The 110,454-nt window shown below is 68.2% G+C and carries 94 protein-coding genes and 1 tRNA gene (1 of these 95 running past the window's edge); 51 read left to right on the top strand and 44 right to left on the bottom strand.

The genetic code is table 11. From position 1 onward, the window contains the following. Window positions 1–63: 63 nt before the first annotated feature. Window positions 64–939, bottom strand: a complete 876-nt coding sequence (gene phhA, locus IFS44_RS14630; protein ID WP_192098949.1) for a phenylalanine 4-monooxygenase — start codon at window positions 937–939, stop codon at window positions 64–66. Between the two features lie 22 nt (window positions 940–961). On the opposite strand from phhA, the gene IFS44_RS14625 reads away from it, so the two are divergent. Continuing rightward, window positions 962–1,627: a TIGR02117 family protein gene (locus IFS44_RS14625; RefSeq protein WP_192098948.1), complete on the top strand. Its 666-nt coding sequence runs from the start codon at window positions 962–964 to the stop codon at window positions 1,625–1,627. A 216-nt stretch (window positions 1,628–1,843) separates the two neighbouring features. On the opposite strand, the gene IFS44_RS14620 is transcribed toward IFS44_RS14625, so the two are convergent. Both IFS44_RS14620 and IFS44_RS14615 read right to left on the bottom strand, forming a co-directional pair. Beyond that, a complete protein-coding gene (locus IFS44_RS14620) occupies window positions 1,844–2,122 on the bottom strand; it encodes a hypothetical protein (RefSeq protein ID WP_031396071.1) in 279 nt (92 codons plus the stop codon). Further along, a complete protein-coding gene (locus IFS44_RS14615) occupies window positions 2,123–3,127 on the bottom strand; it encodes a glycerophosphodiester phosphodiesterase (RefSeq protein ID WP_192098965.1) in 1,005 nt (334 codons plus the stop codon). It lies immediately after the preceding gene. A 129-nt stretch (window positions 3,128–3,256) separates the two neighbouring features. Between IFS44_RS14615 and IFS44_RS14610 the strand changes: the two genes are divergently transcribed. From IFS44_RS14610 to IFS44_RS14585, 6 genes are all read left to right on the top strand, one after another. Further along, on the top strand, window positions 3,257–3,820 hold the full coding sequence (locus tag IFS44_RS14610) for a 2Fe-2S iron-sulfur cluster-binding protein (protein WP_081874216.1): 564 nt from the start codon (window positions 3,257–3,259) through the stop codon (window positions 3,818–3,820). Continuing rightward, window positions 3,817–4,797 carry an FAD binding domain-containing protein gene (locus IFS44_RS14605; RefSeq protein WP_037530016.1) on the top strand — a complete coding sequence of 327 codons (981 nt, stop codon included), beginning with the start codon at window positions 3,817–3,819 and terminating at the stop codon, window positions 4,795–4,797. The genes IFS44_RS14610 and IFS44_RS14605 overlap by 4 nt, the downstream gene beginning before the upstream one ends. A 2-nt stretch (window positions 4,798–4,799) precedes the next feature. After that, a complete protein-coding gene (locus tag IFS44_RS14600) occupies window positions 4,800–7,031 on the top strand; it encodes a xanthine dehydrogenase family protein molybdopterin-binding subunit (protein ID WP_192098947.1) in 2,232 nt (743 codons plus the stop codon). A gap of 362 nt (window positions 7,032–7,393) precedes the next feature. Then, window positions 7,394–9,598: a xanthine dehydrogenase family protein molybdopterin-binding subunit gene (locus IFS44_RS14595; protein ID WP_192098946.1), complete on the top strand. Its 2,205-nt coding sequence runs from the start codon at window positions 7,394–7,396 to the stop codon at window positions 9,596–9,598. Window positions 9,599–9,644: 46 nt separating this feature from the next. After that, complete coding sequence (locus IFS44_RS14590) at window positions 9,645–10,568, top strand: XdhC family protein (RefSeq protein ID WP_192098945.1); 924 nt, start codon at window positions 9,645–9,647, stop codon at window positions 10,566–10,568. Then, a complete protein-coding gene (locus IFS44_RS14585; protein WP_037530012.1) occupies window positions 10,555–11,172 on the top strand; it encodes a nucleotidyltransferase family protein in 618 nt (205 codons plus the stop codon). The genes IFS44_RS14590 and IFS44_RS14585 overlap by 14 nt, the downstream gene beginning before the upstream one ends. On the opposite strand, the gene IFS44_RS14580 is transcribed toward IFS44_RS14585, so the two are convergent. From IFS44_RS14580 to IFS44_RS14565, 4 genes are all read right to left on the bottom strand, one after another. After that, the gene (locus IFS44_RS14580; RefSeq protein ID WP_031440131.1) at window positions 11,147–12,355 is read right to left on the bottom strand and encodes an ABC transporter permease; all 1,209 of its coding nucleotides are present in this window, start codon (window positions 12,353–12,355) and stop codon (window positions 11,147–11,149) included. The genes IFS44_RS14585 and IFS44_RS14580 overlap by 26 nt on opposite strands. A 196-nt stretch (window positions 12,356–12,551) precedes the next feature. Next, on the bottom strand, window positions 12,552–13,208 hold the full coding sequence (locus IFS44_RS14575; protein WP_081874217.1) for an ABC transporter ATP-binding protein: 657 nt from the start codon (window positions 13,206–13,208) through the stop codon (window positions 12,552–12,554). Window positions 13,209–13,263: 55 nt separating this feature from the next. Beyond that, window positions 13,264–14,649 (bottom strand): efflux RND transporter periplasmic adaptor subunit, encoded by a 1,386-nt coding sequence (locus tag IFS44_RS14570; protein ID WP_031440132.1) that lies wholly within the window; start codon window positions 14,647–14,649, stop codon window positions 13,264–13,266. Further along, entirely contained in the window at window positions 14,649–16,082 is a 1,434-nt protein-coding gene (locus IFS44_RS14565) for an efflux transporter outer membrane subunit (RefSeq protein WP_244650322.1), read from the bottom strand. The genes IFS44_RS14570 and IFS44_RS14565 overlap by 1 nt, the downstream gene beginning before the upstream one ends. 407 nt (window positions 16,083–16,489) lie before the next feature. Between IFS44_RS14565 and otsB the strand changes: the two genes are divergently transcribed. Genes otsB through IFS44_RS14550 form a run of 3 tightly spaced genes read left to right on the top strand, consistent with a single transcriptional unit; the run spans window position 16,490 to window position 20,456 of the window. Continuing rightward, window positions 16,490–17,248: a trehalose-phosphatase gene (gene otsB, locus IFS44_RS14560; protein ID WP_192098943.1), complete on the top strand. Its 759-nt coding sequence runs from the start codon at window positions 16,490–16,492 to the stop codon at window positions 17,246–17,248. Beyond that, window positions 17,245–19,071, top strand: coding sequence for a glycoside hydrolase family 15 protein (locus tag IFS44_RS14555; protein ID WP_244650321.1), 1,827 nt, complete (start codon window positions 17,245–17,247; stop codon window positions 19,069–19,071). Before otsB ends, IFS44_RS14555 begins: the two co-directional genes overlap by 4 nt. Then, window positions 19,068–20,456 (top strand): alpha,alpha-trehalose-phosphate synthase (UDP-forming), encoded by a 1,389-nt coding sequence (locus tag IFS44_RS14550; RefSeq protein ID WP_031394052.1) that lies wholly within the window; start codon window positions 19,068–19,070, stop codon window positions 20,454–20,456. Before IFS44_RS14555 ends, IFS44_RS14550 begins: the two co-directional genes overlap by 4 nt. A gap of 287 nt (window positions 20,457–20,743) precedes the next feature. On the opposite strand, the gene IFS44_RS14545 is transcribed toward IFS44_RS14550, so the two are convergent. Further along, a complete protein-coding gene (locus IFS44_RS14545) occupies window positions 20,744–21,829 on the bottom strand; it encodes a mechanosensitive ion channel family protein (protein WP_031394051.1) in 1,086 nt (361 codons plus the stop codon). 261 nt (window positions 21,830–22,090) lie between these two features. On the opposite strand from IFS44_RS14545, the gene IFS44_RS14540 reads away from it, so the two are divergent. The 14 genes from IFS44_RS14540 to IFS44_RS14475 all read left to right on the top strand — a co-directional run bounded on the left by IFS44_RS14540 (window position 22,091) and on the right by IFS44_RS14475 (window position 36,040). Next, the gene (locus IFS44_RS14540; RefSeq protein ID WP_031440138.1) at window positions 22,091–23,749 is read left to right on the top strand and encodes an MFS transporter; all 1,659 of its coding nucleotides are present in this window, start codon (window positions 22,091–22,093) and stop codon (window positions 23,747–23,749) included. Further along, the gene (locus IFS44_RS14535) at window positions 23,746–24,933 is read left to right on the top strand and encodes an HlyD family secretion protein (protein ID WP_192098942.1); all 1,188 of its coding nucleotides are present in this window, start codon (window positions 23,746–23,748) and stop codon (window positions 24,931–24,933) included. The genes IFS44_RS14540 and IFS44_RS14535 overlap by 4 nt, the downstream gene beginning before the upstream one ends. A gap of 269 nt (window positions 24,934–25,202) precedes the next feature. Next, complete coding sequence (locus IFS44_RS14530) at window positions 25,203–26,615, top strand: efflux transporter outer membrane subunit (RefSeq protein WP_446740860.1); 1,413 nt, start codon at window positions 25,203–25,205, stop codon at window positions 26,613–26,615. A gap of 95 nt (window positions 26,616–26,710) precedes the next feature. Beyond that, window positions 26,711–27,418, top strand: a complete 708-nt coding sequence (locus IFS44_RS14525) for a phosphocholine cytidylyltransferase family protein (protein WP_192098941.1) — start codon at window positions 26,711–26,713, stop codon at window positions 27,416–27,418. Beyond that, window positions 27,415–28,521 carry a hypothetical protein gene (locus IFS44_RS14520; RefSeq protein WP_192098940.1) on the top strand — a complete coding sequence of 369 codons (1,107 nt, stop codon included), beginning with the start codon at window positions 27,415–27,417 and terminating at the stop codon, window positions 28,519–28,521. The genes IFS44_RS14525 and IFS44_RS14520 overlap by 4 nt, the downstream gene beginning before the upstream one ends. A 47-nt stretch (window positions 28,522–28,568) precedes the next feature. After that, window positions 28,569–29,684 (top strand): CDP-alcohol phosphatidyltransferase family protein, encoded by a 1,116-nt coding sequence (locus IFS44_RS14515; protein ID WP_192098939.1) that lies wholly within the window; start codon window positions 28,569–28,571, stop codon window positions 29,682–29,684. A 73-nt stretch (window positions 29,685–29,757) separates the two neighbouring features. Further along, window positions 29,758–31,086: a lipopolysaccharide biosynthesis protein gene (locus tag IFS44_RS14510; protein ID WP_192098938.1), complete on the top strand. Its 1,329-nt coding sequence runs from the start codon at window positions 29,758–29,760 to the stop codon at window positions 31,084–31,086. 95 nt (window positions 31,087–31,181) lie between these two features. After that, entirely contained in the window at window positions 31,182–31,646 is a 465-nt protein-coding gene (locus tag IFS44_RS14505; protein ID WP_056679741.1) for a DUF2141 domain-containing protein, read from the top strand. A gap of 66 nt (window positions 31,647–31,712) precedes the next feature. Continuing rightward, complete coding sequence (locus IFS44_RS14500) at window positions 31,713–32,750, top strand: diacylglycerol kinase family protein (RefSeq protein ID WP_192098937.1); 1,038 nt, start codon at window positions 31,713–31,715, stop codon at window positions 32,748–32,750. Beyond that, window positions 32,747–33,640 (top strand): hypothetical protein, encoded by an 894-nt coding sequence (locus tag IFS44_RS14495; protein ID WP_192098936.1) that lies wholly within the window; start codon window positions 32,747–32,749, stop codon window positions 33,638–33,640. Before IFS44_RS14500 ends, IFS44_RS14495 begins: the two co-directional genes overlap by 4 nt. Continuing rightward, window positions 33,637–34,416 (top strand): nucleotidyltransferase family protein, encoded by a 780-nt coding sequence (locus IFS44_RS14490; protein WP_192098935.1) that lies wholly within the window; start codon window positions 33,637–33,639, stop codon window positions 34,414–34,416. Before IFS44_RS14495 ends, IFS44_RS14490 begins: the two co-directional genes overlap by 4 nt. Before the next feature lie 101 nt (window positions 34,417–34,517). After that, a complete protein-coding gene (gene dapB / locus IFS44_RS14485; protein ID WP_166747166.1) occupies window positions 34,518–35,246 on the top strand; it encodes a 4-hydroxy-tetrahydrodipicolinate reductase in 729 nt (242 codons plus the stop codon). Between the two features lie 4 nt (window positions 35,247–35,250). Further along, window positions 35,251–35,940, top strand: coding sequence for an endonuclease III (gene nth, locus IFS44_RS14480; RefSeq protein ID WP_192098934.1), 690 nt, complete (start codon window positions 35,251–35,253; stop codon window positions 35,938–35,940). A gap of 23 nt (window positions 35,941–35,963) precedes the next feature. After that, window positions 35,964–36,040: transfer RNA gene (locus IFS44_RS14475), tRNA-Arg, on the top strand. A 30-nt stretch (window positions 36,041–36,070) separates the two neighbouring features. Here IFS44_RS14475 and IFS44_RS14470 read toward each other — a convergent pair. After that, the gene (locus IFS44_RS14470; RefSeq protein WP_192098933.1) at window positions 36,071–36,775 is read right to left on the bottom strand and encodes a dihydrofolate reductase family protein; all 705 of its coding nucleotides are present in this window, start codon (window positions 36,773–36,775) and stop codon (window positions 36,071–36,073) included. 163 nt (window positions 36,776–36,938) lie between these two features. Here IFS44_RS14470 and IFS44_RS14465 point away from each other — a divergent pair, with 163 nt between their 5' ends. Together IFS44_RS14465 and IFS44_RS22795 are read left to right on the top strand one after the other, a co-directional pair. Beyond that, window positions 36,939–37,943, top strand: coding sequence for an SDR family oxidoreductase (locus IFS44_RS14465; RefSeq protein ID WP_192098962.1), 1,005 nt, complete (start codon window positions 36,939–36,941; stop codon window positions 37,941–37,943). Window positions 37,944–38,087: 144 nt separating this feature from the next. After that, the gene (locus tag IFS44_RS22795) at window positions 38,088–38,888 is read left to right on the top strand and encodes a retroviral-like aspartic protease family protein (protein WP_192098932.1); all 801 of its coding nucleotides are present in this window, start codon (window positions 38,088–38,090) and stop codon (window positions 38,886–38,888) included. A gap of 57 nt (window positions 38,889–38,945) precedes the next feature. Here the strand turns inward: IFS44_RS22795 and IFS44_RS14455 are convergent, their stop codons facing one another. Next, window positions 38,946–39,785 (bottom strand): hydroxypyruvate isomerase family protein, encoded by an 840-nt coding sequence (locus IFS44_RS14455; protein ID WP_192098931.1) that lies wholly within the window; start codon window positions 39,783–39,785, stop codon window positions 38,946–38,948. 154 nt (window positions 39,786–39,939) lie between these two features. On the opposite strand from IFS44_RS14455, the gene IFS44_RS14450 reads away from it, so the two are divergent. Beyond that, the gene (locus IFS44_RS14450; protein ID WP_243845694.1) at window positions 39,940–40,215 is read left to right on the top strand and encodes a hypothetical protein; all 276 of its coding nucleotides are present in this window, start codon (window positions 39,940–39,942) and stop codon (window positions 40,213–40,215) included. A gap of 10 nt (window positions 40,216–40,225) precedes the next feature. Here the strand turns inward: IFS44_RS14450 and IFS44_RS14445 are convergent, their stop codons facing one another. Continuing rightward, window positions 40,226–40,753: a hypothetical protein gene (locus tag IFS44_RS14445; protein ID WP_192098930.1), complete on the bottom strand. Its 528-nt coding sequence runs from the start codon at window positions 40,751–40,753 to the stop codon at window positions 40,226–40,228. A gap of 97 nt (window positions 40,754–40,850) precedes the next feature. Then, window positions 40,851–41,111, bottom strand: coding sequence for a hypothetical protein (locus tag IFS44_RS14440; protein ID WP_192098929.1), 261 nt, complete (start codon window positions 41,109–41,111; stop codon window positions 40,851–40,853). Between the two features lie 244 nt (window positions 41,112–41,355). Here IFS44_RS14440 and IFS44_RS14435 point away from each other — a divergent pair, with 244 nt between their 5' ends. Both IFS44_RS14435 and IFS44_RS14430 read left to right on the top strand, forming a co-directional pair. Further along, window positions 41,356–42,474 (top strand): fatty acid desaturase family protein, encoded by a 1,119-nt coding sequence (locus tag IFS44_RS14435; protein WP_037532237.1) that lies wholly within the window; start codon window positions 41,356–41,358, stop codon window positions 42,472–42,474. Window positions 42,475–42,551: 77 nt separating this feature from the next. Continuing rightward, window positions 42,552–42,866 carry a hypothetical protein gene (locus tag IFS44_RS14430; RefSeq protein WP_031393859.1) on the top strand — a complete coding sequence of 105 codons (315 nt, stop codon included), beginning with the start codon at window positions 42,552–42,554 and terminating at the stop codon, window positions 42,864–42,866. A 177-nt stretch (window positions 42,867–43,043) separates the two neighbouring features. On the opposite strand, the gene IFS44_RS14425 is transcribed toward IFS44_RS14430, so the two are convergent. The 4 genes from IFS44_RS14425 to IFS44_RS14410 all read right to left on the bottom strand — a co-directional run bounded on the left by IFS44_RS14425 (window position 43,044) and on the right by IFS44_RS14410 (window position 48,470). Next, on the bottom strand, window positions 43,044–44,135 hold the full coding sequence (locus tag IFS44_RS14425) for an acyl-CoA dehydrogenase family protein (protein WP_192098928.1): 1,092 nt from the start codon (window positions 44,133–44,135) through the stop codon (window positions 43,044–43,046). Window positions 44,136–44,139: 4 nt separating this feature from the next. Beyond that, window positions 44,140–45,348, bottom strand: coding sequence for an acyl-CoA dehydrogenase family protein (locus IFS44_RS14420; RefSeq protein ID WP_192098961.1), 1,209 nt, complete (start codon window positions 45,346–45,348; stop codon window positions 44,140–44,142). Window positions 45,349–45,515: 167 nt separating this feature from the next. Further along, complete coding sequence (locus IFS44_RS14415; protein ID WP_446740861.1) at window positions 45,516–47,060, bottom strand: alginate export family protein; 1,545 nt, start codon at window positions 47,058–47,060, stop codon at window positions 45,516–45,518. Window positions 47,061–47,123: 63 nt separating this feature from the next. After that, a complete protein-coding gene (locus tag IFS44_RS14410; RefSeq protein ID WP_260171256.1) occupies window positions 47,124–48,470 on the bottom strand; it encodes a dicarboxylate/amino acid:cation symporter in 1,347 nt (448 codons plus the stop codon). 230 nt (window positions 48,471–48,700) lie between these two features. Here IFS44_RS14410 and IFS44_RS14405 point away from each other — a divergent pair, with 230 nt between their 5' ends. Together IFS44_RS14405 and IFS44_RS14400 are read left to right on the top strand one after the other, a co-directional pair. Next, window positions 48,701–50,461, top strand: coding sequence for an ATP-binding protein (locus IFS44_RS14405; RefSeq protein ID WP_197977881.1), 1,761 nt, complete (start codon window positions 48,701–48,703; stop codon window positions 50,459–50,461). After that, the gene (locus tag IFS44_RS14400) at window positions 50,458–51,795 is read left to right on the top strand and encodes a sigma-54-dependent transcriptional regulator (protein ID WP_031441691.1); all 1,338 of its coding nucleotides are present in this window, start codon (window positions 50,458–50,460) and stop codon (window positions 51,793–51,795) included. Before IFS44_RS14405 ends, IFS44_RS14400 begins: the two co-directional genes overlap by 4 nt. Before the next feature lie 84 nt (window positions 51,796–51,879). Here the strand turns inward: IFS44_RS14400 and IFS44_RS14395 are convergent, their stop codons facing one another. The 15 genes from IFS44_RS14395 to rpiA form a co-directional block, all read right to left on the bottom strand. Continuing rightward, window positions 51,880–52,935: an AbrB family transcriptional regulator gene (locus IFS44_RS14395; protein ID WP_192098926.1), complete on the bottom strand. Its 1,056-nt coding sequence runs from the start codon at window positions 52,933–52,935 to the stop codon at window positions 51,880–51,882. Beyond that, window positions 52,932–53,594 (bottom strand): hypothetical protein, encoded by a 663-nt coding sequence (locus tag IFS44_RS14390; protein WP_192098925.1) that lies wholly within the window; start codon window positions 53,592–53,594, stop codon window positions 52,932–52,934. Before IFS44_RS14390 ends, IFS44_RS14395 begins: the two co-directional genes overlap by 4 nt. After that, a complete protein-coding gene (locus tag IFS44_RS14385; protein ID WP_166746921.1) occupies window positions 53,591–54,889 on the bottom strand; it encodes an Hsp70 family protein in 1,299 nt (432 codons plus the stop codon). The genes IFS44_RS14390 and IFS44_RS14385 overlap by 4 nt, the downstream gene beginning before the upstream one ends. A 100-nt stretch (window positions 54,890–54,989) precedes the next feature. Next, window positions 54,990–58,268, bottom strand: coding sequence for a PAS domain-containing protein (locus tag IFS44_RS14380; protein WP_192098924.1), 3,279 nt, complete (start codon window positions 58,266–58,268; stop codon window positions 54,990–54,992). Window positions 58,269–58,311: 43 nt separating this feature from the next. Next, the gene (locus IFS44_RS14375; protein ID WP_192098960.1) at window positions 58,312–58,779 is read right to left on the bottom strand and encodes a YaiI/YqxD family protein; all 468 of its coding nucleotides are present in this window, start codon (window positions 58,777–58,779) and stop codon (window positions 58,312–58,314) included. A gap of 217 nt (window positions 58,780–58,996) precedes the next feature. Further along, window positions 58,997–60,763 carry a DEAD/DEAH box helicase gene (locus tag IFS44_RS14370; RefSeq protein WP_166746924.1) on the bottom strand — a complete coding sequence of 589 codons (1,767 nt, stop codon included), beginning with the start codon at window positions 60,761–60,763 and terminating at the stop codon, window positions 58,997–58,999. A gap of 57 nt (window positions 60,764–60,820) precedes the next feature. Continuing rightward, window positions 60,821–61,993, bottom strand: a complete 1,173-nt coding sequence (locus IFS44_RS14365) for an NAD(P)/FAD-dependent oxidoreductase (RefSeq protein WP_261362608.1) — start codon at window positions 61,991–61,993, stop codon at window positions 60,821–60,823. A gap of 309 nt (window positions 61,994–62,302) precedes the next feature. After that, a complete protein-coding gene (locus IFS44_RS14360) occupies window positions 62,303–62,485 on the bottom strand; it encodes a hypothetical protein (RefSeq protein WP_031396458.1) in 183 nt (60 codons plus the stop codon). Continuing rightward, a complete protein-coding gene (locus IFS44_RS14355; protein ID WP_031441771.1) occupies window positions 62,485–62,940 on the bottom strand; it encodes a GreA/GreB family elongation factor in 456 nt (151 codons plus the stop codon). Before IFS44_RS14355 ends, IFS44_RS14360 begins: the two co-directional genes overlap by 1 nt. Before the next feature lie 4 nt (window positions 62,941–62,944). Continuing rightward, window positions 62,945–63,688 (bottom strand): HAD-IIB family hydrolase, encoded by a 744-nt coding sequence (locus tag IFS44_RS14350; protein WP_031396456.1) that lies wholly within the window; start codon window positions 63,686–63,688, stop codon window positions 62,945–62,947. Next, entirely contained in the window at window positions 63,685–64,494 is an 810-nt protein-coding gene (locus IFS44_RS14345) for a Cof-type HAD-IIB family hydrolase (protein WP_342366431.1), read from the bottom strand. The genes IFS44_RS14350 and IFS44_RS14345 overlap by 4 nt, the downstream gene beginning before the upstream one ends. Window positions 64,495–64,502: 8 nt before the next feature. Further along, on the bottom strand, window positions 64,503–65,486 hold the full coding sequence (gene gnd / locus IFS44_RS14340; RefSeq protein ID WP_037528983.1) for a phosphogluconate dehydrogenase (NAD(+)-dependent, decarboxylating): 984 nt from the start codon (window positions 65,484–65,486) through the stop codon (window positions 64,503–64,505). 146 nt (window positions 65,487–65,632) lie between these two features. Then, window positions 65,633–66,757, bottom strand: a complete 1,125-nt coding sequence (gene tal, locus IFS44_RS14335; protein ID WP_192098922.1) for a transaldolase — start codon at window positions 66,755–66,757, stop codon at window positions 65,633–65,635. After that, window positions 66,757–68,850, bottom strand: coding sequence for a transketolase (gene tkt / locus IFS44_RS14330; RefSeq protein WP_192098921.1), 2,094 nt, complete (start codon window positions 68,848–68,850; stop codon window positions 66,757–66,759). The genes tal and tkt overlap by 1 nt, the downstream gene beginning before the upstream one ends. A 70-nt stretch (window positions 68,851–68,920) precedes the next feature. Then, entirely contained in the window at window positions 68,921–69,595 is a 675-nt protein-coding gene (rpiA, locus tag IFS44_RS14325; RefSeq protein WP_192098920.1) for a ribose-5-phosphate isomerase RpiA, read from the bottom strand. 538 nt (window positions 69,596–70,133) lie between these two features. Here rpiA and IFS44_RS14320 point away from each other — a divergent pair. The 3 genes from IFS44_RS14320 to IFS44_RS14310 are packed head-to-tail and all read left to right on the top strand — an operon-like array spanning window position 70,134 to window position 76,174. Then, the gene (locus tag IFS44_RS14320; protein WP_056679550.1) at window positions 70,134–71,324 is read left to right on the top strand and encodes an efflux RND transporter periplasmic adaptor subunit; all 1,191 of its coding nucleotides are present in this window, start codon (window positions 70,134–70,136) and stop codon (window positions 71,322–71,324) included. Between the two features lie 6 nt (window positions 71,325–71,330). Beyond that, window positions 71,331–74,606 (top strand): multidrug efflux RND transporter permease subunit, encoded by a 3,276-nt coding sequence (locus IFS44_RS14315; protein ID WP_042467751.1) that lies wholly within the window; start codon window positions 71,331–71,333, stop codon window positions 74,604–74,606. Continuing rightward, window positions 74,603–76,174 (top strand): efflux transporter outer membrane subunit, encoded by a 1,572-nt coding sequence (locus IFS44_RS14310; RefSeq protein ID WP_192098919.1) that lies wholly within the window; start codon window positions 74,603–74,605, stop codon window positions 76,172–76,174. Before IFS44_RS14315 ends, IFS44_RS14310 begins: the two co-directional genes overlap by 4 nt. A 46-nt stretch (window positions 76,175–76,220) precedes the next feature. Here the strand turns inward: IFS44_RS14310 and IFS44_RS14305 are convergent, their stop codons facing one another. Further along, window positions 76,221–76,658: a phasin family protein gene (locus tag IFS44_RS14305; RefSeq protein WP_056409166.1), complete on the bottom strand. Its 438-nt coding sequence runs from the start codon at window positions 76,656–76,658 to the stop codon at window positions 76,221–76,223. 284 nt (window positions 76,659–76,942) lie between these two features. Here IFS44_RS14305 and acnA point away from each other — a divergent pair, with 284 nt between their 5' ends. Further along, on the top strand, window positions 76,943–79,627 hold the full coding sequence (acnA, locus tag IFS44_RS14300; protein ID WP_192098918.1) for an aconitate hydratase AcnA: 2,685 nt from the start codon (window positions 76,943–76,945) through the stop codon (window positions 79,625–79,627). 458 nt (window positions 79,628–80,085) lie between these two features. On the opposite strand, the gene mtnP is transcribed toward acnA, so the two are convergent. The 9 genes from mtnP to IFS44_RS14255 form a co-directional block, all read right to left on the bottom strand. Next, complete coding sequence (gene mtnP / locus IFS44_RS14295) at window positions 80,086–80,949, bottom strand: S-methyl-5'-thioadenosine phosphorylase (RefSeq protein ID WP_192098917.1); 864 nt, start codon at window positions 80,947–80,949, stop codon at window positions 80,086–80,088. Next, on the bottom strand, window positions 80,946–82,337 hold the full coding sequence (locus IFS44_RS14290; RefSeq protein ID WP_342366430.1) for an amino acid permease: 1,392 nt from the start codon (window positions 82,335–82,337) through the stop codon (window positions 80,946–80,948). Before IFS44_RS14290 ends, mtnP begins: the two co-directional genes overlap by 4 nt. 169 nt (window positions 82,338–82,506) lie before the next feature. Beyond that, window positions 82,507–82,860, bottom strand: coding sequence for a HesB/IscA family protein (locus tag IFS44_RS14285; protein WP_031441054.1), 354 nt, complete (start codon window positions 82,858–82,860; stop codon window positions 82,507–82,509). Between the two features lie 127 nt (window positions 82,861–82,987). After that, window positions 82,988–83,449, bottom strand: a complete 462-nt coding sequence (locus IFS44_RS14280; protein ID WP_031395029.1) for an SUF system Fe-S cluster assembly protein — start codon at window positions 83,447–83,449, stop codon at window positions 82,988–82,990. Then, window positions 83,446–84,654, bottom strand: a complete 1,209-nt coding sequence (locus IFS44_RS14275) for a cysteine desulfurase (protein ID WP_197977889.1) — start codon at window positions 84,652–84,654, stop codon at window positions 83,446–83,448. The genes IFS44_RS14280 and IFS44_RS14275 overlap by 4 nt, the downstream gene beginning before the upstream one ends. A 2-nt stretch (window positions 84,655–84,656) precedes the next feature. After that, window positions 84,657–85,730, bottom strand: a complete 1,074-nt coding sequence (locus IFS44_RS14270) for a SufD family Fe-S cluster assembly protein (RefSeq protein ID WP_192098914.1) — start codon at window positions 85,728–85,730, stop codon at window positions 84,657–84,659. A gap of 157 nt (window positions 85,731–85,887) precedes the next feature. Then, the gene (sufC, locus tag IFS44_RS14265) at window positions 85,888–86,631 is read right to left on the bottom strand and encodes a Fe-S cluster assembly ATPase SufC (RefSeq protein ID WP_031441058.1); all 744 of its coding nucleotides are present in this window, start codon (window positions 86,629–86,631) and stop codon (window positions 85,888–85,890) included. 100 nt (window positions 86,632–86,731) lie between these two features. Beyond that, a complete protein-coding gene (sufB, locus tag IFS44_RS14260) occupies window positions 86,732–88,222 on the bottom strand; it encodes a Fe-S cluster assembly protein SufB (protein WP_056020496.1) in 1,491 nt (496 codons plus the stop codon). A gap of 121 nt (window positions 88,223–88,343) precedes the next feature. Continuing rightward, window positions 88,344–88,772, bottom strand: a complete 429-nt coding sequence (locus IFS44_RS14255) for an SUF system Fe-S cluster assembly regulator (RefSeq protein WP_192098913.1) — start codon at window positions 88,770–88,772, stop codon at window positions 88,344–88,346. 234 nt (window positions 88,773–89,006) lie between these two features. On the opposite strand from IFS44_RS14255, the gene IFS44_RS14250 reads away from it, so the two are divergent. The 3 genes from IFS44_RS14250 (at window position 89,007) to IFS44_RS14240 (ending at window position 93,868) form a co-directional block, all read left to right on the top strand. Next, on the top strand, window positions 89,007–90,038 hold the full coding sequence (locus IFS44_RS14250; RefSeq protein ID WP_192098912.1) for a quinone-dependent dihydroorotate dehydrogenase: 1,032 nt from the start codon (window positions 89,007–89,009) through the stop codon (window positions 90,036–90,038). Window positions 90,039–90,129: 91 nt separating this feature from the next. Further along, window positions 90,130–91,878, top strand: coding sequence for a gamma-glutamyltransferase (gene ggt, locus IFS44_RS14245; protein WP_192098911.1), 1,749 nt, complete (start codon window positions 90,130–90,132; stop codon window positions 91,876–91,878). 199 nt (window positions 91,879–92,077) lie between these two features. Next, the gene (locus tag IFS44_RS14240; protein ID WP_192098910.1) at window positions 92,078–93,868 is read left to right on the top strand and encodes an AMP-dependent synthetase/ligase; all 1,791 of its coding nucleotides are present in this window, start codon (window positions 92,078–92,080) and stop codon (window positions 93,866–93,868) included. Between the two features lie 643 nt (window positions 93,869–94,511). On the opposite strand, the gene IFS44_RS14230 is transcribed toward IFS44_RS14240, so the two are convergent. Further along, a complete protein-coding gene (locus IFS44_RS14230; protein ID WP_192098908.1) occupies window positions 94,512–97,481 on the bottom strand; it encodes a M16 family metallopeptidase in 2,970 nt (989 codons plus the stop codon). A gap of 153 nt (window positions 97,482–97,634) precedes the next feature. On the opposite strand from IFS44_RS14230, the gene IFS44_RS14225 reads away from it, so the two are divergent. From IFS44_RS14225 to IFS44_RS14170, 12 genes are all read left to right on the top strand, one after another. Continuing rightward, complete coding sequence (locus IFS44_RS14225; protein WP_107045656.1) at window positions 97,635–98,513, top strand: aspartyl/asparaginyl beta-hydroxylase domain-containing protein; 879 nt, start codon at window positions 97,635–97,637, stop codon at window positions 98,511–98,513. 83 nt (window positions 98,514–98,596) lie between these two features. Continuing rightward, window positions 98,597–99,169: a NifU family protein gene (locus tag IFS44_RS14220; protein ID WP_031396534.1), complete on the top strand. Its 573-nt coding sequence runs from the start codon at window positions 98,597–98,599 to the stop codon at window positions 99,167–99,169. Continuing rightward, entirely contained in the window at window positions 99,169–99,768 is a 600-nt protein-coding gene (locus IFS44_RS14215; protein ID WP_192098907.1) for a malonic semialdehyde reductase, read from the top strand. The genes IFS44_RS14220 and IFS44_RS14215 overlap by 1 nt, the downstream gene beginning before the upstream one ends. A gap of 39 nt (window positions 99,769–99,807) precedes the next feature. Beyond that, entirely contained in the window at window positions 99,808–100,440 is a 633-nt protein-coding gene (gene tsaB / locus IFS44_RS14210) for a tRNA (adenosine(37)-N6)-threonylcarbamoyltransferase complex dimerization subunit type 1 TsaB (protein WP_192098906.1), read from the top strand. Further along, complete coding sequence (locus tag IFS44_RS14205) at window positions 100,440–100,949, top strand: GNAT family N-acetyltransferase (RefSeq protein ID WP_192098905.1); 510 nt, start codon at window positions 100,440–100,442, stop codon at window positions 100,947–100,949. Before tsaB ends, IFS44_RS14205 begins: the two co-directional genes overlap by 1 nt. 75 nt (window positions 100,950–101,024) lie before the next feature. Continuing rightward, window positions 101,025–101,447, top strand: coding sequence for a Fur family transcriptional regulator (locus IFS44_RS14200; protein ID WP_192098904.1), 423 nt, complete (start codon window positions 101,025–101,027; stop codon window positions 101,445–101,447). Window positions 101,448–101,490: 43 nt separating this feature from the next. Further along, complete coding sequence (locus tag IFS44_RS14195; protein WP_342366429.1) at window positions 101,491–102,165, top strand: lysophospholipid acyltransferase family protein; 675 nt, start codon at window positions 101,491–101,493, stop codon at window positions 102,163–102,165. A 236-nt stretch (window positions 102,166–102,401) separates the two neighbouring features. Next, window positions 102,402–103,721 carry a tRNA (N6-isopentenyl adenosine(37)-C2)-methylthiotransferase MiaB gene (gene miaB / locus IFS44_RS14190; protein WP_192098903.1) on the top strand — a complete coding sequence of 440 codons (1,320 nt, stop codon included), beginning with the start codon at window positions 102,402–102,404 and terminating at the stop codon, window positions 103,719–103,721. Between the two features lie 426 nt (window positions 103,722–104,147). Continuing rightward, the gene (locus IFS44_RS14185) at window positions 104,148–105,152 is read left to right on the top strand and encodes a PhoH family protein (RefSeq protein WP_192098902.1); all 1,005 of its coding nucleotides are present in this window, start codon (window positions 104,148–104,150) and stop codon (window positions 105,150–105,152) included. Between the two features lie 123 nt (window positions 105,153–105,275). Next, window positions 105,276–105,785 carry an rRNA maturation RNase YbeY gene (ybeY, locus tag IFS44_RS14180; RefSeq protein WP_031438936.1) on the top strand — a complete coding sequence of 170 codons (510 nt, stop codon included), beginning with the start codon at window positions 105,276–105,278 and terminating at the stop codon, window positions 105,783–105,785. An 8-nt stretch (window positions 105,786–105,793) separates the two neighbouring features. Continuing rightward, the gene (locus tag IFS44_RS14175) at window positions 105,794–106,693 is read left to right on the top strand and encodes a hemolysin family protein (protein WP_192098901.1); all 900 of its coding nucleotides are present in this window, start codon (window positions 105,794–105,796) and stop codon (window positions 106,691–106,693) included. 221 nt (window positions 106,694–106,914) lie between these two features. Beyond that, on the top strand, window positions 106,915–108,240 hold the full coding sequence (locus IFS44_RS14170) for a PQQ-dependent sugar dehydrogenase (protein ID WP_192007540.1): 1,326 nt from the start codon (window positions 106,915–106,917) through the stop codon (window positions 108,238–108,240). Window positions 108,241–108,363: 123 nt separating this feature from the next. Here the strand turns inward: IFS44_RS14170 and IFS44_RS14165 are convergent, their stop codons facing one another. Together IFS44_RS14165 and IFS44_RS14160 are read right to left on the bottom strand one after the other, a co-directional pair. After that, the gene (locus IFS44_RS14165; protein ID WP_031396320.1) at window positions 108,364–108,666 is read right to left on the bottom strand and encodes a polyhydroxyalkanoic acid system family protein; all 303 of its coding nucleotides are present in this window, start codon (window positions 108,664–108,666) and stop codon (window positions 108,364–108,366) included. 10 nt (window positions 108,667–108,676) lie between these two features. Beyond that, complete coding sequence (locus IFS44_RS14160; RefSeq protein WP_107931918.1) at window positions 108,677–109,096, bottom strand: VOC family protein; 420 nt, start codon at window positions 109,094–109,096, stop codon at window positions 108,677–108,679. An 860-nt stretch (window positions 109,097–109,956) separates the two neighbouring features. Between IFS44_RS14160 and lnt the strand changes: the two genes are divergently transcribed. Beyond that, on the top strand, window positions 109,957–110,454 hold the 5' portion of the coding sequence (gene lnt, locus IFS44_RS14155) for an apolipoprotein N-acyltransferase (RefSeq protein WP_192098900.1). It continues 1,062 nt past the right edge of the window; only the first 498 of its 1,560 coding nucleotides appear in the window; it begins with the start codon at window positions 109,957–109,959; its stop codon lies beyond the right edge, outside the window.

Here is a 110,454-nt window from a genome sequence, read left to right as displayed (position 1 = left end):
ACCTTCGCGCATGAATCGCACCGCTATCCCAACTGGGCCCCGGCCTTCGCCGGGGTGGTGGCATTATGCGGCGCGTGTGGCTTTGGCCTTCGCATAGGCCTGCGTGCCGTGCGTCAGTACGACGTCGCCGGGTTCGATCCGGGCGACGGGGATGTCGGGCTGGGCCTTCAGCTCCTCGTACAGTGGTGCGAAATCGGTCTCGACCGTCAGGCGCAGCAGTTCGTCGAAGCTCGGGATGACGAAGTAATTCTGCTGGAAATCGTCAATCCGGTACTCCGTCCGCATCACGCGCGCGAGGTCGAGCGCGATGCGGTTGGGGCTGGGGTCGTCGAGTGCGAAGCGGGTTTCGGCGAAGCTCGAGACGATGCCCGAGCCGTAGATGCGAAGCCCCTCGGGCTCTGCGATCAGGCCGAATTCGACCGTGTACCAGTAGAGCCGGCCGAGATATTTGAGCGCGTCGAGCCCGAGCGCGCGCTGGCCGCCGCGGCCATAGGCCGCCAGATAATCCGCGAAGACCGGGTCGGCGAGCATCGGCACGTGCCCGAATACGTCGTGGAAGACGTCGGGTTCCTGGAGATAGTCGAGCTGGTCGGGACGGCGGATGAAATTGCCCGCGACGAAGCGGCGATTGGCCATGTGGTCGAAGAACACGTCGTCGGGGACGAGGCCGGGCACCGCGACGACTGACCAGCCGGTGAGCTTCATCAGCCGTTCGGACAGTTCCTCGAAATCGGGAATGCCGGGCTTCGAGAGTTTCAGCACGTCGAGCCCGCGCAGCCACGCGTTCGACGCGCGGCCGGGGAGCAGTTTCGACTGGCGCGCGAACAGCGTGTCCCAGGTCGCATGATCCTCGGCGGTATAGCTCGACCAGTTTTGCGGGATCGTCCAGTCGGGTGCCCCTTCGGGCGGTGTGCTGAGCACGTGCGTTTCTTCTAGCATGGCCATCGTCTAGCATGACCGAATGACAACGGAAACGCGCTGGATTCATTGGTCGTTAAGGATCTTTGCGGTCGTCCTCGCACTGGCTGCGAGCTATGCGGTGGCGGGGCTGGTCGGCGGGGCGATCCCGACCAACCGCGACTGGCGCGCGGCCCCGCGCGGCGTGCGGATCTTCGTCGAAAGCAACGGGGTGCATACCGGGATCATCGTCCCGAAGGTCGCGGCCGGGGTGGACTGGCGCGGGTTTGCCCGGCCCGGTGACCTGCGCGACCCGCGTTATGCCGCGTCCGATCACCTCGCGATCGGCTGGGGGGAGAAGGCGTTCTTCCTCGAGACGCCGACCTGGGCGGAGGTGAAGCTGCGGACCGTGCTGGCGTCGGCGACCGGCAGCGACGCGGTGCTGCTGCATGTCGAGCATCTCGCCGCGCCGGTGCCGGGTGGCGACGTGCGCGCGGTGATGCTGAGCGAGCGCGAGTATCGGCGGCTGGCGGGGTATATCGCGGCGACGATCCGGCCGGGGGGGCGGTCCTATCCGGGCTATGCCGGTTATGATGCGTTCTACGACGCGCGGGGGCATTATAGCGGGGTGGCGACGTGCAATGCGTGGACGGGGGATGCGTTGCGGTTCGCGGGCGTTCGGGTCGGGTGGTGGACGCCGTTTCCGGCTACGGTGATGTGGTGGTTTTGAAGGGTTGCCCCCCCTTTGTGTCCCCGCGAAGGCGGGGACCCAGACTGGGCTCCCGCCTTCGCGGGAGAACAGGAAGCGGGAGGGATTTCACCTTACCACCCCGGCGAAGGCCGGGGCCCAGTTGGGGGACGTTGCTGACTGAGGGCAGCGCGAGGTTACTTCCGTTTCCCAACTGGGCCCCGGCCTTCGCCGGGGTGGTGTTTCTTTTTGGGGCTATCACTCCCCCGCGCGATACCCCTGATACTGCCCGCATTCGCCGCGCCGGGGGTCCTTCCTGCAGCGTTTGGCGAGTTCCTTGCGCTGCTTGCCCTCCTCGGCCTCCTGCTTGCGCATCTTGCGGCCGTAATTGCGGTCCGATTCCTCCTGGCTGGTGGTGGTCCAGTCGACCGCCTTGCCCGCGACCTGGAACGGCGCCTTCACGATCGACGTCGCGGTGCTGATGCAGCCTGCGGTCATCAGGGGCAGGATCGCCAGAACGGGAAGAACCTTACGCATCTACTTCACTCCCGCGCGCAGCCGATCGCGCGCCTGCGCCCCGTATAGCGGAAAATCGGTGAAGAATCCGTCGATACCTTGCGTGAGCCCGGCGTCGATCTCCGCGGCGATGTCGGCGTGCGCGGCGGGGTCGGTGCCGCGGCGGAAGCGGTCGGGGACGAACATGTTCTCTGCACGGTAGGTCCAGGGATGGACGCGCAGCCCCGCTTCATGCGCGTCGGCGACGAGCGGCGACGGCGTCGTGCCCGCCCACAGCATGCCCTTGTTCGGGCCGATGCCGTACGCATAGCCCGCCACCGCCTTCAGGCCCGCGGGCGTGATCATCGCCGCATAGCTCGGCTGCGCAGCGTCGGCGGGGCCGCCCTCACCGTCGATCAGCTGGATCAGCCGCACCCGCGTCACCGCGTGGAGGCGCTCGAGGTTCTTCACCTCGAACGACTGGATGAACACCGGTGCCGTCGCCGAGTCCCAGCCTGCCGCCTTGAGCTGCGCGACGAGCAGCAGGTCGGTCGGGTGGCCGATGCCGGCGAAGTAGGTCGGGTGCTTGGTCTCGGGATAGATGCCGATCGTGCGGCCCGTCTCACCTGAGCGCCGCTTGGCGAGCGCGATGATCTGGGCGAGCGTCGGGATCTCGAACCGGCCGTCATAGGCGGTGTTGGCGGGGCGGAGTTTCGGCAGCCGCTCCTTCGCGCGCAGTGTCTTCAGCTCGGCGAGCGTGAAATCCTCGACGAACCAGCCGGTGAGGTTGTGCCCGTCGATCGTCTTGGTCGTGCGGCGGCTGGCGAATTCGGGATGGTCGGCGACGTCGGTCGTGTCGGCGATCGCATTTTCGTGCCGCGCGACGAGCACGTCGTCCTTCGTCGGGACGAGGTCGGGCTCGATGAAGTCCGCGCCCTGGTCGATCGCGAGGTCGTAGGCGGCGAGCGTATGTTCGGGCCGGAGCCCGCTCGCACCGCGGTGCGCGATCACGATCGGGGGTGTCGAGGGAGGATTTTTCGGTGTCATCGCAACAGATTGCCCGCCGGCGACGCCAAGTACCAGCGCGGCGATTCGTGAGAGCCAATCGCAATAGGAAACCATTCGACGCATCGGCGTTCAGTCCTCATATTTCCCGGATCCAGAAGGGGCGACCCCATGCATTTCACGATCAATGGTCAATCATATGACGCCGAGCCCGATATCCGCACCTCGGTGCTCGACCTGTGCCGCGAGCATCTCGGCCTCACCGGCTCGAAAAAGGGCTGCGACCACGGTCAGTGCGGGGCGTGCACCGTCCTGATCAACGGCCGCCGCGTCAATTCCTGCCTGACGCTCGCGGTCATGCACCAGGACGACGAGATCACAACGATCGAGGGTCTGGGCCAGCCGGGCAACCTCCATGCGCTGCAGGATGCGTTCGTGCGGCATGACGGTTACCAGTGCGGCTATTGCACGCCGGGCCAGATCTGCTCGGCGGTCGGCATGCTCGACGAGGTGAAGAAGGGCTGGGCCAGCCATGCGTCGGGCGACCTGACCGATCCCAAGTTCGACGATGCCGAGATTTCGGAGCGGATGAGCGGCAATCTGTGCCGTTGCGCTGCCTATCCGAACATCGTCGATGCGATCCGCGAAGTCGGTGACACCGCGCCCAAGGGCCGGTCCGCGGACGAGAAGGACGCGGCGATGGACGCCGATGCGCGCGGGGAGATGGTGGCATGAAGACCTTCACCTATGAGAAACCGGCGACCCCCGAGGCCGCGGTCCGGGACGCCGGGACGACCGGCGCGCGGTTCATCGCGGGCGGGACCAACCTGCTCGATCTGATGAAGCTGCAGGTCGAGACGCCCGACACGCTCGTCGACATCAGCCGCCTCGATCTCGCGAAGATCGAGGAGCGCGAGGATGGCGGGCTGACGATCGGTGCACTGGTGCCGAACAGCGACCTTGCCGCCGACCGCCGCGTCGTTGCCAAGTACGAGGTGCTGAGCCGCGCATTGCTCGCCGGCGCATCGGGCCAGCTGCGCAACAAGGCGTCGACCGGGGGCAACATGCTCCAGCGGACGCGCTGCTATTATTTCTACGACACCGCGGCCGCGTGCAACAAGCGCGAGCCTGGCAGCGGTTGTTCGGCGATCGGCGGCTTCAACCGCATCCTCGCGGTGCTCGGCACGAGCGAGCAGTGCATCGCGACGCATCCGAGCGACATGGCGGTCGCGATGCGCGCGCTCGACGCGACGATCGTGACCTTGAAGGCGGACGGCGATCGTCGGCGCATCTCGGTACACGAGTTCTACCGCCTGCCGGGATCGACGCCCGAGATCGAGACCGTGCTCGAGACGGGTGAGCTGATCACGCATATCGAGCTGCCCGCGCCGCCCAAGGGCAAGCAGGCCTATCGCAAGGTGCGCGACCGTGCGTCCTATGCGTTTGCACTCGTCTCGGTCGCGGCCGTGGTCGATGTGCAGGACGGCGTGATCGCGTCGGCCTCGCTCGCGTTCGGCGGGCTCGGGCCGATGCCTTGGCGCAATCCGGCGGTCGAGGCCGCTCTGGTCGGCAAGGCGCCGTCGGACGAGGCCTTCGAGGCCGCGGCGACCGCATTGCTTGCCGATGCCAAGGGCTATGGCTCGAACGACTTCAAGATCCCCCTCGCGCGTCGCACGCTTATCGCGACGCTGCGCACCGTAACGGGAGCATAAACATGTTCGGTTTTGGAACCACCAACAGCCTGACGATGGACAAGCCGCATCCGGACAGTCTTCTGGATACGGGCGTTCAGGGCGTCATCGGCAAGCCGCTCGACCGGATCGACGGTCCGCTGAAGGTCAGCGGCACCGCGACCTATGCGGCGGAATATCAGTTCGACGACATGGCGTACGGCGTGCTCGTCGGCACGAAGATCTCCGCGGGCAAGGTCGTGTCGATCGACGTCGACGCGGTGAAGAGCATCCCCGGGGTGCTCGACGTCGTCACCGACTTCGACCAGTTCATCCGCGTGTCCGCACAGGGCGGCGCGACCGATGCACCGACGCAAGGCGTCAAGGACATCGCGTTCTTCGGCCAGATCGTCGCGATCGTGCTCGCCGAGAGCTTCGAGGTCGCGCGCGATGCGGCGGCCCGCCTGCCGATCGTCTATGACGAGGCGGAGGGCCAGTATGACTTCACGGCGCACCGCGACGAGACGCGGACGCCCCCCGACGATGCCGCCCCTGCGCATTTCAAGCAGGGCGATGTCGACACGGCGATGGCCAACGCGGCGGTGACGGTCGATTCGACCTATGTCACGCCGAGCCAGAATTCGGCGGCGATGGAGCCTCACGCCTCGACCGCGGTATGGGAAGAGGACGGCTCGCTGACGCTGTACGGCGCCTATCAGATGCCGACGTCGGATGCGCAGCAGCTTGCCAAGTCGCTCGGCCTGTCCGAGAAGAAGGTCCGGATCGTCGCGCGCTATATCGGCGGCGGGTTCGGGTCGAAGCTTGGCATCGCGCCCGAGAGCGTCGCGGCGGCGATCGCCGCCAAGCAGCTCGGCCGTCCGGTCAAGGCCGTCATGTCGCGCCCGCAGGTCTTCGAGGCGACCGTGCGTCGCTCGAACACCGAGCAGCGCGTCCGGCTCGCGGCCAATGCCGAGGGCAAGCTGACCGCGATCGGGCACGAGACGCTCGCGTCGAACCAGTCGACCGAGGATTATTTCGAGCCCGCCGGCATCGGCACGCACCTGCTCTACGGCGGCGAGAACCGGCTGATCACGCATGAGCTGGTCGACGTGAACCTCGTCCTGTCGGGATCGATGCGCGCGCCGGGCGAAGCGGTCGGGATGCTCGCGCTCGAGGGTGCGATGGATGAGCTCGCCGAAAAGCTCGACATGGATCCGATCGAGCTGCGCAAGCGCAACGATCCGCGGATCGATCCGGAAAAGGACGTCCCCTATTCGTCGCGCAACCTGACGCGCGCGCTCGACGAGGGTGCGGCCCGGTTCGGCTGGGACAAGCGGCAGAAGGCGGGCACGCGCCGCGAGGGCGAGTGGCTGATCGGCATGGGCGTCGCCTCGGCGGTGCGCGGCAACATGATGATGGAATCGTCCGCCAAGGTCGAGATCCATCCCGACGGCACCGCGACCGTATCGTCGGCGATGACCGATATCGGCACGGGCAGCTACACGATCCTCGCGCAGATCGCGTCGGAGATCCTGGGCATCCCGGTCGAGAACATCACCATGTCGCTGGGCGATACCAATGATCCCCCCGCGGCAGGTTCGGGCGGGTCCTGGGGTGCGGCCTCGTCGGGGACCGCGGTCTACCTCGCCTGCGAGATGCTGCGCGGCAAGATCGCCAAGGCGATGGGCGTCGACGAGGACGGTCTGACGCTGAAGGACGGCAAGGCGATCGGCGACAACCGTTCGACGCCGATCGGCGAGCTGGTCGGCAAGGGCCTCGAGGCGACCGGGCATATCAAGCCGGGCAAGCAGGAGAAGGAGACGTCGCAGGCAGGCTTCGGTGCGCACTTCGCCGAGGTCGCGGTCAACGTCATCACCGGCGAGACGCGCGTGCGGCGGATGCTCGGGTCGTTCGCGGCAGGGCGCGTGCTCAACGCGAAGACCGCGCGGTCGCAGTGCCTGGGCGGCATGACCTTCGGCATCGGCACCGCGCTGACCGAGGATCTGATCCACGACACGCGCACCGGCAAGCTGGTGAACCACGATCTCGGCGAATATCACGTGCCGGCCAATGCGGACGTGCCGCAGATGGACGTCCACTTCGTCGACGAGCGCGACATCCATGCAAACCCGATCCACGCCAAGGGAATCGGCGAGCTGGGGATTTCGGGCGCGGGCGCGGCGGTTGCGAACGCGGTGTATAATGCGACGGGGATCCGGGTGCGGGAGTTCCCGATTACGTTGGACAAGCTGCTGGATCAGTTGCCGGCGGTCTGACCTGTTCCCCCGCGAAAGCGGGGGTCCAGGAGTCACAACGCGCGCCCTTGGTAAAGCTGGATCCCCGCCTTTGCGGGGAAACAAGTTGGGGTGGGCGCTACCCTCCTTACTACCACCCCGGCGAAGGCCGGGGTCCAGTCGGGGGACTTTCCCGACAGCGGATCGTCCTTCGTCACGACGACCTTCCCAACTGGGCCCCGGCCTTCGCCGGGGTGGTGGTGAGGGGACGGCACCGAGCCTCGTTTGAGTCGGGCTGGCGTGGCACCGGCCTACGTCGGGGTGGTGTTGAGACCACGTCCCCCACCCTCGTCAAACACCCCCGCCCCTCCTATCTCAGACCCTCCACACCCGAGGACGAGCCTATGACCGACCACGTAATGGACGCCGCGTTTCGACCGGCCGGGCTCGACCGGGCGACGCAGGGGGTTCTCGGGCGCGGGATCGATCGGGTCGAGGGGCCGGCGAAGGTCACCGGCGTCGCCGATTATGCCTATGAAGGCACGCCCGAGCGCGTCGCCTATGCCGCGATCGTCGGCACGCCGGTCGGCAGCGGCCGGATTCTCAGCATCGACGCGCGTGCGGCCGAGGCGATGCCCGGCGTGATCGCGGTGCTGCACGGCGATCCGCGCATGCCCGCGGGCGAATCCAATTCGAGCGCGCTGCCGCTGCTCGATACCGACGTCATCCTCCATCTCGGCCAGCCCGTCGCGGTCGTCGTCGCCGAGGACCAGGCGATCGCGCGCGACGCGGCCGCCCTGGTCCGCGTCGAGACCGAGGCGGGCGAGGACCGGTTCGACGTCGAGGCGCAGCCGGTCGATACCGATCCGGCGATCGGCTTCGTGGCACCGGTCGACATGGGCGACCTTGATGCGGCGATGCGCGACGCGGCCGTGACGCTCGATGCGACCTATACGACGCCGGTGCATTTCCCCGCCGCGCTCGAGCCGCATGCGACCACCGCCTGGTGGGACGGCGACCGGCTGACGGTGCGGTCGAGCAACCAGGTGATCGGCGCGGCGCGCAAGACGATCGCCAAGGTCCTCAAGATCGACGCCGACAAGGTCCGCGTGCTCGCGCCCTATGTCGGCGGTGGCTTTGGCGGCAAGACCGGCGTCGGCCCCGAGGCGATCCTCGCCGCGATCGCCGCGGAGGCGGTCGGCCGCCCGGTCAAGATCGCGCTGCCGCGGCGCCAGACCGCCTATGTCGTCCACCACCGCTCGCACACGACACAGCGCATCCGCATCGCTGCGGACGAACGCGGCGTGATCCAGGGCATGGGGCATGAGAGCGTCGCCGCGCAGAATGACGACGCGCCGTTCCTCGAACCCGTGCCGTTCGGGACGATCCCGCTCTATCGCGGCGAGTCCCGGCGGTTCAGGACCGACCTCGTCCGCGTCGACCTGCCCGCGAGCGGCGCGGTCCGCGCGCCGGGCGAGGCGGTCGGCACGTTCGGCGTCGAATGCGCGATGGACGAGCTCGCGGTCCAGCTCGGGATCGACCCGATCGAGCTGCGTCGCCGCAACGAGCCCGACTGCGATCCCGGCAGCGGCAAGCCCTTCTCCACGCGCCGCATGCTCGACTGCTACACGCAAGGGGCAGAGCGGTTCGGCTGGCCCGCAGCCGTGCCCGCGCCCGCATCGGTGCGCGAGGGCGAATGGCTGATCGGGATCGGCATGGCGGCCAGCCTGCGCGGCAATTTCACCGTCCAGGCGCAGGCGCGCGTGCGGCTCGAGGCGGACGGCCGCGCTGCGGTCGAATGCGACATGACCGATATCGGCACCGGCACCTACACGATCCTGGCACAGGCCGCGGGCGAGATGCTCGGGCTGCCGGTCGCGGATGTCGACGTCCGGCTGGGCGATACCGACTTCCCGCCGACCGCGGGGTCGGGCGGGTCGTTCGGCGCAGGGAGCGCGGTGTCCGCGGTGGTGCTGGCGTGCGAGGACATTCTCGCCGAGCTCGCGCTGCGGATGAACGCGGCGCCCGAAGAGCTGAGCCTCAAGGACGGGTGCGTCAGCGCGGGCGGGCGGCAGGTGAAGCTCGCCGACCTGCTGCGCGGGGCGCCGATCGTCGCGACCGGCAAGACCGGCCCCGGCAAGGAGAGCAAGCGGACCAGCCAGGCGAGCCACGGCGCGCATTTCGTCGAGGTCGCGGTCAATGCGGTCAGCGGCGAGGTTCGCGTGCGGCGGATGCTCGGCGTGTTCGACGTCGGCCGCGTGCTCAACCGCAAGACCGCGACCAGCCAGATCATCGGCGGCATGGCCTGGGGCATCGCCTATGCGCTGACCGAGGAGGGCGTCGTCGACACGCGCACCGGCGCGTTCGTGAACCCCGATTTCGGCGAATATCACGTCGCGGTGAACGCCGACATTCCGCAGCTCGAGGCCTATTTCATTGAGGAGATCGATGATTCGGCCAACCCTGCGGGCGCCAAGGGGGTCGGCGAGCTGGGGATTTCGGGTGCGGGCGCGGCGGTCGCCAACGCGATCTACAATGCGACGGGTGTGCGGGTGCGCGATTTCCCGGTGACGCTCGACAAGCTGCTCGAAGGCTTGCCCGCGCTGTAACATCTGTTCCCACGCCGGTGCGGAGGAACGAGAAGAGAGAGAAGACATGGCCGAAAACGATAGCGTGATTGCCGCGGCGAAGACCTGGAAGGGCGAGAGGATGGCGATCGCCACGGTCGTCTCGACCTGGGGCTCCGCGCCGCGCCCCAAGGGGAGCCACATGCTCGTCCACGAGGATGGCCGGTTCGAAGGCTCCGTCTCGGGCGGCTGCGTCGAGAGCGACATCCTCGCCACCGCCGCCGATGTGATCGCGGGCGCGCCGTTCCAGCTGCGGAACTACGGCGTCGCGGATGCCGCCGCGTGGGAAGTCGGTCTGCCCTGCGGCGGCGAGATCGCGGTGATGGTCCAGCCGGTGTCCGCCGAGGGCTTCGATCCCGAATTGTTCGACCGGATCGCCGATGCGCGCGACCAGGGTGATGCGCTGACGGTCACCACCGACCTCGCCACCGGGCACAGCGGCGCGCGGCCGGCGGAGACGGGCGAGGTGTTCGTCAACCGCTATGATCCGCCGCGCCGCCTGCTGATCGTCGGCGCGGTGCAGATCGCGCAGGCGCTGGCGGGTCTCGCGCGCGAGCTCGGGATCGCGACGGTCGTGATCGACCCGCGCGCGCGCTTCCTGACCGACGAGCGCTTCCCCGGCGTCACGCTCGACGACCGCTGGCCCGACGAGGCGATCGCCGCGCTGCGCCCGGGTCCGTCGACCGCGGTGGTGACGCTGAGCCACGACATCAAGATCGACGACCCCGCGCTGATCGCCGCGCTGGCGACCGACGCCGCCTATGTCGGTGCGCTCGGCAGCCGCAAGAGCCATGCGGCGCGGCGCGAACGGCTGGCCGCAGCGGGGGTCAGTCCTGAGAATATCGACCGGATCGACGCACCCGTCGGCATCGACATCGGCGCGATCGGGCCGTCCGAGATTGCGCTGTCGGTCGCCGCCGCCATGATCGGAGCCTTCCATGATCGCCGCTGAAGACGTCGTCCTCATCCTGCTCGCCGCGGGCCGATCGCAGCGGTTCGGCATCCCGAACAAGCTCGAGGTGCCGTTCCTCAACAAGCCGGTCGGGCTGCACGTCGTCACCGCGTTCGAGGCGATCCCGTTCCGCGACCGGCTGGTCGTCACCGATGGCTGCACGCTCGATTTCGCGAGCCATGGCTATGCGGTGGTGCATAACGACGATCCCGCGGCGGGGATGGCGCAGTCGGTCAAGCTGGGCGTGCAGCGCGCCAAGGACGACGGCGCGCAGGCGGTGCTGATCGCGCTGGCCGACATGCCGCGCGTCACCGCGGCGCATGTCTACCGGATGCTCGATGCCGCCGACAGCGCGGATGCGGTGGTCGCGTCGAGCGACGGGGTGAAGCCGTCGCCCCCTGCCCTGTTCGCCCGCGACCGGTTCGACTTCCTGCTCTCGCTCGACGGCGATGCGGGTGCCCGCGACCTGGTGAAGGCGGGGCGGCACGTGGTGACTGCGCCGGCCGAGCTGATCGACATCGACACGCCCGAGGATCTGGAGCGGCTGCAGGCGCTGGTCCATGACCCGCGCGCGGCGATCACTCGTGCCTTAACGCGTCGATAGGGTTCATCGCGGCGGCGCGGCGTGCGGGGAAATAGCCGAAGACGACGCCGATCACCGCGGAGATTCCGAACGCGAACAGGTTGATCTCGGGCACGAACAGCCACTGAACCTTGATCAACGGCGCGATGATCGCGATCGCCAGCTGCGCGATCACCAGCCCGATCAGCCCGCCCAGGCACGACAGCACGATCGCCTCGACGAGGAACTGCAACAGCACCTCGCGCGCGACCGCGCCGATCGCGAGCCGGATGCCGATCTCGCGCGTGCGTTCGGTCACCGACACCAGCATGATGTTCATGATCCCGATCCCGCCGACGACCAGGCTGATCCCCGCGACCGCCGCGACGATGCCGGTCAGCAAGGTCGTCGTGCCGGTCAGCGTGTCGGAAATCTGCTTGGTGTCGAAGATGTTGAAATCATCCTCCTTGCCCGCGGTGATCGTCCGGCGTTCGCGCAGCAGGTCGGTGATCGACGCCTGCACGGTCGCGGTCGAGAATTTCTGGTCGACGCCCACCAGCATCAGCCGGATGTCGCGATTGCCCGTGAAGCGGCGCTGCACCGCCTTGATCGGCATGATGACCACGTCGTCCTGATCGCCGCCGAACCCCGCCTGCCCGCGCGTCGACAGCACGCCGATCACGTCGCAACTGATCGCGCCGATCCGCATGCGAAGGCCCACCGCGTCGCCGCCGCGGAACAGGTTGGTGCGCACGGTATTGCCGATGATGCACACCGCCTTGCCCGACGCCTCCTCCACCGGCGTGAAGATCCGCCCGGTCGCCAGCGGCCAGGGCTGGACCTGGAAATAGGCGCTGGTGGTGCCGTTGATCGTCGTCGACCAGTTGGCGCCTTCATAGATCGCGGTGGCGGTCGCCTGCGCCTGGGGGGCGACCGCGGTGACGCCGGCGATCTGGTTGGCGACCGCGGTGACGTCCTCGGGCTTGAAATCGGGCGGCCGCGGTCCGCCGCCGCCGCGGCCGAAGCCCTGGCCTGGCCGGATCTGGAGGATGTTGGTGCCGAGCGCGGAGATCGACTGCTGTACCGCCGCGGTCGTCGCCTTGCCGAGCGTGACCATCGTCACGACCGCCCCGACGCCGATGACGATGCCGAGAATGGTCAGGAACGACCGCAGGATGTGGCGGCGGATCGACCGCAGCGCGAGCGAGAGGGTGGTGCCGAACATTACCGGGTCATCCCGCCAGCGTGGTCCCGTCGAACCTGGCCAAAAGACCGACAGAAGAGACCCGTCATCCCCGCGCAGGCGGGGATCCAGATGCTCGAGGGCTGGCGGGCTTGCCGAGACGGTTGCCAGTCTGGATTCCCGCCTGCGCGGGAATGACGGTGTCGGGTGGGGGCGTGAGTGTATGATGTCTGGCCCATCACGACTCGACCCTTTCGCCTTGCTCGTGGCGGCTTTCGATGCGTTCGACGAGGCCGTCCTTGAAGTGGACGACGGTGCGCGCGAAGGCGGCCATGTCGGGTTCGTGGGTGACCATCAGGACGGTGATGTTCTGTTCCGCGTTGAGCCGGGTCAACAGCTGCATGATCTCGACCGAGCGTTCGCTGTCGAGGTTGCCGGTCGGTTCGTCCGCGAGCAGTACGTCGGGGTTCGTCACCAGCGCGCGCGCGATCGCGACGCGCTGTTGCTGGCCGCCCGACAGTTCGGCGGGGGTGTGGTCCCACCAGTCCGCAAGCCCGACCGTGTCGAGGCTGGCCATCGCCGCCGCGCGCCGCGCGCGCTTCTCGTCGCCGCGGTACAGGAGCGGCAGCTCGACATTCTCGAGCGCGGAGGTGCGCGACAGGAGGTTGAACCCCTGAAACACGAAGCCGAGATATTTGCGGCGGAGCAGCGCGCGCTGGTCGCGGTCGAGCGTCTCGACATGATGCCCGCGGAACAGGAAGGTGCCGGCACTCGGCACGTCGAGACAGCCGAGGATGTTCATCGTCGTCGACTTGCCCGACCCCGACGGCCCCATCACCGCGACGAAATCGCCGCCGGCAATGTCCAGGTCGACGCCTTTCAGCGCCTGGAACATCGTCGCGCCCGCGCCGTACGTCTTGGAGACGCCGCGCAGCGAGATCAGGGGCGGATTACTGGCCACCGCCCCCGCCCTTGCTCGCGCCACCGCCGCGCCGACCACCGCCGCCGCGCTTGGTCTCGTCCGACCCGCTGGCGAGCTGGCCGGTGATGACCTGCGCGCCGGGCTGGAGGTTGCCCGACAGGACCTCGGTCATCGTCCCGTTGGTGTCGCCGGTGGTGATCTGCACCGGCTGCGGCGTGCCGTCGGCGCCCTTCACATAGATGGTCTGCTGCGCGCCGCGGCCGAGCGTCGCGGTCCGTTCCGCCCCGCCGCCGCGCCGCGGCCGGAAGGTCAGCGAGCCGGCAATGCCGCCGCCCGCATCGCCCGACGCGGCGGTCGGCTTGAAACGCAATGCGGCGTTGGGGACCAGCAGCACGCGCTGCTTGTCCGAGGTGACGATATCGGCGGTCGCGGTCATGCCCGGGCGCAGCGTGAGCGATGGGTTCGCGACGGTCAGGTCGGCGGCGTAGGACACGACCTGGCCGGTGGTGGTCGTCGTGCTGGTGCTCGAACTCGACGACGTCGCCGAGCTGACCGTCAGGTTCGAGCCGAGATCGACACGCGTGATCGTCGCGGGGAAGGTCTTGCCGGGAAAGGCGTCGACGGTGAAGTTGGCGCGCTGGCCGATCTTGACCTCGCCCACGTCCGCCTCGTCGATCGCGACCTCGAGCTTCATCTTGGTCAGGTCCTCGGCAATCACGAACAGCGTCGGCGTGTTGAACGACGACGCGACGGTCTGGCCGGGATCGATCTGCCGCGCGAGCACGACGCCGGTCACCGGCGAGCGGATGATCGCGCGCGCGCGCTGCGTCTGGCTCTGCGCGAGTGCGGCGCGGCTGGCGACGACATTGGCCTCGGCGACCTTCTGCGCGGCGAGTGCACGCTGATAGTCGGCGCGGCCGGCCTGAAGCTCGGTCTTGGACGGCACGCGCCCGCCCGACAGCCGCGCGACCTCCTCGAGCCGGTTGAGCTGTGCGCGCGATTCGGCGACGGTCGCCTGCGCCTGGTTCACCTGCGCCTGGTTGGCGGCGAGCTGCGCATTGCCCTGGCGGATCTGGTCGTCGAGCTGTTCGGGATCGATCAGCGCGAGCGGCTGGCCCGCGACGACGCGGTCGTTGACGTCGGCGACCACCTTGGTGACCAGCCCCGACAGCTGCGATCCGACCGTCACCTGGTTGGTCGGCGCGAGCTTGCCCGTCGCGGACACCGTCACGGTCAGGTTGCCGCGCTCGGCCGCCTGGGTCGAATATTGCGTCTGCTCCTTCGCGCCGAAGCATTTGGCGAGCAGCAGGCAGAGCAGCACGACGCCGACCGCGATCGCGACCCATTTGATGTAGCGTTTCCAGGGGGCCTGCGGCCTCACGCCCAGAAAGTCGTCGATCGATGCGTCGGCCATCAGCGTGCCTCTGGATTGGAGATGGGCGCTTGCGGGATCACGGTCGCGTCCCAGCCGCCGCCAAGCGCGGCATAGAGCGCGACCAGCGCGGTCGCGGCGTCGGCGCGCGCCTGGGTCGCGCCGTTGCGCGCGGACAGCAGCGCGACCTCCTGCTGGTTGAGCGTGGTGAAGTCGGTCAGCCCGGTGCGATACTGGCTGCGGCTGAGGATCGCGGAGTTGTTCGCGGCATCGAGCGCGATGGCGAACTGCCGCTCGCGCTCCTGCGCGGTCTGGAGCGCGACGACCGCATTCTCGACATCCTCGAGCGCGGTCAGCACGGTCGACTTGTAGAAGGCCAGCGCGCCGTCGGCGGCGGCCTCGCTGGTCCGCACCTGGCTGCGCAGCCGGCCGCCGTTGAAGATCGCCTGGGTCAGCCCCGCGAACAGCCCGCCGGTGATTGCATCGCCGATATTGCCGATCGAGGTCGCGTTGGTGTTGATGTTGCCGGTGATCGCGAGCGCGGGATAGAGCTGGGCCTTGGCCACCCCGATCCGCGCGGTGGCGGCGGCCAGCGCGCGCTCGGCCGAGCGGATGTCGGGACGCTGGCGCAAAGTGTCGCCGGGAATGCCGACGCCGACCGCCTTTGGCCCGACCGGGATCGGCTTGACCGGCGCGAGCAGCGGTCGGAGCGCGCCCGGCGCCTGCCCGGTCAGCACGCCGATCCGCGCGACCGCGGCGGCATATTGCTGGTCGAGGCTCGGGATCGTCGCGGCGGTCTGGGCCCGCTGCGCACGCGCCTGTTCCTGGTCGAGGCTGGAGACGAGCCCTGCCTGGACGCGGAACCCGGCGATCTCGAGATTGTCGTCCTGGATCGTCAGCGACGCGCGGGCATTGGCGAGCTGCTGCTGATACAGCCGGGCGAACACATAGTTGCGTGCGACCTCGCTCTCGATCGAGATCAGCACGGTCGCATAGTCATAGCCAGAGGCTGCGTACTCCGCGCGGCTCGCCTCGATCGTGCGGCGGATCTCGCCGAACACGCCGACCTGGTAGCTGGCGCTTGCCCCCAGCGTGAAGCTGTTGGTGCCGCCGCCGCCGGTGTCGACGACGGTGCCGTCGGGCAAGGTGAACGACCGCCCGCCGCCGCGCAGATTCTCGTTGCGCTGATAGCCGCCCGAGCCGCTGAGCGTGGGGAGCAGCGAGGCGCGGTTCTGGACCAGGCTCTCGCGCGCCTGGCGGAGGCGGGCGACGCTCTGGGCGATGTCGAGATTGGTCGCCGCCGCCTGCTCGACGAGCTGGCCGAGCACGGGGTCGTCGAACCGCTGCCACCAGCGCGTCAGGTCCTCGGGACTGGTCGCGGGGGTGACGGAATAGGCGTCGGGCACCCCCAGCTCGGCCGCCGCTTTCGGACGATAATCCGGCCCGACCGAGCAGCCGGCGAGCAGGACGGGCATGAGGAGGAAAGCTCGGACGCGGGACATGGGCGGCAGGCATGACGCAATGCCCCTTCCCTCGTCCAGTGGTTTCGTGTCGCAACCTGTCGCAACCGGGGCGAGCTGTGGGCGGGGGCGTGCGGCCGTGCGGCCATCCCTCTCCACCGTCATCCTGACGAAAGTCAGGATCCAGGGTAACACAGGGTGACGCTCGGGGCTCTGGATCCTGACTTTCGTCAGGATGACGGAGGGGTGGGGTGGCGCTCGTGGCTCTGGGTCCTGACTTTCGTCAGGATGACGGAGGAGGGGGTGACGGCCCCGAAGCATCGCCCCGAACCCCAACCCCTGCTATGACGGCAATCGAACCGCACCCGTTCCAATTTTGCACTGCAGCGGAACGGAGCGTCACAGCCGGGGGTTAGACGACCATGCTTGCCGAACGCCAGCCTGCGACTGAAGTCCTCGCACCCCCGCCGCACGTCCGCGACGACGCCAGCCTGTTCTTCGATTTCGATGGCACCCTGGTCGATCTGGCCCCGACCCCCGATGCGGTGGTCGTCGATGCCGGCCTGCTCGACCAGCTCGACCGGCTCGCCCTGCGCTTCCCGGCGCGCGTCGCGATCATCAGCGGGCGGTCGATCGCGCAGCTCGACGCGATGCTTGGCCAGCATGCGCGTCGGTTCGCGGTCGCGGGCAGTCACGGCGCGGAACGACGTACGCCCGAGGACGGCCATGTCGCCGCCGAGCGCCCCGCCTCGCTCGAAACCGCTGCCGAGGCGCTGCGCGCCTATGCCGAGGCGAACGCGCTGGTCTATGAGGCCAAGTCGCTCGGCGCCGGGCTGCATTACCGGATGGCGCCGGCGTTCGAGGCGGATGCGGTAAGCCTTGCCGAGGATCTTGCCCGCACGCACGGCCTGACGCTCCAGCGCGGCAAGATGATGGTCGAGCTGCGCACTCCCGGCGACAAGGGCGCAGCGCTGCGCGACCTGATCGCTGCACCCGCGCTGGTCGGCAGCCGCCCGTTCTTCTTCGGCGACGACGTCACCGACGAGGATGGTTTCGTCGCCGCGCATGCGCTGGGCGGTGCCGGGATCCTGATCGGCCCCGAACGCCCTACCGCCGCCACCTACCGCCTCGACGATGTCGCGGCCCTTCGCGGCTGGATTGCCGCCATATTGGAATCATGATGACCGCTACCCCGCTCGCCCCCCGCCCATTCGACAGCAACCCGACGCCGGACATGAACCTGTGGCCGATCGGCAATTGCCAGGTGTCCGCGCTGATCGACAGGACCGGCACGTTCGTCTGGGGTTGCGTGCCCCGCGTCGACGGCGACCCTGCCTTTTGCGCGCTGCTCGGTGGTGACGCCCCCGAGACGGGCCTGTGGGCGATCGAGCTCGAGGGCAGCGCGAAGACGACGCAGGCCTATATCCGCAACACCCCGATCCTCGTCACCCGGCACGAGGACGAGGCGGGTAACGCGGTCGAGGTCACCGATTTCTGCCCGCGCTTCGTGCGCGAGGGGCGGACCTATCGCCCGACCAGCTTCGTGCGGATGGTGAAGCCCGTCGCGGGCAGCCCGCGGATCCGCATCCGCCTGCGCGTCGCAACCAACTGGGGCCAGCCGACCACGCATACGCAGGGGTCGAACCATATCCGGTTCCTGATGGACGACCAGACGCTGCGGCTGACCACCGACGCGCCGGTCGGGCATATCGTCGGCGAGCGCTGGTTCCGGCTCGAACGGCCGATGCACCTGTTCCTGGGGCCCGACGAGAGCTTTGCCGGCGTGCTGCACGAGGCGGCCGAGGCGATGCTGACGCGGACCAAGGACGAATGGCGCCACTGGGTACGTGGGCTCGCGACCCCGGTCGAATGGCAGGACGTCGTCATCCGCGCGGCGATCACGCTGAAGCTGTGCCAGCACGAGGAGACCGGCGCGATCGTCGCCGCGCTCACCACCTCGATCCCCGAACATGCGGGGTCGGAGCGCAACTGGGATTACCGCTATTGCTGGATCCGCGACGCCTATTACACGGTGCAGGCGCTCAACCGGCTCGGTGCGCTCGACGTGCTCGAAGGGTATCTCGAATATCTGCGCAACATCGTCGATGCGTCGAAGGGCGGGCATGTCCAGCCGCTCTACGGCGTCGGCGGCGAGGCGACGCTGGTCGAACGCGTCGCGCCTGCGCTGCCGGGCTATCGCGGCATGGGTCCAGTCCGCGTCGGCAACCAGGCCTATGAGCAGATCCAGCACGATGCGTACGGCCAGATCATCCTGTCCGACGTCCAGGCGTTCTTCGACCAGCGGCTGTTCCGCATGTCGAGCAACGAGGATTTCAAGAGCCTCGAGCTCGTCGGCGACCGTGCCTGGGAGACCTATGACAAGCCCGATGCGGGGCTGTGGGAGCTGCGCACCAAGGCGCATGTCCACACCTATTCCGCGGCGATGTGCTGGGCGGCGTGCGACCGGCTCGCCAATGCGGCGGGGGTGCTCGGGCTCGAGGATCGCCGGACCTTCTGGAACGCGCGCGCGGACACGATCCGCAAGACGATCGAGACCTCGGCGTGGCGCGAGGAGACTCAGCGCATCTCCGCGACGTTCGGCGGCGACGATCTCGACGCGAGCCTGATCCAGCTGCTCGACCTGCGCTTCTTCGCGCCCGACGATCCGCGCTTCCAGTCGACGCTGAAGGCGGTCGAGGAGGGTCTGCGGCGCGGCAGCCACATGCTGCGCTATGCGACCGAGGATGATTTCGGCCTGCCGCACACCGCGTTCAACGTCTGCACCTTCTGGCTGATCGAGGCGCTGCACGCGACCGGCCGCACAGCCGATGCGTGCGCGCTGTTTGCCGAGATGGTCGCGCGGCGCACGCCCGCGGGGCTGCTGTCCGAGGATATCGACCCCAATACCGGCGAGCTGTGGGGCAATTATCCGCAAACCTATTCACTGGTGGGGCTGATCAACTGCGCCGTCCTCCTCAGCAAACCCTGGAGCGCCGTACGATGAGTCGCCTGGTCGTCATTTCGAATCGCGTGCAATCGGTCGATGCGCCGTCGGGCAACCAGGGCGGCCTCGCGGTCGCGCTGCTCGCCGCCTTGCGCGAAAAGGGCGGGGTCTGGTTCGGCTGGTCGGGCGCGACCACCGAGACCTTTACCGGCCATATCAACTTCCAGCAGGGCAAGGGCGTCACCACCGCGACGATCGACCTGGAGGAACAGGATTTCGACGAATATTATAACGGCTATGCGAACCGCACGCTGTGGCCGCTGTTCCATTACCGGATCGACCTGACCGAGTTCGAACGCGATTTCTCCAGCGGCTATGCGCGGGTGAACAAGCGCTTTGCCGAGACGGTGTTGCCGCTGATCGAGCCCGACGATCTCGTCTGGGTGCATGATTATCATCACGTGCCGCTGGGGCGCGAGCTGCGCAAGCTGGGGGTCGAGAACAAGATCGGCTTCTTCCTCCACATCCCCTGGCCGCCCATGGCCATGCTGCTGTCGCTGCCGAGCCACCGCGCGCTCGTCGAATCGATGTTCGCGTACGATGTGGTCGGGTTCCAGACGCAGGACTGGCTCGACAGCTTTTTGCATTACGTCACCAGCCAGCTCGACGGCGTGGTCGGCGAGGATGGCTGGGTGACGGTCGGCGACCGGACGATCAAGGCGATCACGACGCCGATCGGGATCGAGACCGCGGATTTCGAGAAGTCCGCGAGCAGCGACACCGCGCGCCATGCGAAGGAGCGGATGTACATGTCGGCGACCGGGCGCAGCCTGATCGTCGGGGTCGACCGGCTCGATTATTCGAAGGGGCTGGCCGAACGCTTCTCGGGCTATGAGCGGTTCCTGGCGTCGCACCCGGATCACCGCGGGCTGGTCTACATGCTCCAGATCGCGCCGCCCTCCCGCGAGAAGGTCGACACCTATCAGGAGATCCGCGCGAACCTCGATTCGATGTCGGGGCGGATCAACGGCGAATTCTCGGACATCGACTGGACGCCGATCCGCTACGTCAACCAGGGCTTTCCGCGCGACGTGCTGGCGGGGATCTACCGCGCGGCGCGGGTCGGGCTGGTGACGCCGCTTCGCGACGGGATGAATCTGGTCGCGAAGGAATATGTCGCGGCGCAGGATCCCGAGGATCCCGGCGTGCTGATCCTGTCGCAGTTCGCAGGCGCGGCGGCGCAGCTGTCGGATGCGGTGCTGGTCAATCCGTACAGCCCGGAGGAAATGTCCGACGCGATCGCCCGCGCGCTGAAGATGCCGCTGGCGGAGCGCAAGGCGCGCTGGGAGAAGCTGATCGACAATGTCCGCAAGGAGGACGTGATGTGGTGGTGCGAACTGTTCATCACCGCGCTTGAAGATGCGCCGGAGCATGTCGAGGCGTAACGACACTTAGCCCTGTCTAACCTCGGCAACTAGCCCCCGTCCCGTCATCCCCGCGCAGGCGGGGATCCAGACTGGCTACCCCTGCGAGTTCACACCATGGCCAGCCAATATGGATCCCCGCCTCCGCGGGGATGACGGCTTGGGTTGGGATGGCGCCGAGCGGTGACGTGTTCTCCCCAAGACCCGTCATCTCGATGACCTTCAGGACCGAGAGCCATACAGTGCAGCGCCCGTGACCCTGGGCCCTGACTTTCGTCAGGGTGACGGGTGCCCACGCCGCGCCCGCGTTACGACGCGGTGCCGCGGACCGGGTCGGGGGCCATCAGCAGGCGCCCGCGGGGCATCGCCTCGGGCATTTCCGCCGTGATATACGCCAGCATCGCCTCGCGGACGTCGCAGCGCAGGTCGAACGCGACGGAGGCGTTCTTGGCGGTCATCAGCGCGCGGAGTTCGACCGCGTCCGCCTTCATGTCCGTGACCTGCAGGTTGAAGAACCGGCCGTCCCAGCGCGGATTGGCCTTCACCACCTCGGCGAGCTTTTCGCGCAGCCGCGGCACGTCGGTCGACGGATCGACATACCAGAAGACCGAGCCCATCAGCTGGCTGGTCTCGCGCGTCCAGTTCTGGAAGCTCTGCTCGAGGAACTTCGACACCGGCACGACGAGGCGGCGCTCGTCCCAGATCTTGATGACGACGAAGGTCAGGTTGATCTGTTCGACGCGGCCCCATTCGCCGTCGACGATCAGCACGTCGTCGAGCCGGATCGGTTCGGTGAACGCCATCTGCACGCCGGCGATCAGGTTCTTGAGCGCGGGCTGGGCGGCGGCACCGACGACGAGGCCGGCGATACCCGCCGAGGCCATCAGCGTGACGCCGATCGAACGGATGCCGGGGACGCTGAGCAGCATCAGGCAGACGCTGATGAAGATGATGAAGAAGGTGCCGATCCGGCCGAGGATCGCCGCGCGCGTCCGCTTGCGCCGCGCGCGCAGATTGTCCTCGACGGTGATGTCCGAGCGGATCTCGATCACGTCCTGGAACGCGCGCAGGGCCGCGACCGCGAGCCAGCCGAGCAAAGCGGGAACGAGGAAGCCGAGCAGCTGCTTCCACAATTCCTCGATATCGTCGTCCATCGGCAGGATCCGCGCGACGAACGCGACGCTGACCGCGACGAACACCGCGCGCAACGGCCGGCGGACGCGCGCGAGGACGAGGCCGTCGGTCTTGGCGGTCGACCGCCGCTGCGCATGGCCGGCGATCCGCATCGTCAGCCAGTGCGCGACCAGCGCGAAGAGCACCGCCGCGGAGACCACGGCGACGCTTTCCAGCCAGACCCATTCGGGCGGTATGTGGAGCGATCTGAATATGCGCATGACAGCGCAACGGTGCGGGTGCGGGGATGTTCCGCTGCGGTGCAGCATGGGGGGGGGACATCCACCACGATGGCGACCACCCCGGCGGAGGCCGGGGCCCAGTTGGAGAGGTCGCAGTAATGGAGGGCGGCCCGCTGTTACCGCCGTCCCCCAACTGGGCCCCGGCCTTCGCCGGGGTGGTGTTTTTCCTGGGAAAATCGCTCGCCGCGACCCGTCTTCCCGGATGACGTGCCCCCGTGATCATGCCACAAGACAGCGACCATGATCGCTCGGAGAATCAGACGCTTCCTGAGCGAGGAAGACTGGACGTTCGCCCCGCACGAACTGCCCGTCCTCCCCGGCTCACCGGGCTCGCCCGCGCATCCGCGGCATCGCCAGATCGCCTATGCGCTGATCGGCATCCTGCTCGGACTGACGGTCGGCTTTGGCAATGCGCTTATCAGTGCGAACACCTACACGTTGCAGGGTGCGCTCGGGCTCGATCCGGCAGAGATCGCGTGGCTGCCGACGGTCTATGTGATGACCAACGTCAGCATCAACCTGCTGATGATCAAGTTCCGCGCGCAGTTCGGGCTTAGGCCCTTCGCGCTGATCTTCCTCACGCTCTACGTGCTGGTGACGCTCGCGCATCTGTTCGTGCACGGGTTCGCCACCGCGATCGCGGTGCGGGCGATCAGCGGGATGGCGGGGGCCGCGCTCAGCAGCCTGTGCCTCTATTATGTGATGCAGTCGCTGCCCGCGAAATGGCGGCTGAAGGCGGTCGTGCTCGGCATCGGCATCCCGCAATGCGCGACGCCGCTCGCGCGGCTGTTCTCGCCCGATCTGCTCGCCATGTCGCAGTGGCGGACCCTGTATTTGTTCGAGCTGGGTCTCGCGCTCCTGTCGCTCGCCGCGGTCGCGGCGCTGCGGCTGCCGCCGACGACGCGGAGCAAGGCGTTCGAGCCGCTCGACTTCCTCACCTTCGTGCTGTTCGCGGGGTCGACCGCGCTGTTCGCCGCGGTGCTCGGGCTCGGGCGGATCCTGTGGTGGACCAATGCGCCGTGGATCGGCTGGGCGCTGATCGTCGCGATCCCGATGTTCGCCGCCGCGATCGTCGTCGAGCATCACCGCGTCAATCCGCTGCTCAACACCCGCTGGCTCGGCAGCGCGGATATCTTGCGCTTCACGGTCGTCATCGTGATGGCGCGGATCGTGCTGTCCGAACAGACCTATGCCGCGGTCGGCCTGCTGACCGTGCTGGGGCAGAACAACGACCAGCTCATCCCCTTCTTCCTGATCATCTTCGTCGCCTCGGTCGCGGGCGTGATCGCGAGCGCGGTGACGCTCGACGTCGAGCGGCTCGGCCATCCGATCATGCTCGCGATCGGGCTGGTCGCGGTGGCGGCGTGGTTCGACTCCTATGCGACCAGCCTGACGCGCGCGCCGCAGATGTACGTGACGCAGGCGATCATCGGCTTCTCCGCGACCTTCTTCCTCGGCCCCGCGTTGCTGTTCGGGATGACGCGGGCGCTGAAGGAGGGTGCGGGCCACATCATCAGCTTCATCGCGCTGTTCGGGATCATCAACTCGCTCGGCGGGCTCGGCGGGACCGCATTGCTCGGCAGCTATCAGGTGGTCCGCGAGAAGGCGAACAGCGCGGCGCTGGTCCAGCAGATCTCGCCGACCGACCCGATCGTCGCGCAGCGCATCGCCGCGGGCGGCGCCGCGGTCGGCCGGGTGATCGTCGACCCGACGCTGCGCAGCGCGGAAGGCGCGGCGATTCTGTCGCAGACCACGACGCGCGAAGCAAACGTGCTTGCCTATGCCGACGTCTTCCGCTTGGTCGCGATTCTCGCCGGAGGGACGTTCGGGTATCTCGTCTTCCTGATGGTGCGACGCCAACGACGCGAACGCCGTGCGCGACTTGAGAGGACGACATGACCGACGCCCGCAGCCCGGTGGCAGAAGGACCCGCGACGGAGGAGAAACAGGCGGAGACGGCCGCCGCCCCTACGGCCGCGCCTGCGCCTGCCCCCGCCGCGACGCCCGCCACCCCGGTCGGCTCGGGCTGGCGACCGCAGCCGCCGAGCCCGCGCGTCATCGGCGTCATCGTCCTGCTCGTGATCGCGGGCGTCTGCGCGGTGCTCGCGGCGTGGCGGCTGCCGCCGTTCGCGACGAGCTACCAGTCGACCGACAATGCCTATGTCCGCGGCCGCACCACGGTGATCAGCCCGCAGGTCAGCGGCTATGTGACTGAGGTGCTCGTCCGCGACTTCGCCGATGTGAAGGCGGGCGATCCGCTGGTGAAGATCGACGACCGCATCTATCGCCAGCGGATCGACCAGGCGCAGGCACAGGTCGACGCGCAGGCGGCGACGCTGTCGAACAGCCTGCAGACCGCGCGCAGCCGTCAGGCGAGCCTTGCCGCGCAGGACGCCGCGGTCGCCAATGCCGCGGCGCAGCTGATGCGCGCACAGGCGGACATGGCGCGCGTCAACGACCTCGTCACCGACGGCTCGGTCAGTCTGCGCGAACGCGACCAGACGCTCGCCGCGCTCCGCCAGGCGGAGGCGCAGGTCCAGCAGGCCAAGGCCGCGCGCGAGATTGCCCGGCAGGACATCCGCACCGTCGAGGTCGGACGCGGCGGCCAGGAGGCGGGGGTCTCGGGCGCGGAGGCGGCGCGCCAGCTCGCGCGGATCGACCTTGCCAACACGGTGATCCGCGCGCCCGAGACAGGGCGGCTGAGCGAGGTCGGCGTCCGGCTCGGCCAATATGTGACCGCGGGGTCGCAGCTGATGTTCCTTGTGCCGCCCGAAACCTGGGTGATCGCGAACTTCAAGGAGGCGCAGACCGCGCGGATGGCGGTCGGCCAGCCCGCGTCGTTCACCGTCGACGGGCTCGCGAACGAACGGCTGACCGGGCGCGTCGAGCGGATCTCGCCCGCGGCCGGCTCGGAATTCGCGGTGCTGAAGGCGGACAATGCGACAGGCAACTTCACCAAGGTGCCGCAGCGGATCGCGGTGCGCATCCGCGTCGATCCGGGCCAGCCGCTGAGCGCGCGGTTGCGGCCGGGGATGTCGGTGCAGGCGCGGGTCGATACCGCCGGCGGGCCGGGGCCGCGGTGATGCCGCGACCCTCCTACGGCGCCTGTTCTCCCGCGAAGGCGGGAGCCCAGACTGGGTCCCCGCCTTCGCGGGGAAACATTTTTGGGGAGGCGGCTGCGCCGACCCACGCCGCCGCCCCAACCAAAACAGCTACCGCTGCGAGTACTTCCTCCCCGGCGGAGGCCGGGGCCCAGTTGGGGGACGGCGATAACGGAGCGCTGTCCGCCGTTACTGTGGCCTTCCCAACTGGGCCCCGGCCTTCGCCGTGGTGGTCGCGTGTGTGGCGGGGCGTGCGGACGTGGCGGAGGATAGAGGCATGGCAGATCGCCACCACCCTCCCCCTCGCGCTGCTCGCCACCGCGTGTATCGGCCCCCGCCCCGAGGCGCCTGCCGCGACCGCGGTTGCCCCACCCCCCGCGTGGCGGACCGCGCTGGGGCCGGGTACGCCGATCCGGGCGGACTGGTGGAGCGCGTTCGGGGATCCGGTGCTGACGCAGCTGGTCGGGCGGGCGCTCGCCAACAGCCCCGATCTCGGCGCCGCCGCGGCGCGGATCGACGAGGCGCGCGCCGCCGCGCGGCTGGCACGGGCGCAGCAGACGCCGCTGGTCAACGGATCCGCGCCCGGCACCACCGGGCAGACGGTCGGCGCGCTCGGCACGCCGATTGATGCGATCGGCGCGCAGCCCGCGGTCAGCATCAGCTATGATCTCGACCTGTTCGGCCGGCTGCGCCAGGCGAGCCGCGCGGCACAGGCGCAGTTGCTCGCGAGCGAAGCGTCGCGCGACACTGTCCACCTCGCGATCGCGAGCAGCGTCGCGACCGGCTACATCACGTTGCGTGCGCTCGACCAGCGGCTCGCGGTCGCGCGCCAGACGCTCGACGCGCGCGCCGAGGGGCTGCGCATCGCCCGCCGCCGCGCCGAGACCGGCTACACCTCGAACCTCGAGCTGCGGCAGGCCGAGGCGGAATATCACGCCACCGAACAGCTCGTCCCCGCCGCCGAACTGTCGATCAGCCGCCAGGAAAACGCGCTGAGCCTGCTGCTCGGCGATGTCCCCGGGCCGATCCCGCGCGGCCTGCCGCTCGACCGGCTCGCCGCGCCCGCAATCCCCGACGGGCTGCCCGCCGACCTGCTCCGCCGCCGGCCAGACCTGTATCAGGCGGAGCAGACGCTGGTCGCAACCGACCGCTCGCTTGACAGCGCGCGCGCGGCGATGCTGCCCAATCTCGCGCTTACCGGATCGGCGGGCGTCGTGCTGTCGAGTGCGCTCGCCGACCCGATCGCGGTGTTCTCGATCGGCGCGAGCGTGCTCAGCCCGATCTTCGACGGCGGGCGGCTGGGGGCGCAGGCGGATGCCGCGACCGCACGCCGCGACCAGGCGGCGTTCGCCTATCGCCGGACCGCGCTCCAGGCGTTCCGCGAGGTCGACGACAGCCTTGCGGGCGTCCGCCGCTCGGGCGAACAGGCCAATGCGTTCGCGGCACAGCGCGATGCGCTCGCGGGCGCGCTGCGCAACGCGTCGAACCGCTACCGCGCGGGCTATTCGGCCTATATCGACCAGCTCGATGCGCAGCGCGGGCTGCTGACCGCGGAGCTGTCGCTGGTCCAGGCACGCGCGGACCGGCTGACGGCCTATGTGACGCTCTACCAGGCGATGGGCGGCGGCTGGTCGCGCGACGATGCGGCGATCGTGCAGCGCTGAGGAGGGTTACGCAGGGCGCCGCCTGCGGCCCTGCCCCCGCATCCTCACGCGAAGACCTGCATTTTCCTGCCACAGTTGATGCATAAGCGGGTCCCATGAAGGCCATCATCCTTGCTGCGGGCCACGGATCGCGGCTCCTGCCGCTGACGCTCAGCACGCCGAAATGCCTGGTGCAGGTCGGCGGGCGGGCGATCCTCGATTCGCAGCTCGACGCGGTCGCGGCGGCGGGGTTCGATGGTGCGGTGATCGTCGGCGGCTACCGTATCGACCAGATCGCCGCGCATCTGGCCGGGCGGCGCGGCGATCCGCCGACGACGCTGGTCTTCAACCCCTTCTGGTCGGTCGCCAACAGCATCGGCAGCGTCTGGGCGGCGCGCGCGCATCTGGGCGCCGCGTTCGCGCTGATGAACGGCGACACGCTGTTCGACGCCGCGATCCTGCAGGCGGCGCGCGCCGAGCCCGCACCTGGCGTGACCCTGGTGGTCGAGCCGCTCCACGAACCCGGCCTCGACGACATGCTGGTCGAGGCGGAGGGCGAGCGGGTGATCGCGGTCGGCAAGCATCTGGTCGGGCATCAGGCGACCGACCGGTCGCTCGGGCTGATCCTGTCGGGCGGCGGCACCGCCTATGCCGACGCGCTGCGCGCAGTGATCGGCGAGGACGAGGGGATCCATGCCTATCACCACGCGGTCGTCCGCCGCGTCGCCGAAGGCGCCGGCGTCCGCGCACTGCGGATCCCCGCCGGCGCGCGCTGGCAGGAGATCGACCGGCCCGAAGACATCGCGCATTGGCAGGCGTCATGACCCGCAAGGTCGCGTTCCTGTTCCTCGGCGAGACGCTGCTGATCCCGCATCTCTATCCAATCGTCGAGGCGCTCGCCGCCGCCGAGCCGACGCTGCCGATCGAGCTGTGGGTCAGCACCTCGGTCCACGAGACGCTGCTTGCACGCTGGAGCACGGGGCTTGGGCAGGTCACGATCCGGCGCGCACCGGGGTTTCGCGCGCTGCCCGACCATGCCGAGGGCGACAATCCGCCGCTGCCGCCCAAGCTGCCCACGCTGTTCCGCCTCCTGCCGCATCTGCTGCGCACGCCGGTGGTGGTGTGCGCCGAACAGACGAGCCTGTGGCTGCCCGCGACGCTGCCGCTGCGGACGCGGTTCATCGATACGTTCCACGGTGCGGGGTCGATGATGGCGCGCGGGCACTGGCGGCGGCGCGCGGGCTGGCGCACGCTGGTTGCGGCCGAGCGCGACCGGCAGGCGCTGATCGACGGCGGCGACGCGCCCGAGCGGATCGTCACCACCGGCTATGTGAAGGCCGCATTCCGCCAGCGCACCCCCGCCGCGCGGCTGTTCGCCGATCCGCGGCCGGTGATCCTCTACACCCCGCACTGGCAGGCGCACCGTTCGTCCTGGTGGCGCTGGGGGCCCGAGGTGGTCGAGCGGATCCTCGCCGACGGGCGCTACAATCTGATCTTCGCGCCGCACCAGCGGCTGGTCGAGCGCGCGCCCGAGCTGCGCGGCTTCGTCGCCGGACTCGCCGGCCGCGCGGGCGTGCATGCCGATCTCGACAGCTTCGCGATGGTCGATGGCAGCTACACCGCCGCCGCCGACCTGTATCTCGGCGACACGTCGAGCCAGGTGGTCGAATATATGATGCGCCCGCGGCCGTGCGTGTTCCTGAACGCGCTGGGGGCCGACTGGGTGGACGATCCCTCTTATGCGATGTGGGGCGCGGGCGCGGTGGTCGACGGCCTCGACGCGCTGATCCCGGCGATCGACGCCGCACCGACGCTGCATCCCGGATATCGGGATTTCCAGACGCGGTTCGTCGAGACCGCACTGGGCGACGTGTCGGGCGGCGCGCCCGCGCGCGCGGCGCAGGCGGTGCTCGCCGCGCTGCGCTGAACCAGCCCGGGCTCGCAATCCGCGCGCAATCGGCTATCGGGCAGCGGATGCAAGACATGCCAGCACTCGTGCCCCTGGGCGACAATCCGACCCTGCTCTGGGGGATGCGCAACGACGAGCGGCTGCGTCGGATCGGCGTGGCGCAGGGCTTTGCCGGCAGCGACGCGGCGGACGGCCCGGCGATCCTCGCCAACATGGCGTTCGCGTTCGACCCCGTCTGGACCGCGCATCTGAAGACGCGCCCCGGCACCGTGATGACGCGCGCGGGCGTTCCCGTGCTGGCGCATGTCCGGACCGCGGAGGAGCGCGCGCGGGTCGCCGCGGCGATGCACGCGGACGCAACCCTCGACGCCGCCAGCGGGCTGACGCTCATCGCCGCCGAGTCGGACGAGGGGATCCTCAACGAGGCGCTGCGCAAACGCGAAAAGCCGTTTGCCGAACGGCTCGTCCCCGCCGCGGTCCCCGCGATCGAGCGGGCGAGCTATGTCGGGGCGTACAAGGGCGTCACCGACCTGCTGACCAAATATCTCTGGCCCGAATGGGCGCTGGCGATCACCCGGGTCTGCGCGCGCGCGGGGATCACGCCGAACCAGGTCACCGCGATGGGATCGGTGCTGTGCATCGTCGCGACGATCGCCTTCTGGTATGGCTGGTTCTGGACCGGGCTTGCCACCGGGCTCGTCTTCATGGTGCTCGACACCGTCGACGGAAAGCTCGCGCGCTGCACGATCACCGCGTCGAAGCTCGGCAATGCATGGGATCACGGCGTCGACCTGGTCCATCCGCCCTTCTGGTGGTGGGCCTGGGCGGCGGGCTGCGCGCCCTATGGCCGGCCACTCGACGATGCGACCTTCTGGGCGGTGATCGGCACGATGCTGTTCGGCTATGTCGCGCAGCGGCTGATCGAGGGGGCGTTCATCGTCCGGTTCGGGATGCACATCCATGTCTGGGAACGCTTCGACAGCTGGTTCCGGCTGATCACCGCGCGGCGCAACCCGAACATGGTGATCCTGTTCGCGGGGCTGGTCGTGACGCGGCCCGACTGGGGGATCATCGGCGTGGCGGCGTGGACCGCGATCTCGCTGGTCGTCCATCTCGTCCGGCTGTTCCAGGCGATGGCGCGGCGCGCGAAGAGCGACGCGATCACCAGCTGGCTCGCCTGAGCGCGTCGCACGCCCCGACCCGCCAGCCGCGACTTGCCGCACCGCACCGCGCGCTTTAGGGGCCGCAGGGCGCATGACCCAGGCCCCCGCCCCTTCCCCCACGACCAAGGATTTCGGTGGCGTGCTGCGTTCGGCGGCGCGCAACCTGGGCTGGCTGCTCGCGAGCCGCAGCGTGCTGGCGATCCTGTCGCTCTTCTATCTCGGCTTTGCGACGCGGACATTGGGGGTCGTCGATTTCGGCCGGTTCGCGCTGATCACCGGCGCGGTCCAGGCGCTGACGACGTTCGTCGGGTTCCAGACGTGGCAGATCATCGTCCAGTACGGCGTCCAGCCGCTCCACGATGGTGACAGCCCGCGGCTCGCGCGGCTGTTCCGGCTGGCGGCGCGGCTCGATCTGTCGAGCGCGATCCTCGGCGCGCTGCTGACGATCGGCATCCTGCAGATCTGGGCGAACGCGTTCGGCATCCCGCGCGACCTGATGCACTACACGCTGGTCTTCGCGGTGATCCAGCTGCTGACGATCCGCTCGACCCCGCTCGGCATCCTGCGGCTGCGCGACAAATTCTCGCTCTCCGCACTCGCCGACAGCATGACGCCGGTGATCCGCTTCGTCGGCGCGGGCGCGGCGATGCTGTTCGACCCGACGATCCGCGGCTTCATGATCGCCTGGGCCGCAGCCGAGCTGGTCACCGCGGCGACCTACTGGATCATGGTCTGGCGCAGCGGCGACTTCGCACTGCTGCTGGGCGGGCGCAGCGGCTGGCGCGCGCTGGTCGCGGAGAATCCCGGCGTGGTGAAGTTCGCGCTGAGCACCAACGCCAGCGCGACGCTCGGCCTGTCGAGCAAGCAGATCCCGCTGCTGCTCGTCGGTGCGTCGATCGGCCCGGCCGCGGCGGGCGCGTTCCGGCTGGCGGCGCAGGTCGCGCAGGCGCTCGCCAAATTGTCGCAGCTCCTGTCGCGCGCCGCCTTCCCCGAGATCGTCCGCGCGGTGCGGACCGCGGCGCCCGAGCGGCTGCGCGACATCCTGGTGCGGACGATGCTGGCGAGCAGCGCAGCGGCGCTCGCGATCCTCGCGGTCGTCGCGCTGATCGGCGAACCGATGCTGAAACTGGTCGGCGGCAAGTCGTTCGGCAGCGCCTATCCGGTGCTGTTGTGGCTCGCGGCGGCGGGGTGTTTCGACCTCGCGACCGTCAGCCTCGACACCGTGCTGACCGCGGTCAACCGTGCGGGAACGGTGTTCGCGATCCGCGTCGTGGGCGTCGTCCTGCTGTTCATCGGCGCGTTCGCCTTGATGCCGCTCTATGGTTCGTCCGGGGTGGCGATGGGCGTCGCGATCGGCTCGGTCGCGGTCGCGATCCTGCTCGGCTTTGCTGCGGCGAATCTGACGCGCAGCCGTCCCTGAGGGCGGCACGCCCCGCCGCGGTCGATAAAGCGCGGGTTCACAGAGCCGACGTCATTGGCCTCCAAATTGCCGTTATGCGATTGCAAGGGTCCCCCATGACGAATCTGCCTCTCCTGCTCGCGCTCGCCGCGGGTGCAACGCTCGCCTCGACGTCCGCGGCTGCCGCGGAGACGTGCGTCGGCACGCCCGGGAACGGCGCGGCCAAGCTCGTGCTCGAGGCGACCACGCTGCACAATGCGGTCGGCGAGGTCGCGTTCACCGTCTATCCCGACGACAAGGGCCGGTTCCTGTCCAAGGGCGGCAAGCTGGCGCGCGCGCGCGTGTCCGCCGCGCAGCCGCATGCCTGTTTCTGGCTGAAGCCCGGTTATTACGCGATCGCGCAATATCATGACGAGAACAGCGACCATGATTTCAACCGCACGCTGTTCCTGCCCAAGGAGGGGTTTGGATTTTCGAACGACGCCCCCACATCGGTCGGCCTGCCCTCCTTCGCGTCGGCGCGGGTGGCGCTGCCGGCCGGGGGGACGGTCGTGCGGATGAAGATGCGGTATCGGCGCTAGCGTCGATCAAGGGCAGACGTGCCATAAAAATGTAGCGATACTAGCCTGCGACAGGTAGCCAAGAGTGTGAGCGACGCCGTTTCCAATTTCCAGGCCTTTGATGGCGTGCCGTTTCCAGCGGCCAGACGCGGCGCGGCACCGGACGTGACCGCGCGCAGTGCCGCGTCGCAGATCCGCACCGGGATCATCTGCAACCCCAAGAGCCACCGCAACCGCAGCAGCGTCGAGGCGACGCGGCCGTTCGTGTCGGGAACGGTGCTGGCGGTCACGCCGCGGACCCAGGCCGAACTGGCCGAGGTGCTGACCGATTTCGCGCAGCACGGGATCGAGCTGCTGGTGATCGACGGCGGCGACGGCACGATCCGCGACGTGCTGACCGCGGCGGCGACGGTGTGGACCGGCGCGATGCCGCGCGTCGCGATCGTCCCGTCGGGCAAGACCAACGCGCTCGCGCTCGATCTGGGCATTCCCGATCACTGGACGCTCGACCAGGCGCTCGCCGCGGCGCGCGACGGCGCGAGCATCGTCCGTCGCCCGGTCGAGGTCGAACGCGCCGGCACCGGCCAGAAACTCCGCGGCTTCCTGTTCGGCGCGGGCGCGTTCGTCGAGGCGACCGGGCTGGCGCAGCGCGCGCACCGCGCGGGCGCGTTCAAGGGGTTCGCGGTCGGCGTCGCGCTGAGCTGGGCGATCGTCCAGACCTTGTTCGGTCGCGCATCGGGCATGTGGCGCGCGGGCAACCGGATGCACGTCCGCTACGATGCCGCCGCCGATGCCGGCCGGGTCGCGGACACCGACACGCATCGCTACATCCTGCTCGCCTCGACGCTGACGCGGATGCCGCTGGGCGTCCAGCCGTTCGGGGCGGCGCGCGACGGGCTGAAGACGCTGCTGGTCGATGCGCCGCCGCGCTGGCCCGCCGCCGCCGCACCGCTGATCGTCGCGGGGTCGCCGGCCAAATGGCTCGACCGGGCGGGCTATCACCGGATTGATACGCCCGCGCTCGACGTGACGATGGAGGCGGGCTTCATCCTCGACGGCGAAGTCTATCCGGGCGGCGCGCTGACGATCCGCCAGGCGGCGCCGATCAGCTTCGTCGTTCCGTGAGCGCGACGCTCGGCGCGCTGGTGCGCGACCAGCTCGCCACGCCGGTGATCCCCGCGGTGCGGCACGTCGCCGAGGCGCTCGCGGCGACGCCCGGCGCGGTCGGCATCCTGTTCTACGGCTCGAACCTGCGGACCGGCGCGACCGAGGGGGTGCTCGACTTCTACGTGCTGACCGCGGGTGCGCCCGAACGCGGCATCTGGCCGACCGTCAGCTACCGCGAGTTCGACGAGGCCGGCGAGACGCTGCGCGCGAAGATCGCGACGATGCGGCTGTCGACCTTCGCCAAGGCGGCGGACGCGGGGACGCTCGACACGACGATCTGGACGCGGTTCGTCCAGCCCTGTGCGCTGGTCTGGTCGCGCGACGAGGCGACGACCGCGCGGATCGCCGAGGCGATCGCTGCCGCCGCACGCTCCGCCGCGCGGTTCGCCGCCGCGCTCGGCCCCGAGACGGGCACCTCGCGCGACTATTGGCGGGCGCTGTTCCGCCAGACCTATGCCGCCGAATTCCGCGTCGAAAAGGGCGGGCGCGAGGATCAGATCATCGGCTTCGACCCCGACCGCTATGACCGGCTGCTCCCGCTCGCCTGGGCGGCGGACGGGATCGCCGTGACGACCGAGGGCGCGGCGCTGCGCCCTGCCCTGCCGGCCGCACGCCGCGCCGCGGTGCTGCGCGCGTGGCGGCTGCGGCGGCGCGCGGGCAAGCCGATCAACATCGCCCGGCTGATGCGCGCCGCCTTCACCTTCGACGGCGCCGCGCGTTACGGCGCGTGGAAGATCGAGCGGCACACCGGGATCGCCGTGCCGCTGTCGCCCTGGGCCGAACGGCATCCGATCCTCGCCGCGCCCGGCGTGCTGTGGCGCGTCTGGCGCGCGCGGCAGGCGGCATGACGGACGCCGTGACCCGTGGCCGCGCGCCGTTCAACGCGCTGATCCTCGCCGGGTCGCGCGGCGGCGTCGATCCGCTCGCGGCCTATGCGGGCGTCGCGCACAAGGCGCTGATCCTGCTGGAGGGGCGGACCTTGCTCGCGCGGGTCGCGGACGCACTGCGCGAGGCCGGCGCGGGCGTGATCGCGGTATCGGTATCGGACGACGCGGTGCGCGATCATGCGGTCGCGCTGGGGCTGCGGGTGCTCGACGCCGCGAGCGGTCCGAGTCTGAGCGTCGGCGACGGGATCGCCACGCTCGGCACCCCGCTGCTCGTCACCACCGCGGATCATGCGCTGCTCCGGCCCGAATGGATCACGCGGTTCCAGGCCGACATTCCTGCCAACGCCGATGTCGCGGTGCTGCTCGCGCGCCGCGACGTGGTCGAGGCGGCGGCGCCGGGGACGCGGCGCACCTATCTCCGCTTCGCCGATGGCGGCTGGTCGGGGTGCAACCTGTTCCGCTTCGCCACCCCCAGGTCGATCGCCGCGATCGATCTGTGGCGGCAGGTCGAGGCGGATCGCAAGCGGCCGTGGCGGATCGTCCGCCGGCTCGGCCCGGGGCTGTTGCTGCGCTATGCGCTGGGCCGGCTGACGCTGGGCGATGCGATCGCGCATCTCGGGCGCAAGGCGGGGCTGGTCGCGGCAGCGGTCGCGACGCCGTACGGGCTGGCCGCGGTCGATGTCGACAAGCCCGCCGATCTCGACCTCGTCCGATCGCTCCCGCCCGTCCCGCGATAACGCTATCGCGCGGATTTGGGGTCTATTCGCGACCCCCCGCTTCGTGCGAAAGCGCGCGCATGATTGCACCGACCTCGCCTCCGTCCGCCCCCCGGGCCCGCATGACCGCGATCGGCATCTATGGCAGCGCCGGCCGGATGGGCCGCGCGATCACCGACGCGATCGAGAGCGCGGGCGCGACGCTCGCGGGCGGCGTCGATGCCGGCGACGACCCCAGCCCGCTCGCGGCAGCCGCCGACGTGCTGGTCGACTTCTCGACCCCCTCGGCAATCGAGGCGCATCTCGCCGCCGCGCGCGCGGCGGGCACCGCGCTCGTCATCGGCACGACCGGCCTGACCCCGCAGCACCAGTCGCTGATCGACGCGGCGGCCGCCGACATCGCGATCCTCCAGACCGGCAACACCTCGCTCGGCGTCACGCTGCTCGGCATCCTGGTGCGCGAGGCGGCGGCGCGGCTCGGCCCCGACTGGGACGTCGAGATCGTCGAGATGCATCACCGCCACAAGGTCGACGCGCCCTCGGGCACAGCACTCCTGCTCGGCGAGGCCGCCGCACGCGGGCGCGATTCGACGCTCGCCGAGCTGCGCGTCGACAGCCGCGCCGGGCTGGTCGGCGCACGCAGCGAGGGGACGATCGGATTCGCGTCGCTGCGCGGCGGATCGGTGATCGGCGACCACAGCGTGATCTTCGCGGGCGAAGGCGAGCGGATCGAGCTCAACCACCGCGGCGACGATCGCAGCATCTTCGCGCGCGGTGCGGTGCGCGCCGCGCTCTGGCTCGCCGACCAGCCCGCCGGCCGCTACCGGATGGGCGACGTGCTGGGGCTTTGAGCCAGTGAAGAAGGCCGACGTCGTCGACTTCTATGCGCGGCTGGCCGAGGCCGATCCGCATCCCGAGACCGAGCTCGAATTCGTCAATCCCTACACGCTCGTCGTCGCGGTCGCGCTGTCCGCGCAGGCGACCGACATCGGCGTCAACAAGGCGACGCGCGCGCTCTTCCGCATCGCCGACACCCCGCAGGCGATGCTCGCGCTCGGGCTCGACGCGCTGAAGGACCACATCAAGACGATCGGCCTGTACAACACCAAGGCCAAGAACGTCATCGCGCTGTCGCAGATGCTCGTCGACGAATATGACGGCGTCGTCCCGAACGACCGCGCCGCGCTCGAACGCCTGCCAGGCGTCGGCCGCAAGACCGCCAATGTCGTGCTCAACGTGGCGTTCGGCGCAGAGACCTTCGCGGTCGACACACACATCTTCCGCGTCGGCAACCGCACCGGCCTCGCGCGCGGCAAGACCCCGCTCGCGGTCGAAATGAAGCTCGACGCGGCCACCCCCCAGCCCTTCCGCCTCCACGCGCATCACTGGCTGATCCTGCACGGCCGCTATGTCTGCAAGGCGCGCACCCCCGAATGCTGGCGCTGCCTCGTCGCGGACCTGTGCGCGTTCAAGCCCAAGACTCCGCCGCCCAAGCTCGCCGCCAAGATCGGCGCGGCCAAGAAAATGGCTGGCGCACCCGACTAGGCTTTGCTACGCGCACGCCTCAGGCACCCGTAGCTCAGCTGGATAGAGCGCTGCCCTCCGAAGGCAGAGGCCACTGGTTCGAATCCAGTCGGGTGCACCAATTCCGTTCCGCTATGTACGCCGACTGCGCTTAGCCGACCGCCTCCACCCGGTACCGCAAATTGACCGCCCCGGCGGCCAGGTGTTCGCATCCGAGCAGTGACAGCGTCACCTTGCCCTTCAGGCCGTCGCCCGCCGCGACGATCCGCTCCGCATCGGTGCCGCCGTCGAGTGCGGGTGCGATGACGAGGTTGAGTTCGTCGACCAGACCGGCGGCGAGGAACGAGCCGTTGATGCCGGCGCCGCCTTCGAGCAGCAATGTTTCGATGCCGAGTTCGCGCCGCAACGTTGTTAGCGCACCGGCGAGGTCGATCTCGTCGCTGTCCGACACGAGGTAGGACACGCCATTGGCGGCGAGCTCGGCGAGATGGGCGTCGCTCACCCCGCGTCCGAGCAGCACGACGACAGGGTCGCCGCCGATGTCGGGCCCGGCGAAGCGGATCTTGCCGGCGCGATCGAGCGTGATCGCGAAGGACGCGGCATCGTGCGCCTGGAACAGCGACGGTCGCGCGGGCGCGTCCGCCGTCGTCGGCGCACGCGGCTCTCCCTTCGCCATCTCCGCCATGGTGACGCGTCCGACGATCCAGCCATCGGCGTCGAGGCGCTCGTGCAGCGACTCATAGGCGCGCGTCCAGGCCTTGGCGGTGCCATCCGGGCTGTCGGTGTAGCGGCTGGGATGCAGGCCACCATCGACCGACGCGGTCATGAGGCAGATGATGCGGGGGCGGTCGGCCATGGTGGGATACTCGCGGATGCAGATCGGGGATGAACGCCGCTCGGCATCCGCGGTTTCCGCGGTATCGGGCCGGATGACCGCGCCGATGGAACGGTCCGCGCCGCGGTTCGTCGAGCAGGGACAAGCACGCCGGCGACCCCGACCCACCGACAAGGATCCGATCATGAGCAACGGTGAAACCTCCCGCCGCAGCATGCTGGGCAGTGCCGCCATCGGCCTTGCCGCCGCGGCCGCGCCGGGCATGGCGCGGGTGCAATCGACCGAGACCTCCGCCACCGGGCCCGCCCCCAGCCTGCGCGACCCGCGCAATGCGTACACCCGCACCCCCTTTCCCGAGCAGCGCCAGGCTTGGCCCGCGCTCGCAAGCAAGATGACCCCCCGCCCCGATCATGGCGAGCAGAGCTATCGCGGCAGCGGCAAGCTGGTCGGTCGCAAGGCGCTGCTCACCGGTGGCGACAGCGGCATCGGGCGCGCCGCCGCGATCGCCTTTGCGCGCGAGGGCGCGGACGTCGCGATCAACTATTATCCCAGCGAGGAGCCGGACGCGCGCGAGGTCGCCGACCTGATCCGGCAGGCGGGTCGCAAGGCGGTGCTGCTGCCCGCCGACATCCGCACGCAAAAGGCCTGCGAGGATACCGTCAAAAAAGCGATCGCGCAGCTCGGCGGTCTCGATATCCTCGTCAACAATGCCGCCTATCAGCAGTCCAAGGCGGACATCATGGAGATCAGCGACGAACAGTTCGTCCGCACCTATGAAACCAACGTGTTCCACGTCTTCCGCTTTTCGAAGGCCGCGATCCCCGCGATGCCGCCGGGTTCGGTGATCATCAACACGATCTCGCAGAACGCCTATGATCCGAATGACGACCTGATCGACTATGCCTCGACCAAGGCGGCGATCCAGAATCTGACGCGCGGCATGGCCAAGCAGCTCGCCAAGAAGGGCATCCGCGTCAACGCCGTGTCGCCCGGCCCGATCTGGACACCGCTTCAGGTCGCGGGCGGGCAGCTGCCGGGCAAGATGCACGAATTCGGCCAGGACACGCCGCTCGGCCGCGCGGGGCAGCCGTCCGAACTCGCGATATTGTTCGTCGCGCTGGCATCCGGCGAGGCGAGCTACTCGACCGGGACCGCGGTCGGCGCGCATGGCGGTGCGGGCTTCCCCTGATCCCGGACCGCGCCCACGTCGCCAAGCGCCACGGACATCGACCGCAGCACGTCCTGCCGCGCTAACCAACTGTAAACACACTGCCGCTAGGGTTCCTTTGATCCTCCGGGACGGATGTCCGTGGACGAGGAAAAGAGGACTGCCGTGGGCATCAGAGCAACCGTCCGCGCAGGGGCACTCGCGATCGCGCTGGCGTCCGCGCTGACCGCTACCGCTACCGCTGCCACCGCGCAGGTCCGCGTAGCGATCGGTGGGCAGATCCAGGATGTCCCGGCGAACACCGTGCGCACCGTCACCACGATCAATGGTCGGACGCGCATCGTCGACACCGCCTGGCGCGGCGGCACGGCGACGCCGGGCATGGCGGTGATCACCACGACCGAGACGACCGACGAGGACGACGAGGGCCATATATTGTCGCGCACCGTCGTCACCTGCATCGAGCCGCAGCGGACGATGGTCGCCGCGGTGAGCTATGCGCCGCCACCCGCCCCCCGCATCGAGATCGACCCCGCCGACCTCGACGAGCCGGTCACCTTCGGACAGCCGCATGTCCTGCGGATCAATCGCGATCCCTGGGGCGGGCATTTCGTCGCGGCGATGATGGTCAACGGCGTCCGCATCCGTGCGATCGTCGACACCGGCGCGGCCTACACCATCCTGTCGGCGGACGATGCGCGCGCGACAGGGGCCGACCGTGCCGTGCAGCGCGAGGAAACCGCGATCGGTATCGGCGGCTATACCCGGCTCGGCGTCGCGCGTGTCGCCTCGGTCGAGATCGGCGGGCAGAGTCTGGGCCGGATGGCGATGCGCATCGGCCAGCGCGGCATGCCCTATACGCTGCTCGGCCAGCCCGAGATCGCGCGGCTGGGACGCGTCACGATCGAGGACGGGGTGATGACGATCACGCCGCGCGCGCTGACGACGCAGCTCGCGATGCGCTGAGTCCCGGGCCACGCGCTGGCCCCGGCAGTTACGAAGCGTCGACCGTCCGGCTTCCGGTCACACCGTGCAGGTCCGGACCGCCTGGGCGAGCGCCGTCAGGGGATCGCCGACCGGCACGAATTCATGCGCGAAATAACCCTGGAATTTGAGATCCGCGACGCTGCGCGCCACTGCCCGCCAGTCGACCTCCTGCGTGCCGTCGAGATTATGCCGCCCGGGAACCCCGCCGGTATGGAAATGGCCGATCCAGTCGATGTTCTTGCGGATCGTATCGATCAGGTCGCCTTCCATGATCTGCATATGGTAGATGTCGTAGAGCAGCTTCACGCGGGGCGACGCGACTTCCTTGGCGACCCGCACGCCCCAGGCGGTGTGGTCGGCCATGTAATCGGGGTGGTCGACCTTGCTGTTGAGCAGTTCGACGCAGATCGTCACATCATGATCCTCGGCGATCCGCTTGAGACGGTTCAGCCCCGCGACGGCGTTGTCGGCGCCCTCCGCGTCGGACAGGCCGCGGCGATTGCCCGAAAAGGCGATCACATTGGGGACGCCTGCCTTGGCGGCCTGCGGGATACCGATGCGGAACGCCCGTTCGATCGCCGCGTGGTTTTCCCGCCGGTTCAGGCCATTGGGGATGGTCATGATGTCGGCGGCATAGCCCATGGTGCAACGCAGTCCGTGCCGGCGCGGCACCGCATATTCGGCGGGCTGGAGCAGGTCGATGCCGTCCAGCCCGATCCGCGCCGCGGCGGCGCACAAAGCATCGAGCGGCATGTCCTGGTAGCACCAGCGGCTGACGGACTGCTTCAGCCGGCCACGCCGGGCGGGTGCCGCGGCGATCGCCGGGGTTGCGCACAGGGCGAGAGAAGAAGCGATGACAGTGCGCCGAGTAATCATGCCCGCACACTAGGCCAGACGGCCCTGCCGGCAAGCGGTATTGCACCCCGACGCCACGCGCCGCGGTCGGCATGCGACCAAGCTCTTGATCACGGGGAGATTTCGTGGTGGTCGGGGTACAAAGCGAACCTCGCTTGTCAGGGACCGGGGGCGCATGATGGAGATGCCGGCGATGTCCGACGATTATGCACGCGGACGGCGGGACGGGCTTCGTCTCGCACTCTCGATCCTCGCTGCCGAGGAGGCCAAATGGGAGGCGCTGCTCGGTGAGAGCTCCTCCTGGCGGACGAACGCAACGCGCGCGATCCGGCACAAGGCCTATCAGGTCGCCACCAAACGCGTGCAGACCGCACTCAACCGCCTGTTGCCCAAGGCGGAAACCGCGTTGCCGGCCGAGATCGCATCGATGATCGATCAGGCCGGATTATAGGGGAATCGTGTCAGCGGCGGTTGGCGTTGAACGCAGCCTTTTCGGCCTCGGTGGCGCGGCGCGGCGCGGATTCGAGCTGGGGCAGGCGCAAGGGCGGGCGTGATGGATCGCGACGGGTGGTCGTGGCGTCGGTGCTTGCCGCGCGGCGCGGGGTGGGCGTCGCAGCGGCGGCGGGCGGCACGGGCGGCGGTGCGTCCTGCAGCGCATAGGCCTTGGCTTCGACGGCCGCGAGACGGCCCTTGAGCAGGTCTATCTCGACCGTCTCGGGGGTGGTCTGCATCTCCGCGAGCGATTTTTCGAGCGCCTCGATACGCTTTTCGGCAATCGAGAGGCGGACGGACTCTTCGGTGCGGGCGATATCCTGCGCGACGCGTTGCGTCTCGGTGCGCCTGAAATCGGCATCACGCCGCGCCATCGGGTCGCGGCTGTCCGTATCGGCGCCGCCGCGCGCCCAGCGTGGCGGATCGCAGGCCGACAATGCCAGGGGCAGTGCGAGCGACGGGACGATCAGGGCGCAGCATCGGACGATACGGGTCATGTCCCAGCCCTACACGTCGTGGCCTTGAAACGTCTATCGCCCGATACCGGGCGACAGAGGTTGCAGGGGCGGCGCAACCGCCGCCCCCGCGCACTACTCAGTTGCTGTCCGAGTTGTCGTCGTCATTTTCCTTGTCGATGACGAGATATGCGACACCGGCGATCACGCCTGCGCCGATGACCAGCGGTGCGATGCTGTCCGCTGCGATCTTGCTCGAGCGCTTGGTGGCGGTGCCGGTGCGAACCGACGACGCGACCGACAGCGACTGTGCGGCGTTGCCGGTTGCCGGTGCTGCGCTCGCCGCGACGGGCAGGGCAGTCATGGCAAGCGCGGCTGCGCCAAGGATCAATGTCTTCATAAAATTCGCTTTCTCGAAAATGAGCCCGGTTGGGAACCACCGCCCTAACGATTGCGCCAGTAAAGTGTTCCTAATTCAGATCAACGATGCAGGCGGGTCTTCACGGCACCGCATGTCCGTCGCGACGGCGACGCGCAATCGGTCGCGGCCCGGCTGGGTGGTTGATTCCGGTCGTCCCGTCACCATTTTTCAGCCTGAATTCTTCTGTATCGACGACGATACGTCACCCGAAAATGGTATGATCATGGCAACCGCATTCGTCACGCCCGACCCCCTTGCTGCGACCCTGTCGCGGGCCTCGGCCGCGCTCGCGCGTCCCAAGGCGGCGCAGGCGGGACGCGAGGATATCGCGATGATCAAGGCCGCGGCGTCGCTGACGCGCGACCTGCACGCGGCGCGCCCGATCGTCTACTGGACCGATCTGATCGCGTCCGCGGGTCTCGGCTATGCGGGCATGGCGGTGGCGATCGTCGCGACGCCGGTCTGGGCCAAGCTCCTCGGCGCGGTCGTCGCGGTGCTCGCCTTGTACCGCGCGCTCAGCTTCATCCACGAACTGTCACACATGAAGCCGAACGCGGTGCGTGGCTTCACTGCGGGGTGGAACATCCTGTTCGGTGTGCCGGTGATGATGCCGTCGCTGATGTACGAGGGCGTGCATACGCTCCACCATGCCAAGACTCGCTACGGCACGAACCGCGATCCGGAATATATGCCGCTTGCCCGCGGACCCGCGGCGACGCTCGCGATCTTCGTGCTGGTGTCGGCGTTGCTGCCGATCGGGCTGATCCTGCGCTACGGCGTGCTTGCACCCTTGTCGCTGCTGTCGCCCAAGCTTCGCGAGATCGTCGTCACGCGCTATTCCGCGCTCGCGATCAACCCGCAGTTTCGCCGCAAGCCGCCCGAGGGCGCCGCGCTGCGCAGCTGGCGGATCTGGGAGACCGCGGCAAGCATCTGGGCGATCAGCTTCGTCGTGCTGACCGCGACCGGCGTGTTCCCGCTGGCCGCCTCGCTCACCTTCCTCGCCATCGTCTCGGCGATCGCGGTGCTCAACCAGGTCCGGACGCTGGTCGCGCATCTGTGGGAGAATGAGGGCGACGCGATGAGCATCACCGACCAGTATCTCGACAGCGTCAACGTGCCGCCGCCGGGCCTGCTCGCCGAGATCTGGGCGCCGGTGGGCCTGCGCTATCACGCGCTGCACCATCTGCTGCCGGGGCTGCCCTATCACGCGCTGCCCGAGGCGCATCGCCGCCTGACGGGCGAGCTTGGTGACGGGTCGTCCTATCACCACGCCAATTACTCGACGCTGTCGGGGCTGATCGTCAATCTGGTCAAGGCCTGCCGCAAGGCCGTGCGCGGCTGATCACGCCGGTATCGCTGCGCCGATCATCACGGTAAGCCCCCGCCCGGGCAGCACCCTGCCCGCGGCGGAGGCTCTACGTGTTACCCAAACTCTACCATCAGTGGATCGACTGGGTCGGCGACGGCACCGGCCTTCCCGACACCATCCTGCATATCCATGCGGGCATGGCGCTGCTGATGATCGCACGGCTGATCACGCGGCGTTCGTTCGGCACCTTCATCCCCTGGACGGTGGTCGCGGCAGGCGAGGCGTTCAACGAGATCATGGACCGGCTGAATTACGGGTCGTGGCGCTGGGACGACACGCTGGTCGATGTCGCCAACACGATGTTCTGGCCGACCGTCATCTGCCTCGGCGTCCGCCTGCGGCCCATCATCGCGCGGCGCGGCTAGCGCCGGACGCCATGCCGTCGCCCCCTCTTCCCGTTCGTCCCGAGTAGCTGCTGAGCGAAGTCGAAGCGGCGTATCGAAGGACAGGTTGGCGGATGAAACCTGTGCTTCGATACGAGCCCTCGATACGCCCCTTCGGGGCTACTCGATCTCTACTCAGCACGAACGGGAGAGCGGACCTCAGGCGGCCTTGGCGAGGTCGATATAGCGCTGGAGGTGATGATCCTCGTCGCCGAGCTGGTGGTCGATCATCACCAGTCGCTTGGCATAATGCGACACTGCATATTCCCAGGTCATGCCGATCCCGCCGTGGAGCTGGATCGATTCCTCCGCGACCAGCGCGCCCGTCCGGCCGATCGTGTATTTCGCCGCCGCCAGTGCGCGCGCGCGCGCGGTCGCATCGTCGCCGTCGAACGCTGCCGCCGCGTTGATGACGGCGGACTGCGCCTGTTCGATCTCGAGCAGCACGGTCGCCATGCGGTGCTGGAGCGCCTGGAACTTGCCGATCGGCACGCCGAACTGCTTGCGGTCGCGCAGATAGCCGAGCGTCGCCTCCTTGACGAACGCCATCGCGCCGAGCGCCTCGGCGGACAGCGCGAGCAGCCCCGCCTCGATCGCCGCATCGACGATCGCACGCCCCTGCCCGTCCGTGCCGATCCGGGCGTCCGGGCCGAGCGCGACGCCGTCGAACGTCACCTCGCCAGCGCCGCCGCCCTCGACGACGCTGTAGCGGCGGACCGACACCCCGGCGGCGTCGGCGGGGACGAGCAGGACGAGCGGATCGCCCGGCTGTTCGACGCTGACGACGAAGACCGATGCGGCGCCTGCCTGGTGCACGACCGCCTTCGTGCCGTTCAGTGTCCAGCCGTCGCCGTCGCGCGTCGCGGTCACGGGCGCTTGTGCATCCTCGTGCGCGAAGGCGGCGATCGTCTCGCCCGAGACGATTCTTGCCAGCACCGCGTCGTGCCCGCCCGCCGCAGCCAGCGCGCGACCGGCCATCAGCGCGCCGAGGAACGGCTCGACCACCAGCGCGCGGCCGAGCGCCTCGAACACCACCATGATGTCGAACCCGCTGCCACCGAACCCGCCCGCGGCCTCGTCGAACAGCGCCGAGACGATGCCGAGTTCGGTCAGTTGCTGCCAGACCGCGGGGTCATAGCCCGCGTCGCCATAGGCACCCGCGTTGCGCGTCTCGATCGGATAGCCGTCGCGGAGTGCGCGGACGAGCGTGTCGGCCAGCATCCGGCGGTCATCGCTATGCTCGAAGTTCATATGCTCAGAGACCCAATATGGCTTTGGAGATGATGTTCTTCTGGATCTCGTTGGATCCGCCGAAGATCGACAGCTTGCGGTTGTTGAAATAGCTCGGCGACGCGGTCGCCGCATCGTCGGGCCCGACCGGCTCGCCATTCCACCCCGCCTCGAGCGCCTCGGGGATATAGGGCGCGGCATAGGCGCCATAGGCGCGCCGCGTCAGCGCGGTGATCTCCTGGCGGATCTGGGTCCCCTTGATCTTGAGCATCGAGCTTTCCGCGCCCGGCGCGCCGCCGCCCGCCACCGCCGCGACGACGCGCAGATTGGTGGTCTGCATGTTGGCGAGGTCGATCTCGACGCGCGCCATCCGCGCCGCGAACAGCGGATCCTCGGCAAGCGGCCGGCCATTCTTCGTCTGCGTGCGCGCGACCGTCTTCAGCTGCTCGAACGACGCGATCGAGAAACCGACGCCGGCGATGTTGGTCCGCTCATAGGTCAGCAGATATTTGGCATAGGTCCAGCCGTCATTCTCGGTACCGACCAGATTCTCGACCGGCACCTCGACATCGGTGAAGAACACCTCGTTCACCTCCTGCTCGCCGTCGATCAGCGTGATCGGGCGGACCTCGATGCCGGGTGTCTTCATGTCGATCAGCAGGAAGCTGATCCCCTCCTGCTTCTTGGCGGCGGGATCGGTGCGGACGAGGCAGAAGATCATGTCGGCATGCTGGCCGAGCGTCGTCCAGGTCTTCTGCCCGTTGACGACATAGACCTCGCGGCCATCCCGCGTCTCGCGTACCGCGGTGGTCTTGAGCCCCGCGAGATCGGAGCCGGCGCCGGGTTCCGAATAGCCCTGGCACCACCAGTCGGAGCCGTCGAGGATGCGCGGCAGCCAATGGCGCTTCTGCTCTTCCGACCCGTATTTGATCAGCACCGGCCCCAGCATGTTGACGCCGAACGGCACGACGCGCGGCGCGTGCGCGAGCGCGGATTCATTGTCGAAGATGAACCGCTGGATCACGCTCCAGCCCGGCCCGCCCCATTCGCGCGGCCAGTGATTGGCAAGCCAGCCGCGGTCGTTGAGGATCGCGTGCCATTCCTCCATGTCGGCCTTGCGCAGCCGGCGGCCCTCGCGGACCAGCGTCGAGAGACGCGCGGGGAGTTTTTCGCGGAAGAAGTCGCGCACCTCCTCGCGAAAGGCCTCTTCGTCGGGTGTGAAGCTCAGATCCATGACCATGTGACTCCTGATGATGGAGTCCATGTGCCACAGTCGATCGCAAAATTGAAGGACCGGTATGGTCGGAAGGACGGAAAATACGGGCGGGTGCGACGCAGGTTAATCCTGACGGTATCGCGTGCCGTCACGATCCTCCCCCGCCAGGGGGAGGATCTAGGTCATCAAAAGCGGTAGCTGAGCCAGCCGGCGAGGAAGTCCGAGTTCTTGTACCCGGCGCGGGTCAGTGACGACCCCGCGATCAGATGCTCGTAACGGCCGGTGAAGGACAGCCGCGACGAGATCGGATAGACCGCCTGGAAGCGGATCGTGTCGGCGATCTTGCTGCCCGACACATTCTGCGTGCCGGCAAAGGCGCTGCCATTGGCGCGGTACACGGCGTCGTTCTTCGAATCGCGCCACGACAGCTGATATTCCGCAGTCAGACGCAGCTTGTCGAGCACGGTGAAGCTGACGTTCGGCGCGACCGCGATCAGGTTGGTCGGCGTCGCGAACAGCTGATAGCTGTAATAGATGTTGTTGCCGAACGGCGCGAGCGCGGTGCGCAGCGTGCCGTTGCCATAGGCACCACCACCGCTGGCATAATCCGCATGGAAGCCGACGCGCGGCGCGTTGCGCCCCTTGCCGAGCTTGTAGGTCTGCGCGAGCAGGATCAGCCACGCCTTGATCGAGCGGTTGTCATAGCTGCCGCCCTGATAATTGACGGTCCAGTCGAGATTGACCGGCCCCGCATCGCCCCAGAAATGCAGGCCGTAGAAATTGCGGACCTCGCGCGCATTGTCCGTGCCCCAGACCGCGTTGCGGTTGCGCAGCCGCCAGAGGAACGGATCGAGATAGAGCTTCGACCCGCCGAGCAGCGTGTCGGGGAGGACGACGCCGGTCGAGATGCCCGAAAAGCGCCGTGCGCTTTCCGCATCGTCGTCGCGCGTGCCCTGCGTGCCATAGGCGGTCGGCTTGAAGTCGAACACGTCGGCGCGCACGCCCGCGGTCCGCGCCCAGGCGCGAAAGCCGTTGAACCCGAAGTACAGCGTGTTGTTGTCGCGCGGCACGACCATCAGGTTCGGGCCGTCGGCAAAGGTCTGGCGACCATAGCGGACCCCGACATCGACATCGGCGACGGTGCCCGTCAGGTCGACGAACGCCTGCTGCACCGCGAGCTTGTTGCGCAGGTTCGGCAGCACGTTGCCGAGATTTTCACCCTCGAGCGTGCCGTGCGCGACTTCACCGTAGAAGCGCAGATGCTCGCCGACATGCAGGTCCGCGCCGCCGAACAGGCGAAGGATGTCCTGCCGCTGCGCCTCGCTGTCGCGCAGATTGGGGTTGGTGGTGTGGTTGACGCGCAGCCGCGCCTCGCCCGACAGCGTCAGGTAGACGTCGCCGTCGCCCGCGATCGAGATGAATTTCAGCTGGTCGATGATGTCCTTGCGCTTGGCCGGGTCGCGCAGTTTCGACCAGTCCTCCGCCCAGCGTGACTGGTTGTAGCCGCCCGCGGTGACGCCGTCGCCGACCGCGGCATTGGGATAGCTCTCGGCGATCGGCGAGGCCGCGCTGGTGCCGGCGGCGTCCTTGGACACGGGACCGAGCCGTTCGCGCGCCTTGGGCGGTGCGCTTTCGGGAGCAGCCTGTTGCGGCGCGGCCTGGGCGAGCGCCATTGCGGGAAGGGTCGCGACGGCAAAGCCGGCCGCATGGCGCACGCGGCGCATCATCATCGAGGTCATAAAAAAGCTATCCGGTACTGATCGCGGGGCCGGCCAACGCCGGCCCCGTCGGGATCATGCGGCAGGAGCGGCGGCGGTCGTGATCGGCGCCGGCGCGAGTTCGGGCAGCTGGCCCGACAGCGCCGCGTTCAGCTTGTCGCGGTCGAGTGCACCTTCCCAGCGGGCGACGACGATCGTCGCGACCGCGTTGCCGATGAAGTTGGTCAGGCTGCGGCACTCGCTCATGAAGCGGTCGACGCCAAGGATCAGCGCCATGCCCGCGATTGGCACGGTCGGCACGATCGACAGCGTGGCCGCCAGCGTGATGAAGCCCGCACCGGTGACGCCAGCGGCGCCCTTGGACGAGATCATCGCGACGACGAGCAGCAGCAGTTCCTGGCCCAGCGTCAGGTCGGTGTTCGTCGCCTGTGCGATGAACAGCGCGGCCAGCGTCATGTAGATGTTGGTACCGTCGAGGTTGAACGAATAGCCGGTCGGCACGACCAGCCCGACGACCGACTTCTCGCAGCCCGCAGCCTCCATCTTCTGGATCAGGTTCGGCAATGCGGCTTCCGACGACGAGGTGCCGAGCACCAGCAGCAATTCGGCCTTCAGATACTTGATCAGCTTGAAGATCGAGAAGCCCGTCAGGCGTGCGACGGTGCCGAGGATGACGACGACGAACAGCGCCGCGGTCAGGTAGAAGGTCGCGACCAGCGCGCCGAGATTGGCGAGGCTGCCGATCCCGTATTTGCCGATCGTGAACGCGATCGCGCCGAACGCACCGAGCGGGGCGGCGCGCATCAGGATGCCGACCAGCTTGAAGACGATCAGGCTGAGACGCTCGAGGAAGTTGAGCACCGGCTTGGCAGGCTCGCCGACCAGGCTCAGCGAGATGCCGAACAGGATCGCGATCAGCAGGATCTGCAGGATGTTGCCGTCGGTGAACGCGCTGACCATCGTGTCCGGGATGATGCTCATCAGGAACCCGGTGATCGTCGTCTCATGCGCCTTGACCGTATAGTCGGCGATGCCCTTGGTATCGAGCGAGGCGGCGTCGATGTTCATCCCCGCGCCCGGCTGGACGACATTGGCGACGATCAGGCCGACGATCAGTGCGAGCGTCGAGAAGAACAGGAAATAGGCGAACGCCTTGCCCGCGACGCGACCGACCGCGCCCAGTTCCTTCATCCCGGCGATACCCGTGACGAGCGTCAGGAAGATCACCGGGGCGATGATCATCTTCACCAGCTTGATGAACGCGTCGCCGAGCGGCTTCAGCGCCGCGCCGTACGTCGGATAGAAATGCCCGAGCGCTGCACCCAGCGCGATCGCGATCAGCACCTGGATATAGAGCTGGCTGGTCCAGCCTTTGCGTGCCGGCGTTTCCGCGACCGCATATGTCTGGGATGGTAGGGTCAACATCGCCTCCTGAAAGTCTCGTCCACTCACGCGGGACGTTAGTGAGGGCGGTAATGCCGGGCCGGACCCCGGACTACAAGTGATCACGTCAAGCACGTCAAACCCTTGGATTCGCGTGAGTTTGCTCCGTACCGATGCTTCGAATGTGCGGAAAATGCACATTTTTGCCGATGGCGTCACACGAATCTGTGTGATAATCCGCACAGATGAGACGGGCTCGATCCTCGCTGGTGACGACCGCGTTGGCGGTGCTGATGGCGTTCGCCGCGCTCAGTGTGATCGTCTCGGTGGTCGCCTCCGTCTATGGCCGGCGGACGGTGGCGGATGCGACCGCCGCGGTCCGGCTCCGGGCGATGCAACAGACGCGCAGCAACCTGCGGCTGCTCGAGGCGGAGCTGCAGACCTACCGCCTGCTCCCGGTCATGCTCGGCGAATATACCGATGTCCGGGCGGCACTCGCGTCGGGCACGGTCGATCCTGCGCTCAATGCCAAACTCGCGCTGCTTGCGGCGCGCACCGGTGCACCGGTCATCTACGCGCTCGATACGCAGGGGATGACGATCGCCGCGTCGAATGCGGACCGCCCCGACAGCTTTCTCGGCCATGATTATCGCTACCGCGACTATTTCACCAAGGCGATGGCGTCGGGCGCGACCGAGTTCTTCGCGCTGGGCAGCGTCAGCGGACGCCCCGGCCTCTATCTCTCGCGACGGATCGACCGCGCGGGACGGCCGCTCGGCGTCGTCGTCGTCAAGGTCGAGTTCGACCGCATCGCACAGGCCTGGATCCAGGATCACATGGCGACCTTCGTCGTCGATGCGGACGGCGTGATCCTGATCTCCAGCGATCCGCGACTCGAGTTCCACACGACGCGCGCGCTGTCCCCTGCACGGCGTCGGACACTCGCGCAGACGCGGCAGTTCGGCACGCTGCCGCTGCTCCGCGCACCGCTGACGCTGGCGGACGACCGGTCGCGGCTCGGCGACGGGACGCCCGCGGTGACGGTGTCGCTGCCCGTGCCGATCGCGGGCTGGCATCTGGTCCATATGGAGCCGCTCGACGCCGCGCTGCGCAGCGCGGCCGTGCGGACGCGCTCGGCGACGACGATCGCCGCGCTGGCGACGATCGCGGCGATGCTCGGCGCATGGTGGCTGCATCAGCGCCGCAAACGCAACGCGGGTGCGCGCGCCGAACTCGAGGCCGAGGTCGCACGCCGCACCGCCGAGCTCAGCGCCACCGCCGACCGGCTGCAGATCGAGGTCGAGCAGCGCGAGGCCGCCGACCAGCGCTTCCGCCAGGCACGCGAGGAGCTCGCCCATGCCAACCGCGTCGGCTCGATCGGGACGATCACCGCCAGCGTCGCGCACGAGATCAACCAGCCGGTCGCCGCGATCCGCACCTTTGCCGACAATGCCGCCGCGTTCCTCGCGCGCGACGAACCCGCGCGCGCCGCGACCAACCTGCAGGCGATCGTCGAGCTGACCAGCCGGATCGGCACGATCACGGCGGGGCTACGCCGCTATGCCAGGCGCGGCGCGGGCTCGATCGGCCCGGTTGCGCTCGACGCGGCGATCGATGGCGTCCGCCTGCTGATCGGCGACCGGTTCCGGGCGAAGGGCGTGACGCTCGACCTGCCGAGCGGGCCCGAGGCGCGGCTGACAGTGATCGCCGGCCGCGTCCGCCTCGAACAGGTGCTCGTCAACCTGCTCCAGAACGCGCTCGACGCGGTTGCCGAGCGGCCCGATGCGCGCGTCGACGTCACCGTCGGGCGCAAGGGCCGCGACGTCGTGCTGACCGTTGCCGACAACGGCCCCGGCATCGATCCCGGCATCGCCGACGACCTGTTCACCCCGTTCGCGACCAGCAAGACCGACGGCCTCGGCCTCGGGCTCGGCATCGCGCGCGACATCATGACCGAGTTCGGCGGCACGCTCGACCTCGTCCCTGCTCCACGAGGCGCCGTCTTCCGCATGATCCTGGTAAAAGCATGAGCGAGCAGAGCGTCCTGCTCGTCGACGACGACGACGTGCTGCGCGGTGCGCTCGAACAGTCGTTCGAACTCGCCGGCATCGCGGTGATCGCCGAGCGCGACCCGACTGTCGCACTCGCGCGGATCGATGCGGGGTTCGACGGCGCGGTGGTGTCCGACATCCGCATGCCCAAGATGGACGGGCTCGAGCTGTTCCGCCGGATCGCCGCGATTGACCACGAGATCCCGGTGCTGCTGATGACCGGCCACGGCGACGTCGCGATGGCGGTCGCCGCGCTCAAGAACGGTGCGTTCGACTTCATCCCCAAGCCGTTTGCGACCGACCATCTGATCGCGGGCGCCCGGCGTGCGCTCGAGATGCGCCGACTCGTCCTCGACAATCGCCGGCTACGCGCCGCCGCCGAGGAGACGATCGGCGCCGAGCCGCTGATCGGCGAGACCCCGGTGATGGTCCGGCTGCGCGAGACGATGCGCCAGATCGCGCAGGCCGATATCGACGTGCTGGTCGAGGGCGAGACCGGGACCGGCAAGGAACTCGTCGCGGTGCTGCTCCACCGCTGGAGCAACCGCCGGTCGCGGCCGTTCGTCGCGGTCAACTGCGCCGCGCTGCCCGAGGCGGTCGCGGAGATCGAGCTGTTCGGCCATGACGGCGATTCGCGCCTGCCGCGCACCGGCCGGATCGAGGCGTCGAACCGCGGCACATTGTTCCTCGACGAGATCGAGAGCACCTTGCCTGCGGTCCAGGCCAAGCTGCTCCGCGTGCTCGAGGAGCGCGAGGTCATGCCGGTCGGCGGCGACCTGCCCCGCGCGCTCGACCTGCGGGTGATCGCGGCGGCGAAACCCGGGCTCGACCAGGCGGTAGAGGATGGCCGGTTCCGCGCCGAACTGCTGTTCCGGCTCGACGCGGTGCGGTTGCGCATCCCGCCGCTGCGCGAACGGCGCGACGACGTGCCCTTGCTGTTCGGGCATCTGCTGCACCAGGCCGCCGAGCGGTTCGGGCGCGAGGTGCCGACGATCGACACCGCGACGCTCGCCTATCTCGGCCAGCATGACTGGCCGGGCAATGTCCGCGAGCTCGACAATCTGGCGAAACGGCTGGTGCTGCGCGTCGAGGCGGATGCGCCGGCGGACGAGGATGGTGACCTGCCGCTCCCCGCGCGTGTCGACAAGTTCGAGGAAGCGACGATCCGCGCGACGTTGCACCAGGTCAGCGGCGACGTCCGCTCCGCGCTCGCCGCGCTCGGCATCCCGCGCAAGACCTTTTACGACAAGCTCAAGCGCCACGAGATCGACGTCGAGGCCTATCGACCGACCAAGTCCCAACCGTCATCCTGACGAAAGTCAGGACCCAGGGTTACAGGGGTAGCGGTCGTGGCTCTGGGTCCTGACTTTCGTCAGGATGACGGCGGTATGGCTACCCTAAGTCGGAATGACCGGCACCACCCCGCCCTGCCGCGTCGCCACGAACCGCGCGAGCGGCGGTCCGATCAGCAGCACGCCCAGGAACCGCATCACCTGCAACGCCATCACGAACGGCACATCGACCGGGCTCGACGCGGCGATGATCGCGACCGAATCCATCCCGCCGGGGCTCGACGCAAGATAGGCGGTGACCGGGTCGATCCCCGCCCAGCGCGTCAGCGCCGCCGCGATCCCGCCACAGAATGCGATCAGCAGCCCGACCGACAGCAGGATCCGCGGCATCGCCTTGCCCGCCACGCGGAGCGTATCGCGCGTGAACGACAGCCCGATCTTCCACCCGACCACCGCATAGCTGATCGCGAGCAGCCATTGCGGCAGCACCGGCTGCGCAACCCCGGTGACGTTGAGCACCCCGCCCAGCACGAGCGGTCCGAGCAATGCGCCCGCCGGCAGCCGCAGCTTGACGCCAAGACCCGCGCCGACTCCCGCGATCGCCACCGTCCGCAGCACCGCAACCGGATCGACGCCCACGAACCACGCCGCGGCCAGATGGTGCCCGCTCCCGCCGCCGACCATCACCGCCGCCAGCACCGAGGCGACGACCGCGACGCACACGACGCGGGTATAGGTCATCACCGCGACCAGCCGCGAGTCCGCGCCGTACGCCTGCGCCATCAACACCATCGCGCTCGCCGCGCCCGGCGTCGAACCCCATACCGCGACCGTCCCCGGCAGCACCTGCCAGCGGCTGAGCAGATAGCCGAGCACGCTGCTGGCCGCGAGCGTCGCGACATTGACCGCGAGGAACACCGGCCAGTGCTGCGCGACGGTCGCGACAATTCCGGTGGTGATCGACCCCGCGATCAGCGTCCCGACCGCCGCCTGTGCGCCGCGAAAGGCGAGGATCGGCACCCCCAGCGAGCCGCCGCGCACCGCGAGCACGACCGCCGCGATCATCGGTCCGAGCAGCAGTCCGGCGGGCAGTCCGATCCATTCCAGCGCCCCCGCCACCAGCGCCGACAGCGCGACCAGCAGAGCCCAGCGCCAGATCATGCCTTTGTCGCGAACCAGATCACGTGACGCGCCCCGCCCTTGCGCGTCGCGCGTGCGACGATCTCGTCGACCGCGAACCCCGCCTCGTCGAGCCGCCTCGCGAACGGCTTGCTCGGCGCCGACGACCAGACCGCGAGCACCCCGCCCGGCCGCAGCGCCGCGCGCGCCCGCGCGAGCCCCGCCGCGCCGTAGAGCCGGTCGTTCCCCGGCCGCGAAATCCCGTCGGGACCATTGTCGACGTCGAGCAGGATCGCATCCCACTCCCCGTCTGCGATCGCCGCGGCGACATCGCCCTCGAAGATCCGCGTGCGCGGGTCGGTCAGGCTGTCGCCGTGCAGCGCCGCCATCGGCCCGCGCGCCCATTCGACCACCGCGGGCACGATCTCGGCGACCGCCACCTCGGCATCGGGCCCGAGCCGCGCGAGCGCCGCCCGCAACGTGAAGCCCATGCCGAGCCCGCCGATCAGCATCCGCACGCCCGGCCGCGCGCCGATCCGTTCGCACGCCTGCTCCGCCAGCGCCTCTTCCGACCCGCTCAGCCGGCTGTTCATCAGCTCGTTCGCGCCGAGCATGATCGAGAATTCCGCGCCGCGCTGGAGCAGCCGCAACTCGCCGCCGCCCGGCACCTGCGCCGTCCCGAGAAGAACCCGCGGGATCACGCAGACCACGCCGCGATGTCGTCCTGCTCACCGATCAGCGCGAGGCCGTGCGCGATCGAGGTCAGCTCGCCGCCGCTCATGATCGCCGCCTCGCCGAACCGCTCGACGAAGATCTGCCGCACCCGCGGGATCAGCGACGACCCGCCGGTCAGGAACACGCGGTCGATATCGCCGCCGCCGACCTTGGCCGCCGCCAGCGCCTGGTCGACCGTCGCCTCGATCCGTGCGACGTCGTCGGCGATCCAGCCCTCGAACTGTGCGCGCGTCACCTCCGCCTCGATTTCCAGCCCCGCGCCCGCAAAGTGGAAATGCGCGTCCTCGCCCTGCGACAGCGCGCGCTTCAGCGTGCCGACCGCGTCGTACAGCGGATAGCCGAGCTCGTTCTCGATCACCGCGATCATCCGCCCGATCGCATCCGGGTCGATCGCGGTCTTCTGCAACCGCTCGAGCTCGGTCATCGTCTTGCGGTTGCGCATCAGCGCGAGCCTGGACCAGTCCGCGAAATCGGCGAAATAGGCGCGCGGGATTTCGAGCTCCTTGCCGAACGACTTGTACGCGCCGCCCTTGCCGAGCATCGGCAGCACCAGCCGGTCGAGGATGCGGTAGTCGAACCGGTCGCCCGCAATGCCGATGCCCGCATGGCCGAGCGGCGTACAGCGTCGCGCCGCCCCCGGCTCGGCGACGCGCACGACCGAGAAGTCGCTCGTGCCGCCACCGAAATCGGCGACCAGGATCGTCGCAGGCTCGGTCAGCCGCGTCGCATAGCTGTACGCAGCACCAAGCGGTTCGTAGACATAATGGATCTCCGCGCCGAAGCCCTTGAACATCGCGTCGTAGCGCGTCCGCGCGAGCGCCTCGTCGGGCCGCGCGCCGGCATATTCGACCGGCCGCCCGACGACGATCCGCTGCGGCCGCGTGTCGAGCCTGCCGCCCGCATGCGCGATCAGCTTGTCGAGGAACAGCTTGCCCATCTCCTCGAAGCGATAGCGCTTGTCGAAGACCGAGGCCTGCTCGAACGTCTTCATCGCCGCGACCGACTTGAACGACTGGATGAACCGGCTGTCGAGCGGATATTCCATATATTCCGCGATCGCCCACGGCCCCGCATCGACCGCTAGCCCCTTGCCGCTGTCGTCCTGCCAGAAGCAGAGCGCGGAGCGGAACACCGGGCTGGTCTCGGCGGGGGCGGCGAAGGTCACGAGCTCGGGCGTGCCCCCGGGCGTCCCGAGCGCCACGACGCTGTTGGTCGTGCCGAAGTCGAGCCCCAGTGCGGGACTCGCGGCTGGCGTTTGCATGAAGGTCTCCGGGAGCGGGTGGCGCCTGCCTATGCCGACCGGGGCCCCAGGATGGCAACCGGTAAAGTCGCGTAAGACGCGTCTTCGCGCTCGCCCGGGGTCAGCGCGCGACCATCTCGCGGATCCGTTCGGCGAGCATGTCGAGCGCGAACGGCTTGGTGATCATCTCCATCCCCGCACCCAGAAACTCGCCGCGCACCGCCGCCTTTTCGGCATAGCCGGTGACGAACAGGATGCGCAGATCGGGGCGATGCCGCCGCGCGACCTCGGCGAGCTGGCGCCCATCCATCCCGGGCAGGCCGACATCGCTGACCAGCAGGTCGATCCGCCGCTCGCTTTCGAGGATCGGGATCGCCGCGCGCGCGTCGCCCGCCTCCATCACGCCGTAACCGAGGCTGCCGAGGATATCGACGATCAGCATCCGCACCGCGACATCGTCCTCGACCACCAGCACGCATTCGCCGTCCGCGCGCGGCAGGTCGCGGTCCGCGGTCGGCACGCTGGCCGCCGCGGTGCCGTGGAAGCGCGGCAGGTACAGCTTGACCGTCGTGCCCTTGCCCTCCTCCGAATAGATCCGGACATGCCCGCCCGACTGGCGCGCAAAGCCATAAATCATCGACAGGCCGAGCCCGGTGCCCTGCCCGATCGGCTTGGTGGTGAAGAACGGGTCGAACGCCTTCTCGATCACCGCCTTCGACATGCCCGTGCCGGTGTCGCTGACGCCGATCGCGACATAGTCGCCGGGCGCCAGATCCCCGATCGCCTCGGTATAGTGCGCGTCGAGATGCGTGTTCTCGGTCTCGATCGTCAGCCGCCCGCCCTCGGGCATCGCGTCGCGCGCGTTGATCGCGAGGTTGAGCAGCGCGCTTTCGAGCTGGTTGGCATCCGTCGTCACCGGCCAGGTCGCGTCCTGCCGCCGGATCTCGAGCCGCGCATTCTCGCCGAGCGTCCGTGCGAGCAGATCCTCCATGTCGGCGATCAGCCGGTCGACATCGGTCGCCTTCACGTCGAGCGACTGGCGCCGCGAAAAGGCGAGCAGCCGCTGCGTCAGCCCCGCGGCACGTTGCGCGGAGACCGTCGCCGCCTCCAGATAGCGGTCGACCTTGTCCGGGCGCGGTTCGGGTACGTTGCGCCGGACCATGTCGAGCCCGCCCAGGATACCGGTCAGCATGTTGTTGAAATCATGCGCGATGCCGCCGGTCAGCTGGCCGACCGCCTCCATCTTCTGCGCCTGGCGCAGCGCATCCTCGGCGCGCGCGAGCTGTGCCTCGCGCTCCTTGTCCGCGGTGACGTCGCGCCCGACCGCGTTGATCATCCCGTCGCCCGGCCGCGCCGCCCAGCTGATCCAGCGATAGCTGCCATCCTTGTGGGCATAGCGATTGTCGATCCGCGCGACCGCCTCGCCGCGGGCGATCCCCGCCGCGGCCAAGCTGGTATGCGCGACGTCGTCGGGGTGGAGCAGCGCGAAGAGCTGGCGTCCGACGATCTCGTCCATCGACCAGCCCAGCATGTCGGTCCAGGCGGGATTGGCGGCGACGATCGTGCCGTCGAACTCGGCGCGCAGCATGATGTCGGACGACAATTCCCACAACCGGTCGCGGTCGGCGGTCGACACCTCGACGGCTTCGGCCAGTCCCTCGTTGATCGCGCGCAGCTGGCGCTCCGCCGCCTTGCGCGTCGACTGGTCGAGGATCGCGCCGATCATCCGCGTGGGCGCGCCGTCCTCGTCGCGGATGACATAGCCGCGGTCGAGCACATCGGCATAGCGGCCGTCGGCGCAGGCGAACCGGTATTCGTCGGTCCAGTCGCTGTCCTGCCCGTAAATCACCGCATCGATGCTCGCATGGATCCGCGCGCGGTCCTCGGGATGGACCTGGTCCAGCCACCAGTCGCCGGTCGACTTCGCATCGGGCAGGACATGGCCATAGGCGCGCGTCAGCGCCTCGTTCCACAGCACCGAGTTGCTCCGCAGGTCCCAGTCCCAGATCGCGTCGTTGGTCGCGCGGCTGGCGAGCCGCAGCCGCTCGCTCGTCTCGCGCAGCGCCGCCTGTGCGCGGCGATCGTCGCTCATGTCGACGACCGTCCCGACCAGCCGGATCGGGATATCGCCATCGAAGAACGCGATGCCGTGCGCGACGATATGGCGCTCGACGCCGTCGCTCTGGCCGATCGTGCGATATTCCGAATCGAACATCCGCGTGCCCCGCGGATCGAGCGCGGCGGCGACTTGCGCATCGGCAGCTGCGCGGTCGTCGGGGTGGAGATTGGCGAGGAAGGCGGACTCGTACTCGACCGGGGCGCCCGCCGGGATCCCGAACAGCGCGCGGCACCGGTCGTCCCAGCGCAGCATGCCGTCCGCCGGACGATAGTCGAACCGCCCCAGCCGCGCGACCCGCGTCGCCAGTTCCAGCTCCTCGCGACTTTCGGACAGCGCCACCTCGTTGCGGCGGCGCTCGCTGATGTCGTTGAACAGCACCGCGACATGATGCTGCTCGGGCGCATCGACGCGGTAGGCATAGACCTCGAACCAGCGATCCTGCAGCGCGGAGGCGGGATCCTCGAACCGCAGCGGCTCGCCGGTCGTCGCGACATGGCCGTACAGGTCGAACCAGCGCTGTTCCATGTTTGGCACGACGTCGCGGATCGTCCGCCCGATCATGTCGTCGAGCCCGGTGTTGCGCGCGAACGCCCGGTTCACCTCGAGGAAGCGATAATCGTACGGCGCGCCGTCGGCGAACAGCACCTCGATCACGCAGAACCCCGCATCGATCGATTCGAACAGCGAGCGATAGCGTGCCTCGCTCGCCTTCACCGCGATCTCACCGCGCACCCGGTCGACCGCGTCCGACGTGCGCAGCGCGACGTCCTCGACCAGCGCGATATCCGCCCTGGTCCAGTCGCGCGGCGTGGCCTCGTGCAGGTACAGGACCGCCGCCAGCCGCCCGTCGCGGAGCAGCGGCGCGGCGATCAGCGCGCCGACGCCGGCCTGCGCCCAGCACCGCGCGGTCGCCGGATCACGCGCGCGTGCGTCGGTCGCGCAATCGTCGACGATCACCGTGTGCCCGCGCCGCAGATCGGCGACCACGCCCGCGCCCAGTGCCGCGTCCCCGTCCCCGTCCCCGTCTCCGTCTCCGTCTGGCGTCGCGGCGAGGCCGGGCAGCGTCCCGTTCGACCAGTCGCTGACGCCCCGGGTCATCGCGCCGTCCGCCGACACCTCGTCATAGCCGCAGCGTGCGACGTCGAGATGCGAGCCCAGCGCCGCGGCGGCCGCCGCCATGATGTCGTCGGGCCGCGCCATCGTCCGGAACAGGTCGACCAGCGCGAGCTGGAACGCCTGTCGCGCGAGCAGTTCATCACGATCGAGCAGAGGGGGACGCATAACCTATGTGTGCCCGGAGAGACCGGGGAAGTCGAGCCATGGCTCAGCCGCGCTTCAGCCGGACCAGCGCAGCGTCGAGCGCGGACAGGAAACGCGACCGGTCCGCCTTGGCAAAGGGTGCAGGGCCACAGATCACGTCGCCGCCCGCGCGCAGATCGGCCATGATCGCGCGCGTCGCGATCGCACCGCCGATCGAGCTGGTGGTGAACGGCTTGCCGGTGTTGGCGAGCACGGTCGCGCCTGCCTTCACACAGCGATCGGCGAGCAGGATGTCGGCGGTGATCACCACCGCCTTCGCATCGGCCTGCTCGGCGATCCAGTCGTCGGCGGCGTCGAACCCGTCGCTGACGACGACGCGGTTGACGAGCGGGTGGACGGGCACGCGAAAATGGCTGTTCGCGACGATGGTGACGGGCACCTCGTGCCGCCACGCGACCTTGTAGATCTCGTCTTTGACGGGACACGCATCGGCGTCGACGAGGATGCGGAGCGAGGGTGGCGTGTCGGTCATGGTCATTTTCCGCCCCTACCCCTCCCGTCATCCTGACGAAAGTCAGGATCCAGGATCAAGCAGGACGGCGTCCGCGGCTCTGGATCCTGACTTTCGTCAGGATGACGGGGCTGGAGGCGGCCGGCGCCCTCACCCCGTTCGCCCTGAGCGAAGTCGAAGGGCATGCCCCAAGCCGGGGTGCTTCGACGTCGCTCAGCACGAACGGAAGGCGGCAGGTTCAGCTACGCTCGCGATTGCCGCGATACGGCGCCTTGCGCGCCGGCGCCGGACCGCCGCGCGGGGCCGCGCGGTGCAGCGTCGAGCGCGGGGCGCCCGCGTTGCTGCGACCACCGCCGCCGGCATGGCGTGCGGTGCTCTCGGGCGCGCCCTGCATCGCCTCGATCGCGACGCCGCTCTCCTCTTCGCCCGCCTGCGCGGTGCGCTGGATCGCCGCCGAGAAGCGCGACGCGACGGCGCGCGGGATCTCGAACGCGGTCTCGTTCGGGCCGATGCGGATCGCACCGATCTCGGACTTGGTGATGTGCCCGCGACGGCAGATCAGCGGCAAGATCCAGCGCGGATCGGCGTTCTGGCGACGGCCGATGTCCATGCGGAACCAGACGGTGTCCTCGAAGCCCGCGCGCGGACCCTGCGAACGATCGTCGCTGACCGACTGCTTGCTCTGGTCGATCAGATCCTCGGCCTGCGGCATCGTCGCGCGGTGCATGTGGACCAGCGCCGCGGCGATATCCTCTGGCGTCTTCTCGGCCATCAGGCGGGTCGCCAGCTCGCGATCCTCCTCCTCGACCTCGACCGGCTGCATCAGCATCGTGATCAGACGCTCATGGTCGTTCTTGCGGATGTCCTCGGCGGTCGGGGCGTTGACCCACTCCGCGTTGATCTTCGCACCTTTCAGCATCATGTCGACGCGACGGCGACGCGGGAACGGCACGATCAGGACGGCGGTGCCCTTCTTGCCCGCACGACCGGTACGACCCGAGCGATGCTGGAGCGTCTCGGCATCGCGCGGCAGCTCGACGTGAACGACGAGGCTGAGCGTCGGCAGATCGATGCCGCGCGCGGCGACGTCGGTCGCGACGCAGACGCGCGCACGGCGGTCCCGCAGCGCCTGGAGCGCCGCGTTACGCTCGTTCTGCGAATGCTCGCCCGACAGCGCGACCGCGGCGAAACCGCGCTCGACCAGGCTCGCATGCAGATGGCGCACGTTATCGCGCGTTGCGCAGAACAGCATCGCCGTCTCCGCTTCATGGAAGCGCAGCAGGTTGATCACCGCATGCTCGATCTCGGACGGCGAGACCGTGACGGCCTGGTACGAGATGTCGCCATGACCGCGATCCTCGCCGACGGTCGAGATCCGCACCGCGTCGCGCTGGTAGCGCTTGGCGAGCGCGACGATCGGCCGCGGCATCGTCGCCGAGAACAGCAAGGTGCGGCGCTGCTCGGGCGACGCGTCGAGGATCTGCTCGAGATCCTCGCGGAAGCCCATGTCGAGCATCTCGTCGGCCTCGTCGAGCACTGCGACCTTCAGGGCCGACAGGTCGAGCGCGCCGCGCTCGAGATGGTCACGCAGACGGCCGGGCGTGCCGACGACGATATGCGCGCCGTGTGCGAGGCTGCGACGCTCCTTCGACGCGTCCATGCCGCCGACGCAGGTCGAGATGCGCGCGCCGGCCTTGGCATAGAGCCACATCAGCTCGCGGCTGACCTGCAGCGCGAGTTCGCGGGTCGGGGCGATGCAGAGCACGAGCGGCTTGTGCGGCGCCGGCAGGCGCTGGACGCCGTCCTCACCCGCTTCACCGAGCAGTTCGCCAGCCATGGCGAGGCCGAACGCGACGGTCTTGCCCGAGCCGGTCTGCGCCGACACGACGAGATCGCGACCGACCGCATTCTCCTCGATCACATGCGCCTGGACGGGGGTGAGCGCGGTATAGCCACGCGCAGCGAGCGCTTCGGAAAGAAGCGACGGAATATTTGAAAAAGGCATGTACGTCCTAATTGGTGGCCGGCTTGACGCTACGGCAAAGCACTGGCGTGGTGGTCCCTACAGGACTTGGCCCGCGGCCCACCCGCTCGCCCATGCCCATTGGAAGTTGTAGCCGCCGAGCCACCCTGTGACATCGACCGCTTCGCCGACCGCATACAGGTTTTTTACGCGTTTGGCTTCCATTGTTTGTGAAGAAAGCTCAGCAGTGCTGATTCCGCCCGCCGTCACCTCCGCCTTGGCATAGCCTTCGCTGCCATTTGGCGTGAATTGCCAATGGCTTAGCGCACGCTCCGCGTCCTGCAGCCGGCGATCGGTGAGCGTGGAAATCTCCCCTGTCATCCCCAGCCGCTCGCTAAGCGTCTCGGCGAGTCGGTCAGGCAGCGTCCCCCCGAGCAGCTTGCGCAGCGTCGTGCGCGGCGTGGTGCGCTTCGCTGCGGGGAGCCAGCCGGAGTCGCGGTCGGGGACGAAATCGATGCCCACCGGCTGGCCGTGCCGCCAATAGGACGAGGCCTGCAGGATCGCCGGGCCCGACAGTCCGCGATGCGTGAACAGCGCCGCCTCGCGGAACGCGGTCTTGCCGGCCGTCGCAACGACATCGGCGGCGACGCCCGACAATTCGCGAAACAGGATCTCGTCGCCGCCGAGCGTCAGCGGGACGAGCGCGGGCCGCGGCTCGACCACCTTCAACCCGAATTGCCGCGCCAGATCATAGGCAAAACCGGTCGCGCCCATCTTCGGGATCGACGGCCCACCGGTCGCGATCACCAGCGCGGGCGCGGTGACCGCGCGGCCGTCGATCGCGACGCGGTAGCCGCCGTCACCCTGCTCGACCGCAGTGACGCCGCGTCCCAGCGACAGGTCGACCCGCCCCTTGTCGCATTCATCGAGCAGCATCTCGACGATCTGTTTCGCCGAGCCATCGCAGAACAGCTGCCCCAGCGTCTTTTCGTGCCACGCGATCCCGTAGGACTCGACGAGGGCGAGGAAATCCTGCGCGGTGTAGCGACCGAGCGCGGACTTGGCGAAATGCGGATTGGCGGAGATATAGCGGTCGGCGGCGGTGTGCATGTTGGTGAAATTGCACCGCCCGCCGCCCGAGATCAGAATCTTCTTGCCCGCCTGCTCGGCATGATCGACGAGCAGGATCCGCCGCCCGCGCTGCCCCGCGACCGCGGCGCACATGAGCCCGGCGGCGCCGGCGCCAAGGATGATCGCGTCATAGTCGGACAAGGTTCGCTCCGTGCGGCGCGGGGTGCGGGCCGCTGGTCAAAGGTGTTTTCCCGCGAAGGCGGGGACCCGGACTGGGCTCCCGCGTTCGCGGGAGAACAAGGCCGGATGCAGCGCGTTCGGGATCGCCCATATAGGCGCCACCTGCTGCTACCGAAAGCACCACCCCGGCGAAGGCCGGGGCCCAGTTGGGGGACGGCAATGACGCACGTCGCGCGCCGTTACCCCCACCTCGCCAACTGGACCCCGGCCTCCGCCGGGGTGGTGAATTCTTCAATCGTCATCCTGACGAAAATCAGGGCACCGGAAAAATCAGCGCAGCTTCGCGATATTCAGCGAATCTTCCTTCGCGCGCGTCTTCACCGATTCCTCGCTCCGCGTCAGCGCCTTGGCGATCGCCTTCAGCGCCATGCCCTTCTTGGCGAGCGTGTGCAGCTTCTGGATCTCGTCCTGGGTCCAGGGCTGGCGATGCCGTTCGAATTTGGCCTCGGCCATTATGCGATCTCCACTATCTCGATCGCATCCGCCTTGCCGGCAAACGCCACCGTCTCGCCCACCGCGGCGCCCATCAGCGCGCGCGCGAGCGGCGCGGAGAAGGCGAGGCGATCCTCGCCCGGCTCCGCCTCGTCACCGCCGACGATCGCGATCGTACGTTCCGCGCCGTTCATCCGCACGCGCACCGACGATCCGATCCCGACCTCGCCCTCTTCGGGCTCAGGCGCGAGCTCTGCCGTCGTCTGGCGCGTGTGCCAGTAGCGCAGGTCGCGCAGCAGAACCTTGCGCGCTTCCTCGTCGGTCTCGGCCGCCACCGCCGCCTCGATCGTCTCGACGCGCTCGCCGATCAGCGCAAGGCCGCGCGCCGTGACCAGATTGGGCCCCGGCGCGATCGGCTGTTCGAACTTCGGCTCGAGATGTTCCTCGTCGCTTTCACGGCGAAACGCGACGCTCATGCGCTTACTTCAGACATGCGACGATCCCGGCGATCGCCGCCAGCGTGCCGTCGACATTCTTCACCTTTACGACGTCGAGCCCGAGCTGCTCGGCCGGATAGTCGTTGCCGCCCGGGAAGATCGCGTCGCCGATGAACATCATCTTGTCGAGCGCGATGCCGCTCGCCTCGTTGAGCTTCTTCAGGCCATACGCCTTGTCGACACCCTCGCGCGTGATGTCGATCGAGGTCGCGCCGCCCATGTTGATCGACAGACCCGGCAGACGCTGGCGCAGATCGGCCTGGATCACCTTGCGCTTGGCGAAGTCGGGATCCCAGCTGTGCTTGGCGTCGATCGGCGCTTCCTGGCCGAGCGCGGAGAAGGTGATCTGGCTGCCGCGATCCTCGATCCGCTCGCCCCAGGTCTGCTCGGGGACGAACCCGGTCGCCTCGAGCGACTCGTCGAATGCCTTGAGGATCTTCTGCTTCTCGTCTTCCTCGAACAGCTCGGCATAGACCGCACGCCAGGCGTCGTCGAACCGGTACAGCTTGGTGCCGGTCGTTGGCATCAGCCACAGCTTGGTGCGATCGGCGCGCTCGGGCAGACGGCTCGCGACCTGCTTTTCGAACTGCGGCCAGTCGCCGCCCGAGATCACCGCGACATGCGCGACGTCGAGCAGGTCCGCGAGCGCCTCGCCCATCGGCTCCTGCAAGGGCTGCTTGCTTTCGGCCAGCGTTCCGTCGAGGTCAAAGGCAACCAACTCTTTCATGCGGAAACTCCAGTCAGGATAAATGTGTCGATCGCGTGTGCGACGCCATCGGCATCGTTCGCGGTGGTAATCTCGTGCGCGACGTCGCGGACGGACTGCGGCGCATTGCCCATCGCGATCGCCAGCCTGGCCCGCTTGAGCATCGCGATGTCGTTCGCCTGGTCGCCGATCGCCGCGGTCTGCGTCAGGCTGATGCCGAACGCGTCCGCGAGTTCCTCGATCCCGCTGCCCTTGTTGCCCGCCACGGGCGTGATGTCGAGATAATAGGTCTGGCTCTGAACGATCGTCGCCTGCGCGTCGAACTGCGCCGCCACCTTGGCGTGCAGGTCGCGCAGCAGATCCTCGTCGTCGCTGACGAACGTCACCTTATCCGCCTTGCCCAGCAGGTCGGTGAAGTCGGCGACGATCACCGGGTCCTGCGCCGAGGCCTTGCGCTCGCTGTCGACATGGCTGCCTTGGTCGGTGCTGGCATACCAGACGTCGTCGGCGAAGATCCAGGTATCGACCGGCGCGTCACCGATGATCTCCATCGCGCCGCGCACGACGTCGACATCGACCATGTGATGCTCGATCACCGTGCCGTCGCGCTTGAACACGATGCCGCCGTTGAACGCGCCCATCGGCTCGTCGATGCCGAGCAGTTCGGCGATCGGCATCATCCCCGATCGCGGCCGCGCGCTGATGATCGTGAAGCCCAGGCCCGCCGCCTTCAGCCGCTTGACCGCATCGACGGTCGCGGGTGCGACCTTCTTGTCCTTGTCGACGAGCGTGCCGTCGACGTCGGACACGAGCAGCTTGATGGTCACTTGCCCGTTCACTGGGGCATCTCGACGTGCCCGCCGAAGCCGAAGCGCATGGCCGACAACAGCTTGTCGCCGAACGTATGGTCGACCCGGCTGCGATAGCGTGCGTAGAGCGCGGCGCTCAGCACGTTGGCAGGCACCTTCTCCTCCATCGCCGCGTCGATCGTCCACTGGCCCTCGCCCGAATCCGCGACGCTGCCGCTGAACCCTTCGAGCGTGCCGTCCTTGGCCAGCGCGATCGCCGACAGGTCGAGCAGCCACGACGAGATCACGCTGCCGCGACGCCACACTTCGGCGACGTCGGTCAGGTTGATGTCGAAGCGCTGGTCCTCGGCGACATGCTCGCCCGACTTGCCCTTGAGGATGTCGAAGCCCTCGGCATAGGCCTGCATCAGGCCGTATTCGATGCCGTTATGGACCATCTTGACGAAATGCCCGGCACCCGGAGGGCCGGCGTGGATATAGCCCTTTTCCGCACGCGGATCGGCCTGCCCCTCGATGCGGCCCGGCGTGCGGACGATCTCGCCCATGCCCGGTGCCAGCGTGTCGAAGATCGGATCGAGATAATCGACCGTCTCCGTCTCGCCGCCGATCATCATGCAATAGCCGCGCTCAAGGCCCCAGACGCCGCCCGACGTGCCGACGTCGACATAGCGGATGCCCTTTTCGGCGAGCTCCTTCGCGCGGCGGACGTCGTCCTTGTAGAAGCTGTTGCCGCCATCGATGATGATGTCGCCCTCGGCGGCCTTTTCGGCGATCGCCTGTACGGTCTGCTCGGTCGGCTCGCCCGCGGGCACCATCACCCACCAGATCGCCGGCGTGTCGAGCTTGCCGCGCATGTCGTCGAGCGAGTCCGCACCGATCGCGCCATCCGCCGCGAGCTTCTTCACCGCCTCCGCATCGCGATCGAATGCGACGACCTCATGGCCGTTCTTCATCAACCGGCGCGCGATATTGCCGCCCATCCGGCCGAGGCCGATCAGTCCGATCTTCATGATTCACTCCGCGCTTTCGCTGGAAATACCTGCCGTTCGTCCCGAGTAGACGTCGAACGTGTCGAGACGACGTATCGAGGGACATGTACCTCAATACGGTCTCTCGGCTTCGCTCGATCCCTACTCGGCACGAGCGGGAACGTGTCTTACGCCGTCGCCGGCTGCTTCTTCGCGATCGACCCGAGCAGGTCGTCGAACGCCTTCACGAACGACGCGACGCCCTCTTCGACCAGCGTGCCGGTCACGCCGGTCAGGTCGAGGCCCAGCCGCTCGGCTTCCGCCAGCACATGCTTCGCGCCGTCGACATCCGCGGTGATCGTCTCCGCCGCGGTGCCATGGTCGCGAAACGCGTCCATCGTCTTTGGCGGCATCGTGTTGACCGTGTCACGACCGATCAGCGTGTCGATGTAGAGCGTGTCGGGATAGCTCGGATCCTTGACCCCGGTCGACGCCCACAACAGCCGCTGCGGCTGTGCGCCCTTGGCGGCGAGTGCCTGCCAGCGGTCCGACTTCAGGAACTCGAGATACCATTGATACGCCATCTTCGCGTTAGCGATCGCGACCTTGCCGCGTACCGCCTTCAGCGCATCCGCGTCGGCATCACCCTTTTCGAGGCGCGCATCGATCTGCTTGTCGATCATCGTATCGATCCGGCTGACGAAGAAGCTCGCGACACTGGCGATCCTATCGATCGGCTTGCCCTCGGCGACGCGCTTCTCGAGCCCCGCCGCATAGGCCTCGGCGACGCGGACATAGGCGTCGATCGAGAACAGCAAGGTCACGTTGACGTTGATCCCTTCCGAGATCGCGGTCGAGATCGCCGGGCCGCCCGCAAGCGTCCCCGGGATCTTGATCATCAGGTTCGGCCGGTCGACCGCCGCCCACAGCTTGCGCGCCTCGGCGATCGTCGCGTCGGTATCGTCCGAGATATAGGGCGACACTTCGAGGCTGACATAGCCGTCCTTGGCATCGAGCTTGTCGTACACCGGCTTCAGCGTCTCCGCCGCCGCCTTGATGTCCTGGATCGCGAGATGCTCGTAGCGGTCGATCGTCGCCGCGCCGGGGTTCTCCTTGTCGAACTTGGCGAGCGTCGAGTCATAGGCCTCGCCGTGCCCCATCGCCTTTTCGAAGATCGATGGGTTGGACGTGACACCGGTCAGCCCGTCCTCATCGACCAGCTTCTGGAGACCGCCGGCCTCCAGGAACTTCCGGTCGACGAAATCGAGCCATACCGCCTGGCCGAAGCCTTCGAGATCGTTGAGCGCACCCATCACTTGGTCTCCATAACCTGGCGGGCAACCTTGACGACATTGTCGACGGTGAACCCGAACTTGTCCTGCAGTTTGGCGAGCGGTGCCGAGGCACCGAAGGTCGACATCGTCACGGTCGCGCCGTCGAGCCCGACATAGCGGTCCCAACCGATCGACCCGGCCATCTCGATCGCGACGCGGGCGCGCACGCCCCGCGGCAACACGCTTTCCTTGTAGGCGGCGTCCTGCAGCTCGTAGCGATACCAGCTCGGCATCGACACGACCCGGCTCTTCACGCCGTCCGCGACCAGCTTCTCATGCGCGTCGACCGCCAGCGACACTTCGCTGCCCGTCGCGATCAGGATCACGTCGGGCGTGCCGTCACAATCGGCGAGCACATAACCGCCCTGCTCGACGCCGTCGGCGCTCGCATATTTGGTCCGGTCGAGCGTCGGCAAAGCCTGGCGCGACAGGATCAGCGCGGCGGGCGTGCTGGCATCCTTCAGGACCGCCTTCCACGCCGCGACGACTTCGTTCGCGTCGCTCGGGCGGATCGTGTCGAGCCCGGGGATCGCGCGCAGGGTGGCGAGATGCTCGATCGGCTGGTGCGTCGGGCCATCTTCGCCGACGCCGATCGAATCATGCGTGAACACCCAGACCGCGCCGACCTCCATGATCGCCGACAGGCGCACCGGTGCGCGCATGTAATCAACGAACACGAGGAAGGTGGAACCGTAGGAGCGCAGATGCGACAGCGCCATGCCGTTGACGATCGCGCCCATGCCATGTTCGCGAATGCCGAAATGGAAGTTGCGGCCGGCATAGTTGTTCGCCTCGAACGAGGGCTGGCCCTTGATGTCGGTCTTGGTCGACGGCGCGAGATCCGCCGAACCGCCGATCAGCCACGGCACCTTGGCGGCGATCGCGTTGAGCACCTTGCCACCCGAATCGCGGCTGGCGACACCCTTGGGATCGGCCTCGAACACGGGAATGTCCGCGTCCCAGCCCTCGGGCAGCTCGTCCTTGAGCAGCAGGTCGAGCTCGGCCGACAGCTCGGGATATGCACCCCGATATTTGTCGGTCAGCGCGACCCATTCGTCACGCAGCTTGGCGCCACGCTCTGCGATCGCACCGTTGAAATGCTCGATCACGCCGTCCGGAACGTAGAACGACTTGTCCTCGGGCCAGCCATAGGCCTGCTTGGTGAGGCGGATATTCTCGTCGCCGAGCGGCTCGCCATGCGCCTTCTCGCTGCCCGCCTTGGGGCTGCCGTAACCGATCACCGAATGCACGACGATGAAGGTCGGCTTGTCGGTGGTCGCCTTGAACGTCTCGATCGCACGGCTCAGCGCCGCCGTGTCGTTCGCGTCGTCGACATGGATGACGTTCCAGCCATAAGCGTCGAAGCGCAGGCCGACATCCTCGTCGAACGCGAGATCGGTCGCGCCCTCGATCGAGATGTGGTTGCTGTCGTAGATCCAGCAGAGATTGCTGAGCTTCAGATGCCCGGCCATGCTCGCCGCCTCGGCGGAGACGCCCTCCATCATGTCGCCATCGCCACAGATGGTGTAGACGTCATGGTCGAACAGCGTGAAGCCGTCCTTGTTGTAGCGCGCCGCGAGCCAGCGCTCGGCGATCGCCATGCCGACCGAATTGCCGCAACCCTGGCCGAGCGGGCCGGTCGTGGTCTCGACGCCCGTGGTGTGGCGATATTCGGGGTGGCCCGGCGTCTTGGACGAAAGCTGGCGGAACTGCCGGATGTCCTCGAGGCTGACGGCCTCCTTGCCGCTCTTCTCGCCGTCCGCGCTGATCTCTTCGATCTTGGCGAGGTGGATCAGCGCATAGAGCAGCATCGACGCATGGCCGACCGACAGGACGAACCGGTCGCGATTGGGCCAGTCGGCGTGCTTGGGATCGTAGCGCAGGAATTTCGACCAGAGCGTGTAGCCGACCGGCGCGAGCGCCATCGGCGTGCCGGGATGGCCCGAATTGGCCTTCTGCACCGCGTCCATCGACAGCGTGCGGATCGTATCGATCGTCAGACGCTCGGGCGAACCGTCCTCGTGCAGGTTCGGATCCGCCTTCATCGTGGGGGCGGTTGCGGTATCGGTCATGAAAGAAAGCCTCGCTCTAGACGGTGACCGAACGCCGCGCATCCGATCTGGTTGCCAACATAGGATGCCTTTAGGCGGATGCACCCGAGCGTTCCAGTCGCGTAACGACGCCTTTCGATGCAATATACGCGGCATCGACCTCGTCGAGGAACAATCCGTGGCCCAGTACGCCGGGAATCCCCGCCAGCACCGCCGCCAGCGCGTGCGGGTCGTCGAGCGTCGGAAATCGGCAATCCGCGACCAGATTGTCCTGATCCGTCCGATAGTTGGGGCGAATCACCGGCGCTCCGCCAAGGTCGGTCAGCACGCGCATCACATAGGCCCGGGCAAAGGGCAGCAGCTCGACGGGCAGCTTCGCCGCACCGATCCGTTCGACCCGCTTCGATCCGTCCGCAATCACGACCATCCGTGCCGAGCTTGCGGCGACAATCTTCTCGCGCAGCATCGCCCCGCCAGCGCCCTTGATCGCGAAACAGCGCGCGTCGATCTCGTCCGCGCCGTCGATCGTCAGGTCGACCTGCGCGATATCGGCAAAGTCGAGCACCGGAATGCCTACCTGCCGCGCCAGCGTGCCGCTCGCCTCGGACGTGACGGCCGCGCGGACGTCGAGCCCCGCCGCGACCCGCTCGCCCAGCGCGCGGATCGCGAACGCCGCGGTCGACCCGGTACCCAGCCCGACCAGCATCCCCTCCCGAACCTCCGCCACCGCCGCCACCGCCGCCGCCTGCTTGTCGTCATCGATCATGTGTTGCGCCTTTTCAAATCAACTGCCCCCGATCCAACCCACCCGCGCCCTTCCCCCCTCCCCGTTCGCCCTGAGCGAAGTCGAAGGGCATGCCCCAAGAGACGGTGCTTCGACTTCGCTCAGCACGAACGGAGGGGGGGAACGAACGGATAAACGAAACGAACGGATTGGGGCGACACGAATGGGTTGGGGAACACGAACGGATCAGGAATACGAACCGATCAGCGGAATCATCGCAACAGCCCCCCCCAAAACCCCCCGTCATCCTGACGAAAGTCAGGATCCAGAGCCACCAACGATCCCCTCGCGACCCAGGATCCAGACCTTCGCCAACACAACCAACCGCGAAAAAACCCCACCCCGGAAACACCAGAAAACACCCCCACCAACAAACCAGGTTACTCTTTCTTCCCTATTTTTCGCGTCCGCTTTTCAACTGACATACTTCTGGTACATCCGCATGGTTTAGCCGGCCCTCATCTGATCGCGGATACCCCACTTGATAGCCAAACGACTTACCCCTTGGCGCTACGCCGTGATGGCACCCGCGCTGATCGGCCTCGCGGCCTGTTCCGGTGGCGGCGGCGATGCCGCAAAAGGCAAGGGCAAGGGCGGTCAGCCGGGCCAGGGCACCCCCACTGTCGGCTATGTCGTGATCCAGCCGTCGAGCGTCGCGATGACCACCGAACTCAGCGGCCGCACGACCGCGTTCGAAAGCTCGGACGTCCGCCCGCAGGTCACCGGGATCATCCGCCGCCGATTCTTCACCGAAGGCACGCTCGTCAAGAAGGGCCAGCCGCTCTACGAGATCGACCCGCGCCTCTACCGCGCCGCCGCCAACGAGGCGCAGGCGAACCTGCAGAGCGCGCGCGCCAATGCCGAGGCGCAGGGCATCCTTGCGCAGCGCTACAAGCCGCTCGCCGAGATGGAGGCGATCAGCAAGCAAGACTATACCAACGCGATCGCGACCTCGCGTCAGGCGACCGCCTCGGTCGCGCAGACCCGCGCCGCGCTCGAGACCGCGCAGATCAACCTGAAGTTCACGACCGTCCCCGCGCCGATCACCGGGCGGATCGGCCGCTCGCTGTTTACCGTCGGCGCGCTCGTCTCCGCGACTCAGACCGATCCGCTGTCGCAGATCCAGCGGCTCGACCCGATCTTCGTCGACATCCAGCAGGCCTCGGGCGACCTGCTCGCGCTGCGGCGCTCGCTCGGCCAGAACGGCATCGTCCCGACCCGCGCCGAGGTGCGCCTCAAGCTCGAGGATGGCAGCGATTACGGCGCGACCGGCTCGGTCGAATTCGCCGAAGCTTTGGTCAACACCGAGACCGGCACTGTGACGCTGCGCGCGCGCTTCCCCAATCCACAGGGGCTGTTGCTGCCGGGCATGTTCGTCCAGGCGAAGTTCGCGCAGGCGATCAACCAGCGCGCGTTCCTGGTGCCGCAAGCGGGCGTCGCGCGCGACGCGAAGGGCAATGCGACCGTCTATGTCGTCAGCGCCGACAACAAGGCGGTGCAGAAGACGATCAAAGCCGACCGGACGCAGGGCCCCTATTGGGTCGTCACCAGCGGGCTCAACCCCGGCGACCGGATCATCACGCAGGGGCTGTCGAAGATCGCCCCCAATCAGAGCGTGAAGCCGGTCCCCGAAAACACCGCGCAAAAGATCGAAGCGCCCAAGGGCGACTCCTCGGGTGGCGATAAGGCCAGCCAGAAAAAGGCCGGCTAGACCCTTATGTTATCCCGTGTCTTCATCGATCGCCCGATCTTTGCCTGGGTGCTCGCGATCATCGTGATGCTCGGCGGCATCGGCGCGATCATGAGCCTGCCGATCGCACAATATCCCGACGTCGCGCCGCCACAGGTGACGATCCGCGCGACCTTCCCGGGCGCCAACGCGCAGACGATCCAGAACAGCGTGACGCAGGTCGTCGAACAGTCGCTGACCGGGATCGACGGGCTGATCTATTTCAGCTCGTCCTCGTCGTCGCGCGGCTCGGTGACGGTCACGGTCACGTTCGAAAAGGGCACCGATCCCGACATCGCGCAGGTCCAGGTCCAGAACCAGGTCCAGCAGACACTGTCGCGCCTCCCCACCCAGGTGCAGCAGCAGGGCCTCGTCGTCCGCAAGTCGAACCCGGACAACCTCCTGATCGTCGGCGTCTATGACGAGACCGACAAGCTGACCAACCAGGACGTCTCGGACTATCTCGTCTCGAACCTTCAGGACCCGCTCGGCCGTATCCCCGGCATCGGCGACAGCAACGTCTTCGGCGCGCAGTACGCAATGCGGATCTGGCTCGACCCGAACAAGCTGGCGAGCTTCCAGCTGATCCCGAGCGACGTGACGACCGCGATCCAGGCGCAGAATACCGAGGTCGCGGCCGGCGAGCTCGGCGGCCAGCCCCAGCCCGACACGCAGATGCTCAACGCGACCGTGACCGCGCAGTCGCGTCTCCAGACGCCGGAGCAGTTCGCCAACATCATCCTGAAGACCACCAACACGAGCGCGACGGTCAAGCTGCGCGACGTCGCGCGGATCGAGCTGGGCGCCGAAAACTACAACGCGCGCAGCCGCGTCAACGCGCATCCGGGCGCGGGCATCGCGGTGCTGCTGGCCCCCGGCGCCGACGCGCTCAAGACCGCCGAGCTGGTCAAGGCCTATGTCGAGAAGTCGGCCAAGAGCTTCCCGCCCGGCCTCAAATTCGCTTACGCCAACGACACGACCAACTTCATCAAGCTGTCGATCGAAGAAGTCATCAAGACGCTGATCGAGGCAGTCATCCTCGTCGTCATCGTCATGTTCGTGTTCCTGCAGAGCTGGCGCGCGACGCTGATCCCAACGATCGCGGTGCCGGTCGTGCTGCTCGGCACGTTCGGCGTCTTCTATCTCGCGGGCTTCTCGATCAACACGCTGACGCTGTTCGGGCTCGTGCTCGCGATCGGCCTGCTCGTCGACGACGCGATCGTCGTCGTCGAGAATGTCGAGCGCCTGATGGAGGAAAACCCCGACATGTCGCCGCGCGAGGCGACGATCGAGTCGATGAACGAGATCACCGTCGCGCTGGTCGCGATCGCGCTCGTCCTGTCCGCGGTGTTCCTGCCGATGGCGTTCTTCGGCGGGTCGACCGGCGTGATCTACCGCCAGTTCTCGCTGACGATGGTGTCGGCAATGGTGCTGTCGGTGCTCGTCGCGCTGATCCTGTCGCCGGCGCTGACCGCGACTTTGCTCAAGCAGAAGAAGAAGGATGCCGACGGCAATCCCGAACAGAGCTGGGGCGAGCGCAAATTTCCGAAGGTCGCGCATTTCTTCACGCGCGCGGGCGACAAGTTCAACGACACGTTCGAAAAAGGTACCAGGAAATACGTCGGCGCCGTCCAGTCGGTGGTCAATCGCAAATGGCTGTTCCTGCTGATCTATGCCGCGGTCGTCGCGCTGCTCGCGGTGATGTTCCTCCGCCTGCCCACGGGCTTCCTGCCGACCGAGGACCAGGGCACCGGCATCGTCCAGTTCCAGCTGCCCGCGGGCGCGACGCAAGGGCGCACCTTCGCGCTGCAGAAGCAGATCGAGAAATATTACTTCACGAACGAGAAGGCGAATGTGAGCACGATGTTCACCGTCAGCGGCGGCGGGGGCGGTGGTGCGAGCGGCCAGAATACCGGCCAGGGCTTCGTCTCGTTCGCACCCTGGGAAAACCGCGAGGGCAAGGAGAATACCGCCGAGGCGATCACCGGCCGTGCGGCCCAGGCGTTCGCAGGTTTCCGCGATGCGCAGGTCTATTCGCTCGTCCCGCCGGCGATCCGCGGTCTCGGCTCGTCGAACGGCTTCACGATGCAGCTGCAGAACAGCGGCAGCCTGAGCCAGACCGAGTTCAACGCCGCGCGCGACAAGCTGCTCGCGCTTGCCCGCGCCGATTCCTCGCTGACCGCGATCCGCCTGACCGAGCTGCCCGACGTCGCGACGCTGCGCGTCGATGCCGACCAGCAGAAGCTCTCGACGCTCGGGCTGACCCAGGCGAACGTGAACTCGACGCTGTCGACCGCCTGGGGTGGCCAATATGTCAACGACTTCATCGACCGCGGCCGCGTCAAGCGCGTCTATGTCCAGGGCGACGCGCAGTTCCGCGCCGCACCCTCGGACCTGAGCCAGTGGTTCGTCCGCGGATCGAACGGCCAGATGGCACCCTTCTCCTCGTTCGCGCGGACCAGCTGGTCGCAGGCGCCGACGACGCTGTCGCGGTTCAACGGCATCTCGTCCTACGAGATCCAGGGGTCGGGCGCGGCGGGCGTCAGCTCGGGCGACGCGATGACCCGGATCGCCGAGCTCGCCGGGAAGATCCCCGGCACCTCGGTCGCGTGGTCGGGGCTCTCCTATCAGGAACGCTTGTCCTCGGGTCAGGCGCCGATCCTCTACGGTCTGTCGCTGCTCGTCGTCTTCCTGTGCCTCGCCGCGCTCTATGAAAGCTGGTCGATCCCGATCGCGGTGCTGCTCGTCATCCCCCTGGGCCTCGTCGGCGCGATCCTCGCGGTGACGCTGCGCGGGCTCATCAACGACGTGTATCTCCAGATCGGGCTGCTCACGACGATGGGGCTCGCGGCGAAGAACGCGATCCTGATGATCGAGTTCGCCGAACAGGAAGAGCGCAAGGGCAAGCGCGTCATCGAGGCTGCGCTGTCCGCCGCCAAGATCCGTCTTCGTCCGATCCTGATGACGTCGTTCGCGTTCATCCTCGGCGTGCTGCCGCTCGCGCTGTCGACCGGCGCGGGTGCGAACAGCCGTATCGCGATCGGCACCGCGGTGGTCGGCGGGATGCTGACCGCGACCCTGCTCGCGATCTTCTACATCCCGCTGTTCTTCGTGCTCGTCCGCCGCGGCGCGCGCGACGGCATCGCCAAGCTGCGTGGTCGACCGACCGGCTTCCACGGCGGCGAGGATGACCATGACGGTCGCGATTCCGAAAAGCTCGGTCCTCCCGAACAACCAGGCCCCCACCGGCCGGAGCCCGCATGATGCGTTCGCCACTCCTGATCCTCGCCGCGTCGACCGCGCTCGCGGGCTGCTCGCTTGCCCCCAAATATGTCCGGCCCGAGCTGCCGACGCCGGTGTCCTGGCCGGTCGGCGACGCCTATCTGCGCCAGTCCGAGGCGGCGCTCCCGGCCTTCACCTACCGCGACGTGTTCCGCGACCCGCGGCTCCAGCAGATCATCGTTCAGGCGCTGGCGAACAACCGCGACCTGCGCGTCGCCGCCGCGAACATCGCCGCGACCCGCGCGCAATATCGCATCCAGCGCGCCGACCTGCTCCCCCAGATCGATGCGAGCGGGCGCTACAGCTATTCGGGCGGCGGCAATGGCGCGCGCAGCACCGCGACGAGCAACACGGGCACGGGCACGGGCGGCACAGGAACCGGGACAGGCACCGGCACGGGCGGTACCGGCACGGGGACCGGCGGCACCGGCACGGGCGGGACCGTCGTCAGCTCGTCCAGCTCGAACAGCGCCTTCTCGGTCGACCTCGGCACCACCGCGTTCGAGCTCGACCTGTTCGGCCGCATCCGCTCGCTCACCGGTGCCGCGCTCAACCGTTATTTCGAGACCGAGGCCGCGGCGCGCGCGACCCGGCTGACGCTGGTCGGCGACATCGCCGACGCGTGGCTGACCTATGCCTCGGACCAGAGCCTGCTCAAGATCGCGCAGGACACCGTCGCCAGCTCGCAGCGCAGCGTCACGCTCACCCAGGCGCGGCTCCGCGGCGGCGTCGCGCCGCGTACCGACCTGCGCCAGGCCCAGCAGATCCTGTTCACCGCGCAATCCGACCTCGCGACTCAGAAGACCGCGCTCGCCCAGGACATCAACGCGCTGCAATTGCTCGTCGGTGCGCCGGTCGACGCCGCGCTCCTGCCCGCCTCGATCGAGCAGGCGCTGCCGACCGTCGCCACCCTGCCCGCGGGCCTCGACAGCGGCATCCTGCTCCGCCGCCCCGACGTCGTTCAGGCGGAATATGAGCTGCGCGCGACCAATGCCGAGATCGGCGCGGCGCGTGCCGAGCTGTTCCCGCGCGTCTCGCTCACCGGCCTGCTCGGCTTTGCCAGCAGCGCGCTGACCTCGCTGTTTTCGGGCGGCGCGTTCAACTATTCGGTCGCGCCCTCGATCAGCTACCCGATCTTCCGCGCCGGCGCGGGCGTCGCCAATGTCGAATATACCAAGGCGCAGCGCGACGCCGCGCTCGCCACCTACGAAAAATCGATCCAGACCGCGTTCCAGGAAACCGCCGACGCGCTCGCGCGCCAGGGCACGATCGCCGATCAGCTCGCCGCCAACGTCAATTTCGCCGCGGCGGCGCAAGACACCTATCGCCTGTCCGACGCGCGCTATCGCGGTGGCATCGACACCTTCCTCAGCTCGCTCGACGCGCAGCGCTCGCTCTACACCGCGCAGCGCAACCTCGTCGCGACGCAGCTGGTCGGCGCGAGCAACCGCGTCACGCTCTACCGCGTGCTCGGCGGCGACTCGACGCTCGAGGCGACCGCCAACGGACCGCGCCCTGTCACCGCCAACGGCACACCGCGCACGGAATAGGCCGGTCGCGCCGGGCCGATCCTGTCGGCCCGGCGCGGATCGATGATCAGCCGCCCTTCATCGGCGTGACCGCGTCGCGCCCGAACCGCATGATTAGTTCGCCGATCTCGCGCGCCTGGCTCATGCTGCGCTCGCTCTGTGTCCGCAGATAGTCGCTCTGGATCTTCATCACGTCGGTCAGGTCCTTGGCGGACGCCGCCTCGCGCATCGCCGCGAACGCCTCACGCGTGTTCTGTTCGGCCTGGTCGATCATCTTCGCGCCGATCGTCGACCCGTTCTCCGCCATCTTGCGTCCCGATTCCTTCAGCGCCTCGCCCGCGCGCTTGGCGGGCTCGCCGAAATGATCCGAAAACGCGGCCTGCGCGCTCTGCGCATCCGCCTGCATCCGGTCGGTCGCGGTCTTCGCGGCGTCGGCGGCCTGGTCGGTTGCCGCCTTTGCCCGACCAGCACCCTTGTCGATCGCGGCTTTGACATCGTCTGACATATTTATGGTCCTCTCCATTCATATTTATGGTCCTCTCCATTCCGGCGTGCTTGCTGCATCGGCCTTCGACGGAGCCGGAGCATAACCGGTTGTGGCCCGGTCGCAATGTTAGTCGCGCACGCGAAACCGCGTCTAAGGCAAAACCCGCCCTTCCCCCGCCCGCCCCCCCTTGCTAAGGCCCCGGCAGTAACCGCATTCAGGTCGGTCCCCTACGCGCCCCCGCGGTCCCATAGGCCGCTTTCCCCTCGGCGCCCGGCGGCCCGACGCCCACGGGAAGGACCCCTATGACTGCCATCGGCCAGGACACCCTCAAGACCCGCACGAGCCTTTCGACCGGCGGCAAGTCCTATGACTATTACAGCCTCGCCAAGGCCTCCGAACAGCTCGGCGACATCAGCCGCCTGCCCTTCTCGATGAAGGTGCTGCTCGAGAACCTCCTGCGCTTCGAGGACGGCGTCACCGTCACGCGCGACGACATCCAGGCGATCGTCGACTGGCAGAAGGAGCGTCGCAGCGACCGCGAGATCCAGTATCGCCCCGCGCGCGTGCTGATGCAGGATTTCACCGGCGTACCTTGCGTCGTCGATCTCGCCGCGATGCGCGACGCGATGACCAAGCTCGGCGGCAACCCCGAGAAGATCAACCCGCAGGTTCCCGTCCACCTCGTCATCGATCACTCGGTGATGGTCGATGAGTTCGGCACGCCCAAGGCGTTCGAGGACAACGTCGACCTCGAGTACGAGCGCAACATCGAGCGCTACGAGTTCCTCAAGTGGGGCAGCAAGGCGCTCGACAATTTCCAGGTCGTTCCCCCCGGCACCGGCATCTGCCACCAGGTGAACCTCGAATATATCGGCCAGGCCGTCTGGTCGTCGGCGTCGTCGGGTGATCACGGCGACGGCACGATGATCGCCTATCCGGACACGCTGGTCGGCACCGACAGCCACACGACGATGATCAACGGTCTCGGCGTGCTCGGCTGGGGCGTCGGCGGGATCGAGGCCGAGGCCGCGATGCTCGGCCAGCCCGTGTCGATGCTGATCCCCGAAGTCGTCGGCTTCAAGCTGCTCGGCAAGCTGAACGAGGGCATCACCGCCACCGATCTCGTGCTGACCGTCACGCAGATGCTGCGCGCCAAGGGCGTGGTCGGCCGCTTCGTCGAGTTCTTCGGTCCCGGCCTGTCGTCGATGACGCTCGCCGATCGCGCGACGATCGCCAACATGGCGCCGGAATATGGCGCGACCTGCGGCTTCTTCCCGATCGACGACAAGACGCTCGATTACATGCGCCTCACCGCGCGGTCTGACGAGAATGTCGAGCTGGTCGAGGCGTACGCCAAGGCCAACGGCTTCTGGCGCGACGAGAATGCCGAGGACCCCGTCTTCACCGACACGCTCGAGCTCGACATGGGTTCGGTCGTCGCATCGCTCGCCGGCCCGAAGCGCCCGCAGGACCGCGTCAGCCTGAACAAGGTCGACGAGGTGTTCAACAGCGACCTCCACAAGCTGTACCACAAGGAACAGCCCGCCCGCGTCGCGGTCGAGGGTCGTGAGCACGACATCGGCGACGGCGACGTCGTGATCGCCGCGATCACCAGCTGCACCAACACGTCGAACCCGTCGGTGCTGGTCGCCGCCGGTCTCGTCGCGCGCAAGGCGAACGCTCTGGGCCTCAAGTCGAAGCCCTGGGTGAAAACGTCGCTGGCGCCGGGTTCGCAGGTCGTCACCGACTATCTCGACAAGGCCGGCCTCACCGCCGACCTGAACGCGCTCGGCTTCAACCTCGTCGGCTATGGCTGCACGACCTGCATCGGCAATTCGGGCCCGCTGGCGCCGGCGATCTCGTCGGCGATCAACGAGAATGACCTCGTCGCCGCGTCGGTCCTCTCGGGCAACCGCAACTTCGAAGGTCGCGTCTCGCCCGACGTCCGCGCCAACTTCCTCGCATCGCCGCCGCTCGTCGTCGCCTATGCGATCAAGGGCACTGTCACGACCGACATGATCGAGACGCCGCTGGGTCAGGGCACCGACGGTCAGGACGTGTATCTGCGCGACATCTGGCCGACCAACGAGGAGGTCCGCAGCACGATGGACGCCAACATCGACGCGTCGATGTTCGGTGCGCGCTACGGCGACGTCTATGCGGGCGATTCGAAGTGGCGCGAGATCGACGTCACGGGTTCGGACACCTACGCTTGGCGCGCAGGGTCGACCTATGTCGCCAACCCGCCGTACTTCGAGGGCCTCAGCATGACGCCGTCGCCGGTGCAGGACATCATCGACGCCAAGCCGCTGGCGATCCTCGGCGATTCGATCACCACCGATCACATCTCGCCCGCAGGCTCGATCAAGGCGGACAGCCCGGCCGGCCGCTTCCTCCAGGAGCATCAGGTCAGCAAGGCCGACTTCAACAGCTATGGCGCACGCCGCGGCAACCATGACGTGATGATGCGCGGCACCTTCGCCAACATCCGCATCAAGAACGAGATGGTCCCCGGCGTCGAGGGCGGCATGTCCAAGTATGACGGCGAGGTCATGGCGATCTACGACGCCGCCATGCGCTTCAAGAACGACGGCACGCCGCTCGTGATCGTCGCGGGCAAGGAATATGGCACCGGTTCGTCGCGCGACTGGGCGGCCAAGGGCACCAACCTGCTCGGCGTCCGCGCGGTCATCACCGAGAGCTTCGAGCGTATCCACCGTTCGAACCTGGTCGGCATGGGCGTGCTGCCGTTGCAGTTTGCCGAAGGCACCGATCGCAAGACGCTCGGCCTCGACGGCTCGGAGACGTTCACCATTCTCGACGTGGCAAGCATCCGCCCGCGTCAGGACGTGAGTGTGAAGATGACCCGCGCCGACGGCAGCAGCGAGACGTTCGAGACCAAGTGCCGGATCGATACCGTCAACGAGCTGGAATATTTCCTCAACGGCGGCATCCTGCACTACGTCCTGCGCAAGCTGGCCGCCTGATCCGGCGACGTCGTCCCGGAGCGATCCGGGGCGACGCCTGCCCCCTGAACGACCGTCATCCCAGCGAAAGCCGGAATATCCCCGTGAGGCGCATGTCGCCCACCACAAGGGATATCCCGGCCTTCGCTGGGATGACGTGTTTCAGGTCAGGAGCGTGGCGGACGGCGCGTCTCGAACGCGACCCAGGCCCGGCAGAAAAAAGCGGGGCGACCATGACGATCGCCCCGTAGTTCAGGGAGGGACCGGGAGGGGGAACAACCCGGCCACGTCGCCGTCCACAGGGGGAGAGGGAGCGGCGACCCCCACCTCATCGCGCCGATATGTTGCACCAATGTGTCGGAGCCCACGGATCGCCGCAATTCTTCCGCCGATCACCGCACCCGGTGGCAAACCGCCACTTCCCCCAACCGTCATCCTGACGAACGTCAGGACCCAGAGCCTCGCGCGTCACGCCGCCGCTAGAGCGCCCGCCCCGCCACCGCGTCGAGCTTCGCCACCAGCGCCGGATCCCGCGCGCCCTGCGCCGTGATGATCGCACTGTCGAGACAGGTATCGATCGGCGACGCCGGCCGCTCCGCCGGCAGCCCGCGCAGCAACGCCATCACCATCGCGCGCGCCTTGGCCGCATTCGCGCCGAGCTGCGCAATCACCTCCGCGACATCGACACCCGCCGCCTCCTCGCGCCAGCAGTCATAGTCGGTCACCATCCCGACCAGCGCATAGGGCAGCTCCGCCTCACGCGCGAGTTTCGCCTCGGGCATCGCGGTCATCCCGATCACGTCGCAGCCCCATTGGCGGTACAACCGGCTTTCCGCGCGCGTCGAGAATTGCGGCCCCTCCATCGCCAGATAGGTGCCGCGATCGTCGACCTGCGCGCCGGCCTGACGCGCGGCATCGGCGGCATGGCCCGACAGGCGCGGACACACCGGGTCCGCCATCGAGACATGCGCGACCAGGCCCGTGCCGAAGAAGCTCGACACCCGCCCTTTGGTCCGGTCGATGAACTGGTCGACGATCGTGAAGCTCCCCGGCGGCCGCGCCTCGACCAGCGACCCGACCGACGACACCGCCAGCACATCGGTCACCCCCAGCCGCTTCAGCGCATCGATGTTCGCGCGGGCGTTCAGGTCCGACGGCGCAATTCTGTGTCCCCGCCCGTGCCGCGGCAGGAACGCCACCCCGACAGGCCCTACGCGCCCGGTATAGATCGCATCCGACGGCGCACCCCAGGGTGTCTCCACCGTCTGCCAGCGCCCGTCCTCGATCCCCTCGACCGCATACAGCCCCGATCCGCCGATGATCCCGATCGTCCAGCCGCTCACTCGGCAAGCGCCCGCGGGCGGGCGTAGACGAAGTAGATCACCAGCCCGAGCAGGTTCCACAGCCCGAAATACGCTTGCGTCTTCGAGGGCAGGCTGAAGAACAGGTACAGGCAGCCGAGAATGCCGACGATGCCCACCAACGTCGCGGCCGGCGCGCGGAAGGTGCGGATCGCATCCGGCGCGCGGCGGCGCATCACCAGCATGCACGCACACACCGCGACGAACGCGGCGAGCGTCCCCGCATTGGCGAGCGCCGCGATCTCGGCGAGTGGCAACAGCCCCGCGATAACCGCGACGATCGCCGCGGTAATCCACGTGATCCGCACCGGCGCACCGCGCTTCGACACCTTGGCAAGGCCCAGCGGCAGCAAGCCGTCACGCGCCATCGTGAAGAAGATCCGGCTCTGCCCGAACAGAAAGGCGAGCAGCACGGTCGGCAACGCGATGACCGCCGACGCGCCGAGGAACGTCGCGAACCCCGGCCGCCCGATCTCGCGCAGGATCAGCGCGAGCGGCTCGGCCGAGCCGGCGAACCGCGTATAGGACAACGCGCCCACCGCGGCGACCGCGACAAGGATGTAGATCGCGATGCACGCCACCATCGATCCGAGGATGCCGATCGCGAGGTCGCGGCCCGGATTCTTCGTCTCCTCCGCCGCGGTCGAGATCGCGTCGAACCCGTAGAATGCGAAGAAGATGATCGCCGCCGCCGCCATCACGCCCCGCTCCGCACCGTCGGGCTGGACGGCCTTGGGAAAGCCGTACGGCATGAACGGCTGCAGGTTCGCGCTGTTGAAATAATGGAGCGCGATGAACACGAACACGGTCAGCGCGATCATCTTCACCGCCACCAGCACCGCGTTCAGCGTCGCACTCTCGCGCGTCCCGAACGACAGCACGCCCGCGACGACCGCGATGATGACGATCGCGGGGACGTTCAGGACGCCGCCGAGCTCGGGGCTGAGCGTCAGCGCCTCGGGAAACCCGAACGCGCCGCGCAGCAAGGGTGCAGCATAACCCGACCAGCCGACCGCGACGGTCGACACCACCAGCGAATATTCGAGGATGAGGCTCCAGCCGATCACCCAGGCGATCAGCTCGCCGAGCACGACATAGCTGTACGTATAGGCGCTGCCCGACGCCGGGATCATCGTCGCCATCTCGGCATAGGCGAGGGCGGCGCAGGCACAGATCCCGCCGGCGATGATGAACGACAGGATCACCGCGGGGCCCGCGAGCCCTGCCCCGACGCCGATCAGCGTCAGGATCCCCGTCCCGACGATCCCGCCCACGCCCATCGCGACCAGATGCGGCCACGACAAGGTCCGCGCGAGCTGATGCTCGGGCGGCTGCTCGGTGACGATTTTTCGGCGAAACAGACTGGCCACGTAGATCCCCTCTTCTTCGCCGGGGAGTGGCACAGGACGGGATGGGCAAGCAAGGCGGGCGGTCGTTCGACGTCGCCCGGCATCGGCCCGATCCTTGTTCTCCCGCAAAGGCGGGAGCCCAGTCTGGGTCCCCGCCATCGCGGGGACACACATTAGCTCACGGCAGGATTCAGACCGTGAAGCTCTCCCCGCACCCGCACGCACCCTTGGCGTTGGGGTTCTGGAACACGAACCCGGCGGTGAAGTCGTCCTCGACCCAGTCCATCGTCGAGCCGATCAGGTACAGGATCGACCCGCCATCGACGAACAGCGTGCCGCCGGGCGTGTCGATTCGCTCGTCGAACGGCTTGGCCTCGCTCACATAATCGACCGAATAAGCGAGCCCCGAACAGCCGCGCTTGGGCGTCGACAGCTTGACCCCGATCGACTCCTCCGGCGCACGCGCCATCAGGTCCGCGATCCGCGCATGCGCGGTCGCGGTCAGGTTCAGCGCCGCGGGCCGTGCTCGTAATGTCGTCGCCATGGCTCGTTCCTTCCATCTAAAGCCCCTCCCCTTCAGGGGAGGGGTTGGGGTGGGGCGCCCGAACAGACCGCGCGCTTGGGGTAAGGCCCCACCCCCGTCCCCTCCCCTGAAGGGGAGGGGCAAGTCGTTACAGCATGCCCAGTTCGAGCTTCGCCTCGTCGGACATCTTCTGCGGATCCCATGCCGGATCCCAGACCAGGTTCACCTCGGCGACCCCGACACCCGGCACCGCGCCGACGCGCATCTCGACCTCCATCGGCATCGATTCCGCAACCGGGCAGTTCGGCGTGGTCAGCGTCATCGTGACGACCGCATGCCCGTCCTCGGTCACCTCGACGCCGTAGATCAGCCCCAGGTCATAGATGTTCACCGGGATTTCGGGATCATAGATGTCCTTCAACGCATCGATGATCGCGTCATAGACCGCGCCACCCGGTTCGCCGGGCGAGTCCACCTGCGGTTTCTGCGCCAGGAACCCGGCGAGATAGTCGCGCTTGCGCTCTGCATCGCCGTCGGTGTCGAGCACGACACGCGCCTTGGGCGGCGACTGCACCGCCTCGACTTCCTCGATCTCGAACCGATCGCTCATCCAAATATCCTCGTTACTCGCGCGATACCGCGCACCAGCGCATCCACGTCTGCCGGACCGTTATAGACACCGAAGCTCGCCCTGGCCGTCGCCTCGACGCCCAGCATCTCCATCAGCGGCTGTGCGCAATGGTGGCCAGCCCGGATCGCGACGCGCTCTTCGTCCAATATGGTGCCGATGTCGTGCGGATGAACCCCTTCGATCGTGAACGAGACGATCCCCGCCGAATCCGCCGGGCCGTAGAGCCGCACCGAATTGATCCCCGACAGCGCCTCGCGCGTCGCGGTGACCAGCGCGGTCTCATGTGCATGGATCGCCGCCAGCCCGATGCTCTCGACATAGTCGATCGCCGCATGCAGCCCGAGCGCGCCGACGATATGCGGCGTCCCCGCCTCGAACCGTCCCGGCGCTGGCGCATAAGTCGTCTTCGCGAACGACACCTTGTCGATCATCGACCCGCCACCCTGATAGGGCGGCATCGCGTCGAGCAGCTCGGGCTTTGCCCACAGCACGCCGATCCCGGTCGGGCCGTACAGCTTGTGGCCCGAGAACACGTAGAAATCGCAGCCGATCGCAGACACGTCGACCGCGATCCGCGGCACCGACTGGCAGCCGTCGAGCAGGATCTTCGCCCCCACCGAATGCGCGATCTCCGTCGCGCGCTTCGCATCGAGCACCGAGCCGAGCACGTTCGACACATGGCCGAGCGCGACCAGCTTGTGCGCGGGCGTGATCATCCGCTCCATCGCGTCGAGATCGATGCAATGGTCCGCGGTCAGCGGCAGCACGTCGATCGCGACACCGCGCGCCTCGGCGATCATCTGCCACGGCACGATGTTCGAATGATGCTCGAGCATCGACAACAGGATGCGGTCGCCCGCCTTCAGCTGCGTTCCCGCCCAGCAGGTCGCGACCAAATTGATCGCCTCGGTCGCGCCGCGCACGAACACGATCTCGTCGGGCGATCCCGCACCGATGAACCGCGCCACCGCCCGCCGCGCCGCCTCGTACGCGACGGTCATGTCGGCCGAGCGCTGGTACACGCCGCGGTGCACGGTCGCATAGGTCTCGCCATAAGCGCGCGTGATCGCGTCGACCACAGGCTGCGGCTTCTGCGCGGTGGCGGCGGTATCGAGATACGCCCAGCCCTCGGGAATAGCCGGAAAGTCCGACACCCGGTCGAGCGGGCGAGTTTCGAGCGTCAGGGTCACAGCGCTGCCTCCAGCCACGCATCCGCGTCCGCGACGAACGCATCGCGCACCGTCTCGTCCGCGATCTGCGCGAACGCATCGCCGACGAACGCACGCGTCAGCAGCGCCTGCGCCTTGGCATGCGGGATGCCGCGGCTCTGCATGTAGAACAACGCGCGCTGGTCGAGCTCGCCGACCGTCGCGCCGTGCGCGCACTTCACGTCGTCGGCGAAAATCTCGAGCTCGGGCTTCAGATTGACCGTCGCGGTCCGCTTGAGCAGCAACCCGCGCAGCGACTGCACGCCGTCGGTCTTCTGCGCATCGCGTGCCACCTCGACGCGCGCCGCAAGGCTCGCGGTCGACGTGTCCGCCGCGACCGCGCGCCAGATCTGCTTGCTCTGCCCGTTGAGCGCAGCATGCCGCACCGACAGCGCGCATTCCTGCCGCTGGTCGCGCCGGGTCAGCAAGGCGCCGCCATATTCAGCAAACGCATCGTCGCCCGACACGGTGATCGCGCCATCGATCCGCGTCCCCGCATCGCCCGCGCCGAGCATCGTAACGATCAGGCTCGCACCCGCACCGACATCCGCCTCGTCGCGCACCGACACGAAGCCGGCGGTCTGGAGCAACCGCACCGCACGCGTCAGCTTCGCGCCCGCGCCCAGCGTCATCCGCGTCGACCGGTTCGACCAGCCGGTCCCGACATAGGTCTCGACCACCGACGCCTGCGCGCCGTCCGCGAGGATGATCTCGGCGGGAACATGGTTCTCGCCGCCGGTCGCGATATGGACGATCTGGATCAGCTCCGCCGAAGCGTGCGCCTCGACGCGCAACGACCAGCCATGGCCGGTCGTCCGCGCGCCCAGCACATGCGTGCCACCCTCGAGCGGCGCGATCGCGACATGCCGAAGCTCGCTGCGACCTTCATCCAGCGCGCCATCGACAAACACCGCCCGCGCGCCCTCGAGCTCAAGGAACCACGCGCCCGCCGGCGCCTCACCCCGCGGCAACCCCGCCGCCGCCGCGATCGCCGCCGGATCACCCCAGCGCCACGACTCCTCGCGCGTGGAGGGAAGTTCGAGAACGCTCATGATGCGGCCCACGAAAACGAGAATGGTTCACGCGAAGGCGCGAAGGCGCGAAGAGGCGTTGGAAGGATATTGCTGACGAGATTATTGACCACACGCCCTTCGCGCCTTTGCGCCTTCGCGTGAGCCCAATCTTTCCTGCCTGCGGCACGAAGGGAAATCATGCGGCGATCCCCACATAGCCTTCGCTCTCGAGCTGCTGCGCGAGTTCCTTTCCGCCCGAGCGGACGATCCGCCCGTCGGCGAGCACATGGACGAAGTCCGGCTCCACATAATCGAGCAGCCGCTGGTAATGCGTGATCAGCAGCACCGCCTTGTCGGGCGCGCGCATGATGCGGTTGATACCGTCGCCGACGACGCGCAGCGCATCGATGTCGAGCCCCGAATCGGTCTCGTCGAGGATCGCGAACTTCGGGTTGACGATGCCCATCTGCACCATCTCGTTGCGCTTCTTCTCACCGCCCGAAAAGCCGACATTCACCGGCCGCTTGAGCATGTCGTAGTCCATGCCGAGCAGATCCGCCTGCCCGCGCGCGAGCTTCAGAAACTCGCCGCCGGACAGCGCCTTCTCGTCCCGCGTCGCGCGCTGCGCGTTCAACGCCTCGCGCAGGAACTGGACGTTCGACACGCCGGGGATCTCGACCGGATACTGGAAGCCGAGGAACACGCCCGCCGCGGCGCGCTCATGCGCCTCGAGCTCGAGCAGGTCGACGCCGTCGAACGTCACCGAACCAGACGTGACCTCGTACCCGGGCCGCCCGCCGAGCACATAGCCCAGCGTCGACTTGCCCGCGCCGTTCGGCCCCATGATCGCGTGCACCTCGCCCGCATTCACCTCGAGCGAGAGGCCCTTGAGGATTTCCTTGCCGTCGATCTCGGCGTGAAGGTTTTCAATTTTCAGCATCGAATGTAGCCCAATTCCAAATCTCTAAATTTCCGCGACGCGCCGTGCGCCAACCCCATCCCGTCATTCCCGCCTGCGCAGGAATGACGGAAGAAGGGGGTCACCCCACCGAGCCTTCCAGCGAAATCCCCAGCAGCTTCTGCGCCTCGACCGCAAACTCCATCGGCAGCTGCTGCAGCACCTCGCGCGCGAAGCCGTTGACGATCAGCGCGACCGCCGCCTCCGCATCCAGCCCGCGCGACATCGCGTAGAACAGCTGGTCCTCAGAGATCTTCGACGTCGTCGCCTCATGCTCGATCTGCGCGGACGGGTTGCGGACCTCGATATACGGCACGGTATGCGCGCCGCACTGGTCGCCGAGCAGCAGGCTGTCGCACTGGGTGAAGTTGCGCACGCCCTCCGCGGTCGGCGCGACGCGCACCAGCCCGCGATAGGTGTTGTCCGACCGCCCCGCCGAAATCCCCTTCGACACGATCGTCGAACGCGTGTTCTTGCCGAGATGGATCATCTTCGTGCCGGTATCGGCCTGCTGGCGATTGTTCGTCACCGCGACCGAATAGAATTCGCCGACCGAGCCGTCGCCCGCCAGCACGCACGACGGATATTTCCACGTGATCGCACTGCCGGTCTCGACCTGCGTCCAGCTGACCTTCGAGTTCTTGCCCTGGCACAGCGCGCGCTTGGTAACGAAATTGTAGATCCCGCCGACGCCGTTCTCGTCGCCCGGATACCAGTTCTGCACGGTCGAGTACTTGATCTCGGCATCGTCGAGCACGACGAGTTCGACGACCGCCGCGTGCAGCTGGTTCTCGTCGCGCATCGGCGCGGTGCAGCCTTCGAGATAGGAGACGTAACTGCCCTTGTCGGCGACGATCAGCGTGCGTTCGAACTGCCCGGTATTCTCGGCATTGATCCGGAAATAGGTCGACAGCTCCATCGGGCAGCGCACGCCCTCGGGGATGTAGACGAACGTGCCGTCGGAGAAGACCGCCGAGTTCAGCGTCGCGAAGTAATTGTCACGCTGCGGCACGACCTTGCCGAGCCACTTGCGGACCAGGTCGGGATATTCCTTGATCGCCTCGGAGATCGACCGGAAGATCACGCCCGCGGCCTCCAATTCCTTGCGGAACGTCGTCGCAACCGAGACGCTGTCGAACACCGCGTCGACCGCGACGCGGCGCTTCGGCGTGCCGTCCTCGTTCAGCGGATCCTCGACCACGCCCGCGAGCATCTTCTGCTCGCCGATCGGGATGCCGAGCTTTTCATAGACGCGCAGGATCTCGGGATCGACCTCGTCGAGGCTCCCGAGCTTCGGCTTCGCCTTGGGCTCCGCGTAGTAATAGGCGTCCTGGTAATCGATCGGCGGCACGTTGAGCTTCGACCAGTCGGGCGCTTCCATCGTCTGCCACAGCGCGAACGCCTTCAGACGCCAGTCGAGCATCCACTGCGGCTCGCCCTTCTTGGCGGAAATGAAGCGCACCGTGTCTTCCGACAGGCCCTTGGGCGCGAATTCCTGTTCGATGTCCGAGGAGAAGCCCCACTCGTACGTCTTGTTCGCGGCGGCATAGGCCTCTGCGTTCCGGGTAGCCATCATTCCATCTCCGCCGCAACGCGGCTCTCTAATGTCTTCGCTCCTTCGCGGCTTCGCGTGAACAGACTCTTCTCACGCAAAGGCGCAAAGGCGCGAAGGAAAGGGGTAGGCGCTGCGCGCGTCATGCGGGCACCGGCGAATTCGGGACTTGCAAAAGGCTGGCGAGCGTCACGTCGGCAAGCGCGCCGCGGACCGCGCCGTTGACCGCGTTCCAGTGCGGCTTCACCTTGCACGTCTGGTCGATGCAGCAATCCTGCGCCGCACCGTCGACGCATGCGGTCAGCGCGATCGGACCCTCGACCGCCTCGATGATGTCGGCGAGCGAGATCGACGCGGGCGGCCGCAACAGGCGAAACCCGCCGCCCGTCCCGCGCGTGCTCTCGATCAGCCCCGCCGCCGACAACCGGCTGACCAGCTTCTGCACGGTCGGCAGCGGCACGCCGGTCTCCTCGCTCAACAGCGTCGCGTTCAGCCGCGCGATACCACCGCAATGACGCGCCGCGGCGCTCATCATCACGACCGCATAGTCGGCTAGGCTGGAAAGACGCATGGCGCTTCGTGAGTCCAATCGGACCGAAATGATCCGATTGACAAATGGGCTTTGCGGGGGGCAGCGTCAACCCGTCCGCCAGTGCTAACGACTCGCAACTAAGTCCACCTTCTCATTCCCGCGAAGGCGGGAATCCACGTTACCTTTTGCGCCTGCGGACGGATGGATTCCCGCCTGCGCAGGAATGACGGAAGAAGGGTTTGGCCGCCCCAGCCGATCTGGGTAAGAGCGCGCATGGCCTTCTACCACCCGCTTCTCTTCCGCCTCGACGCCGAACGCGCGCATGGCCTGACGATCGCCGCGCTCGCCGCATGGGGCAAGGCGGGCACGCCGCTCGCGCCATCCGTCCCGCGGCTTGCGACCAGCGTGGCGGGGATCGCCTTCCCCAACCCGGTCGGGCTTGCCGCCGGCGTCGACAAGGATGGTCGCGCGATCGACGGCTTTTTCGGCCTCGGTCTCGGCAGCGTCGAGATCGGCACGCTCACCCCCCTGCCCCAGCCCGGCAACCCGAAGCCGCGCATCTTCCGTCTCCCCGAAGACCGCGCGGTGATCAACCGCCTCGGCTTCAACAATGGCGGCCTCGACGCGGCGCTCGACCGTGCGAAAGCCCATGTGCGCGGCAAGGGCGTGCTCGGCATCAATGTCGGCGCGAACAAGGACGCGAGCGACCGCACCGCCGACTATGTCCACGGCGTCACCCGCGCCGCGCCGCACGCCGATTACATCACGATCAACATCAGCTCGCCCAACACCCCCGGCCTGCGCGACCTGCAACATGGCGCAGCGCTGCGCGACCTGCTCGCCGCCTGTACCGCCGCCAAGGGCACCACGCCGATCTTCCTCAAGGTCGCGCCCGACCTCGAGCCCGCGGACATCGACGACATCGCCCGCGCCGCGATCGACAACCGTATCGACGCGCTGATCGTCAACAACACGACGATCGGCCGCCCCGGCCTGCGCTCGGCGAACGCGACGGAAACCGGCGGCCTGTCCGGCGCCCCGCTCGCCCCGCTCGCCCGCCAGCGCCTCACCGACTTCCGCAAGGCAACCGGTGCGGCGATCCCGCTGATCTCGGTCGGCGGCATCGGCAGCGGTGCGGAAGCCTATGCCCGCCTCCGCGCGGGCGCGAGCCTCGTCCAGCTCTACACAGCCCTGGTGTATGAAGGCCCCGGCCTCCCCGCACGGATGCTACGCGAGCTCGACGCGCTGCTCACCCGCGACGGCTTCGCCACCATCGCCGACGCGATCGGCATCGACGCCCGCTGACACATTTCGTCATCCCGGCAAAAGCTGGGATGACGGCGAGTTTGCGGCGGACGCCTTGCCACCCACCCGATCCGCGCTAGGTTCGCACGCGATGAAGACTCCCCTCCTCGCGCTCGCGCTGCTCCTCCCCACCGCCACCGCCGAAGCCCGCCGGACCGCCCCCACCCCCGCCCCGGCGAAGGATCAGGGCATGGTCAGTGCCGCCGACCCCCGCGCCGCCGCCGCGGGTGTCGAGATCCTGCGCGCGGGCGGCAGCGCGACCGATGCGGCGATCGCGACGATGCTGGCGCTCAACGTCGTCGAGCCGCAGAGCTCGGGGATCGGCGGCGGCAGCTTCTGGGTCAGCCATGCGGCGAATGGCGGGCTCAGCACGATCGACGCGCGCGAAAAGGCGCCCGCCGCCGCCGGTCCGCGCTGGTTCTACGCCGCCGACGGCACCCCGCTCAGCCACCGCGACGCGGTTCCCGGCGGTCGCAGCGTCGGCGTCCCCGGCGCGCTGCGCGGCATGGCGCTCGCGCACCGCGCCTCGGGCAGGCTCCCCTGGGCGCGGCTGTTCGACCCGGCGATCCGGCTCGCGACCAATGGCTTCAAGGCGTCGCCGCGGCTCGTCAACGGGATGAAGGCGTATGGCGGCCACATCACGCCCGAAACGCGCACGCTCTTTTCCGCCCCCGACGGATCGCCCGTCGCGATCGGCGCGATGATCAGGAACCCAACCCAGGCTGCATTGCTCCAGCGGATCGCCGCGCGCGGCGCCGACAGCTTCTATGTCGGGCCCGAGGCGCAGAAGATCGTCACCACGGTCAACACCGCTGCGCGCAACCCGTCGAAGATGACGACCGGCGACCTCGCCAGCTATGACGCGAAGACCCGCGCGCCGGTCTGCGTCACCTACCGCGTCCACCGCATCTGCGGCATGGGCCCGCCCTCCTCGGGGGGCATCACCGTGCTGATGATCCTGAAACAGCTCGAACGCTTCGACATGGCCAGGCTCGGCAAGGACAGTCCGCAGGCGTGGCACCTGTTCGCCGAAAGCTCGCGGCTCGCCTATGCCGACCGCGACCTCTATGTCGGCGACCCCGATTTCGTGTCGGTGCCGGTCAAGGGCATGCTCGATCCCGCCTATCTCGCCTCACGCTCGGCACTGATCCAGCCGACCACGACGATGGCCAGCGTCAGCGCAGGTTCGCCCCCCGGCGCCCCGGCCCGGCAGTCCGCGCCGGTCAGCGAAGTCCCCGGCACCACCGACCTCGCGGTCGCCGATTCGCGCGGCAACGTCGTCGAGGTGACGACCACGGTCGAGGGCTATTTCGGCTCGGGGCTGACCGTCGACGGCACCGTGCTCAACAACCAGCTCACCGACTTCGACACCGTCCCCGAAAAGAACGGTGCACTCGTCGCCAACCGCGTCGAGGGCGGCAAGCGGCCGCGCAGCTCGATGTCGCCGACGATCGTCTACGGCCCCGAGGGCAAGGTCCGGCTCGCGGTCGGCGCCGCGGGCGGCTCGACGATCATCGCGCAGGTCGCCAAGGCGATCATCGGCGTCGTCGACTGGAAACTGTCCGCGCAGGATTCGATCGCGCTCGGCCTGATCTACGCGCCCGGCCATGTCGCCGCGGTCGAGAAGGGCACCGAGCGCGAGGCGATGATCCCCGCGCTCGAGGCACTGGGCGAGACGGTGCAGGTCACCGCGCTCGGGCTGAAGGCGAACGCGGTAGAACGCGTGAATGGCCGCTGGGTCGGCGCGGCGGACCCGCGCAGCGAAGGCGTCGGAATCGCGCAGGACGGCACCGTGACACAGATCCAGCGCGTCGGCGCCCTCCAGCGCGCACCGGAATAGCATGCCCCGCCCCTTTGTCGTCATCCCCGCGCAGGCGGGGATCCATAGGCGCTGACGTCGGTGACCCCACAGGCCGGTCAGCCAATATGGGTTCCCGCCTCCGCGGGAATGACGACGGACCGTTAGCAGACTATACCGCACCAAAGACCGAGCGGCCCCGCGAGGGGACACAGTTCGCAAGAGCGCCCCAGGAGAGACCATGCCCCGCCAGCTCGAACCCTTCCCCAACCTCGTCACCATGTTCTTTGCGCGCGCCGCGGAGAGGGGCGACTCGCCGTTCCTCTGGACCAAGCAGAGCGGCGCCTGGGTGGCGACCAGCTGGGCCGACGCCGCGCGACAGGTGGCGAGCCTCGCCAGCGCGCTGACCGCGATCGGGCTGAAACGCGGCGACCGGGTGATGCTGGTCAGCGAGAACCGCCCCGAATGGTGCCTCAGCGACCTCGCGATCATGGCGGCGGGCTGCGTGACGGTGCCGACCTATGTCACCAACACCGAACGCGATCACCTGCACATCATCGAGAATGCGGGCGCCTGCGCGATCATCGTCTCGACCGCGAAGCTGGCCAAGACGGTGCTCCCCGCCGTCCTGCGCTCGAACCAGGCGCAGATCGTGATCGGGCTCGAGGACATGCGAGTCCCCGCCGCGATCGATTTCCACAACTGGCACGCGCTGATCGCCGCGCACCCGACCACGCCCGAGACCGCGGCGGCGCGCGCGACCTTCACCCGCGACGATCTCGCCTGCATCATCTACACCTCGGGCACCGGCGGCGCCCCGCGCGGCGTGATGCAGCATCACGGCGCGATCCTGCACAATTGCGCGGGCTGCGCCGCGGTGATCTCGGAGGATTTCGGCTGGGACGACGAGGTGTTCCTCTCGTTCCTGCCGCTCAGCCACGCCTATGAGCATACCGGCGGCCAGCATTTCCCGATCTCTTTGGGCGGTCAGATCTATTATGCCGAAGGCCTCGAAAAGCTCGCCGCCAACATCGAAGAGACGCGCCCGACGATCATGTTCGTCGTCCCCCGCCTGTTCGAGGTGCTGCGCACGCGCATCTCGAAGACGATCGAGAAACAGGGCGGCGCGTCCGCCTATCTCCTCGCCCGCGCGCTCGACATCGGCGCCAGGCGCTATGCGGGCAAGCTCCGCCTGATCGACCGGCCGGCGCAGGCCGCGGTCGCGACGCTGTTCAAGCCCAAGATCGCCAAGAAGTTCGGCGGCCGGCTGAAGGCGATGATCTCGGGCGGCGCGCCGCTCAATCCGGAGGTCGGGCTGTTCTTCGAATCGCTCGGTCTCACCTTCCTCCAGGGCTATGGCCAGACCGAGGCCGCGCCCGTCATCTCGTGCAACCGCCCCAAGGCGGGCGTGCGGATGGACTCGGTCGGCCCGCCGCTCAAGGATACCGAGGTGCGGATCGCCGAGGACGGCGAGATCCTGGTCCGCGGCGAGCTCGTCATGCACGGCTATTGGCGCAACGACGCCGAGACCGCGAAGGTGCTGAAGGACGGCTGGCTGCACACCGGCGACGTCGGCGAGATCGACGCGCAGGGTCGCATCCGCATCACCGACCGCAAGAAGGACCTGATCATCAACGACAAGGGCGACAATGTCGCCCCGCAGAAGATCGAGGGGATGCTGACGCTCCAGCCCGAGATCGTCCAGGCGATGATCGCCGGCGACAAGCGCCCCTATATGGTCGCGCTGATCGTGCCCGATCCCGAATGGACGCAGCAATGGTGCGCGTCGAACGGCGATGCGTGCAATTTCAGCAGGCTGGCCGAGAATAGCGAGTTCCGGACCGCGCTGGGTCACGCGATCGAGCGCGTGAACAAGGATCTGACCGTCACCGAACGCGTCCGCCGGTTCGTGCTGGCGGACGGGCCGTTCACGATCGAGAACGAACAGCTGACGCCGAGCCTCAAGATCCGCCGCCACGTCATCCGCCAGGCCTATGGCGACCGGCTCGACGCGCTCTACCTCAAAGGCTGACGAATGGGGGGGACCCTATTGGGGCCCCCACCTGCTCATGCTGCGCCGAGCGGAAGGTTGCTGCGCTTGCAGACATAGGTCGCCAGCTCCTCGCGCAGCGGCAGCCCGGCGATCGGGCGCAACGGACCGTCATAGGCGATGCTCGTCTCGACCAGCGAACGGCGCGGCGCGACGCCCAGGACGTGGAACAGGCGACGCTCGCAATCGACCTCGGTGCGGGCATAGGCGACGCGGCCGGCATGCTCCTGGCGGATGATCGCGATCACCGTGCCGCCGATCGCCCGGCGCTCGCGCAGCAGGAAATAGCGCGAGGCGGTGTCCGACGGGGTCGGGATCGGGTCACCCTTGACCGTCAGCGCGGGCGGCGCCGGCGCTGCGACTTCGGTTTCGCCCAGATTGCGCAGCGATACGCCCGCAGTGCTCATCGCATTGTTGTCGACCGCANACGCCCAACCCGCCGGCACCCGCCAGCGCTAACCACGTCTTCTTCATCAATACACTCCCGGGTATGAATCAGGTTCAAACGCCCGCGGCATGACGATCGATCCGGTGGTGCGGATCGATCCCCGCGGCCCGACGTTGCGCGAGGATATTTTCTTCGGCGAAGGGCGCGCACCGACCGGCACGCGCCCTCCCGGTCCGCTTATTTCGCCGCCGGCTTGGGCGCCGCGGCGGGCACCACCGCCATCGTCCAGTCGCGGTCGGGGCGCAGATATTTCGCCGCGACCGCCTGCAGGTCGGCCGGCGTCGTCGACACCAGGTCCTCGGCGATCCGCTTGGTCGCGTCGATCCGCCGCGGATCATAGGTCGCCCCGCCGAGCTGCTGCATCCAGAACTGGTTCCCGGTCGAGGCGCGCATGATGTACTGCCCCATCGGCCGCTTGATCCGCTGCAGCTCGTCATCGGCGATCGGCGTCGAGACGAGCTCGGCGGCGATCTTGCGCGCGGTCTCGAAGAAGAACGCAACCTTTTCCGGCGCGACCTGGCCGATCGCGACGAGGCGACCGCCGCTGTTCATCCCGGTCGGCCACTGGCTCTGCACGTTCGGGCTGTAGCTCGCGCCCGCCGCCTGGCGGAGCCGCTCGAACAGTCGGTCGGCGAACACCTGTGCCAGCACGTCGAGACGACGGCTCTCGGTGATCGCCTCGATCCCGCCCCCGGTCGGCCAGGCGATGACCGCCGCCGCCTGGTTCTGCGGGCCGGTATGCGTGCGCATCACCGGGGTCGCGACATGCGCGGGGAAGCGCACCGGCGCCGCCACCGCGGTCGACGCGGATCGCGCGGCGATCGCGCCGAAGCTCTTGGCGACCGCGGCGATCGCCTCCTCGCTCTTCACGTCGCCGAACACCGACACCTCGATCGGCCCGGTCTTGAGCAGCGGCTCCCAGAACTTGCGGAAGTCCTTGGCATTGAGCGCCTCGACCGACTCGCGCGACGGCGTGCCCCAGCGCGGATCGCCCGCGCGCAACAGCTTCTCCAGATCGCGCGACAGCACGCCGTCGGGCGACGATTCATAGCCCGCAAACGCCGCCAGCGCCGCGACCCGCGCGCGCGCGACCGGCGCCGCGTCCCATGCCGGGAAGGCGAGCTTGGCGGCCATCAGCGTCAGCTGGTCGGCATAATCCGCAGGCGAGGTCAGCGCGCCCAGCGTGAACGCGTCGTCGTCGATCCCGAAATCGAGGCCGATGCGACGCCCGGCGGTCAGCTGATCGAGATCGCCCTGGTCGAGCTTGCCGATCCCGCCCGCGACCAGCGCGAGGTCGCCCGCCCAGGCCGGACTCGGCTTGTTCGCCGGGATCGCGCTGTAACCGCGCCCGAACCGGACGCGGACATAGACGCGGCCGGTCTCGCCCGTATTGGGGAACAGCAGCAGGCGGGTGCCATTGGCATAGGTCACCTGCTCCATGTCGAACGCGGCGATCTTTTCGCGCGACGACACGACGCCGGACTTGCCTAGCGGCGGCAGCGCGGCGAACGTCACCGCATTCTGCTGGCGACGCAGCCCCGCGAGACCCGAGACATCGGCCTTCAGCGCGGTCTCGAGCTTGGCCACAGCGGCGGGGTCAGGCGTGATCGTGTTGACCAGCGCGCGCGTCGCGGTCCCCTCGAAGATCCGCTTCGACGCCGCGAGCAGCGTGGCGGGGGTGAACATGCCCTTCGCCTTGGCGTCCTGCAGGATCTTGTACGACGTCTCCGGTCCCGCGACGGTCTCGCGGATGTCGAGCGCACCGACCATGTCGTCGGCCTGGCGCGCGCCCGCCTCGACCCGCGCGGTCTCGACCTGGGTGCGCATGATCGTGTCGAAATCGGCATATTCGCGGTCGACCTCGGCCTGGCTCGGCGCGTTGGTCTGCGCGTCGGCGATCACCGCGCGCACGTCCTTCAGCGCCGCTTCCCAGTCGGTCCCGATCGGCACGATGTTGACGCTGGTCAGGTTCGCCGACCGCGACACGTCGTCGATCGACACCCCCGCCTGGAGATAGCTGCCACCGGCGCGTGCGCGCGTCTCGAGCCGCCGGCTGATCAGCCGCGTCGCCAGCACGTCGACCAGCCGCGTCTGGTTCATGATCGCGGTGTCGTCCTTGTACACCCAGGGCCGGACCACGCCGAGCGTGACGACCGCGGGCAGCGACGGCTCGGCGATCGCCTGTGCGGCGGGGGCGGCGGGATCGGGCTTGCCGAAATCGGGCGCCGCGGTGAACGCGCCGACCGGCTTCCAGTCCGCGAAGTTCTTGACGATCAGCCGTCCGAACAGCGCCGGGTCCATGTCACCCGAAATGATGACTACGGTGTTCTCGGGCCGGTACCAGCGATCGTGGAACGCCTTGATGCTCGCGCCGGTCGCGGCCTCGAGCGTCTTGATGCTGCCGATCGGCGACCGGTCCGCGAGCGGCTGGCCGGCGAAGAAGGTCGATCGGATCGCATCGCCGATCCGCACCTGGGGTCCTGGCTGCTCGCGCTGTTCGGCGAGCACCACCGGGCGCTCGGCGGTGACCGTCGCATCGGTCAGCACCGGCTGCTCCATCATCCCCGACAGGATCTTCAGGCTGTCGTCGAGCCCCGCCTCACTCGCCGAGGGCAGGTCGAGCTTATAGGTCGTCGAGACGGGCGTGGTCTGCGCGTTGGTGTCCGATCCGAACGTCGCGCCGAACCGCTGCCAGACGCGCTTGGCCTCGCCGTCGGGGACGTATTTCGACCCGCGGAACGACAGATGCTCGATGAAATGCGCATAGCCGCGCTCGGCATCGCTCTCGTTCAGCGACCCGGCATCGACGCGGACGCGGACCGACACCTGGCCCGGCGGGACGCCGTTCTTGCGCACGGCAAAGCGCAGCCCGTTGGGCAGCGTGCCGAACTTCCATTCGGGGTCGCGGGTGAGATCGCTGCCCTTGTACAGCCACGCGGTCGTGTCGATCCCGGGCAGCCCCGGCAGCGTCGGCGCCTCGCCGGGCATCGCCACGGTCTGCGGCTGGACGGGTGCAGCAGGTGCCGCCGCGGGCGGCTTGGCGCGGGACGCGGGCCGCGTCCCCGATTGGCCGATGGCAGGGATCGCCAGACACAGCACGAGCGACAGGAAGACGGGAGCGCCGAGCGCGCGGGGGGTAAACGCCATGCCGTCCTGTAGCGCCCCCGGCCGCCGACCGCCAGCGCCGTGCCCGTCGCGCGCGCCGCGCCATCATTTCGTCCCATAGCCGCGCTATCTCAATCACCTGCAAGCGCGGATACGGGCGCGCGGTACGAGCGAACGACGAAGAGTGGAGTGCGAATGCAAGCCGAAGTCAGGGCGAAGACCGGGACCGCGACGGGTCCGGCAATGTGGCGAAATTCTGGTCGTGATCCCCGCAGCACCCCCCACCGCACCCCCGATCTGACGGTTATTTCGGGTGCGCCCCGGCCCGGCGCGCCGCTCGCGGCGGAACCCGGCCGGCCGCTGATCATCCGCGTCGGCAAGCATCTGCGCGGCGTGTTCGACCGGCTGATCGCGAGCTCGTCGCTGGTCTCGAACGATCCGGTGCTCGACGTCCGCGACTTCGCCTGGACGCAGCTGCTGCGCGAGCATTGGCGCGATATCCGTGACGAGGCGGTCGCGGTCGCGCTGCGCGGCGAGGCTTCGCCCAGCCTCGCGACGATCTCGCCCGATCACCGCGCGATCGCCGAGATCGACAAGTGGCGCTCGTTCTTCCTCTGGGGCTATGGCTATCCGATCGACGAGAATCTGGTGCGCTGCCCGCGGACGCGCGATCTCGTCGCGCAGATCCCGGGTCTCAACAGCGCCTTCTTCTCGATTCTTGCGCCGGGCACGCACATCCCCGAGCATCGCGGCGTGACCAAGGGGCTGATCACCTGCCACCTCGGCCTGATCGTGCCGCGCGACGGCGACGTCCGGATGCGCGTCCACGACCGCACCGTGCGCTGGTCGGAGGGCGAGACGCTGGTGTTCGACGACACCTACAACCACGCGGTCTGGAACGACACGAGCGGCACGCGCGTGGTCCTGCTCATCCAGTTCGAGCGGCCACTGCGCAATCCGGGCAAGTGGATCGCCGACGCCTTCCTGAACGTCGTCCGCCGCTCCGCCTTCGTCCAGGACGCGGTCCGCAACATCGGCGACTGGAACGCCGCGGTGAAACAGCTCGACGTCTGACGGCATCCGGCCGCTCAAACGCTATGCCGGTGCCAAAGAAGAGTTTGCTTGATCCCTCCGCCCCCCGTCGCCACATGCACCCCATGCTGATCGAAACGGAATCCACCCCGAACCCCGCGACGTTGAAGTTCCTGCCGGGACGCACCGTCATGGAGTCCGGCACCCGCGACTTCGCCACCCCCGAGGAGGCGGAGGCGAGTTCGCTCGCCGATGCGATCTTCCGGCTCGGCGACGTGACCGGCGTGTTCTTCGGGCGCGACTTCGTCTCGGTGACCGCCGCGCCCGGCGTCGCCTGGTCGGATCTGAAGCCCGACGTGCTCGCGATCATGCTCGACCATTTCTCCGCCGCGATGCCGCTGTTCCGCCCCGCGAGCGCAGGCTTCTCGGTGCCGTCCGACGATACCGTGCTGACCGACGACCCCGCCGATGCCGATATCGTCGCGCAGATCCGCGACCTGATCGAGACGCGCGTCCGTCCTGCAGTCGCCAATGACGGCGGCGACATCGTCTATCGCGGCTTCGACAAGGGCAAGGTGTTCCTCCAGCTCCAGGGCGCGTGCGCCGGCTGCCCCTCGTCGAGCGCGACGCTCAAGAACGGCATCGAGCAGTTGCTGAAATATTACGTCCCCGAAGTCACCGAAGTGCGCGCCGTCTGATGACCCCGCGCGGTCCGCAGCCCGACGCCGTGCTCGACGCGGTCTTCCGTGAGGCGCGCAGCTATAATGGCTATACCGACCGGCCGGTCGCGACGGCCGATCTGCACGCGATCTGGGACCTGATGAAATGGGGTCCGACGTCCGCCAACCAGCTGCCCGCGCGGCTGGTCTGGTGCGTCAGCGACGAGTCCAAGCAGAGGCTCGCCGACGCGTGCAGCGCGCAGAACCAGCCCAAGATCCTGAACGCCCCCGTCTCGGTGATCATCGGCATGGACACCGACTTCCACGAGCATCTGCCCGAGCTGTTTCCGCACGCCGATGCGAAGTCCTGGTTCACGGGCAGCGCCGAACTGCGCGCGACCTCCGCCTTCCGCAATTCGACGCTGCAGGGCGCCTATTTGATCATCGCCGCGCGGATGCTCGGGCTCGACACCGGACCGATGTCGGGGTTCGACGCGGACAAGGTCGATGCCGCGTTCTTCGCCGACACGCCTGCGATCCGCACCAACTTCATCGCGACGCTCGGCTATGGCGATCCCGCGACGATCTTCGCCAGGTCGCCGCGCCCCGACTTCGCGAAGTTCAACAGCATCGCCTGACATGACGCCCTCTTCCCGGAGGGGAGAGGGATTACCGATATGCGCACGCTGATCATAGAGACGTCCACCGCCGCCTGTTCGGTCGCGCTCGCCGATGACGGCGTGATCGTCGCGCGGACGCATGACCTCGTCGGGCGCGGCCATGCCGAACGGCTCGTGCCGATGATCGCCGCGCTCCCCGGCGGCGGCCGCGCCGACCGCATCCTCGTCGATGTCGGCCCTGGCAGCTTCACCGGCGTCCGCGTCGGCATCGCCGCCGCGCGCGGCCTCGCGCTCGGCTGGTCGGCGACGGTCACCGGCTTCTCGTCGCTGCCTTTGGTCGCTGCGGCGGGATTCGACGATCGCTTAACCGATGATATTGCAGTAGTTTTAGAGGGCGGGCATGGCGAGGTCTTCATGCAGTGCTTTGCCGCCGATCTGTCGCCGCGCACCGACATGGTGTCGCTGAAGCCCGACGCGGCGCTCGCGGCGCTGGCGGGGCGGCGCGCGGTCGGCAATGGCGTGCGGTGGCTCGCCGCGCTCGCCGATGATCTCGACCTGACCGAGGCGCTGCCCGATGCGAGCGCCGCGATCCTGCTGCCCGAGACGCTCACCGTGCTGCCGCCCGTCCCGATCTACGGCCGCGCGCCCGATGCGAAGCCCGCCGCGGTCCGTCCGGCGGTGCCGCGCTGATGGCGACCCGCGCCGTGCCCCCGCCCTCCGACGAAGACGCGGCATCCGCGGTCGTGCTGCGTGCGGGCGACGCGCGCGACCTAGCGATCGTCGACGCGCTCATGGGCGACGCGTTCGACCCTGCATATGGCGAGGCGTGGACGCGGACCCAGTGCCTCGGCGTGCTCGCGCTGCCCGGCATCCAGCTCGTCCTTGCCTTTGTCGATGATCGCCCCGCGGGCTTCGCGATGACGCGGACCGTGCTCGACGAGGCGGAGCTGCTGCTGATCGCGGTCGCGACCGATGCGCGCCGCCGCGGCATCGGCAGCGCGCTGGTCGGCGCGGTGATCGCCGACTGCATCGCCGCGAACGTCGCCACGCTGCATCTCGAGGTGCGCGCTGGCAATGAGGCGGTCCAACTCTACACCGCGCACGGTTTCGCCAAGGTCGGCGAACGCCGCGCCTATTACCGTGGCCGGTCGGGGGTGGCGCATGACGCGCACACCTATTCGCGCGCGCTCGGCAGCTGAGGCTTATTGCGAGTCACTATCCCTTTTCGCAACAGCGTTAACCGCCTACATGGGGGTTTACCAAGGGAATGACACATGCCGCGCAAGATCGATCTGGAAGCCCTCTGCAACGAGAAGGGCCTGCGCATTACCGAGCAGCGCCGCGTCATCGCGCGCGTCCTGTCGGAAGCGGATGATCATCCCGATGTCGAGAAGGTCTATGAGCGCGCGTCCGCGATCGACCCCGGCATCTCGATCGCGACCGTCTATCGCACCGTGCGGCTGTTCGAGGAGGCGGGCATTCTCGACCGCCATGATTTCGGCGACGGCCGCGCGCGCTACGAACCCGCGCCCGAGGCGCATCACGACCATCTGATCGACGTCGAGAGCGGCAAGGTGATCGAATTCGTCGATCCCGAGCTCGAACAGCTGCAAAAGGCGATCGCCGAGAAGCTCGGCTTCCGGCTGGTCGATCACCGCATGGAACTCTACGGCGTCGCGCTGCCCCGCAAGGACTGATCCGATCGGGCGCCTGCGTCTCGTCGCGCGGCTCGCGGCGCTGGTGATCGCGCTGCTGCTCGCGCTGCCGGTCCACGGGCTGTGGCGGCTGTTCGGCCGGCGATCGCCCTGGCCGCCGCGCTTTCTCGGGCTAGTCGGCCGGATCGTCGGCGCGCGGCGACGGATCGTCGGCACGCCGCTGCGCCATGACGTGGTGTTCGTCGCCAATCATCTCAGCTGGATCGACATTCTGCTGCTGTCGGGCGCGACCGGCACCGCGTTCATCGCCAAGGCCGAGTTGCGCGGCGTACCGCTCGTCGGCTGGCTCTGCACGCTGAACGCGACCATCTTCGTCAGCCGCGCCGATCGCATGGCGGTGACCGCACAGATCGCGCAGCTCCGCGACACGCTCGCGCGCGACTGGCCCGTTACGCTCTTCCCCGAGGGCACGACCGGTGACGGCGTCACGCTCCTCCCCTTCAAGGCCGCGCTGCTCGCCGCGCTCGACCCGCCCCCGCCCGGCGTCCGCGTCCAGCCGGTCCGCATCGACTATGGCCCCGCCACGCACGAGCTCGCCTGGGTCGGCGACGAACCCGGCCAGCACCACGCCGCCCGCGTCCTGAAACGCCGCGGCAGCTTCGTCGCGACCTTGCACTTCGCCGAACCCTTCGCCCCTGCCGACCACGGCAACCGCAAAGCCATCGCCACCGAAGCCCGCCGCCGCATCGAAGCCCTTTGACTATTCTGTAAGGGGAAGCGCGTTGCCCTCACCCCGCCCCCAAACACCACCCCGGCGAAGGCCGGGGCCCAGTTGGAAAGGTCGCAGTAACGAAGCGTTGCCCTAAGTCAGCAACGTCACCCAACTGGACCCCGGCCTCCGCCGGGGAGGTACAGATCGTGCGTATCGCAGCGTGCTCTCACGAACGAACAGCAACGCCCCTCCCCCCACGCACACAAATTTGGTACGGCGCGCGCATGACCTCGAAACCCAAGACCTATCACGTCAAGTCGTTCGGCTGCCAGATGAACGTCTATGACGGCGAGCGCATGGCCGAACTGATGGCCGCCGACGGGCTGACCCAGGCCGATGCGGTCGATGCCGACATCGTCGTGCTCAACACATGCCACATCCGCGAGCGCGCGACCGAAAAAGTCTATTCGGACATTGGCCGGCTGCGCAAGGACCAGCTGCGCAAGAACGGCAAGACGCCGATGATCGCGGTCGCCGGCTGCGTCGCACAGGCCGAGGGGCAGGAGATCTTCACTCGCGCCAAGGTCGACGTCGTCGTCGGCCCGCAGGCCTATCACAACCTCCCCAACCTCGTCGCCAAGGCCGCGGCAGGCACGCCGTCGCTCGACACCGACATGCCGCTGCTGTCGAAGTTCGGCGCGCTCCCGACCCGCCGAAAGGTCGCGCCGTCTGCGTTCCTGACTGTGCAGGAGGGCTGCGACAAGTTCTGCACCTATTGCGTCGTCCCCTACACCCGCGGCGCCGAGATCAGCCGCCCCTTCGCCGCCATCGTCGACGAGGCCAAGGCGCTGGTCGACGCCGGGGCGCGCGAGATCACGCTGCTCGGCCAGAACGTCAACGCGTGGTCGGAAGACACGCGCGGTCTCCACGACCTGATCCGCGACCTCGACCGCATCCCAGGCCTCGCGCGGATCCGCTATACGACCAGCCATCCCAACGACATGACGCAGGGCCTGATCGACGCGCACCGCGACGTCGAGAGCCTGATGCCGTTCCTCCACCTCCCCGTCCAGGCGGGCAGCGACCGCGTGCTAAAGGCGATGAACCGCAGCCACACCCGCGATTCCTATCTCCGCCTGCTCGACCGCGTCCGCGCGGTGCGCCCCGACATCGCGCTGTCGGGCGACTTCATCGTCGGCTTCCCCGGCGAGACCGATGCCGAATTCGAGGACACGCTGAGCCTCGTCGACGCGGTCGGCTATGCGCAGGCCTACAGCTTCAAATACAGCCCGCGCCCTGGCACCCCCGCCGCCGCGATCGTCGAGCAGGTCCCCGAGGCGGTGATGGACGAGCGTCTCCAGCGCCTCCAGGCCGCGCTCAACCGCGACCAGCACGCCTTCAACGCCGCCACCGTCGGCCGCACCTGCACCGTGCTGCTCGAACGCCCCGGCAAGCTCCCCGGCCAGCTGATCGGCAAGTCGCCCTGGCTGCAATCGGTCCACCTGATCGGCGACCACGCGATCGGCGATCTGGTCGAGGTGACGCTCGCGGCGGCCGGTCCCAATTCGCTGACCGGCATCGAACGCATCGCGCAGGCCGCCTGAAACCGCCCCCACCTTTTACCACCACCCCGGCGAAGGCCGGGGCCCAGTTGGGGAACGGACATAACGACGGACGATCCTCCGTTACATCGACCTTCCCCACTGGGCCCCGGCCCCCGCCGGGGTGGTATGGTGATCGTGGAAATCGCGCGCGCCGGCCCACCCCCTGAGGCTTTCAGGCAACGCCCCCCGCACCTTCGCACACCACACCAAAACTACCGCTGTCCCCCACCCGAATCCCCTGCCACACTCCCCCTCGATGCAGCTTCGCCCACGCGACTCGAATCATCGCCAGCCAGGCGCCCCGGCGCCGCTTGAACGCGCGGGCTCCCATGCTCATCTCTGGTCGAACGCCATCCCAGGCGTGATGCGTGCCGGCCCGACCATACCCAATCACCGATCCGACACGTCTGCCCCCGAAAGGACCGCATGAGCCGTAAACCCGTTCCCGCCCAGTCCGGTGACCGCGCCCGAGTCGAACTGCTGTTCGACAAGCCCCAACTCCTCGTCCGGCTCTTCGGCCAGTACGACCAGAATCTGGTAGCGCTCGAAAACCGCCTCGGTGTGTACATCACCGCGCGCGGCAACAAGATTGGTCTGGAGGGCACCGCGGAACAGGTCGCCAAGGCGCGCGACGTGCTCCACGATCTCTATGCCCGGATCCAGCGCGGCGAAGATGTCGACACCGGCCTCGTCGACGCGTCGATCGCGATGGCGGACGAACCCGTGCTCGAAGGCATCATCCGCGCCGATGCCGGCGGCGGCGCTGCCCCGCCGATCATGATCCGCACGCGCAAGAAGACGATCGTCCCGCGCACCCCGGCGCAGGCGCACTACATGCGCGAGCTGACCAGCAACGACATGATCTTCGCGCTAGGGCCGGCAGGCACCGGCAAGACCTATGTCGCGGTCGCGCAGGCGGTCCAGCAGCTCATCACCGGCAGCGTCCAGCGCCTGATCCTCTCACGACCCGCGGTCGAGGCGGGCGAGCGGCTGGGCTTCCTCCCCGGCGACATGAAGGAGAAGGTCGATCCCTATCTCCGCCCCTTGTACGATGCGCTCTACGACTGCCTCCCCGCCGAGCAGGTCGAACGCCGCATTGCTTCGGGCGAGATCGAGGTCGCGCCGATCGCCTTCATGCGCGGCCGTACGCTGGCCGACGCGTTCGTGATCCTCGACGAGGCGCAGAACACCACGCCGGCGCAGATGAAGATGTTCCTCACCCGCTTCGGCCAGAACAGCCGGATGGTGATCTGCGGCGATCCCAAGCAGGTCGACATCCCCGGCGGCGTCGCCGCCTCGGGTCTCGCCGACGCGGTCCGTCGTCTGGAGGGGGTCGAGAGCATCTCGATGTGCCGCTTCACCGTCGGCGACGTCGTCCGCCACCCGATCGTCGGCCGCGTCGTCGAAGCCTATGAGGGCAGCGACGCCTGATCCCTGCGCGGCTGTCCCGGACATGCCGGGATAGCCGCCGGGCCGTCCGCATACCGTAAGGGGTGCGGAACTTTGCCACCTGTGTAATGATTTCGTCCTGACGTTTCCGCCGGAAGGACCCGCATGCTCGAAATCGCGCTCTCTTCGGAGGCTCCCTGGCCCGACCAGGACTGGGACGGCCTCGCTAAGCGCGCCGCGACCGCGGCGATCGAACGCACCCCGCACGGCCAGCTGCTGACCGGCGCCGCCACGGTCGAGATCTCGTTCCGGCTCGCGTCCGACGACGAGGTCCACACGCTCAACAAGCAATATCGCCAGAAGGACAAGCCGACCAACGTCCTGTCCTTCCCGATGGTCCAGGCCGATCTGCTCGAGACGATCGCGCAGAATTCGGACGATGGCGAGGTGCTGCTCGGCGACATCATCCTCGCGCACGGTGTCTGCGTCGCGGAAGCCGCGGAGCGCGGCATCTCGGTCGAGGATCATGCAATGCATCTGATGGTGCACGGCACGCTGCATCTGCTAGGCTATGATCATATGGACGACGACGAGGCGGAGGGTATGGAGCAGATCGAACGCGACGCGCTCGCCGCGCTCGGGCTCCACGATCCCTATCTCATCACAGAGGACTGACGACCACGATGGCCGATGGCCCCAATGCCGGAAACGGCGATAGTACCGACAGTATCTGGCGCGGGCTGAAAGGCCTGATCTTCGGTGCCCCCGACGAATCACTGCGCGACCAGCTCGAGGATGCGATCGACCGGCACGAGGGCGATCCCGCCCCCGATGCCAAGGGCGATCTCACCCCGCTCGAGCGCCAGATGGTCCGCAACCTGCTGCATTTCAGCGAGCGGGACGCAGGCGATGTCGGCGTGCCGCGCGCCGACATCATCGCGGTCGAGGAGGAGACGTCGTTCGCCGACCTCGTCAAGCTGTTCGCCGAGGCCGGCCACAGCCGCCTGCCGGTCTACCGCGACAATCTCGATACGATCATCGGCATGGTCCATATCAAGGACGTCTTCACGATCCTCGCGACCGGCGCCGAGCATCCGACGACGCTCGCCGGGCTGATCCGCGAGCCGCTCTACGCGCCGATGTCGCGCGGCGCGCTCGATCTGCTCGCCGACATGCGCCAGAAGCACGTCCATCTGACGATCGTGCTCGACGAATATTCGGGCACCGAGGGTCTCGTCACGTTCGAGGACCTGATCGAGGAGATCGTCGGCGATATCGAGGACGAGCATGACGACGCGCCGCAGGTGCTGATGACGCCGATCGACGGCGGCGCCTGGGACGCGGACGCCCGCGCCGAGCTCGAGGATGCCGCCGAACTGATCGATTCGCGGCTCGCCGAGGTCGATGGCGATATCGACACGTTGGGCGGTCTCGCCGCCTTGCTCGCAGGCCATGTCCCGCAGATCGGCGAATGCGTCGATCATCCGAGCGGCTGGAAGCTCGAAGTGACCGAAGCCGACGAACGCCGCGTCAACCGCCTCCGCCTCCACCCCCCGGTCGTGCTGGTCGAAGACGACGACTGACACGAAGGGGGCGGTGCGTCGGCCGACACGACCCGCCCCCCCCCCCCCGCCTGCCCCTTCGTCATTCCCGCGAAGGCGGGAACCCATACCGGCTGACCATCCGACAGCACGCAGACCCTGCCCCTCTGGATTCCCGCCTCCGCGGGGATGACGAAGCTCGCGGGATGCCCAACCGCAATCACGCCATTGCCCCCGCCCGCACTCCCGCCTAACTCTCCCACATGCGCAAACACATCCTCATCGTGCTCGGGCTGATCATCCTGGTCGGTATCGCCGGGTTCACCTGGCTCGCCTGGCCCGATACCGCCCGGCTCGACGTCAACCAGGTCACCGGCAAGCGGCCCGACATCACCGCGCCGCGGATCCAGATGCTGCCGACGATCGGCGTCGCCAAGGCGGTCGGCTGGCCCAAGGGCGCGATGCCGACCGCGGCGGCGGGGATGAAGGTCCAGCCGTTCGCGGCCGGGCTCGATCATCCGCGCTGGCTCTACCGCCTGCCCAATGGCGACGTGCTGGTCGCCGAGACCAATTCGCCGCCGCGTAAAGGTCCCGGCATCGTCACGACGGTGATGAACTTCCTGATGGGCCGCGCGGGTGCGGGCGTGCCCTCGGCCAACCGCATCACGCTGCTGCGCGACGCGGACGGCGACGGCGTGGCGGAGACGCGTTCGGCCTTCATGACCGGGCTCAACTCGCCCTTCGGCATGACGCTGATGGATGGCCAGCTCTATATCGGCAACACCGACGCGCTCGTCCGCGTGCCCTATACCGAGGGCGCGACCCGGATCACCGCCAAGCCCGAGCGTGTCATCCCGCTCAACGGCGGCGGCAATCACTGGGCGCGCAACGTGATCGCCGCCCCCGACGGCAAGACGCTCTATGTCGGCGTCGGCTCGGCGTCGAACATCGCCGAAAACGGCATGGACGCAGAGAAATACCGCGCCAACATCCTTCAGGTCTGGCCGAAGGACAAGAACTGGCGGATCTATGCCGCGGGTCTGCGCAACCCCAACGGCATGGCGATCAACCCCAAGTCGGGCCAGCTCTGGACCGTCGTCAACGAACGCGACATGCTCGGCTCCGATCTCGCGCCCGACTATCTGACCCAGGTCGAATTCGGCGATCACTTCGGCTGGCCCTGGTATTATTGGGGCGGCTATCCCGACGATCGGGTCGAGCCGAAGAACCCTGCGCTCCAGCAATATGCCAAGCGTCCCGACTATGCGCTCGGACCGCATGTTGCCGCCCTCGGCCTGACCTTTGCGGGCGACGCGAAACTCGGCGACCGCTTCACCAACGGCGTCTTCGTCGGCGAGCACGGCTCGTGGAACCGCAAGCCGCTCTCGGGCTACAAGGTCGTCTATATCCCGTTCGGCGACACCGGCTTCCCGGCGGCGAACGCGAAGCCCGTCGACGTGCTCGGCGGCTTCCTCAACAAGGATGGCGAAGCGCAGGGCCGCCCGGTCGGCGTCATCACCGACAAGAGCGGCGCGCTGCTGGTCGCCGACGATGTCGGCAACACGATCTGGCGCGTCAGCACGAAGTAAGTGCCTTCTTCCCCCCGTCATCCTGACGAAAGTCAGGACCCAGGATCACGAGCGCACCGTGTGTAACCCTGGGTCCTGACGTTCGTCAGGATGACGAGCGGGGCGGCGTCACACCGCAAACCCTCACCGCAGCAGCTTCGGCCCTTCCTTGCGGATCATGTCCTGCACCTTGCCCGCGAACAACCCGAGCAGCCCCGGCAGGTCGACGATCGCATGGACATTGTCCTCGAACACCGTGACCTTGCTGCCGATCACCTGCCCCATCGCGCTGACGGTGAAGTGCAGCGTATCGCCCTCCCAGCGCCGATCGGTCACCGATCCGCCGGGGATCTTCGACCCGATCGTGTCGATGCCGCTGTCGAGCCGCGAGCGCACCCCCGCCTTGCCGAGCTTGTGGGGGATATCGACCGAAATGGGATTGGACATTCTTTGATCCTCAGTGTGCGAACAGCATCGCGTCCTGTGCGAACGCCTTGAACTCGAGCGCGTTGCCGCTGGGGTCGCAAAAGAACATCGTCGCCTGCTCGCCGACTTCGCCCTTGAAGCGGACATGCGGCGCGATCCCGAACCGGACCCCCGCCGCCGCAACCCGCTCGGACAGGCTGATCCAGTCGTCCATCGTCAGCACGACGCCGAAATGCGGCACCGGCACCTGATGCCCGTCGACCGCATTCTCGACCGCGATCGCCTTCGCCGCCGGATCGAGATGCGCGACGATCTGATGCCCGAACAGGTCGAAGTCGATCCAGTGATCGCTCGACCGCCCCTCGGGACAGCCAAGCGTCCCCCCGTAAAAGGCCCGCGCGGCGGCGAGGTCATGGACGGGAAAGGCGAGATGAAAGGGGCGCAGCGTCATGCGGGCAGGATAGAGCGGATGATCCCTCCCGTCACCCCGCCCCCGCTATGCGATGCCCCCGCGCGTCCGCCGCTCAAGTACCGCCCCCACTCCTCTCCACCACCCCGGCGAAGGCCGGGGCCCAGTTGGGGGGCGACGGTAACGAAGGACAGCACGTCGTCACGGCGACCTTCCTACCTGGACCCCGGCCTCCGCCGGGGTGGTGCAAGGGATGGGGCCTGCACCATGCTATCCGTCTGGAAAGGCCCCCCACCCCATTCTACACCACCCCGGCGAAGGCCGGGGCCCAATTGGGGGACGGTGGTAACAAAGGACATCGCGTCCTTACTGCGACCTTCCCAGCTGGACCCCGGCCCCCGCCGGGGTGGTGCAAGGGATGGGGCCTGCACCATGCTATTTGTCGATATAGTACCAGCCGCCCGCAAAGGAGATGACACCACCCCGGCGAAGGCCGGGGCCCAATTGGGGAACGGTGGTAACGCAGGACAGCGCGTCGTCACTGCGACCTTCCCACCTGGGCCCCGGCCTCCGCCGGGGAGGTGCAAGGGATGCGACCTGCACGATGCTATTTGTCGATATAGTACCAGCCGCCCGCAAAGGAGATGGCACCACCCCGGCGAAGGCCGGGGCCCAGTTGGGGGACGGTGGTAACTAAAGGTTGCGCGTCGTCACGGCGACCTTCCCAGCTGGACCCCGGCCTTCGCCGGGGTGGTCATGTGTGGGGATAGATTCAGGAGTTGGTACCGAGTCCAACGAAAGCGCCCACCGCACCAACCCCGGCACCCCCATCCAGCCCCGCCGCCACGTCAGATGCATCCTCAGATATTGCCCGCCCCCCGCCGCCACGCCATAGCGCAGGCGTGACCCGCTCTTCCGCCCGCGCCGCCCTCACCTCCCCCGCGCTCGCCTGCGTCCTGCTCGGCGCGATCGCCGCGACGGGGTTTGCGCCGCTCGATCTCTGGCCGCTCGCGCTCGTCGCAGTCGCCGCGTGGCTCGCGCTCGTCCACGATGCACCGACGCTCCGCCAGGCGCTGTGGCGCGGCTGGCTGTTCGGGCTCGGGCATTTCACCGTCAACAACAACTGGTTCCAGCACGCGTTCGACTTTCAGGACGCGATGCCGCCGGTGCTCGGCTATTTCGCCGCGGTCGGGCTCGCGCTCTATCTCGCGGTCTTCCCGATGGTCGCCGCGGGCCTCGCCTGGCGGTTCGGACGCCGCACGACCGCGACGCCCGACCCCGCCTTCATCCTCGTCTTCGCCGCCGCGTGGATCGCGACCGAGTGGCTGCGCAGCGTGCTGTTCACCGGTTATGCCTGGGATCCGCTGGGGGTGATGTGGCTGCCCGCGATCGGCATCGCG

The organism is Sphingomonas sp. CFBP 13706, assembly GCF_014842355.1.
GTDB classification, from domain to species: Bacteria; Pseudomonadota; Alphaproteobacteria; order Sphingomonadales; family Sphingomonadaceae; genus Sphingomonas; species Sphingomonas aerolata.
Note: the sequence above shows the minus strand (reverse complement) of the source record. Positions and strands in the feature narration are given on the sequence as shown.

Excerpts from the sequence above, each read along its gene's own strand:
- phhA (WP_192098949.1), bottom strand. The coding sequence starts at position 939 with ATGCTAGAAGAAACGCACGTGCTCAGCACACCGCCCGAAGGGGCACCC.
- IFS44_RS14625 (WP_192098948.1), top strand. The coding sequence starts at position 962 with ATGACAACGGAAACGCGCTGGATTCATTGGTCGTTAAGGATCTTTGCG.
- IFS44_RS14620 (WP_031396071.1), bottom strand. The coding sequence starts at position 2,122 with ATGCGTAAGGTTCTTCCCGTTCTGGCGATCCTGCCCCTGATGACCGCA.
- IFS44_RS14615 (WP_192098965.1), bottom strand. The coding sequence starts at position 3,127 with ATGACACCGAAAAATCCTCCCTCGACACCCCCGATCGTGATCGCGCAC.
- IFS44_RS14610 (WP_081874216.1), top strand. The coding sequence starts at position 3,257 with ATGCATTTCACGATCAATGGTCAATCATATGACGCCGAGCCCGATATC.
- IFS44_RS14605 (WP_037530016.1), top strand. The coding sequence starts at position 3,817 with ATGAAGACCTTCACCTATGAGAAACCGGCGACCCCCGAGGCCGCGGTC.
- IFS44_RS14600 (WP_192098947.1), top strand. The coding sequence starts at position 4,800 with ATGTTCGGTTTTGGAACCACCAACAGCCTGACGATGGACAAGCCGCAT.
- IFS44_RS14595 (WP_192098946.1), top strand. The coding sequence starts at position 7,394 with ATGACCGACCACGTAATGGACGCCGCGTTTCGACCGGCCGGGCTCGAC.
- IFS44_RS14590 (WP_192098945.1), top strand. The coding sequence starts at position 9,645 with ATGGCCGAAAACGATAGCGTGATTGCCGCGGCGAAGACCTGGAAGGGC.
- IFS44_RS14585 (WP_037530012.1), top strand. The coding sequence starts at position 10,555 with ATGATCGCCGCTGAAGACGTCGTCCTCATCCTGCTCGCCGCGGGCCGA.
- IFS44_RS14580 (WP_031440131.1), bottom strand. The coding sequence starts at position 12,355 with ATGTTCGGCACCACCCTCTCGCTCGCGCTGCGGTCGATCCGCCGCCAC.
- IFS44_RS14575 (WP_081874217.1), bottom strand. The coding sequence starts at position 13,208 with ATGTTCCAGGCGCTGAAAGGCGTCGACCTGGACATTGCCGGCGGCGAT.
- IFS44_RS14570 (WP_031440132.1), bottom strand. The coding sequence starts at position 14,649 with ATGGCCGACGCATCGATCGACGACTTTCTGGGCGTGAGGCCGCAGGCC.
- IFS44_RS14565 (WP_244650322.1), bottom strand. The coding sequence starts at position 16,082 with ATGCCCGTCCTGCTCGCCGGCTGCTCGGTCGGGCCGGATTATCGTCCG.
- otsB (WP_192098943.1), top strand. The coding sequence starts at position 16,490 with ATGCTTGCCGAACGCCAGCCTGCGACTGAAGTCCTCGCACCCCCGCCG.
- IFS44_RS14555 (WP_244650321.1), top strand. The coding sequence starts at position 17,245 with ATGATGACCGCTACCCCGCTCGCCCCCCGCCCATTCGACAGCAACCCG.
- IFS44_RS14550 (WP_031394052.1), top strand. The coding sequence starts at position 19,068 with ATGAGTCGCCTGGTCGTCATTTCGAATCGCGTGCAATCGGTCGATGCG.
- IFS44_RS14545 (WP_031394051.1), bottom strand. The coding sequence starts at position 21,829 with ATGCGCATATTCAGATCGCTCCACATACCGCCCGAATGGGTCTGGCTG.
- IFS44_RS14540 (WP_031440138.1), top strand. The coding sequence starts at position 22,091 with ATGATCGCTCGGAGAATCAGACGCTTCCTGAGCGAGGAAGACTGGACG.
- IFS44_RS14535 (WP_192098942.1), top strand. The coding sequence starts at position 23,746 with ATGACCGACGCCCGCAGCCCGGTGGCAGAAGGACCCGCGACGGAGGAG.
- IFS44_RS14525 (WP_192098941.1), top strand. The coding sequence starts at position 26,711 with ATGAAGGCCATCATCCTTGCTGCGGGCCACGGATCGCGGCTCCTGCCG.
- IFS44_RS14520 (WP_192098940.1), top strand. The coding sequence starts at position 27,415 with ATGACCCGCAAGGTCGCGTTCCTGTTCCTCGGCGAGACGCTGCTGATC.
- IFS44_RS14515 (WP_192098939.1), top strand. The coding sequence starts at position 28,569 with ATGCAAGACATGCCAGCACTCGTGCCCCTGGGCGACAATCCGACCCTG.
- IFS44_RS14510 (WP_192098938.1), top strand. The coding sequence starts at position 29,758 with ATGACCCAGGCCCCCGCCCCTTCCCCCACGACCAAGGATTTCGGTGGC.
- IFS44_RS14505 (WP_056679741.1), top strand. The coding sequence starts at position 31,182 with ATGACGAATCTGCCTCTCCTGCTCGCGCTCGCCGCGGGTGCAACGCTC.
- IFS44_RS14490 (WP_192098935.1), top strand. The coding sequence starts at position 33,637 with ATGACGGACGCCGTGACCCGTGGCCGCGCGCCGTTCAACGCGCTGATC.
- dapB (WP_166747166.1), top strand. The coding sequence starts at position 34,518 with ATGACCGCGATCGGCATCTATGGCAGCGCCGGCCGGATGGGCCGCGCG.
- IFS44_RS14470 (WP_192098933.1), bottom strand. The coding sequence starts at position 36,775 with ATGGCCGACCGCCCCCGCATCATCTGCCTCATGACCGCGTCGGTCGAT.
- IFS44_RS14465 (WP_192098962.1), top strand. The coding sequence starts at position 36,939 with ATGAGCAACGGTGAAACCTCCCGCCGCAGCATGCTGGGCAGTGCCGCC.
- IFS44_RS14455 (WP_192098931.1), bottom strand. The coding sequence starts at position 39,785 with ATGATTACTCGGCGCACTGTCATCGCTTCTTCTCTCGCCCTGTGCGCA.
- IFS44_RS14450 (WP_243845694.1), top strand. The coding sequence starts at position 39,940 with ATGATGGAGATGCCGGCGATGTCCGACGATTATGCACGCGGACGGCGG.
- IFS44_RS14445 (WP_192098930.1), bottom strand. The coding sequence starts at position 40,753 with ATGACCCGTATCGTCCGATGCTGCGCCCTGATCGTCCCGTCGCTCGCA.
- IFS44_RS14440 (WP_192098929.1), bottom strand. The coding sequence starts at position 41,111 with ATGAAGACATTGATCCTTGGCGCAGCCGCGCTTGCCATGACTGCCCTG.
- IFS44_RS14435 (WP_037532237.1), top strand. The coding sequence starts at position 41,356 with ATGGCAACCGCATTCGTCACGCCCGACCCCCTTGCTGCGACCCTGTCG.
- IFS44_RS14425 (WP_192098928.1), bottom strand. The coding sequence starts at position 44,135 with ATGAACTTCGAGCATAGCGATGACCGCCGGATGCTGGCCGACACGCTC.
- IFS44_RS14420 (WP_192098961.1), bottom strand. The coding sequence starts at position 45,348 with ATGGATCTGAGCTTCACACCCGACGAAGAGGCCTTTCGCGAGGAGGTG.
- IFS44_RS14415 (WP_446740861.1), bottom strand. The coding sequence starts at position 47,060 with ATGATGATGCGCCGCGTGCGCCATGCGGCCGGCTTTGCCGTCGCGACC.
- IFS44_RS14400 (WP_031441691.1), top strand. The coding sequence starts at position 50,458 with ATGAGCGAGCAGAGCGTCCTGCTCGTCGACGACGACGACGTGCTGCGC.
- IFS44_RS14395 (WP_192098926.1), bottom strand. The coding sequence starts at position 52,935 with ATGATCTGGCGCTGGGCTCTGCTGGTCGCGCTGTCGGCGCTGGTGGCG.
- IFS44_RS14385 (WP_166746921.1), bottom strand. The coding sequence starts at position 54,889 with ATGCAAACGCCAGCCGCGAGTCCCGCACTGGGGCTCGACTTCGGCACG.
- IFS44_RS14380 (WP_192098924.1), bottom strand. The coding sequence starts at position 58,268 with ATGCGTCCCCCTCTGCTCGATCGTGATGAACTGCTCGCGCGACAGGCG.
- IFS44_RS14375 (WP_192098960.1), bottom strand. The coding sequence starts at position 58,779 with ATGACCGACACGCCACCCTCGCTCCGCATCCTCGTCGACGCCGATGCG.
- IFS44_RS14370 (WP_166746924.1), bottom strand. The coding sequence starts at position 60,763 with ATGCCTTTTTCAAATATTCCGTCGCTTCTTTCCGAAGCGCTCGCTGCG.
- IFS44_RS14360 (WP_031396458.1), bottom strand. The coding sequence starts at position 62,485 with ATGGCCGAGGCCAAATTCGAACGGCATCGCCAGCCCTGGACCCAGGAC.
- IFS44_RS14355 (WP_031441771.1), bottom strand. The coding sequence starts at position 62,940 with ATGAGCGTCGCGTTTCGCCGTGAAAGCGACGAGGAACATCTCGAGCCG.
- IFS44_RS14350 (WP_031396456.1), bottom strand. The coding sequence starts at position 63,688 with ATGAAAGAGTTGGTTGCCTTTGACCTCGACGGAACGCTGGCCGAAAGC.
- gnd (WP_037528983.1), bottom strand. The coding sequence starts at position 65,486 with ATGAAGATCGGACTGATCGGCCTCGGCCGGATGGGCGGCAATATCGCG.
- tal (WP_192098922.1), bottom strand. The coding sequence starts at position 66,757 with ATGGGTGCGCTCAACGATCTCGAAGGCTTCGGCCAGGCGGTATGGCTC.
- tkt (WP_192098921.1), bottom strand. The coding sequence starts at position 68,850 with ATGACCGATACCGCAACCGCCCCCACGATGAAGGCGGATCCGAACCTG.
- rpiA (WP_192098920.1), bottom strand. The coding sequence starts at position 69,595 with ATGATCGATGACGACAAGCAGGCGGCGGCGGTGGCGGCGGTGGCGGAG.
- IFS44_RS14320 (WP_056679550.1), top strand. The coding sequence starts at position 70,134 with ATGGCACCCGCGCTGATCGGCCTCGCGGCCTGTTCCGGTGGCGGCGGC.
- IFS44_RS14315 (WP_042467751.1), top strand. The coding sequence starts at position 71,331 with ATGTTATCCCGTGTCTTCATCGATCGCCCGATCTTTGCCTGGGTGCTC.
- IFS44_RS14310 (WP_192098919.1), top strand. The coding sequence starts at position 74,603 with ATGATGCGTTCGCCACTCCTGATCCTCGCCGCGTCGACCGCGCTCGCG.
- IFS44_RS14305 (WP_056409166.1), bottom strand. The coding sequence starts at position 76,658 with ATGTCAGACGATGTCAAAGCCGCGATCGACAAGGGTGCTGGTCGGGCA.
- acnA (WP_192098918.1), top strand. The coding sequence starts at position 76,943 with ATGACTGCCATCGGCCAGGACACCCTCAAGACCCGCACGAGCCTTTCG.
- IFS44_RS14285 (WP_031441054.1), bottom strand. The coding sequence starts at position 82,860 with ATGGCGACGACATTACGAGCACGGCCCGCGGCGCTGAACCTGACCGCG.
- IFS44_RS14280 (WP_031395029.1), bottom strand. The coding sequence starts at position 83,449 with ATGAGCGATCGGTTCGAGATCGAGGAAGTCGAGGCGGTGCAGTCGCCG.
- IFS44_RS14270 (WP_192098914.1), bottom strand. The coding sequence starts at position 85,730 with ATGAGCGTTCTCGAACTTCCCTCCACGCGCGAGGAGTCGTGGCGCTGG.
- sufC (WP_031441058.1), bottom strand. The coding sequence starts at position 86,631 with ATGCTGAAAATTGAAAACCTTCACGCCGAGATCGACGGCAAGGAAATC.
- sufB (WP_056020496.1), bottom strand. The coding sequence starts at position 88,222 with ATGGCTACCCGGAACGCAGAGGCCTATGCCGCCGCGAACAAGACGTAC.
- IFS44_RS14255 (WP_192098913.1), bottom strand. The coding sequence starts at position 88,772 with ATGCGTCTTTCCAGCCTAGCCGACTATGCGGTCGTGATGATGAGCGCC.
- IFS44_RS14250 (WP_192098912.1), top strand. The coding sequence starts at position 89,007 with ATGGCCTTCTACCACCCGCTTCTCTTCCGCCTCGACGCCGAACGCGCG.
- ggt (WP_192098911.1), top strand. The coding sequence starts at position 90,130 with ATGAAGACTCCCCTCCTCGCGCTCGCGCTGCTCCTCCCCACCGCCACC.
- IFS44_RS14240 (WP_192098910.1), top strand. The coding sequence starts at position 92,078 with ATGCCCCGCCAGCTCGAACCCTTCCCCAACCTCGTCACCATGTTCTTT.
- IFS44_RS14230 (WP_192098908.1), bottom strand. The coding sequence starts at position 97,481 with ATGGCGTTTACCCCCCGCGCGCTCGGCGCTCCCGTCTTCCTGTCGCTC.
- IFS44_RS14225 (WP_107045656.1), top strand. The coding sequence starts at position 97,635 with ATGCAAGCCGAAGTCAGGGCGAAGACCGGGACCGCGACGGGTCCGGCA.
- IFS44_RS14220 (WP_031396534.1), top strand. The coding sequence starts at position 98,597 with ATGCTGATCGAAACGGAATCCACCCCGAACCCCGCGACGTTGAAGTTC.
- IFS44_RS14215 (WP_192098907.1), top strand. The coding sequence starts at position 99,169 with ATGACCCCGCGCGGTCCGCAGCCCGACGCCGTGCTCGACGCGGTCTTC.
- tsaB (WP_192098906.1), top strand. The coding sequence starts at position 99,808 with ATGCGCACGCTGATCATAGAGACGTCCACCGCCGCCTGTTCGGTCGCG.
- IFS44_RS14205 (WP_192098905.1), top strand. The coding sequence starts at position 100,440 with ATGGCGACCCGCGCCGTGCCCCCGCCCTCCGACGAAGACGCGGCATCC.
- IFS44_RS14200 (WP_192098904.1), top strand. The coding sequence starts at position 101,025 with ATGCCGCGCAAGATCGATCTGGAAGCCCTCTGCAACGAGAAGGGCCTG.
- miaB (WP_192098903.1), top strand. The coding sequence starts at position 102,402 with ATGACCTCGAAACCCAAGACCTATCACGTCAAGTCGTTCGGCTGCCAG.
- IFS44_RS14185 (WP_192098902.1), top strand. The coding sequence starts at position 104,148 with ATGAGCCGTAAACCCGTTCCCGCCCAGTCCGGTGACCGCGCCCGAGTC.
- ybeY (WP_031438936.1), top strand. The coding sequence starts at position 105,276 with ATGCTCGAAATCGCGCTCTCTTCGGAGGCTCCCTGGCCCGACCAGGAC.
- IFS44_RS14175 (WP_192098901.1), top strand. The coding sequence starts at position 105,794 with ATGGCCGATGGCCCCAATGCCGGAAACGGCGATAGTACCGACAGTATC.
- IFS44_RS14170 (WP_192007540.1), top strand. The coding sequence starts at position 106,915 with ATGCGCAAACACATCCTCATCGTGCTCGGGCTGATCATCCTGGTCGGT.
- IFS44_RS14165 (WP_031396320.1), bottom strand. The coding sequence starts at position 108,666 with ATGTCCAATCCCATTTCGGTCGATATCCCCCACAAGCTCGGCAAGGCG.
- IFS44_RS14160 (WP_107931918.1), bottom strand. The coding sequence starts at position 109,096 with ATGACGCTGCGCCCCTTTCATCTCGCCTTTCCCGTCCATGACCTCGCC.